Source organism: Actinotignum timonense (assembly GCF_030216305.1).
GTDB lineage: Bacteria > Actinomycetota > Actinomycetes > Actinomycetales > Actinomycetaceae > Actinotignum > Actinotignum timonense_A.
Map to the genome: position 1 here is coordinate 1 of NZ_JASOKT010000009.1, position 82898 is coordinate 82898.

At 57.8% G+C, this 82898-nt stretch carries 69 protein-coding genes and 1 rRNA gene; 24 read left to right on the forward strand and 46 right to left on the reverse strand.

The features are described from left to right. Nucleotides 1-267, reverse strand: a 16S ribosomal RNA gene (locus QP305_RS05730); the annotation flags it as partial. 658 nt (nucleotides 268-925) lie between these two features. Here QP305_RS05730 and QP305_RS05735 point away from each other — a divergent pair. Beyond that, complete coding sequence (locus QP305_RS05735) at nucleotides 926-2347, forward strand: MFS transporter (RefSeq protein ID WP_284898575.1); 1422 nt, start codon at nucleotides 926-928, stop codon at nucleotides 2345-2347. A gap of 154 nt (nucleotides 2348-2501) precedes the next feature. Here the strand turns inward: QP305_RS05735 and fucO are convergent, their stop codons facing one another. Together fucO and QP305_RS05745 are read right to left on the reverse strand one after the other, a co-directional pair. Then, nucleotides 2502-3653: a lactaldehyde reductase gene (gene fucO / locus QP305_RS05740; RefSeq protein ID WP_126135936.1), complete on the reverse strand. Its 1152-nt coding sequence runs from the start codon at nucleotides 3651-3653 to the stop codon at nucleotides 2502-2504. A gap of 261 nt (nucleotides 3654-3914) precedes the next feature. Continuing rightward, nucleotides 3915-4766: an aldo/keto reductase gene (locus QP305_RS05745; RefSeq protein WP_274733928.1), complete on the reverse strand. Its 852-nt coding sequence runs from the start codon at nucleotides 4764-4766 to the stop codon at nucleotides 3915-3917. An 868-nt stretch (nucleotides 4767-5634) separates the two neighbouring features. On the opposite strand from QP305_RS05745, the gene QP305_RS05750 reads away from it, so the two are divergent. Continuing rightward, nucleotides 5635-6339, forward strand: coding sequence for a hypothetical protein (locus QP305_RS05750; RefSeq protein WP_274733930.1), 705 nt, complete (start codon nucleotides 5635-5637; stop codon nucleotides 6337-6339). Here QP305_RS05750 and QP305_RS05755 read toward each other — a convergent pair. Next, nucleotides 6257-7300 (reverse strand): hypothetical protein, encoded by a 1044-nt coding sequence (locus tag QP305_RS05755; protein ID WP_274733932.1) that lies wholly within the window; start codon nucleotides 7298-7300, stop codon nucleotides 6257-6259. The two genes, QP305_RS05750 and QP305_RS05755, sit on opposite strands and share 83 nt — an antisense overlap. A gap of 449 nt (nucleotides 7301-7749) precedes the next feature. Here QP305_RS05755 and QP305_RS05760 point away from each other — a divergent pair, with 449 nt between their 5' ends. Then, entirely contained in the window at nucleotides 7750-8121 is a 372-nt protein-coding gene (locus tag QP305_RS05760) for a hypothetical protein (protein ID WP_274733934.1), read from the forward strand. Nucleotides 8122-8268: 147 nt separating this feature from the next. On the opposite strand, the gene ppdK is transcribed toward QP305_RS05760, so the two are convergent. The 3 genes from ppdK to QP305_RS05775 all read right to left on the reverse strand — a co-directional run bounded on the left by ppdK (nucleotide 8269) and on the right by QP305_RS05775 (nucleotide 13463). Beyond that, the gene (ppdK, locus tag QP305_RS05765) at nucleotides 8269-11004 is read right to left on the reverse strand and encodes a pyruvate, phosphate dikinase (RefSeq protein WP_274733936.1); all 2736 of its coding nucleotides are present in this window, start codon (nucleotides 11002-11004) and stop codon (nucleotides 8269-8271) included. A 105-nt stretch (nucleotides 11005-11109) separates the two neighbouring features. Next, the gene (locus QP305_RS05770; RefSeq protein WP_274733937.1) at nucleotides 11110-12738 is read right to left on the reverse strand and encodes a formate--tetrahydrofolate ligase; all 1629 of its coding nucleotides are present in this window, start codon (nucleotides 12736-12738) and stop codon (nucleotides 11110-11112) included. A 32-nt stretch (nucleotides 12739-12770) separates the two neighbouring features. Beyond that, nucleotides 12771-13463 (reverse strand): sugar O-acetyltransferase, encoded by a 693-nt coding sequence (locus tag QP305_RS05775; RefSeq protein ID WP_274733939.1) that lies wholly within the window; start codon nucleotides 13461-13463, stop codon nucleotides 12771-12773. A gap of 279 nt (nucleotides 13464-13742) precedes the next feature. On the opposite strand from QP305_RS05775, the gene QP305_RS05780 reads away from it, so the two are divergent. The 8 genes from QP305_RS05780 (at nucleotide 13743) to QP305_RS05815 (ending at nucleotide 21113) form a co-directional block, all read left to right on the forward strand. Then, complete coding sequence (locus tag QP305_RS05780; RefSeq protein ID WP_274733940.1) at nucleotides 13743-14207, forward strand: NAD(P)-dependent oxidoreductase; 465 nt, start codon at nucleotides 13743-13745, stop codon at nucleotides 14205-14207. 346 nt (nucleotides 14208-14553) lie between these two features. Next, nucleotides 14554-15897, forward strand: a complete 1344-nt coding sequence (locus tag QP305_RS05785) for an MFS transporter (RefSeq protein ID WP_274736150.1) — start codon at nucleotides 14554-14556, stop codon at nucleotides 15895-15897. Nucleotides 15898-15899: 2 nt separating this feature from the next. Beyond that, the gene (locus tag QP305_RS05790; protein WP_274755773.1) at nucleotides 15900-17288 is read left to right on the forward strand and encodes a four-carbon acid sugar kinase family protein; all 1389 of its coding nucleotides are present in this window, start codon (nucleotides 15900-15902) and stop codon (nucleotides 17286-17288) included. Continuing rightward, nucleotides 17285-18379: a 4-hydroxythreonine-4-phosphate dehydrogenase PdxA gene (pdxA, locus tag QP305_RS05795; RefSeq protein ID WP_274755772.1), complete on the forward strand. Its 1095-nt coding sequence runs from the start codon at nucleotides 17285-17287 to the stop codon at nucleotides 18377-18379. The genes QP305_RS05790 and pdxA overlap by 4 nt, the downstream gene beginning before the upstream one ends. Nucleotides 18380-18678: 299 nt before the next feature. Further along, entirely contained in the window at nucleotides 18679-19488 is an 810-nt protein-coding gene (locus tag QP305_RS05800; RefSeq protein WP_274733945.1) for a DeoR/GlpR family DNA-binding transcription regulator, read from the forward strand. A 44-nt stretch (nucleotides 19489-19532) separates the two neighbouring features. Further along, complete coding sequence (locus QP305_RS05805) at nucleotides 19533-19991, forward strand: flavodoxin (RefSeq protein WP_274733947.1); 459 nt, start codon at nucleotides 19533-19535, stop codon at nucleotides 19989-19991. Further along, nucleotides 19981-20466: a hypothetical protein gene (locus QP305_RS05810; RefSeq protein ID WP_274736153.1), complete on the forward strand. Its 486-nt coding sequence runs from the start codon at nucleotides 19981-19983 to the stop codon at nucleotides 20464-20466. The genes QP305_RS05805 and QP305_RS05810 overlap by 11 nt, the downstream gene beginning before the upstream one ends. A 440-nt stretch (nucleotides 20467-20906) precedes the next feature. Beyond that, nucleotides 20907-21113: a hypothetical protein gene (locus tag QP305_RS05815; RefSeq protein WP_274736154.1), complete on the forward strand. Its 207-nt coding sequence runs from the start codon at nucleotides 20907-20909 to the stop codon at nucleotides 21111-21113. A gap of 153 nt (nucleotides 21114-21266) precedes the next feature. On the opposite strand, the gene QP305_RS05820 is transcribed toward QP305_RS05815, so the two are convergent. Continuing rightward, entirely contained in the window at nucleotides 21267-22625 is a 1359-nt protein-coding gene (locus QP305_RS05820) for an MFS transporter (protein ID WP_274755771.1), read from the reverse strand. 297 nt (nucleotides 22626-22922) lie between these two features. Between QP305_RS05820 and QP305_RS08710 the strand changes: the two genes are divergently transcribed. Together QP305_RS08710 and QP305_RS05825 are read left to right on the forward strand one after the other, a co-directional pair. Continuing rightward, a complete protein-coding gene (locus tag QP305_RS08710; RefSeq protein ID WP_350309597.1) occupies nucleotides 22923-23798 on the forward strand; it encodes a helix-turn-helix transcriptional regulator in 876 nt (291 codons plus the stop codon). A 119-nt stretch (nucleotides 23799-23917) separates the two neighbouring features. Further along, nucleotides 23918-25432 (forward strand): alpha/beta hydrolase domain-containing protein, encoded by a 1515-nt coding sequence (locus tag QP305_RS05825; RefSeq protein WP_284904479.1) that lies wholly within the window; start codon nucleotides 23918-23920, stop codon nucleotides 25430-25432. A 43-nt stretch (nucleotides 25433-25475) separates the two neighbouring features. On the opposite strand, the gene QP305_RS05830 is transcribed toward QP305_RS05825, so the two are convergent. Beyond that, nucleotides 25476-26861, reverse strand: a complete 1386-nt coding sequence (locus QP305_RS05830; protein ID WP_284904481.1) for an MFS transporter — start codon at nucleotides 26859-26861, stop codon at nucleotides 25476-25478. Between the two features lie 127 nt (nucleotides 26862-26988). Here QP305_RS05830 and QP305_RS05835 point away from each other — a divergent pair, with 127 nt between their 5' ends. Then, on the forward strand, nucleotides 26989-27726 hold the full coding sequence (locus tag QP305_RS05835; RefSeq protein ID WP_274735202.1) for an ArsR/SmtB family transcription factor: 738 nt from the start codon (nucleotides 26989-26991) through the stop codon (nucleotides 27724-27726). Nucleotides 27727-27738: 12 nt separating this feature from the next. Next, on the forward strand, nucleotides 27739-29442 hold the full coding sequence (locus QP305_RS05840; RefSeq protein ID WP_274778614.1) for an alpha/beta hydrolase: 1704 nt from the start codon (nucleotides 27739-27741) through the stop codon (nucleotides 29440-29442). Nucleotides 29443-29683: 241 nt separating this feature from the next. Here QP305_RS05840 and QP305_RS05845 read toward each other — a convergent pair whose 3' ends face one another. The 3 genes from QP305_RS05845 to QP305_RS05855 are packed head-to-tail and all read right to left on the reverse strand — an operon-like array spanning nucleotide 29684 to nucleotide 32637. Then, nucleotides 29684-30778: a phosphotriesterase family protein gene (locus QP305_RS05845; RefSeq protein ID WP_274733960.1), complete on the reverse strand. Its 1095-nt coding sequence runs from the start codon at nucleotides 30776-30778 to the stop codon at nucleotides 29684-29686. Nucleotides 30779-30801: 23 nt separating this feature from the next. After that, the gene (locus tag QP305_RS05850) at nucleotides 30802-31836 is read right to left on the reverse strand and encodes a DMT family transporter (RefSeq protein WP_274735204.1); all 1035 of its coding nucleotides are present in this window, start codon (nucleotides 31834-31836) and stop codon (nucleotides 30802-30804) included. 54 nt (nucleotides 31837-31890) lie between these two features. Further along, the gene (locus QP305_RS05855) at nucleotides 31891-32637 is read right to left on the reverse strand and encodes a glutamine amidotransferase (protein WP_274733963.1); all 747 of its coding nucleotides are present in this window, start codon (nucleotides 32635-32637) and stop codon (nucleotides 31891-31893) included. A gap of 174 nt (nucleotides 32638-32811) precedes the next feature. Here QP305_RS05855 and QP305_RS05860 point away from each other — a divergent pair, with 174 nt between their 5' ends. Continuing rightward, nucleotides 32812-33849, forward strand: a complete 1038-nt coding sequence (locus QP305_RS05860) for a LacI family DNA-binding transcriptional regulator (RefSeq protein ID WP_284904483.1) — start codon at nucleotides 32812-32814, stop codon at nucleotides 33847-33849. A gap of 262 nt (nucleotides 33850-34111) precedes the next feature. Further along, nucleotides 34112-35137 carry a virulence RhuM family protein gene (locus QP305_RS05865; protein ID WP_284891312.1) on the forward strand — a complete coding sequence of 342 codons (1026 nt, stop codon included), beginning with the start codon at nucleotides 34112-34114 and terminating at the stop codon, nucleotides 35135-35137. A gap of 117 nt (nucleotides 35138-35254) precedes the next feature. On the opposite strand, the gene QP305_RS05870 is transcribed toward QP305_RS05865, so the two are convergent. The 12 genes from QP305_RS05870 to QP305_RS05925 all read right to left on the reverse strand — a co-directional run bounded on the left by QP305_RS05870 (nucleotide 35255) and on the right by QP305_RS05925 (nucleotide 48287). Continuing rightward, a complete protein-coding gene (locus tag QP305_RS05870; RefSeq protein ID WP_274733967.1) occupies nucleotides 35255-36001 on the reverse strand; it encodes a triose-phosphate isomerase in 747 nt (248 codons plus the stop codon). Next, the gene (locus QP305_RS05875) at nucleotides 35998-36462 is read right to left on the reverse strand and encodes a ribose-5-phosphate isomerase (protein ID WP_126135477.1); all 465 of its coding nucleotides are present in this window, start codon (nucleotides 36460-36462) and stop codon (nucleotides 35998-36000) included. The genes QP305_RS05870 and QP305_RS05875 overlap by 4 nt, the downstream gene beginning before the upstream one ends. 183 nt (nucleotides 36463-36645) lie before the next feature. Beyond that, nucleotides 36646-38358, reverse strand: a complete 1713-nt coding sequence (locus QP305_RS05880) for a dihydroxyacetone kinase family protein (protein WP_284904485.1) — start codon at nucleotides 38356-38358, stop codon at nucleotides 36646-36648. A 2-nt stretch (nucleotides 38359-38360) separates the two neighbouring features. Then, entirely contained in the window at nucleotides 38361-39680 is a 1320-nt protein-coding gene (locus tag QP305_RS05885; RefSeq protein WP_274778611.1) for an MFS transporter, read from the reverse strand. Next, the gene (locus tag QP305_RS05890) at nucleotides 39681-40388 is read right to left on the reverse strand and encodes a cyclase family protein (protein WP_274778610.1); all 708 of its coding nucleotides are present in this window, start codon (nucleotides 40386-40388) and stop codon (nucleotides 39681-39683) included. 10 nt (nucleotides 40389-40398) lie between these two features. Beyond that, nucleotides 40399-41367 carry an amidohydrolase family protein gene (locus QP305_RS05895; protein ID WP_274778609.1) on the reverse strand — a complete coding sequence of 323 codons (969 nt, stop codon included), beginning with the start codon at nucleotides 41365-41367 and terminating at the stop codon, nucleotides 40399-40401. Between the two features lie 95 nt (nucleotides 41368-41462). Beyond that, the gene (locus QP305_RS05900; RefSeq protein ID WP_274778608.1) at nucleotides 41463-42776 is read right to left on the reverse strand and encodes an MFS transporter; all 1314 of its coding nucleotides are present in this window, start codon (nucleotides 42774-42776) and stop codon (nucleotides 41463-41465) included. Nucleotides 42777-42811: 35 nt separating this feature from the next. Next, entirely contained in the window at nucleotides 42812-43804 is a 993-nt protein-coding gene (locus QP305_RS05905) for a 4-hydroxythreonine-4-phosphate dehydrogenase PdxA (RefSeq protein ID WP_126135471.1), read from the reverse strand. A gap of 75 nt (nucleotides 43805-43879) precedes the next feature. Continuing rightward, complete coding sequence (locus QP305_RS05910; protein WP_274735211.1) at nucleotides 43880-44887, reverse strand: sugar phosphate isomerase/epimerase family protein; 1008 nt, start codon at nucleotides 44885-44887, stop codon at nucleotides 43880-43882. A 65-nt stretch (nucleotides 44888-44952) separates the two neighbouring features. Then, nucleotides 44953-45936 (reverse strand): tripartite tricarboxylate transporter substrate binding protein, encoded by a 984-nt coding sequence (locus tag QP305_RS05915; RefSeq protein WP_274735213.1) that lies wholly within the window; start codon nucleotides 45934-45936, stop codon nucleotides 44953-44955. 2 nt (nucleotides 45937-45938) lie between these two features. After that, a complete protein-coding gene (locus QP305_RS05920) occupies nucleotides 45939-47633 on the reverse strand; it encodes a tripartite tricarboxylate transporter permease (RefSeq protein WP_274735214.1) in 1695 nt (564 codons plus the stop codon). A gap of 18 nt (nucleotides 47634-47651) precedes the next feature. Then, complete coding sequence (locus QP305_RS05925; protein WP_284894993.1) at nucleotides 47652-48287, reverse strand: tripartite tricarboxylate transporter TctB family protein; 636 nt, start codon at nucleotides 48285-48287, stop codon at nucleotides 47652-47654. 225 nt (nucleotides 48288-48512) lie between these two features. Between QP305_RS05925 and QP305_RS05930 the strand changes: the two genes are divergently transcribed. Next, a complete protein-coding gene (locus tag QP305_RS05930) occupies nucleotides 48513-48752 on the forward strand; it encodes a hypothetical protein (RefSeq protein WP_274735217.1) in 240 nt (79 codons plus the stop codon). Nucleotides 48753-48760: 8 nt separating this feature from the next. Here the strand turns inward: QP305_RS05930 and QP305_RS05935 are convergent, their stop codons facing one another. From QP305_RS05935 to QP305_RS05980, 10 genes are all read right to left on the reverse strand, one after another. Beyond that, entirely contained in the window at nucleotides 48761-49456 is a 696-nt protein-coding gene (locus QP305_RS05935; RefSeq protein ID WP_274735219.1) for a GntR family transcriptional regulator, read from the reverse strand. A 289-nt stretch (nucleotides 49457-49745) separates the two neighbouring features. Beyond that, nucleotides 49746-50609 (reverse strand): HAD family hydrolase, encoded by an 864-nt coding sequence (locus QP305_RS05940; RefSeq protein WP_274735221.1) that lies wholly within the window; start codon nucleotides 50607-50609, stop codon nucleotides 49746-49748. 98 nt (nucleotides 50610-50707) lie between these two features. Further along, a complete protein-coding gene (locus QP305_RS05945; RefSeq protein WP_274735222.1) occupies nucleotides 50708-51211 on the reverse strand; it encodes a hypothetical protein in 504 nt (167 codons plus the stop codon). Nucleotides 51212-51260: 49 nt separating this feature from the next. Continuing rightward, nucleotides 51261-52922: a hypothetical protein gene (locus QP305_RS05950; RefSeq protein ID WP_284904487.1), complete on the reverse strand. Its 1662-nt coding sequence runs from the start codon at nucleotides 52920-52922 to the stop codon at nucleotides 51261-51263. A gap of 62 nt (nucleotides 52923-52984) precedes the next feature. Continuing rightward, nucleotides 52985-53707: a sugar O-acetyltransferase gene (locus QP305_RS05955; RefSeq protein WP_284904490.1), complete on the reverse strand. Its 723-nt coding sequence runs from the start codon at nucleotides 53705-53707 to the stop codon at nucleotides 52985-52987. A 274-nt stretch (nucleotides 53708-53981) separates the two neighbouring features. Continuing rightward, nucleotides 53982-55265, reverse strand: coding sequence for an MFS transporter (locus QP305_RS05960; protein WP_284904492.1), 1284 nt, complete (start codon nucleotides 55263-55265; stop codon nucleotides 53982-53984). Nucleotide 55266: 1 nt separating this feature from the next. Then, complete coding sequence (locus QP305_RS05965) at nucleotides 55267-57450, reverse strand: glycoside hydrolase family 3 protein (protein WP_284904494.1); 2184 nt, start codon at nucleotides 57448-57450, stop codon at nucleotides 55267-55269. A gap of 181 nt (nucleotides 57451-57631) precedes the next feature. Then, complete coding sequence (gene xylA / locus QP305_RS05970) at nucleotides 57632-58795, reverse strand: xylose isomerase (RefSeq protein ID WP_284904496.1); 1164 nt, start codon at nucleotides 58793-58795, stop codon at nucleotides 57632-57634. Between the two features lie 157 nt (nucleotides 58796-58952). Then, entirely contained in the window at nucleotides 58953-60137 is a 1185-nt protein-coding gene (locus QP305_RS05975; RefSeq protein ID WP_350309599.1) for an ROK family protein, read from the reverse strand. 172 nt (nucleotides 60138-60309) lie between these two features. Next, nucleotides 60310-61578, reverse strand: coding sequence for an AGE family epimerase/isomerase (locus tag QP305_RS05980; protein ID WP_284904497.1), 1269 nt, complete (start codon nucleotides 61576-61578; stop codon nucleotides 60310-60312). Nucleotides 61579-61742: 164 nt separating this feature from the next. Here QP305_RS05980 and xylB (QP305_RS05985) point away from each other — a divergent pair, with 164 nt between their 5' ends. Both xylB (QP305_RS05985) and QP305_RS05990 read left to right on the forward strand, forming a co-directional pair. After that, a complete protein-coding gene (gene xylB / locus QP305_RS05985) occupies nucleotides 61743-63209 on the forward strand; it encodes a xylulokinase (RefSeq protein ID WP_284904499.1) in 1467 nt (488 codons plus the stop codon). A 60-nt stretch (nucleotides 63210-63269) separates the two neighbouring features. Further along, a complete protein-coding gene (locus QP305_RS05990) occupies nucleotides 63270-64346 on the forward strand; it encodes an aldose 1-epimerase (protein ID WP_284904501.1) in 1077 nt (358 codons plus the stop codon). On the opposite strand, the gene QP305_RS05995 is transcribed toward QP305_RS05990, so the two are convergent. The 7 genes from QP305_RS05995 to QP305_RS06025 all read right to left on the reverse strand — a co-directional run bounded on the left by QP305_RS05995 (nucleotide 64343) and on the right by QP305_RS06025 (nucleotide 72532). Continuing rightward, nucleotides 64343-65068 carry a transaldolase family protein gene (locus QP305_RS05995; RefSeq protein ID WP_284904504.1) on the reverse strand — a complete coding sequence of 242 codons (726 nt, stop codon included), beginning with the start codon at nucleotides 65066-65068 and terminating at the stop codon, nucleotides 64343-64345. The two genes, QP305_RS05990 and QP305_RS05995, sit on opposite strands and share 4 nt — an antisense overlap. A gap of 20 nt (nucleotides 65069-65088) precedes the next feature. Next, nucleotides 65089-66591, reverse strand: a complete 1503-nt coding sequence (xylB, locus tag QP305_RS06000; RefSeq protein ID WP_284904506.1) for a xylulokinase — start codon at nucleotides 66589-66591, stop codon at nucleotides 65089-65091. Continuing rightward, on the reverse strand, nucleotides 66588-67211 hold the full coding sequence (locus tag QP305_RS06005; RefSeq protein WP_284904507.1) for a KpsF/GutQ family sugar-phosphate isomerase: 624 nt from the start codon (nucleotides 67209-67211) through the stop codon (nucleotides 66588-66590). The genes xylB (QP305_RS06000) and QP305_RS06005 overlap by 4 nt, the downstream gene beginning before the upstream one ends. Nucleotides 67212-67287: 76 nt before the next feature. Next, nucleotides 67288-68838: a sugar ABC transporter ATP-binding protein gene (locus tag QP305_RS06010; RefSeq protein ID WP_284904509.1), complete on the reverse strand. Its 1551-nt coding sequence runs from the start codon at nucleotides 68836-68838 to the stop codon at nucleotides 67288-67290. A 3-nt stretch (nucleotides 68839-68841) separates the two neighbouring features. Further along, on the reverse strand, nucleotides 68842-69852 hold the full coding sequence (locus tag QP305_RS06015) for a substrate-binding domain-containing protein (RefSeq protein ID WP_016442278.1): 1011 nt from the start codon (nucleotides 69850-69852) through the stop codon (nucleotides 68842-68844). Nucleotides 69853-69871: 19 nt separating this feature from the next. Further along, complete coding sequence (locus tag QP305_RS06020) at nucleotides 69872-70966, reverse strand: ABC transporter permease (protein WP_284904511.1); 1095 nt, start codon at nucleotides 70964-70966, stop codon at nucleotides 69872-69874. 90 nt (nucleotides 70967-71056) lie between these two features. Beyond that, nucleotides 71057-72532: an FGGY family carbohydrate kinase gene (locus QP305_RS06025; RefSeq protein WP_284904513.1), complete on the reverse strand. Its 1476-nt coding sequence runs from the start codon at nucleotides 72530-72532 to the stop codon at nucleotides 71057-71059. A gap of 177 nt (nucleotides 72533-72709) precedes the next feature. Between QP305_RS06025 and QP305_RS06030 the strand changes: the two genes are divergently transcribed. From QP305_RS06030 to QP305_RS06045, 4 genes are all read left to right on the forward strand, one after another. Continuing rightward, nucleotides 72710-73960 (forward strand): ROK family transcriptional regulator, encoded by a 1251-nt coding sequence (locus QP305_RS06030; protein ID WP_350309600.1) that lies wholly within the window; start codon nucleotides 72710-72712, stop codon nucleotides 73958-73960. A gap of 128 nt (nucleotides 73961-74088) precedes the next feature. Then, on the forward strand, nucleotides 74089-75153 hold the full coding sequence (locus QP305_RS06035) for an aldose 1-epimerase (protein ID WP_284904515.1): 1065 nt from the start codon (nucleotides 74089-74091) through the stop codon (nucleotides 75151-75153). Between the two features lie 172 nt (nucleotides 75154-75325). Continuing rightward, entirely contained in the window at nucleotides 75326-76009 is a 684-nt protein-coding gene (locus tag QP305_RS06040; protein WP_284904531.1) for a DUF6318 family protein, read from the forward strand. A gap of 71 nt (nucleotides 76010-76080) precedes the next feature. Then, on the forward strand, nucleotides 76081-77031 hold the full coding sequence (locus tag QP305_RS06045; protein WP_284904517.1) for a hypothetical protein: 951 nt from the start codon (nucleotides 76081-76083) through the stop codon (nucleotides 77029-77031). A 132-nt stretch (nucleotides 77032-77163) separates the two neighbouring features. On the opposite strand, the gene QP305_RS06050 is transcribed toward QP305_RS06045, so the two are convergent. The 5 genes from QP305_RS06050 to QP305_RS06070 form a co-directional block, all read right to left on the reverse strand. Next, nucleotides 77164-79767 (reverse strand): ATP-dependent Clp protease ATP-binding subunit, encoded by a 2604-nt coding sequence (locus tag QP305_RS06050; protein WP_284904519.1) that lies wholly within the window; start codon nucleotides 79765-79767, stop codon nucleotides 77164-77166. A gap of 269 nt (nucleotides 79768-80036) precedes the next feature. Further along, nucleotides 80037-80504: a D-aminoacyl-tRNA deacylase gene (dtd, locus tag QP305_RS06055; RefSeq protein WP_284904521.1), complete on the reverse strand. Its 468-nt coding sequence runs from the start codon at nucleotides 80502-80504 to the stop codon at nucleotides 80037-80039. Between the two features lie 61 nt (nucleotides 80505-80565). Further along, nucleotides 80566-80907, reverse strand: a complete 342-nt coding sequence (locus tag QP305_RS06060) for a DUF2516 family protein (protein ID WP_051278341.1) — start codon at nucleotides 80905-80907, stop codon at nucleotides 80566-80568. An 85-nt stretch (nucleotides 80908-80992) separates the two neighbouring features. Beyond that, nucleotides 80993-82012, reverse strand: a complete 1020-nt coding sequence (locus QP305_RS06065; RefSeq protein WP_284904523.1) for a hypothetical protein — start codon at nucleotides 82010-82012, stop codon at nucleotides 80993-80995. Next, nucleotides 82009-82635 (reverse strand): FABP family protein, encoded by a 627-nt coding sequence (locus QP305_RS06070; protein ID WP_284904525.1) that lies wholly within the window; start codon nucleotides 82633-82635, stop codon nucleotides 82009-82011. The genes QP305_RS06065 and QP305_RS06070 overlap by 4 nt, the downstream gene beginning before the upstream one ends. Nucleotides 82636-82898: the final 263 nt, after the last annotated feature.

Below are 82898 nucleotides of genomic sequence, written 5' to 3' on the forward strand. Positions count from 1 at the left end.
ATCACCCCACCAACAAGCTGATAGGCCGCGAGCCCATCCCCCTTCACACTAAAGCTTTCCCAACACCCCCATGCGAGCATGCCAGAATATCCGGTATTAGACCCCGTTTCCAAGGCTTATCCCAAAAAGGAGGGCAGGTTACCCACGTATTACTCACCCGTTCGCCACTAATCCACCCACAACAAGTTGCAGGCTTCATCGTTCGACTTGCATGTGTTAAGCACGCCGCCAGCGTTCGTCCTGAGCCAGGATCAAACTCTCCACAAAAAACCGTAAGAGAGCAAGAAAAACAACTAGCTCAAAAAAACAAAATAAAAACAAGAACAACACACCACCAACAAACAAACCAAACACATACCCGTAAACACGAATACATCCAGTCATTATCATTAGAGTGCTAACTGTCCTCGCACACACCCACACAACCAACACCACACCCACCAACCAAAAACAAAAAAGCCCTCAGCCAGCACTAGCGCGACATGCTAGTCATGTGAACAAAAAATATCACGTAAAAAATAAATAGTCAGACACACTATTAAGCATCCAAACACCACGCCCACACCCCACGCACAACCACCCGAAAAAAACCACGGCAATCACACGCAAGAGAAACAATCACACTCAAAAAGAGCAACCCCGTTAGCTTAGCACCACCCAGCCAGGAAACCAAACCCAGCCCCAGTGAACCACGCCACTCTCAAGGGATCCTGTCACCGCTTACCGGTTTCCCGGGCCTCGGCGACGGATAACAAGCTTACAAGCCCACCACCCAAAACACAAACCACACCAACGAGACACCCACCACACCCCACTAACCCGACACCACCCAGCCACTCTTACGCGCCGCTTCACACCGGGCGAGCACGCAGGAAGCCACGGCGTCGTCGATAATAGAGAAGTGAGTGAACATAAAGAACCTGCCGTGACAAGCACGCACATACAAAACGACGCGAAGCTATGCTCCCACGATGCCAGGTTCCCACACAGTAGTACTGGACTTCCTCGCGGCGGACAGTTCGGGCTCCTTGTCACCCTGGTGATTACCGTGCTGTCCTACCAGCTCAACACCACGATGGTCACCCCAGCGCTCCCGGATATCGGGCGAAGTTTTGCGGTGAGCGAGGGAACGCTTGCTCTGGTTTCAAGCCTCTTCTTCCTCGCCGGGGCGGTCGCCGGGATTCTTCTTACCCGCTGGAGCGATTTCCTTGGCCGCGCCCGCATGCTACTCGCGGTTCTTGCGATCTTGCTGGTGGGAACACTGGTATGTGCACTCGCCCCGAACTTCCCTATTTTCGTGACCGGACGTGTCCTTCAAGGTGTTTCCGGTGCGGTCTTCCAACTCGCATATATGATCCTGAGCGAATCGGTCTCTCCCGCGATTCTAGGCACCATGCTCGGTATTATTAGCGCCGCTAACGGCGGCGTGGGCGGCCTAGACGGATGGTTTGGCGGGATCCTCACCGACCACTTCGGTTTCCAGGCTATTTTCTTCGTTATTGCGGGTCTCACCTCAGTGGCAATTTTCCTGACAGTTCGACTACTCACGACGCAGGAGCGGCCTGCCGCCAGCGGAAAAATGGATTGGTGGGGCGGCGGACTCCTCTCCCTCAGCCTTATTTTCCTCACCTACTACGTCAATGTTGGCGGCACCCGCGGGTGGTTCACCACGGCTACCCTCCCACTTTTCGGTGTGGCCGCGCTATTTTTCAGCGCTTTTTGCATGGTTGAGCGTCGGGTTCCCTCGCCGCTTTTCGCCCTGCGCCAGCTGGCATCACGCCACTGTTGGCCGCTTATTGCTACAACACTTCTATCTCTCGCATCAGTTTTCGCGGTCATTAATTTCACGGTCGCGCTTTTCGCCCAGAATCCCGACGCGGGCTACGGGCTAGAGGCTGGCCGCGCTGCACTCCTCTATCTCACACCGCCCGCGCTTATCGGACTGGCCGCTGCCCCACTTTCCGGGTGGCTGGCGGGAAAAATCGGCTGGCTCACCGTTCTGCGCACCGGACTCCTTATTTCGCTATGCACAATTGGCGGGATCTGGTTCTTCCTCGATCACCAATGGGTTGTTTTCACCCTCATTGCGATTCTTGGAATCACCTATAACGGCATGATCCTCACAACTGTCAACGGGCTCGGCGTCATCCTGGCCCCACCCGAAGCACCCGGCTCGCTCCCCGGTCTCAACGGCGCAGCTTTTGGCGTGGGCGCAAGCCTAGGTATTGGCCTGGTGGCGCCCCTCGTCGGAACGTGGGATGGCTACCGCGGGGCACTGGCTCTTTCCGCCGGCATCGCCGGGATCGCTCTACTGTGCGCGTGCGTCTTGAAGATGCGCACAGATTAATAACGACGACGCAGCTACCTGGCAGCTGTACACCCCGCGCGCCGCGGGCCCACTACAAAAGCGGCCGGCATCTGAACAATCAGGTGCCGGCCGCCAATTTCGTGCACTCATGCTCGGCTGCGGGTAATACGCCAGACAGCGAGCACCTCAGCTTTTAGAGGAGGGAGGCGTAGAGCGCGCGGATTTCTTCCTTGGTGGCCTTGCGGGGGTTGCCCGGGGTGCACACATCGTTGAAGGCATCCTCGGCCAGGGCATCGAGACCAGATTCATCCACGCCCACCGCGGAGATCGTGGTGGGGTTACCCAGGTCCTCGACCAGCTGCTTGACCGCGTCCACCGCGTAGGTGCGCGCTTCTTCTAGCGCGACGTCGTACGAATCCTTCATGCCGAAGGCATGCGCGATATCGCGGTACTTTTCACCGGTGTACTCCGCGTTGAACTTCATAACGGCCGGCAGCAGGATGCCGTTGGCCACGCCGTGCGGTGCGTCGTAACGCCCACCGAGCGGGTGCGCCATGCCGTGCACGAGGCCCAGGCCCACGTTGGAATAGCCCATGCCCGCGATGTAGGAGGCGTAACCCATCTGCTCAACGGCGTCGGTATCGCCATCGGCAGCCTTGCGCAGGTTCTTCGCGATCATCTGGATAGCCTTGAGGTGGACCGCATCCGAAAGCTCCCAGGCGCCCGGGGTGATGTAGCCCTCGATGGCGTGGGTCAGAGCGTCGAGCCCGGTCGCTACCTTGAGGGAACGGGGCATGCCGTCCATGAGGTCCGGATCCACGATGGCGAGGACGGGAATATCGTGTTCGTCCACGCACACAAACTTGCGGTGCTTCTCCGTATCGGTAATCACGTAGTTAATGGTGGTTTCCGAAGCGGTACCGGCGGTGGTGGGAATGCCAATAATCGGCACGGAGGGGTTCTTGGTATCCGCCACGCCCTCGAGGGAGAGAACGTCAGCGAATTCGGGGTTCGCACCGATAATGCCGATGGCCTTCGCGGTGTCCTGCGGGGAACCGCCACCCAGGCCGATGAGCACATCTGCACCGGAATCCTTGAGCGCCTGCACGCCGGCCTTCACGTTTTCGACGGGCGGGTTCGGAACGACGTCGTCGAAAATCTCGTAAGCAAAATCGGCCTCATCCAAACGTTTCGTGACTAGGTCCACGGTCCCGGCCTGGCGCACACCCTTGTCGGTGATGATGAGGACTTTCTTGAAGCCGCGCCGATGCAGCTCGGGGACCAGCTGGTCGAGCGCACCGCGCCCGAAGTACGAGGTTTGGTTGAGGATCATGCGATTAACCATGACAACTCCTTATGTCGAATATTCGTAGCAACTGCGCCACTTTCCTGACATGGAACATTGTTCCATTTTTTTGACCCCCGCCTTATGACGTAAGGCCCGACAAGGAGAGAGCGCCCGGAGGCGCGGCGACATTTTCCCGCCAGATTGGTTACGGCGCGGGGTAACTGAGAAGCTACGGTAATGTGCGTAGGAAGCACGACGACGCCGCGTCCCCGCGGCGCGCGGGCGCGCCGCGGCGCCGTCGTACCTACCTTGCGAAACCTATTCCACATCGAGCGGAACCCGGCGGTGCGGAGCCGGGAAGGCGCCATCTAGGCGCGCCAGCTGCTCGACGCTCAACTCGATCCGCGCGGCCTCCAGGTTTTCCCGCATATGGGCGAGCTTCCCGGTGCGCGGAATCGCGATGGTCGGGCTCTGCGCTAGCACCCAGGCCAGTAGCACCTGGAAGGGACTCACGCCCAGGTCGCGGGCTACCTCGGTGACCACCGGATTGGTGACCAGGCCGTTGCGCAAAGTCCCGGCTTGGGCGAGCGGGCAGTAGGCGATGAGCGCCACGCCGAGCCGCTCCATGAGGCCGCGCAATTCCACTTCAATTCCGCGCGAGCCGAGGTGGTAGAGCACCTCATTAGCCTGGCAATTCGCGCCGCCGGGCAGCGCGGCCAGCTCCTCCATATCTTCGACGTCGAAATTGGAGACGCCCCAGCTGCGGATTTTCCCGTTCTCGCGCAGGCGCTCCAGCTCCGCCACGGTTTCGGCCAGCGGGGTGCCACCGCGCCAGTGATAGAGGTACATATCCACGTACTCGGTTCCCAGCCGCGCCAGGCTGGCATCCAGCGCGCCTTCCATGCGCCGCCGGGATGCGTTGGAGGGGAGCACTTTGGTGATGAGGTAGAGCGATTCGCGCGGGAAAGGTGTGATTGCTTCGCCCACGAGCTCTTCGGAGCGCCCGCTGCCGTACATTTCCGCGGTGTCGATGAGCCGGGCGCCGCCCTCGATTCCGCAGCGCAAGGCCGCAATTTCTTCCTGCCGGCACGCTCGGTCATCACCGAGGAACCAGGTGCCCAGCCCGAGGGCTGACACGGTATCGCCATTGGCCAAGGTGATGTTTCGCATGGGGTTTCCTTTTCGTTTCCTGCTTGCTTCCCCGAGCCCGCCGCCGCAAGTCCAGACCGCGGGCGCTTTCCATTCCAGGGTGCCACGGATGCCGTGCCCGCGCCAGGCCTTTCAGTGCGCCGAGATCGCCTGGACTGCAACTGGACTGCAAAAAGTGCGTCAGGAATATTGAAACCGCGAAAAGCTGTCAGCCCCATCGCAATCACTCGCTCGCGTGGACAAGCGTGGACGATGTGAGCGGTGATACCCATAAAAAGCGACGCATCAACAGCGGAGCCCCCAGGATGCGCCCTCCCGGCAGGAGGCCCCCACAAAAAGCAACCCCACGACAGTGCGCCCCACAAAAAGCAACATCTCGACGGGCAGCTCTTCAGAATGTAACCCCACGACAGTGGGTCCCACAAAAAGCAACCCCACGACATCAAAACAATTTCTTAATGTAGCTGCGGTTGCATTTTGATTTCGGGCATACGCGGCGGCCTCCTCACGGGATCCTCATAGGCCTCACGAACTTCAATAGTCACACCGGCCCCTAGGGAGGGGGATCTGTTTTCATAACTGTACTGCGCTTGTCGTACATGCGAAGTACATCCCGGAAAAACACACCCTCCCCGCCAGCGCGCCGGGCGGCGAGGCAAGTGGCGGGAGGCACGGTGCCTGGGTCGGCATCGCTAAGCCCGTGCTTGGGGTGTCGTTTCATCTTACGAACACGCCTGGCGATGTTAGTGACCGACCACCTGTCTTGGCGATGATCAACATGAAGCCACGACCATCACATTCACATATGTTACAGTCCCTGACTTTTCACAACTGCTTGACCCCGACCAACCACGTACACTTTGTACATGCCTCGATTGAAGGGATAACTATGGTTCGCGTATCTCCGGATCCGGATTGGACACCAGTGCCTTTCCGCCAGTCATGGAGCGGGCATCTCATCGCGGGCACGCTGACCGCAATAGGTATTGTGATTACGCTGGCGCTGAGCCGGTTGTTCCTCCCTCATCAGGTGAACTTTTTCGCGCTGCTGCTCATTGTTGTGCTCAGCACCGTGGCTGTTGAATTCCTTTCAACGCACATCGACCGCTGGCATCAACGTCGCTGGCACCACCCGAGCCCGGGAGGATGGATTGCCCCGCTGAGCCGGATTGCATTCTTCGCAGGGGTCTATTTTCTTGTCACGCTGGTGCTGACGCTGGACTCTCGCCAAGCACTCATCTGTGGTGGCGTGGCTACCGCGGTCGCGATCATTGAGGTGATCGGGATACGGCAATGGAAAACAGGCGTGACCATAGCGGAGGAAAAAGAAGCCACGCTGGCAGCCAAGAAAGCGCTTGAGGACATAGCTATAGAACTGCGCATAGAGCGGCAGGAGAAAGCTCGGCTCAGGGCGGCGGAGCGCCGCAAGCAGCTTGGCTTACCAGAGGACACCAGTCCGATTATCACGGTAAAGCCGGGTGGCTTCGAATTCCGGCCGCACCGCGTTAACTTTATTCCGCCGCGCGCCGAGCCCGACGCCGCGGAGCAGCCTGATAATCACTCCGCTGAGAGCCCTCGTGAAGGGCGGGATTAGCGGCGCGGTGCGCGGGGCTTTCTGCAGCTGTGTGCGCGGAGCCTTCTGCGGCCGTATGCGCGGGGCTTGCCGTTGAGCTGTGGGAGGCACGGTGCGCTGAGCTCCTCCCGGATGTAGCGGTCGCAGCGAAGGTATGCGCAGCCCGGCGGCCGCGGATTTCCTGCCAAATATTGCGGCTGCGTGCCGTGCTCTCGGTACCCGGCTGGGCAGCGCGGCTCCCCCGGCGCCGCGGCCGCTCGGCAGCTGCCGGTGTTTCGGTTACCTTTACCGCAGGTTCGGGTTTCGCCTCAAGCTCCTCGGTTACTTCAACCGCGGCGGTCTTTTCGGTTGCCTCCGCTTCAGCCGCTTCGCTCGCCTCCGCTTCCGGCGCCACATCCAGAAGCGGCACCCCGACAGCGGGCCCGAGCGCGGTAGCGCGCTGGAGGCGAATTTCATCCACAGAAAGCAAAATCCCGGTGGCCCGCTCCAGGATGGTCACCTGCCAGACCTGCACTCCGGCTCCGGCCAGAGCGCGCACGGCATCATAGGTATCCGGCTCGATGGCGAAAGCAAAAATGCTCAGGCGCGGGGCCGGTTCCGGGATGGGCGGATTGACCGCGGTGAACTCCTGCCAGGCGGAGGAAAAATCGTGGGGCCCGCCCGGGAAAAGCCGGGTAATTTCGCGGCGGTCCAGAGTGGCGTGCTGCGCGGAACGGGCGAGGGCCGCGAGGAGCGCTGCGCCGTCGAGAACATCAATAATATCCACGCTAATAATGTTCCCGGTGGCATCCAAGGCAACCAATGAAGCGGTGCCGCGCTCCCCTTCCGGGCGCGTCCACGCTACCTGGAAGGCCGGGAAATCCAGGAAATCAGAAATCTGGGCGCGCAGTGCTTCCGCAACCGCGGTACGGGTTTCTTCCGGCAGATCGGCAGGAGGCGCCGCGCGATGAAATTGCCCGCCACGTAATGAGAAAACGCCCACGAGATACCATCTCCGATACTGTTTGCCGCACGAACCTGCCAACTCAAGCCTATCCTAGGCGAGATACCTGAGAATTGACTGCACCGCGCTTTATTGCACGACGACGCCCGCGTGGAAGAAGCCCACGTACACCTTGCGAACTAAACCAAGAGCAGCAAACTTGCCATGTGTCACAACTACGGTAAGAGCCGAAGAGAAAAGCTACTCCGTTTACCCCCGTAGACACGTTATGTTTACAGGGGTAAACTACCTGCTATGAAACGGGCCCACCTCTTGAACGAGCTCAAGAAAATCGCGAAACAGAGCGGCCACACGCTTATAACCACCGAAGGAACTCGACACACACGCGTTACCATCGGCGATGTAAGCGACATCGTGGGGCGGCACCGCGACATTCCAGAGGAAACCGCAAAGGGCACAATCCGTAAATTCAGGAAAGGACTAGGACTATGAGCAAAACGCATGTGAGAGCCTTTCGCGACCACGGGTGGTGGGGGCTCGAACTTACCGTAAACGGTGAAATTTACCATTCTCAAGCCCGCAGGCTCAATGAAATTAGCGAGATTGTCGCGGATGCGCTCAATCTTCTTAATGTTGAAAACCACGGGTTCGATTTAGTCATAGATGTTGGCTCCACCGCCGAAACTATTGCTCAGGCTAAAAAACTATCCCGGCAAGCTCACGAACTTCAGTCACGGGCATCGCAAGCTACGCGAGAAGCCGCTACCAGCTTGCGATCTTCAGGGATGACCGTCCGTGAAGTTGCAGAGATTATGGAGCTTTCACCCGGACGCATTTCCAAGATTCTGCAAACAGCCTAAGTTCCGCATTAACTGCACCTTCTTCTACCCGCACGCCAAGCGGCCGGGCGGGAACCAGCTCCGTGCAGAGCTCCGTTCCCGCCCGGCCACCGTGCAGCGCGAGCCGCGTTTAGCTAGCGTTTGCGCAGCTAGCTTACGGTTCCGCTGCTACGCCGTCGCCCCGGCTCCGGACTCATGCCCTTTGGCCATGACGGCCGCGCGCCCGGCTTCCAGGCGTGCCACCGGTACCCGGAACGGCGAGCAGGACACGTAATCCAAACCGACGGAATCGAAGAAGTGCACCGAAGCGGGATCCCCGCCGTGCTCACCGCAGATACCCACGGTGAGATTCGGATTACCCTTCCGCCCGCGCTCGGTACCCATGCGCACCAGCTCGCCCACACCTTCGCGGTCGATGGTCTCGAAAGGCGAGGTGTCGAAGATTCCTTCCGCCATATAGGTCGGGATGAATTCGTGTTCGACGTCGTCCCGCGAGAAGCCCCACGTGGTCTGGGTCAAATCATTGGTGCCGAAGGAGAAGAATTCGGAATCCTCGGCGATCTTCTCCGCGATAATGGCCGCGCGCGGCAGCTCGATCATATTGCCGATCGCGATATCGAGGTCGTAGCCAGATTCGCGTTCCGCCTCGGCAATGATCTTGCGGGCCCGGTCCGCCACCAGGCGGAATTCCTTCTCCGAGCCAATCAGCGGGATCATGATTTCCGGATGCGGATCCAACCCGCGCTTGCGGCAGGCCACCGCCGCCTCGGCCACCGCCCGCACCTGCAGATCCACGAAGCCGGGGATCTGGATGGACAGACGCACCCCGCGCAGGCCCAGCATGGGGTTGTCTTCGTGGCGTTCAGTTGCCGCCCGCAGTAGCGTGCGGGTGTGTTCGGGAACCTGCTGGCCGCGCGCCTCCATCGTGGCGACCTCAACCGCCAGCTTGGTCATATCCGGGAGGAATTCGTGCAGCGGCGGGTCAATGAGGCGCACCACCACCGGCAGTCCGTCCATCGCCTCGAAAATACCCTCGAAGTCCCCGCGTTGCAGCGGCATAAGCGCCCCGAGCGCGGCGGCCTGCAATTCCGGGGTAGCCGCGAGGATAACGTGCTCGATAAGCTCGCGCCGCTCACCCAGGAACATATGCTCGGTGCGGCATAGGCCCACGCCCTGCGCCCCGAATTCGCGAGCGCGCGCGGCGTCTTCCGGATTATCCGCATTGGCCCGCACGTGCATGCGCGCAGACTTATCCGCCTGGGTGAGGATGCGATCCACGGAACGCACCAATTCGCAGGTGTCCTTATCATCACCGGCGGCCTCCAGCGCGGCCTCCAGGCCCTGGGATACGTAGATCATGACCGGGGAATCTTCCACCGGGACAGCCCCGAAGAACACTTCCCCGGTGGTGCCGTCAATGGAAATAACATCCCCGGCGCGCAGTGTTTGCCCGGTGGACTTGATGAAGACCGTGCCGGCCTTTTCTTCCACGAGGAGATCCTCCGCGCCCACCACGCAGGTACGGCCCATCCCGCGGGCCACCACCGCAGCATGTGAGGTTTTCCCGCCGCGCGCGGTTAGCACGCCGGCGGCCACCACCATGCCGGGCAGGTCATCCGGGTTGGTTTCGCGGCGCACCAGGATCACCTTGGCACCTTCGGCGGCGCGCGCCTGGGCCTGCTCGTTACTAAAGACCACTTCACCCACGGCCGCGCCCGGGGAGGCCGCCATGGCCTTCGTGATGAGGGTGCGCTGGGCATCGCGCTGGAATTGCGGGAAGAGTAGCGAGGTGAGCTGTTCACCGGTCGTACGGGTGATCGCTTCTTCCGCGCTAATAAGGCCCTCATCTACCAGCTGGGTAGCCACTCGGAAGGCCGCGGCGGCGGTGCGCTTACCCACGCGGGTTTGTAGCATCCACAGTTTGCCTTCCTGGATGGTGAACTCAATATCGCACAGGTCCCGGTAGTGGTTTTCCAGGCGCTTCATGATGTCCATGAGCTCGGTGTAGGAAGCCGGATCCAGCTGCTCGAGGTCCTTGAGGGAAAGGGTGTTGCGGATGCCGGCCACCACGTCCTCCCCCTGGGCATTGACAAGGTAATCACCGTATACCCCGGAGTGTCCGGTGGAAGGATCGCGGGTGAACGCCACCCCGGTGCCGGATTTCTCCCCCATATTGCCGAACACCATCGTGCAAATATTGACGGCGGTGCCCAGGTCATCCGGGATATGTTCGCGCCGGCGGTAGATCCGAGCACGCTCGGTGTTCCAAGAACGGAATACCGCGGTGATCGCGAGGTTCATTTGCCGGCGCGGGTTCTGCGGGAAGGGATACCCGCTGGCGCGCCGCACGATTCCCTTGAATTGTTCGACCAGCTCTTGCAGGTCCGCCGTCGTCATATCAAGATCGCCACTGTAGCCTTTCGCCTTTTGCAGGGCGTGCAGGGCGTCGGAGAAAAGATCTCCATCAATATCGAGTACGGTGCGGGCGAACATTTGGATGAGGCGCCGGTAAGAATCCCAGGCGAAACGTTCGTTGCCGGATTGCGCCGCGAGGCCCTTGACGGACTGGTCATTGAGGCCAATATTGAGCACGGTTTCCATCATCCCCGGCATGGAGAACTTCGCGCCTGAACGCACCGAGAGCAGCAGCGGATCCTCCGGATCGCCAAGTTTCTTGCCCATCTGCTCTTCCACGGCTTCCAGGTGGCGCGTCACCTCCGCTTCGAGTTCCTCGGGTTCCTGCCCGTTACTCAGGTAGTAGCGGCAGGCTTCGGTGGTGATGGTGAAACCGGGTGGGACAGGCAAATCCATGTGGACCATCTCCGCCAGGTTGGCTCCCTTGCCGCCGAGAAGGTCCTTCATGTCCTTGTTGCCCTCGGTAAATGCGTATACGAACTTGGTCATATCGTCCTCCGTGAGGGTTCACACGCGCATAAGTGCGCGGAGCGGCCCCTTCGCCGCTCACGTGTCCAGGGTAACACTTCGGGGCGGCGTGATCGAGAGGAATTTTTAGTGAATGCCGCGCACGTTTCCGGCGGCGTCCACGTCAATGGCCAGCGCGGATGGTTCTTTGGGCAGGCCCGGCATGAGCATGACGCTCCCCGCCATGACCACAACGAAACGGCCCCCCGCGGAGAGATGTACATCGCGTACCGGCACGTCAAAATCGCTGGGAGCGCCCAGGCGTTTCGGGTCGGTGGTGAAGGAGGCCGGAGTTTTCGCGATGCAGACGGGATAGCTGCCGTAGCCGCGTTCTTCCAGCTCACGTAGCTGCTCACGCGCTTCTTGCGCGAAGGTGACGCTCGCTCCCCCGTAGACGCGCCGCACCACCGCCGTGATTTTCTCGCTGAGGCTCGCGCTATCCGAGTACGTGAAACGGGTGCGGGACGGCGTTTCGAGCGCGGCCAGAACCGCTTCGGCCAGGGGCGCCGCGCCTTCCCCGCCGCGCGCGAAATGCTCAGAGACGGCCACCGGCACACCCAATTCTTCGAATTGCGTACGCACTTTTTCGATATCTGCTTCGGTATCCGTATCAAAACGATTAAGGGCGACGACGACGGACTGCCCCCACACCGCCTGCAAATTATGAATATGCCGGGCGGCATTGGCGATACCCCCGTGGTAGCGCAGGGCGCGCAAGGTGACCACAAAAACGGCCGCGTCGGGGCGCAGCCCGGAGGTACGGCACATAATGTCAATAAATTTTTCGGCCCCCAGATCAGCCCCGAAGCCGGCTTCCGTTACCGCGATCTCCCCCATCGCGAGCGCGGCGCGGGTGGCCATCACAGAATTGCAACCGTGCGCAATATTGGCGAAGGGCCCGCCATGCACGAGCGCGGGGGTGCCTTCCCGGGTGGCAACAAGGTTCGGGCAGAACGCTTCGGTCAGAAGGGCAAGCATGGCACCGGTGGCACCCAGATCCGCCGCGGTGACGGGTACGCCAGCCCGGGTGCGGGCCACTTCCATGGCGTTGAGGCGCTCGCGCAGATCCGCAAAAGAGGATGCCAAGCAGAAAGCTGCCATAACTTCACTGGCGGGAACAATATCGAAGCCGGTGGCGCGGGTGGCGTGCGCACCGGGATTGGAACGGGTGCCCGCGCCCGGGCCGGCGCTATCGAGGCGCCCGCTGGGGCTGAGGAGGATAGCCCGCAGGGCCCGGTCATTCATATCGATAACGCGGCGCACGCTGACCGTAGCCGGGTCAATATCGTGGGTGTCGAAATAGACCGCGTTATCCGCCATAGCGGCTAGGAGGTTATGGGCGGCAGCAATCGCAGCGAAATCCCCGTTGAAGTGCAGGTTAATGGAGGCGGCCGGAGTGAGGGTGGCTCGGCCCCCGCCGATCGCCCCGCCTTTGAGCCCGAAAACCGGGCCGAGCGAAGGTTCACGCAGCGCCAGAACCGCGCGTTTACCCAGGTAGCGCAGGCCATCCGCCAGGCCAATGGAGGTGGTGGTTTTCCCCTCCCCGGCAGGGGTGGGTGACATGGCAGTCACGAGCACGAGGCGGCCGGGCTGCGCACCGACCTTTTCAACCCAGCGGTAATCGATCTTCGCCCGGTCCCGACCGAAGGGGATAACGGCATCGGCGGGCACCCCGGCCGCCAGCGCCGTATCAACAAGGGGAAGATCAATAGACATACGCTGTAGTTTATACCGCTCTGCCCGATCCCCTAGGCAAGCGGACCCATCTCTTCTTCATAGGCGGCGCGGAGCGCTTGGCCGCGGGATTCGTCGTCGTCGTTAAAATAACGCAGCACGCGGGCCGGAACCCCAACCACAATGCAGTTGGCGGGGACATCACGCATAACGACGGCGCCGGCGCCCACAATCGAATTTTCACCGATGGTCACGCCCGGGCCGATGGTGGCGGAGGCACCGATCCACACGTTATCTCCAATGGTGATGGCGGTGCCGAATTCCAGGTCGGTTTCGGCGCGAACGCGCGGAGGAACCGGGTGCCGGGCGGTGGTGATAGTGACGCGCGGGCCGATGAGGACACGGCGGCCCAGGGTAATGGGGGCGACGTCGAGGAGAATCGCACCGGAGTTGATAAAGACCTCCGGGCCGATGTGAACATTGGCGCCGTAATCGCAGTGGACGGGCGGAACCACGGTGGCGCTGGGGTCGAAAGAACCGAAGAAACGGGCGGCGATGGTGCGGATCGTTTCGTTATCGGAAGGGTTGGTGGCATTCAGCTCGTGCTGGACAGTGAGGCCCTCGCGGCGGACGTGGGCTAGGTAAGGATCGTCGGCGATATACATTTTCCCGGCGACCATGCGCTCCCAGGTGGGCGAGGGCTGCGGCGCGGTGCGCTGGACGGGCGCGGGCGACGATTCCGGAACGGGCTGATTCGATTCGGTCATAGGTTCATTCTGGCATATCTGGGCTACCATCTATGGTGAACTCTTGTTCGCCCTTCGGAAGGGATGCGGTGGTGCGTTTCCCAGGTTTTCTACCCCGGCGGTGGCCGGCTGGACATCGTGGCCCAGCTGGCATGCTGCCATCTCGCAACGCGGCGGGCTCCGAACCGCTTGGAGAAATACTCCGCCACGCGGCAAGGCGCCCCGTCACCGCAGCAGCCTTGATAAGACCTCACCAGCAGCGGGCCGCTCAGCCGGCCCCCACATCAGAAAGGATGAATCATGCGCATTGCAATTATTGGAGCTAATGGCGCGGCCGGAAAGCTCCTCACTCAGGAAGCAGTTTCGCGCGGGCACGAAGTTATCGCCGTGACGCGCTCGGAAAACGAAACGGAGGCCCCGGTCTCGCTACGCCGCGATGTTTTCGATATTGAACGCGGGGATATTGCCGGCTTCGATGCCATGGTAGATGCCTTCACACCCAGCGCAGATGCCGGGGAGGACTTCCCCGAGCGCGCCGCACACCACCTCATTGAGTTGGTTTCCGGGCTGCCGACCCGGCTCATCGCGCTCGATAGCGGAGATGCGAAAGTCCCGGCGGCTTTGGAGGGTGCCCACATCGCCAAGTGGACGTACATCTCCCCGGAGATTACTTCCGCAGATCTGGCTGCGGGCGTGATTGACGAACTCGAGCGCGGCCCGCTGACTGCCCATATCCGCAAGCATCTCGTGGTGGGTGAGAAATAGAGCGTAGAGAAATCGGAGCGAGGAACGCACCGCAGAGAGCACATCTCCGCAAACACGAATAAGGGCCGCGCCTGGGAATCCGGGAGCGGCCCTTTTTGCACGTTTCGAGCATATTATGCACATTCTATTGCGTGGTTCGCTCACCTCAGCTAATCTATCCGTATATTTCGAACGAAATATATGTTCCGATAGGTGAGCGCGGAGGCGCGCCCTCCGAATATCTGTGAGTGCCACGCCCGCCCCGACCAGGGGCACGACACTCTCGGTAGCGTGTTCGGCAGGCCCGTACCACTCGCGATGCAAGGAAGCGATCGCGGCACCCCGCGCGGTGTTCCAGGAGTTTTTCATGATTACGTCCCCGCAGATGGCCCAGCGGCCCACTCGATATCGCTGGGTAGTCATGGCGATTATTTTCGTCACTTACGTTATTTGTATGGCCGATCGTTCTAATATCGGCACCCTGCTGCCCTTCATCAAAGAAGACTTCCACATGACCAATTCCCAGCAGGGTCTCATCGCTTCTATGTTCTTCCTCGGTTACGCGATTTCACAGATCCCAGCCGGTCTCATCATGGGCAAATTCGGGACCCGTAATATGGTGACGTTCGCGGTGCTATGTTTCTCCCTCGTTACCTTCCTCATGGGCTTTACCACCACGGCCATCGGCCTGATCGTGCTGCGTCTGCTTCTGGGTCTGACCGAAGGCCCCACTCCGGTAGGAATGACCTCCACTATTAATAACTGGTTCCCGAAACGGGAGAAAGGCACTGCCACCGGTATCTATATCGCTTCCACCCAGTTGGCACCGATGCTGGTTCCGCCTATCGTGGTGGTCCTCGCCCACAATATGGGCTGGCAGCATGTGTTCTGGGTCTTCGCAATTCCGGGTGCGATTATGGCCATCGTTTGGCATATTTTTGTGCGTTCTTATCCCCGCCAGTCTTCCCACGTCAACAAGGCCGAGCTCGCCCACATTGCCTCCGAAGAAGTGATCACCCAGACCAACCGCAAGGAAGCATCGTGGATGCCCAAGGTCGATAAGCTGATCCGTTACCGGAAGGTCAAGCGTCTGGAGACCAACGGCGATGTTATGCGCTCCTGGGATATCTGGGGTGACACCCTCGCGTACTTCTTCATGAACAACGTGCTTTATGGCATGCTGACTTGGATTCCCACCTACCTGGTGGATGCGCGCGGTTATGATGTCTTCGCCATGGGCTGGGTAGCTGCCTGCCCGGCGCTGGGCGGTATTATTGGCGCCCTCACCGGAGGTTGGGTTTCTGACCGTATCTTCGCGGGCCGACGCAAGCCAACTATGCTGCTGACCGCTCTGTTCACAGCGATTATGTTCGCCGTGGTCCTCATGGTTCCCAATAACATGTACGTGGTGGCACTCGCACTTATCCTTACAGGTTTCTGTCTCAATCTGGGCTGGCCGATGTTCACCGCCTACGCGATGAACCATTCCACCGAAAAAACCTACCCCTTCGCAATTTCGATTATTAACTCCGGTGGCAACCTGGGCGGATTCTTTGCTCCGCTTATCGTGGGTATGCTGCTTGATGCTACCGGTAGCTATAACGTGGCCTTCTCTTACTTCGTCGTCGTTCTGCTGCTCGCCTTCGTTATTCTGCTGACGCTGCGTGAGCCGAAGCCGCAGGCGGCGAGTGTTGGAAAGGAAGAAGCTTAATTATGAGTGCCGAAAGGAAAATTCTCTCCGGCGTGGTGGCCGACGACCTCACGGGCGCTACCACCACGGGAGCACTACTGGCGGCACGCGGGGTCAAGAATATTGTCAGCCTCAGCGACACGTCGAACTTAAGTTACGACGACGTTGACGCATTGCTTGTTTCCACCGATTCCCGCAGGCTCCCACCTGAGGAAGCTGCCTCCCGGGTACGTAATGCAACCCGCGATCTGGTGGCACGCGGGGCAACGATATTCTCTAAGCGCACTGATACTACGATGCGTGGCGGTATCGGTTACGAAATTGACGCCATGCGTGATGTGCTGGGCGAGGATTACATGGCTATTATCGTGCCGGCCATGCCCCCCTCGAAGCGCATTGTGGTGGCCGGATATTCACTTATCGATTCGCTGCTTCTAGCTCGCACCGGCGTGGCCAACGATATTCTCAGCCCAGTCAAGGAGTCGTACCTTCCCAAGTTATTGGCCGGGCAACTACGTGATGCCGTCGACCTTATCTGCATGAATACCGTGGTGGAAGGGCGCGACGCTATCCGCGCCGCCATGCAAAAATCCTATGATCGTGGCGTACGTAATATCCTCTGCGATTCAGTATCGAGCGAAGATGTTGCTGATATTGCCGCGGTGGTCAGCCAGCTCGGCTGGAAGGTTCTCTGCGTGGATCCGGGGTTATTTACCACGGAATACGCTGTGGCCCAAGGGATCCGAACCGAAGAGAAAAGGCCCAAAGCGCCACTACGCACCAAATCTCAGGAAAATGATCACGGCACGGTGGTGATCGTGGCGGGATCCGCAACCGCGACTACTCGCCAGCAGCTGGAATACATGCAGGAGGTGCCCGGCACGCATACCATCACTCTCCCCCATGATCCTTTTATTGGAGGTGGGCACGAATACGCCCAGGCGCGGGCAGAGGCTGTGGCACAGGCACGAAGGATTCTCGACGACGCCGCAGCAGGCAATGGGGAACCCGGACAGGTGCGGGTTATCATTATTACCCTCGATACCACGCTGAGCGGTACCGTCGTCGATATCAACCGGATTGAAGTGGCGAAGAACTTGCCAGCCGGCCAAGGCTCGCGCAATCTGGCGCAACACCTGGGCGAAGTTGCCCGCGATGTCATGGACATGCTCGGTAATCAGCTAGCAGGCGTGTATGCCACAGGAGGCGACACGCTTGTCAATACCTGCCACGCTATCGAGGCAAGCGGTATCGCACTGGAAGATTATGTGATTCCGCAATCAGATCAGGGCAGAATTGTGGGAGGTCCCTTCAATGGCCTTCCCATGGTGGGTAAAGGCGGACTCACCGGAACTGAACACACCGCACTTCGTATCGTCAACCGACTCTTTGATGAAAGGACCGTTTCATGACATCCGCAGCACACACCGTTGAGCCCAGCGAGCACGCGCGCACTCTGGCCGACCAGGCCCGCAAGGATCGCCGGCCCGTTACCGCAATTACCCTAGGGGATCCGGCCGGCGTTGGCCCGGAAATTGTGGTGGGAACCGTCTGCGATCCCAGCGTATACGAATGCGCTCGTCCCTTCGTGATTGGTAATCGCAAGGCTTTGGAACGCGCCGCGAAGATGGCCGGTAAGAAACTGGTGATCAACGAGATCTCTGAGCCGGAAGAAGCGAAGTTTGAGTTCGGTATCGTGGACCTCCTCGATACCGGAGTGCATTCTGATGCCGATATCAAGTTCGGAAAGATTCAACGCGAAGCCCAGCTACAGGCTTATTCCTATTTGGAAAAGGCGATTGAGCTGGGGAACCAGGGGAGACTGCACGCGGTGTCTACCGCCCCGACCCATAAGGAAGGGATGATGGAAGCCGGGGTGCGATACCCGGGGCAGACTGAGATTTTCCAGAATCTCACCCACTCCAAGTACGCGCTCACGATGTTCCACGTGCATAAGCTGCGGGTGTTTTTCCTATCGCGGCACGTGTCTCTACGTGATGCGGTGAATTTCGTAACCAAAGAGCACGTGCTTGATTTCCTGCGGAATATCCACGAGGAATTCGAGCGCATCGGTTTCGATAATCCTTCCATCGCGGTGGCGGGGCTCAACCCGCATAACGGCGACAATGGGATGTTTGGCCGTGAGGAAATTGAGGAGTTAGAGCCGGCAGTGGCTGCCGCCCGCGCCGAGGGCATTCGTGCCCGCGGCCCTTTCCCTGGCGACTCGATTTTCGCTTTCTCGCTGGACGGGCGCCACGACGCCATCCTTTCTCTCTACCACGATCAGGGCCATATTGCCTGCAAGACCCTCGACTTCGAGAAAGCCATCACCCTGACCCTCGGGCTGCCGTTTATGCGTTCCTCCGTGGATCACGGCACAGCTTACGATATCGCCGGCAAGGGCATCGCCAACACCGGTTCTATGGTGGAAGCTACCCGGGTATGCGCGGAATTTGCGTTGCGTAAACTCGACGGCGAAGCGCGCCGGGCCGCGCGGGCCTAAAACGGTGCGTGCTGATTCCACTACGTGGCTAGTACCGGTCGCGCGGTGAATGATAGCCACGCACAATTCGAGAGGACCGCGTTTCCACTCAGGTGGGACGCGGCCCTCTCTGGTCCGTATGGGCGCGACGCCGCATTTGCGTGAGCAGACCCGCGAATATTCCGGGCCATGCGTCCTTAACGTCAGTGTCACCGCGGGCTAAGATGAGCGATATCACTCAGATTTATAGGACACAGAAATCCGCTAAACCCAACATAATCTGAGAGTCATGCAGCTAGCCACGAGGTGAGAGAACACCGATGACCGCAACGGAAGAACCGCGCGCCCGCCGCGCACAGAACCGCAAAGTAGTCAAGCGCCGCGCCCGGATTTTAGAACTGCTAGCCGGGGGAGATGCACCGCTGCGCAATGAAGAACTCGCCCGGCATTTCGGTGTTTCCCTCGCGACCATCCGTCGGGATTTGAGTGAACTAGAAACCAGTGGGGAGCTATCCCGTACTTACGGCGGTGCGGTCTCTGCTCACCCGGAATTTCTTCACCTGGGCGGGATTACCCCCACGAATTTGGCCCGTAAAAAAGCAATTGCGAAGCGGGCCGCGGCTCTTATCGCTGATGATTCCCTCGTGATCCTAGATGCGGGAACCACCGCCGAGCAGCTTTCCTTTGCCCTCGATAACACGCGCCGCATCACCGTGATTACCAACGGGATTCGCCCGATTAACGCCCTGGCACTCCAGGATAAAGTGACGGTAGTGGTGCTCGGTGGAACCCTCGATATTGCACACGACTCAATTACCGGCGTCGATGCAGAAAAAATGCTCGAATCTATGCACGGCAATTATGCCTTTATGGGCGCGGTACAGATCTCCCCGGAACGCGGCATCGGCTCTCTCAGCTACGAGCAGGCGCGGCTCAAAACCCAGATGATGGCACATGCTTCCCAGGTCTACGTAATGGCAGACGCGGCGAAACTGCATAATCGCCCTTATCCATACTGGTCACCTTTTCCTAAACGCTGGACGCTAATTACTGATACCGACGCAGATGCCGAGATGCTGCGCCGCTTGCAGCGCTCGGGTGCTGAGGAAATTCTGCTCGCCAAGGTGTAGATTTTAAATGGCTCATGTCACAACGGCGAATGGCAGGAGGAACGATGATCATTTATTTTTCCGAGACTGGTACTACTGAAAAAGCAGCAGAACGCTTGCAGGGTATCGTCGGCGGCGAAGCGGTACGGATAGCCGCTGCGCAGCCCTACACGAATGAGGATTTGGATTGGCGGGTCGAGGACAGCCGGGCAAATCTGGAACAGCACGGTAAAATCGCAGCTCCCGGCCTTGCGGAACCTGTCGAGCTGGGAGGTGCCACGGAAGTATTCCTCGGTTTTCCGATCTGGTGGGGTATCCCGCCGAAAGTCGTGGATAGCTTCGTGAGCTCGCATGAGCTAGGAAACGCACGGGTACACCCCTTCTGCACCTCCGGAAGCTCACCGATGGACGAAGCCGAGGACTATCTACGCTCCGCTTTCCCGCAGATCGCGTGGACGAACGGACTGCGTTTCCACGACGGCCTCAGCGACGAAGAAATCCGCGCCTGGGCCGATGCGCGCTAGAGTCCCGAGCGCAGTTATTGCACTGAGCGGTACGCTCGGCACTCTTGCCGCCTGTTCGCTGGGTCAACCTTCCCCGGATGAACTGGCGGCATGCACCGGAACCGTTACACTCTCCCAGCTCAACCTCCCCGGGCCCTACGGGGTTTCCTGGACGGTTGAGTTTGCGGAGGGCGACACCGCCACCTTGACGTATAACGTTCCTGGAGGTGGCACGGGCCTGACCGAGGTGTATCGGGAATCTTTCCCGGTCGATGCGCAACCGCGGCGAGAGATGTGCATGCGGGCTGCGATGACGAAAGAAGCAGAACCCCTGCCGGGCGGGGCGACCGTCAGCTGGGATCTGGGGCCGGCTGGCTCCGGGCACACCAACGATGAGGAAGCAACTGTGTTCATGGAGCCGGTCATGCTCATGGTCACCCAAGAACGCCTGTGGGCCGCGAATGAGGCATATGAGCAGTACGCCGAGAACCGCTAGAGGAACCGCTTCATCATTCTCTTCACGAGAGAATCTTCAATCAGCTAGGCTCCACATTGGATAGCGGTGATTTACCTAGAGTGCGCCAACTTCTCGCACGCCCATGCCACCCCAGCTTCTCAAGATAGAGAAAAGAGAATCCTATGGTTAGCTTCTCCACTTTCACACGCAGCGGTGCCGCACTCGTGAGTATCGGCATTGCCCCGGCATTGAGTTCCTGCTCCTCGCAAGGGCAAGCCTTGCCAGAACAGATAGCAAAATGTACCGGCACTGTCACGGTGTCTCAGCTTGGGGTACCTGACCCCGAAGGGTTTTCGTAGACGGTTATCTTCGAGAAAGATGACACTGCAATACTCAGCTTCTCCGCCGGAGGGAAAGATACCCGACTGACCGAGGTATACGAAGATTCGTTCACTGTTGACACCAAACTTCGCAAGAAGATGTGTAAGGTAGTTGCAGCTCAACCGACCGCGGAAGCCGAAGAATCCGAAGATTCCACAGTGGAATGTGATTTATCGCCAGCCGGCTCAGGTAAAACGAGAGACAGCAAAGCCGACTTCCTCATGGGCCCGGTTCTCAAGATGATTCCCGAAAGCGCGCTCCTGGCCGGGTATGCGGCACACGAAGAATACGCCAAGAACCGCTAGGTGTGCGGGACGGCAGGCGCGGCATCGTCGTTCTTAATGTGGCGCGGCACGGAAACCTTATGCTGCCACAATGCGGATCATAAACGAGAAGAAGGCACCGCCGTCCCGGTTTCACCCAGCGCGGCGGTGCCTGTTCCGTAACATCGCGTTAATTTATGCTCCCGCTACTTCCTGTTCAAGGTCGTCGGTAATAACCTTGCCCATGGTTTCTGGCGTGGATAGGCACGCCAGAATGCCAAGGCCCATCATAATGGTGGTGAAGGTTAGTACCGGCCACCAACCGAAGCTACCCGGCCGCACGATAATGGCCGCGATCATCGGGGTGAAGCCCACGATGATATTGCCCAGCTGCGTGGAGACGGCATAGCCTGTCATTCGCAGGCGAGTCGGGAACATCTCGCTATACATCGGCGCCTGAACAACGTTTCCGCCGGTGGATACCAGCCCGATAATGAAGAGCAAAATAACCAGCAGCGGCACGCTCTTGATCTGAATTGCCCAGAAGATAACCGGGAACAGTGCCACGAGGCTGAACATCGAAATAAGGTACACCGGCCGGCGGCCGATCTTATCCGAGAGCGCTGCCCACAGTGGCTGAACCGGAACACCAATAACCATCGACACGGTGGCCAGAGTCAGCAAGGTCGAGCGCTCCCAACCCCAGTAAGTGGTGCCGTAGTTGAGCATGTAATTCGTGAGCAAAACGCCGGTGATTGCGAACTGGCCCATCGCCATAACGCGAATGACTTGCCGCCAGTGATTCTTGAAGAGGTCGCCGAGGCTCCCCTTATTTTTTCCGGAAGTCTTTTCCACCGAGTGCTGCGTGGTTTTACCCTGTTGGCGGGCGAGTGCCTCGTAAACATCGCGCGGTTCATCTGCCTTCGTCCGCACCCACAACGCGTAGAGCACCAGCGGAATAGCAATGAAGTAAGGGATCCGCCACCCCCAATCGAGAAGGAAGGACTCATTCCCTGACACGGGAATAAAAGCGGCAATACCAAGAAGCTGGCCGATAAGAAGTCCGTGCATGGTGAAAGCAACGAGACGGCCACGTTTCTCTGGCGGTGCCAGCTCGGACGTCATCGCTGTCGATCCGGCTTGCTCGCCACCCGCGGAGAATCCCTGAATAAGCCGCATAGCAATCAAAATAATGCCCGCAGTAGGGCCAATCGAGTCATAGGACGGCAAGAATCCAATAACGAGAGTTGCAAATCCCATTAACCCGAGAGTGAGGAGGAGCGTCTTCTTTCTCCCCCAGGTATCACCGAGGTGACCGAGCACGATAGCTCCGAGAGGCCGAGCGAGATACGCAACACCGAACGAGGCAAGCGAAGCGACATTCGCTAAGGTCGGATTATCCCCACCACCGAAGAAAACGGTAGGGAAGATAACCGCGGATGCGGTTCCGTACAGGCCAAAGTCATAGTATTCGGCAAGAGCGCCCCAAAAACCAGATTTTGCGGCTTTCTTGGCTGATTTTTCTACGTTCACTTTCTCGCCCGAGACCTTCATAGCTACATTCGATGCAAGATCACTCTCTGGCGACGATGCCGGCGTAGCACCTGGTGTCGTGTGTGGGTCCGTCATTGGTTATCCTTTCGCGCAACGGAGCTGCATTGCATCCGTTTTATGCGGTAAATCGTGGACGTTCCCTTACGTCCATCAGCTAGCGTACTAAGAGCATGGTGATTAAAACCGCCTCACTGCGGGTGAATTACACGTTCTCTCTTCGTACCATCAGACGAGTAGACTAGTCCGTAATTACCGGAAGTAATACTCAAAAATCCGTGTAGCGAATGGCGGGGCGGAATGCGAACAAACCTACAATTCTCACAGCGTTTGACGGATGCAATTCAGGCGCTCCACGCAGCTGATGACCGGCGGGCCATCGCACGCTATTTCGTTGCCTTACTTGCGGATGTGGCACCTAATTCAGACTACATTTCTTTCCACGTATTCTTGCCACGCCAGAATATCTTTGCGGTACTGGGTGTATACGGTCTACGCCATTATAATTCGACTCTCCTGGTGGAAGCTGATTCACCCTTCGGAAGAACTCTTGACTGCCGCGAACAGTACTGGGCCCGTACTCCGGCCGAGGTAGCTCGCCTGTATTCCTTCCCGGATGATTCTTCGCTTGCCTACGAACGAACCCGACCGCTATTCCACTCGGCTTCCGCAGCCACTCACACGTCCGCGGTTATTCAGCCCTGCATCATCGGGGAAGAATTAGAGGGAACTATCTGGCTGGAATCCCACTCGCGAGCCGGAGCTTTTTCGACAACAGATCGGTTGCGCATTTCCCAGCTTTCCACCCTTGCGGCGTTACTTCTGCGCACCGCACCTCACGCAACTATTCTCAATTCTGACGGTTTAGCGGAGGTATGGGATGTACTTCTTACCACCCCCACTCAGCTCACTGCGGACACACCTGAGAATTCGACCCCTGAAAGTACGCCACCACGAACCGAATCGAGACACGCACCTGCGCTTACGCCCCGCGAAAGGGAGGTATTAACGCAAGTAGCATTGGGACTTACTAATTCCGAAGCAGCCTGCGCTCTGCATGTATCTATCAATACGGTGCGCAGCCATCGCCGCACCCTCATGCGAAAACTCGGAGCACACAATGTAGTGGAGCTTCTTGACACAGCGGAACGCTATGGAATGCTATCGAACTCGTAGAGAGACTAGTCCCTAACAGCTACTGGAAGGCGTTTTCACCCCAATGGGACAAGCTAATTCAGCGTTTGGACTCTATGCTGGCACTTAATCGCACAGGAGATTATTTCGAGGGAGAAATGATGAACGCACCGACATTGTCAGTACCAGTTCCCGCTGCCACAGGCCCAATTGCAGTCAACAATGAGAGCTATCCCTTTTCTGCAATGCGGTTCGCACGCGAACCACTAGATTTAGCCTCGTACGGATACGTTGAGGAGGAGTATTTCCTTTCCGGTACCGCAAACGTTTATGGTTTCACTCCGGAGGAAGACACCCGCATAATCGTCGAAAAAGAGGGAATTCCATACTGTACCCGCGTACTGGTGCGGCGCCCAGCTAAGGAAAGTTCACCGACCGCATGGGTATCTATTTTGAATGCCTCAGAGGGATACGACATCGAAGACGATTGGAGGCGGGCCTGGGACTACCTTATGGACAAGCGGCACACCTATGTTGCCGTGACGGCCAAACCCATCCAGATCTCCGCCTTGCACACCTTTGATCCGGAGCGCTACAGACAGCTCAACTGGGGCGGAAAACCGCGCCAGATCGATGCCGCAGAGCCGGGATGGAATCCTTTTATGCAGCTTGACGAGTGCGAAGAGGGCCTGGCCTGGGATGTGATCGCGCAGGTGTCCGCGTGGCTACGATCCTCGAACAGCCCTGTGAGCCTAGAGCGCGTCTTCCTTATCGGCCAGTCCCAATCCTCGGTGTATACCAATACATATCTCACCTACTTCCACAATCTGTTACGGCTAGCCGACGATGCACCTACCTATGACGGTTATGCTCCCGGGGTCGGATCTGTGTTTGTCAAAGCTATTAACCAGCACAAGTCCGGGATCCCGCCGCAAATGCTGAGCGGCGTAGATCTTGATGCACCTGGGACTGGGGAGAAACAAGCAGCCTTTGTCCCCTACCTCGTTGAGCCCGCCCAACTTGATGTTCCGATTATCAGCACCTCCTCGGAGGCTGATGTGAGCCTCTTCGGCGCTGGTCCCGAATCTTTCCGCCTAGGGGACGGACCGTTGCGCCGGCATTGGCATGTGAAGCGTTCACCACATTCGGATGCCCGTTCGCGTGTTATCCCACAAAATTCGGAAGTGGTCAAGGCGAAGCGGCGCCCACGCCAGATGGATACCGCGTTCCTCGAATCCCTCAGTGCGCTTCCCATTGAACCGATTATTACCGGGTCCATGGCCGCGGTAGAAAAGTGGGCAGCGGAGGGGGTACCGGCTGCACCTTCCACCTGGTTCGATGCCGAAAATGGGCAGTGGGTAAAAGATGGCGCCGGGCTGCTTTCGGGTGGGATTGAATTGGGACTCCTCGCTCATCCGATCGCGGATTTCCTCCCCGGAGCGCCCGAAAATCCCGTGTACGGCCTCATGACCTTGCATGCGCGCGAGTCGATTCTCAAGCGTTTTTCTTCTTTCGAGGGCTACCGGGCCGCCTGCGATGAAGTCGATGACGCGCTGGAAAAGGCGGGTTATCTTGAGCCTGTGGGCCGCCGCTTGCTCCACGCCGTGGAACGCGAGCTGTGGGAGCGCGCGGTGGAAGGCGCACCGGCTCCCCTGAGTTCACCGCAAGGTCGGTAGCAGCGCCCGGGTTGCCAGGGCGGAACGCGCCGCGGCGTCGCCGTTAATCCCGCGCGCTCAGGGCACCGGATTCTTCCAGGTAGCTCTCCCAATGGGGTGAAGCCGGCACCTGCCTGACCTGCCGGGAGGCCAGCATGAGCACGGCCGCGAGCGCGGTGGGAATCGCGAAGGAGATTTGGGTGAGTTCCCATCCGATCATCCCAATCCCCCAGCCGGCCAGCGCGGGGGCGAAAGCCGCGGCTCCGGAGGCGAAGAACTGGCTGACCGAACCCACGCGGCCCATCAGCTCATTGGGCGTCATGAGCGTGACCAGGCCCATCACCGCGGCATTGACGGCGGGGATAATCAGGCCCATTAATGCGTACATCGCGCCGATCCACCCCAAACCGGGAAGGAAAGGAACAATGGCGACGACGCCGGCGCACATGAGGAATCCGGCGATGATGAGAATTCCGGAGGGGACCCGCGCGACGAGACGCGCGGCAACCACCGCCCCGGCAAGCGCCCCGCACCCGAGCGCGGTGGCGAGCAGGCCGATGAGCGCCGGCTCCACCCCGCGGTCGGCGAGGCCGAGGGTCACGCTCATCATCATGCCTGCCCACCCCAGGTTGAGCAGGCAGGCGCAGATAAGAAGCACTCGGACCACGGCGCGTTCCCACATCCACCGTAGCGACTCGTTGAATTCCGCGAGCGCACGGGAGATGCGGCCGGTACGAACAGGGCGCGCAGAGTTGTCCGAGTTCTCAGGGCACCTGGCACTGCTGGAGCACTCAGCGCCGCCGGAACGCCCGGGCCGGTAATCCCCGCGCATGAGGAGCGTAGCCCCCATGCTCGCCAGCTGCCCGACGATTTGCGCGAGAGCGGGGACGTAGAGGTGGATGGCAAGAAGCGCTCCGCCGGCCGGGCCGGTGGCGAGGGTGACCGCGGCATCGCGCCCCTGATTCGCAGCCACGGCGTTGGGAAGAAGTCGCCCGGGAACCACCTGTTTGAGCATGGAATTTGAGGCCGGGGAAAGCAGGGAGTTACGCAGGCGGTCGAGGAAAGCAAGAACGGCAAGATTGAGCACGTTCGCGGTGCCACTGAGCAACAGAGCTACCAGCGCAACCTGCGCGAGCGCCCCTAGGCCAGACGAGACCAAGCGGAGGGTACGCCGGTTATGGCGGTCGGCCAATACCCCGCCGGGAAGAATACCCAGCAACGTACCTACGCCTTGGAAGAATCCCACCGTTCCGGCGTGTACAGGAGAGCCGGTCACCGCCAGGCAGACCAGCGGGAAGGCGAACATCGCGATCCCCGCGCCCAGGTCCTGGAGCAGATCGCCGGTAAACCAGGCCCGGTATTCACGGGATGCCCAGATGGTGGCAGGTTCACGCTCTGATGCGGTCACCTGTTCCGTTGCTATAACTGTCCCATTGTCCGTACCTGACATGAGGTCTCCTTACGTGCTGATGAGCCGAATACCTCGGCCTCCACCTCCCACTATAATTACGCAAGAATTATTGCGCAACATTTGTTGCGTATGTGGGCAAGTCCGTTGTTCCAGCTACAATGATTCTATGGCTTCTTCTGACAGCACTGCCGAATCACGTGACACTCCCGAAATGACCAGCGCCGATTCGGGCAGCGCGCCCACCGCGGGCACCACCACGGGAACCACCACGCCGGAAACGGTGGCTCGCCTCAACCGGGAGCAGCTGCGGGCCCTATCTCACCCGGTCCGCTTGAGCCTGCTCCACACTCTCAGCCGACTAGGCCACGCGCGCGCCGCGGATTTGGCTGAGGAACTGGAGCTTCCCGCCAATTCCATGAGCTATCACCTGCGAATTTTGGCCCGCGGTGGGCTGATTCGCGAGGATCCGACCCGGGCGCGCGATAAGCGTGATCGGGTGTGGACCCTCACTTCCCCGCGCATGGCCACCGATTCCAGCCTGCCCAATTCGGAGTATTCCAAAAGCGTGACCGCGGCCGGCACCGCGATTCTGGAATGGGCCACCTCACTGTGGCTGGCCGCCATGACCGCCCGCACTAACCACCCGGAGGAGCGGCCGCTGTTCACCAGTTTGCACCCGGCGGAAGTCCTTCTCACACGTGAGCAGGCCGCCGATCTTTCCAAGAAAATGTATGAACTCGTGGAAGAATATCGGGTGGATAATGAGGCGGGCGCGGCAACCCGCCCGAATAACTCTTCTGATTCTTCCAAGAAAGCCACACCCGAAAACGCCACTCCCTTTGTGACACTCCAGGCTATTATCCCGCGCAGCCCTGGCCACAACACGCACGCAAGTACCCGCTAGCAAAGGAGCGCAATGAGGCATTCCGCGTTATCGTATTCAGTTTCCGGGGCTCCCATCGAGGGCACCATCGTTGCTTTTCACGGGGTGACAGATTGCGCCGCCTCGTTACACAGCCTCGCCGCGCATTACGGGCGTGATTACCGAGTGGTGCTCTGCGATCTGCTCGGCCACGGACTCTCGGCCCGTTTCGCCAAGGACGACCTGGCCGATCCCTTCACCGCCCTCGTTGCCAGCGCAACCGATGTGGTGGTGCGCGCCGCCGCCGGCACTCCCGCACGCCAGATCCTCCTCATGGGGCACTCCCTAGGCGGTGCGGTCGCCGCGCATATTGCCGCAGCTCACCCGGCGCTCATCGCGGGTCTGGTGCTTGAAGACCCCGCGCTCCTCACCCCGGAGCAGGCCCGTACCTACCGCGAGGCCGCCGAAGATCTTGGCAAAACCCAGGAGCGCGTGCGCGAGTATCTACCCGAAGCTATCGCGTCATTGCGCGAATCGTATACCACCTGGACCCCCTCCGAATACGCCGGCTGGGCACAGGGTAAGACCGAGGTGGACCTCGATTTCATTGCCACCGGCGTGGTGGGCCGCCCCGGGCGCGCGGTGCTTGGCCAGCTAAGCATGCCCACCCTCCTCGTGACCGGCGACGGCGACGATGTGCTCTTCGGCGCCACCGGCATCGAGGCACTGACTGAGCATCACAATCCGCACCTGCGCGGGGCGGTCATCCCGCACTCCACCCATACGGTCCGCCGCGACCAGGAGAGCGCTTTCTACGCCGCGGTGGACCCCTTCCTTGCCGAGTGCGCGAAGGCGCAGAAGCGCCCGCAGCCTTACCTCGATCCGCAGCTCACGCCTTTGCTCGCGGGCGTGCCCGAGCAAACCACCTGGGATGCTCCGGCGATGCGCGCGGAAGGCGAAGCGCTGCTGGGTGCCGAACCGGAACTGCCCTCGGGTATCCGCCGCGAGGTTGTGGTGGAGAACGGCCTGGAGCTGCGTATCTTCCACCCCGATAGCACGACGCCGCCGCAGCCCCGCGTGGTGCTGTCTTTGCATGGCGGCGGTTACGTTGCGGGCCGCGCCCGCTACGACGACGCCCGCAATGCTGAGATCGCCCAGCTGGCCGAGGCCACCGTGGTGGTTCCCGATTACCGGCTGGCACCCGAGCATCCTTTCCCAGCAGCGGTGGACGACTGCCGGGCTGCGCTCGCTTATATTACGCGGGTTTTCCCGGGTGCACCCGTGCTGGTTTTCGGAGATTCGGCCGGGGCCGGCTTGGCCGATCAGGTGCTGCGCTTCGCGCAGCCAGAGGAACTGGCGGGCTTGTGCGGCGTCGTCGCCCTCGAACCGTGCGTGAGCCCGCGCCTCGATACGCTCTCCTATCGAACCTATCGCGACGGCCCCGTATGGACGCGGGAGGCCGCGGCCGCGGCGTGGAACGCCTACGCTGACGATTCCGGGTACCGCGCCGAGCCACTTTCCGCAGGTAGCGGCCCGTATTCAGGGTTGCCGATGCTGCTTGTGGTCAATCCGGTTGATCCGCTGCGCGACGAGGGCCTCGACTGGGCGCGCGACCTCATGGACGCCGGCGCGGCCGTGGAACTCCACATGTATCCGGGGACTTTCCATGCGATGCTATGTTCCCCCGGCACGAAGGTGTGGGAGCAGGTACGCGCGCGAATAAGTGAGTTTATTGCGACTGCGTTTGCCGGGCGTTAGGAGCAATCTCTCTGAAGGCCAGAGATTTCACAATGTCCTTGAACGCCGTTTGAAGAAGCGCTGGATCGCCGTCTTCTAATACCACGCGGAGATAAACCGCAATATCTTCCTGCCGCCTCCAGCATAGGGCCCTGCGGCCAAGTTAGTTACATTTCTATGTCATTTCAGAATTGCGGGGGAACAATCATTATGACTGCTCCCCCGTCTCTATTTTCTGCACTATCTTCTGCCCGGTGCCCGCTTAAGCTGTCAACACCCTGGCCGGATTCTCGTACAGTAACTTGTGCAGATCACTTTCGCTCACGCCTTCCTGGCGCAACAGGTCAATGACGACCGTTGGAACGAAGGCAAATCCATTACCGCCATTCTGAGTCCACATTTGCTTGAGGAAGAGATCGTGACTGAGGATAATCTGATCCGCGTACCCATCAGCTATGAGGTCAGCAAGAACACTCACAGTTTCGTTAACTGACGGAGATACACCTTCTTTCGGGAAGGTGATATCCAGGCCGATCATGTCGAATTCCAGCCACACTCCCCTATCGAGGAGCCGACGCTGGTAATCCTTATCAGCACCGGAAGGATCCGAGTGGGCAAGGGAAACCTTATGCGGCGCCACGCCCTGCGCAAAGACCAGGTCCAGAACCTCATCTCCGCGCCGTTGCCACCCGGGCATATGAATATTGAGCGCTACGGTCGGATTATTTGTTTGAGCAAGGGCTCCGGCAAGCAAGGACGCATGTTCCCCTTCTGTAAAGAAGGGAGATACCCCTATCTCACCGATCATGCCGGCTTTAATCTTCCGGTCGCCACCCTCCGACTTTTCCGCCGCACTGCCCGGAGCGGTATCAATTGCCGGAATACCCTCATTGATATCGGCATCAATTTCTTCCGCAATGGCGTCAACGCTACGCGCGGTAATGCGTTCGCCTTCGAACTTTTCAAGATATGGCCCGGTCGACATAACAACGTTGAGTCCAGTCACTTCCGCAACTTTTAGTAAGCGCGCCGGGTTACGGCCGATGCTGACGGTTCCAGTTGCGTCAACGATAGTCTGCCCGCCGAGCTCAGCAAATTTACGGACTTCCAGGATCACATCCTGAGCCGGCTTATCCGCCATATTATCCGCGTTGCAGTACGGATCTTGGCGCAGGCCATACATAAGATCCGGCGTGACTTTCTTGCCGACTATTTCCTTGGAGAACTCGTAATAGGGCTCATCCACAACCGAGGACAAGTCATTGAAAAGGTGTTCGTGGGGAAGTGTCATCCCCATATCTTGAGCCTTGATAATTCCGCGAACGGTTTGCAGTTCGCCGTTCTTCAGTTGAGACATTGCAGCTGTCCTTTCTTCGCTGCCTAGTGAGATTCTTCAGTTTTATGTTCGGTACCTGCTCCGAGCTTGCGAGACGGGACCATGGCGATTCCTGCGGCAACCAGCGCTACCGCAGCGCCCGCAACCGTAACGGCATAAATGACGTGCCCTTCTTGCGGGAGGATGAGGTCAATGAGGATGGATCCGATAAGCTGACCCGCAGTTGAAGCAAGAGCGAGGAGCAGCAAACCAAGCTTGCGAACCAGCAGTGCCATGAGTGCGATGGAGAGCAGACCCAAAGGACCGCCGAGGTACATCCACCACTGAGTCGGAAGATGGAAAGTAGCAGCACCCATCGCCAATCGAATAATGAACGCAAGAGCGAGCGCGGAAAACCCAATGATGAAATTCCAGGTAATGGATACCAGCATAGAATCCGCAAGATAGCCGATCTTGGAGTTACCCGCCGGTTGCCATCCAGCAAGGAGACCACCACAGAACGGCAGAATTGCCAACGCAATCATATGGGGAGCCGTGAAATTCGGCGATACCACCAGCACGGTCGCTGCAATAGCGAGGAGTGCCCCCAAAATACGGGGGATATTCAGCGCTTGTTTGAACTCAACTCCGATACCGAAACGGTCACAAATAATTCCGGAGATAACCATGCCTGCAATCAATGAGGTCTGGAACGTCGCCACCCCGAGCGCTCCGACGGAAACACCCTCAGAGAGAACAATAACGGCTCCGCACAGACCTGCGAAGAAGTACGGCCACGGCAAGGTTCCATGCCGCAGATGCCCCGGAATCGAAATGAGGGCTTTCCGCAGCCGGCGCTGCGGCAGCACGATAATGAACATGACGACAAGTCCCGAGAAGAATGAAATACACGCGGCCAGATGTCCGTCGTCGACCGCAACACCGAGCCGCCCGTTGACGGAACTCTGCATGGGACCGAGCATGCCCGCCAGAACGGTGAGGAAGGTAAACAGCACAATGGCAGTTCCTTGCGCAGCACTTCCGTGTGCACGCACGCGCTTCTCCGCCGCATGAGTTTCCGTTTGTTGAGAATTAGTCACTGCGTCGCCAGTATCCACAACGCACGAATCAGATTTTAATGAAGACATCATTGCCTACTTTCCCGAGAGCCAGGTGACGATATTGCCAAAAAGGGTGGAATAGCCGGGCCACTCCATGAACTCCTGCGGAGCCCAATGCGGGGAGATGTCCGAGGCGAAAGCTACCGACCGGCCTCGCCCGTATTCACGTGCCACCAAGAGCGGCTTATGCGCCGCAGTTGCCAAGACACTCGCGCCTTCTTTCGCCACGAGGTCTTGGAAACCGAGCAGATACGGCCACGTTTTATCTATTCCTTGAGTAATGGGGTGATTGACATCCGTGAGCTCTCCGCGGACACCTTCAGGCGCTTCAATACGGTCGTCATAGCGGTGGATAGTAACCGGGAGTACATCCTCAACTGGAGTGCCCGCATAATTCGCCATCGCTTGGAATCCCTGGAAGCTGAGATAGCCGCCCGCCATCATTAATCCGCCCCCGTTCTTCACCCAGTCACGAATGAGAGTGAGTCGATTCGGAACACGCTTTCCCTCTTCGAAAACTTGCGGCGGGAGAAGGAGGGTATTAGCTCCAACATCCGACAAAATGAGGACGTCATACTCATTGAGTTCCTCTTCCGTAAAAGGAAACTCGACCGCCACATCATGCGATCGCATATGGGTCACTTCATGCCCAGCTTTGCGCAAACATTCGAGAAGTTTTGCGCAACCGATATGTACTTGAGTGTGCGGGAATTGATCGAAGCCTTTATGGTCAACAATATCGCTGACCCACGACTCGCCTGCAAGCAGAACTTTTACCATTCCAGTCTCCTTCGACTACCAATTATGTTTCGCTCAAGGTAGCGACAGAGCCGTCGGAAACGACTTTCATCACCACAACCATCACGAGCGTTGCGCAACGTTACGCAACGTCTGGTTGTTATGTTATAGGCTTGAGGTGTTTCACACAAGACCCTCGTTTACATCAGGAGTCCCATGGCAGCTTCTCTAAGCGAAATAGCACGAATTGCTGGCGTTTCACCGTCGACAGTCTCTCGGTTCGCGCGTGGGGAACTCAATGTTCGAGGGGAAACCGCAGAGAAAATCCAAGAGGCGATGTCCCAAGTAGGCTGGCAAGCTCCCACTTTGACAAACACTTCATTGCGCACAATCGCCCTGATTATCCCCAACCTAACTAACCCGTTTTTCGCAAAGCTAGGGGCCGAAGTTATCTCCGCGGGTGACGCTGCACAGAAAACAGTGGCTGTATTCGTTTCGGGAGGGCAAATTGATAACGAAGTGGAACTCATCGAGGAAGCCCTCGCAAATCCTACAGTTGACGCGATCATCCTGGTTGGAAATAACTCGCTCGATGGAGATATCAATTCCGTGAGCCTAACTAAACCCTTCGTCATGCTTGACGAGATGGTTCTCAATGTGGATGCAGCTCTCGAAAATTCAGCCTTGGGGTACACCAATATTCGCCCGAGCTCTATCCCCTACGTTGTAGCGGACAACGCTAATGGCGCCTACCAGGCAACGAATCATCTTCTGGCGTTCGGGCATCGCCGCGTGGCGTTCATTGGTGGACCTGAGGGACTTCTCTCCGCACATCAACGAGAACTCGGCTACCGGAAAGCCATAACATTCCACGGGCTCAAGGTGGATGAGCGCTACATTTTCCACGGTCCCTACTCCGAGGCTTTTGGTGCGTCCACATTACCACGGCTTTTAACCGCCCCGGATCCTGTTACTGCGGTCTTCGCAAGTTCGGATGTGGTGGCCATTGGTCTTATCCGTGCCGCAGAGCAATGTGGACTGCATATTCCCGATGACCTTTCCGTCATCGGATTCGACAATATTAGCCTGTGCGATTGGATTCATCCGGGTCTGAGCTCAGTACAACAACCCATTGCAGATATGGCACAAGCTGCCTTGCGCGCTATTGTTGACACCGCAACTGGACAGGCACCCAGCGGACATATTTTCCCCATGCATGTGGTGACGCGTGCATCGGTGAAACGGATCGGGTAAACGGTTCGAGGCGCCCCGGACTGGACACCTGTAATCGTAAAAGTTGTTGCACTCAATTTTAGAGTCCATGGGTATTTGCTCCATCTCACCGATACGGTAAACTAAAGCATGTCTATAGCTGACTCTCCACAGCTTGCCATCACCACCACCGATGCGCGTGCAGGCTGCGAAGAGGCTGCTCGTAACAATGCGGGAGTACACAGTAGGTACTTACGCACCCATGCGATAGTCATTCAGTTTTATGAAGCATAAAGAGTTGAAGATGTCTAAGAAGCTTGTTCGGCACAGCACTGCTAAGTTTTTGGTGTTTACGACCAATGCGGCTAACAGCGTTGAAGTACGGTACGAAGAAAGTACCATCTGGCTTACCCAGAAGTTGATGGCACAATTGTTTGACGTCAACGTCCGAACCGTAAGCGAACACTTGCGAAATATTTTCCAATCGGGGGAGTTGTCGGATTCTGCAGTTATCCGGAAATTCCGGATAACTGCTACTGACGGAAAAAACTACCTCACACAGCACTACAACCTGGACGCAATTATCTCGGTTGGTTACCGGATCAATTCAATACGCGCCACTCAATTCCGGCAGTGGGCCACTGGCATCCTGCGTGATTTCACTTTACGTGGCTACGTGATTGACCGAGAACGTATGGAAACTGGCGACATTCTTGGCGAGGACTACTTTGAGCAACTCCTCCAAGAAGTGCGGGAAATCAGGCTCTCAGAGAGGCGTTTCTACCAGAAGATAACCGACATCTATTCAACAGCTGTCGATTATGATGCCAAAGCGCCCACAACCCGGACTTTCTTCGCTACTGTCCAAAACAAGCTTCACTATGCTGTACACGGACACACCGCGGCGGAACTCATCACCGAGAGAGCCGATGCTAAGAAACCACATATGGGTTTAACTTCGTGGAAAAATTCGCCTGACGGTAAAGTGCTCGCGGGTGACGTGACCATCGGCAAAAACTACCTCACCAAGAACGAGCTTGATGATTTGGGGCGGTTGGTAGAAGCGTATTTAAACCTTGCAGAGTCACGCGCACGCCGTCACATTGCCACTACTATGAACGACTGGGTACAGTTCCTCGACCAAGTTCTTACCCTCGATAGTCGTGAACTGCTGAACAATGCGGGAAAAATTTCAAAGAACCTTGCCGATGAACACGCACTAGAGGAGTTCTCCAAATATCGAGTGGTGCAGGATCTCACCTATGAATCAGATTTCGATAAGTTTGCTCTCCAAGCAGAACGGGTCAACGAGGATCACGGACAACCTTAGATAATTAATTTACGTTCGGGCAAGCTGCCGTCCAGAATTTGTTTCCAACGGCAGCCTACCCAACGCAGGTACTCGCAAAGCATAGAAAGAGCCCCGCGACACCACACCTTCTTCTCGCTACTCGCGCACCGCTTCCGCAGCGAGTTCGAGGTTGCGAATATATCCTTCCGCGGTCCATGCCGAACGGCCAATAAACAGGCCACCCACGCCCGGGATTCCCAGAATATCCTTGTTGTTATCGTGATTGACGGAGCCTCCATAGAGGATGGCCTCCACGCGATCCCCGTAACGCTCCGCGAGCGCGGCAAAGGTACGTACCAGGTCCTCGCGCCGCGGTGGGCGCCCATGTTCCCCAATTGCCCAGATCGGTTCGTAGGCGAGGAGCACGCGGGAAGTATCCGCTATCCCATCCAGGGCCGCATTAATCTGCGCGGTGATAAAGGGAAGGGTCTCCCCCGCCTCAAATACCTCAGCCGGCTCACCGAAGCACACCAGTGGGATAGCCCCGTGGCGCAGCGCAGCTTTGATCTTGAGGTTAACAGTCTCGTCCGTTTCCCCGAAGTACTCACGCCGCTCAGAATGCCCCATCTCAATCAGGGTGGCCCCGGCATCGATTGCCTGAGGGATCGATACTTCCCCGGTCCACGCCCCGGCATCTTCCCAGGCCGCATTCTGCGCACCCACCAGGATTCTGGTTCCCTCAAGCTCGCTAGCTGCCACATCAATGGCAGTAAACGAAGGAATAATAAAAGGCTGGATATCACCTAGGCTGGCCACATCAAGGCCGGCGAGTGCGCGAGCATAGTCCCGTGCGAAAGCGCGGGTGCCGTTCATTTTCCAGCTAGTTCCAACCCAAAGCATCATTCCTCCAGTGAACCGTCATAGGCGCAAATGGCATCCACATTGGCCTTGGAATGCGAGCTCGGGTCGAATTCATAATTGAAAAATTCTTTGGCCAGTCGTCGCGCGAGTTCCGCACCGATAACCCGCTGCCCCAGGCACAGCACCTGGGCGTTATTGGAGAGCACCAGGCGTTCCACCGAATAGGAGTCATGCGCGGTCGAGGCGCGAATGCCTTTCACCTTATTAGCGGACATAGCCACGCCCATTCCGGTCCCGCATACGAAAATACCACGGTCAGCCTCGCCGCGCGCAATCATTTCCGCACCCGCGGTAGCGAGGTTCGGATAAAGCGCAGATTCGCCTTCCTTGAGACCCAGGTCGATCACTTCGTCGATGCGCTCATCCTTCTCCAGATCAGCCTTGATGAGGTCCTTGTATCCGTACCCGGCCGAATCACCGAGCACCACCACACGAAATCCCATGTTTTCTCCTTTGTTTTCTTTTCTAGCCACGTATATACGGGTTGGTACATTCTTACGAGCCACGCCACATTGAGGTAACAACCGCTCACCGCTATTCCACCACACGAACCGCGCAAAAAGCCACATTTTAGCGTCTTGCCATCACTTTATCCTATCTTTTTGCGCGGTTCATGCAGATTGATATCAGAGCGCCTCCGCTGCCGCGGCCATGAGGAGGGCGAAAGACACCGCGCCCGGATCCGGGTGACCGAGTGACGCATCGCCGTGTGTCTTGGCCCTGCCCTTGCGTGCAGCCAGCTCCGAAGTAGCTTCGGCGGCCTGACGGGCTACTTCGGCCGCGCGCGTCCAGGCGTCCTTGAGCCCCACGCCTTCGGCAAGCTCCTTTTCCAGTGCATCGGCAAAAGGTTCGGTTGCGTCCACCATCGTTTTATCTCCGACGACGGCACCACCGTCGCGCGCCACATTTCGCGCCGCATCAACGACGGCCGCGCCCAATATTTCGGCCGAAACCGCTCCTCCATCGTCAAGATGGCTGGCAGCTTGGCAGATGGCATCTCCCCAGAGTGCACCCGAGGTACCACCCGCGCCTTCGGACCATGCTTTGCCAGCCGAGTCCACCAGGCTCGCAGCTCCCGCCTTGGCGGAGAAGGCCCGGCGGACCGCATCGCGTGCAGCTACCGAGCCGAGGGTCATGCCTTGACCGTGATCACCGTCCCCAGCGATGGAATCCAGCTTGCCCAGATCCGCTTCCGCCGCGATAGCAGCATCGGCAAAAGCGGTGAAGACGACGGCGATGCGTTCCGCCTGCGCTGCCGATTCGGGCGTGCCGGCACTGAGTTCCACCGCGTGCGCTTCCGCAACGGGGCGTTCGCGGCGTTGCTGGTTCTCCACGTTTCCAGTACGGAAAGCGGGGGTATCCGCACCGGACAGCCAGAACTTCTCCAGTTCCTCATCGAGAAAAGCAACGGTGAGAGAAACACCGGCCATATCGAGTGAGGTCACCTGTTCACCTACGACCGGCGCCACGACCTCCAGGCCACGTTCGGCCAGGATGCTAGAGACTGCGTGGTAGAGCACGAACATTTCTTCGTACTTCACTCCGCCCAGCCCGTTAACGATCACCGTCACGCGCCCGCTGTAGCCGCCCTCGCGGCGCTCGGGTTCTTCGGCAAGAACACCGTCAACCAGAAGGGTTGCCAGTTCATCCGCGGTGGCATGTTCGTGTTCGGAGATCCCGGGCTCACCGTGAATCCCAAGCCCGAGAGCGAATTTTCCATCAGGCACGGTGAAGAGCGGATCGCCCGATCCCGGGAGGGTGCAGCCGGTGAAAGCGACCCCGAGGGTACGGGTGGAATCATTGGCGTGCCAGCCAATGCGTTCGGCTTCGTCCAGGTTGTACCCGGCGGCGATTGCCCCGCCGGTTACTTTCACGACGAAAAGGTCACCCGCAATACCCCGGCGCTCACGGTGTTTTTCCGGGATCCCCGATGCGACGTCGTCAGAAATCTGTACTTCGCGCACATCCAGACCGTCCGCACGCATAATACTGGCGGCTTTCCCAAAGTGGAGAACGTCCCCGGCGTAATTGCCGTACATGAGGAGCACGCCACCGCCGTTATCAGCAGCTTGGGATACCGCGGTGACTTGGGACTGCGAGGGGGAAGCGAAAATATTCCCACATACGCAACCGTGCGCCATACCTGGGCCGACCCAGCCAGGGAAGGCCGGGTAGTGCCCCGAACCACCCCCAATGACCAGCGCCACTTCGCCCTCCGGGGAGGTAGTAGACCGTACGACGCCGCCGTGCACCGCCTCCACGTACCGCTCATTAGCGGCGATGAAACCCGCGAGGGCTTCAGCGGGGAATTGTTTAGGATCGTTGTAGATAAACGTCATTGTTACTCCATTGGTTGATCTGCGAGGATTGCACTCTGGCGGGCACGATCCTCAGCGATTTTGGCTCGCACCGCACCGGACAGGCCGAAAGCCATAATCCCGGCAACGGCGACCGATACCCCGAAGAACACCGTGGTAGCGAACATATTTCCGTTCGTGAGGTCTTGCAGCCATCCGCCGAGGTACGGGCCGAGCATCCCGCCGAGGTTCCCGATACCGTTAATGATACCGAAGCCGGCACCCACCGCCGCAGGGGGCAGCAGCAGGGAGTTGATCGTCCAGTACGGAGCGAAGAAGGAGAGCTGGCAGGCGGTTGCCGCCGCGAGGGCGATCACCACCAGCCATCGCTGGTCCGCCGTCACGAAAGAGGAAAGCGCCAGGATAATGCCGCCAAGGATGAGCGGAATACCCACGCGGGTGCAATAGCGCTGATCTCGGTCCGCGCCCTTCCCGTTGAACCAAATAGCGATACCAGCGCAAACGGGCGGGATCGCGGAAACTAGACCCACCGTAAGAGAACCGTGGAAAGACTGCTTGAGGAGGGTGGGAAGCCAAATCTGGAGCCCGTAGAAGCCCAGCCACACAAACATCCCCAGGAAGGCCAGGTACCAGGTGAAGGGATTACGCACCGCGAGGCGCCAATCCGATTCCACCGGCTTTTCGTTACCATCAATGATTTGCAGGGCGCGGATCTCGTCCTTTTCATCCTGGTCAATCCACCGGGCGGTATCCGGATTATCGGCCGCGAAATACCACCACAGCCCCACGCCGATGACCAGCGGCAGCGCACCCTGAATAATGAAGAGTTCGCGCCAGTTCCCGTACATGAGGATAAGGCCGGCGAAGGGGCCTGTGATGATCGTGGCGATGGGATTGTGCATGATGAACAGCGAGAAGGCCCGCCCGCGTTCCGCCTTGGAGAACCACCTCGAAATGAGAACCATGAGTGCTGGCTGCACCCCACCCTCGAATACCCCGAGCGTGAAACGAGCGATAAGTAGCTGCGTATACGAGTGGACGAAACCAGCGAGAATCGCACAGACTCCCCACCCGATCATGAGCACAAAGACAACTTTCCGGGCACTCCACTTCTGCGCTAGGTAGCCGCCCGGGACCTGGAGTACGAGGTACCCTATGAAGAAGATTCCCGCGGCAAATCCGGCCTGGGAAGCATCCATATTGAGACTTTCTCGGATGCCTTCCATGCCGAAGCCAATATTGACACGGTCAATATACGCGATGATGTAGATCGTGATAATAACGGGAATGAGAATTTTCCAGCGGCGCCGCGCTGACGTGGGAACGTGGACCGGGGTTGTCATTTATGCCTCCTCGGCGATTACTTCGAGCGCATAGACGCGTGCGGGACCACCATCCGCGCCTTTGATTTTCAAGGGTGCAGCAAAGAAGAGGAAGCGTTCCTGGCTAAGTTGCTCCAGCCCGGCCAAGTATTCGATTTGCAGAATCCCTTTGGGAAGCAGCACGGTATGGCAGGCCCAGTCTTCAACGGGTTCATGGTGCTCAAAATCCGTGAGGTACGGTTCGCGGATCGCGCGGTCCTGCGGGAAATCAAAAGCAATTGCCTTGGCCTCAAGCTCGAGGAGGTATTCCGCACCGGACTTCGTGATCCACGGGGACCTGGTCCAGAATTCTGGCACGGTTGTGGGGTGGCGCAGTGCCTGGTTGCTGCGGATAAGTATGACGTCGCCGGCGCGTACCGCGCCCGCCCGCGCCTCAAGAACTTCACGGGAAAGTGCAGCGTTACCACCCAAATCTGCGACGTCAATAAGACTTGCTTCCCCGCAGAAACGCTCGATGGGGAGCATCTCGATGGTTTCGAGGGCTCGATCAACATGCTGTGGCGCATCGCAATGGGAGAAATTATGGGCACCGTAATCTTTAAGAACAGTGGACCGGAAGGTAAATTCCGGTTTCGGGAGTTCCTTGAAAGCGAACTCCGGAGCAAAACGCCAATGCGGCTCAATAAGCATCGACAGGTCGACGACGCGGTAGTGATCGAAAAATCCCATAGTAGTTGTCCTATTTTTCTGCGTGCGCTGCCGTGCGCACGGCTTCCGATGTTGTGTTGAGCAGGTCTTGCGGGAGGCGGTAGATCCGCACCGCGTTCTCTGCGTAGGCGGCTCGTTGTTCCGCCTGGGACCATCCGCTCGTGATCTCGCGGAAGCCATTCCAGATGTCTGCGAAGCTTCCGGCAATGGAATCGACCGGGAAATTCGAGGCGAACATAATGCGTTCGGTTCCGAAAATCTCGGTGATTCTTTCCACGATGGGACGGTTATTTTCCACGGTCCAGGGCTGGTCTTTCAACCCGATCCCGGAAATCTTGATGGAGACCTGCGGATATTGCGCCATGAAGTCCAGTGCGCGCACCCAGCCGGCGATCATATCCGGGTGGCGATCCGCGGGCAGCCCGGAGTGGTTAATGATGAGGGGAATATCCGGGTTCTGCTCCAGAACGGTTTTCGCCTCGGTCATATGCCACCAGGCCACCTGCAGGTCGAAACTAAATCCGACGGCGCGCAACGCTGCGTAACCCTTCTGCCACTGCGGATCGGTGAGCAGGCTCGGGTTGCTTTCTGCACTAACCGGAGAATCTGACTGCCCGGGCTTATTACGAACCCCGCGCACAATAGGAATCTCAGCTAGTTCTTCAAGGGTTCCCTGCACCTGCGGATCTTTGAGAATCGCATGCCCTACCCCGGCGTTGGGGAGGCCGAAGCGATCCGCGATATTTTGGGTGTAGCGCATTTCGCCAACCGGATCATCGAGTTCCCATTCGGTTTCCATCGTTACCGAACCGACGAGGTTGAGATTAATACTCGCGGCTAAATCGGTGAGATCCGCCGGCACGAAATCAACTTTGATTGGATCGTAATTTCCGTAGCGGAAGGGGATATGCGCATCGGGGCGCAACCAGGGTTGGTAACCCAGATGCGGCTCCCAAAAGTGATGATGCGCGTCAATAACTGGACCTGTGTATAACTCCATTGTTTCCTCCTTGGTCCGGGTGCGGTGGTGCCATTTCGGTGGCACATGCCGCAATGGCACCACCGCACCCAAAAATTCGTCGCTACGAGGCGCGCTTAGGCGATAGGCCGCCGCTGCGCCAAGGGACGATTGAAATTAATGAGGGCAGAACCGATCATGTACAGTCCTGCCGCGCAGGCGAGGAAGACGAACGCTCCAGTAAAGGAGCCCCCGGCTGCCTTGATCGCGTAGCCCATGATGATGGGAGCAAGCGCACCGCCCAGGGATGAGGCCATGTTCATGACAGAACCAACCGTTCCCACCTGGCTCTTCGGGGCGAGCCAAGCCGGAATAGCCCAGTACAGCCCACCGAAGTTCGTGAAGAACACCGCGCCAGAGAGCAGGAAAAGTGCGGTCATTCCGGATGGTGCGAAGGGAATTGCCGCCACGCATACCGCCATGCCGAGGGCGGAACCGACCAGTAATGCCTTCATGACCTTGTTGTAATCATTGAAGGTGCGCCGGCCCCAGTCCGCGAGCCACCCGGCTACCAGCTGGCCCACCACGCCCATCATGAACATGAAGAAGGTGCCCCAGCCTAGGCCGGCTAAATCGAAATCGCGGGCACGCGAGAGATAGGACGGGGTCCAGGAAATGAGGCCCCACCATACTGTGGCCCAGCCAAGACGCCCGAACCAGAAGGCCCACCAGGAGGTGGAACGTGCATAGTCAACGATGCGCGGGAGCTTGGCCTTTTCTTCTGCGGTGAGTTCGGCCCCTTCCTGACCTACCTCACCTTCGCGGATGTGTTCGAGTTCTTCCGCGCTCACCCGTGGGTGTTCTTCCGGAGTGTCACGCACCCAGATGTAGTAGATAATCGCAACGATCACCGTGATCCCGCCGGTTATATAGAAAGCCCAGCGCCAGGACCCGAAGAATCCAATTATTGCGGTGACCATAATGCCACCCACAGCGGATCCGAAGGCCCCGGCCATATCCACGAAAGTGGCGCCGCGGGCACGTTCCCCGGAAGGCAACCAAGAAGAGTTGAGCTTGGAGCCCGAGGGCGCACACGGTGCTTCCAATGCACCGAGGAGCAAGCGGGATACCCCGAAGCCCAAGCCGGTGTGGATAAAACCAATAACCATCTGGGTTCCGCCCCAAAGTGCTCCGGCCGCACCGATAACGCGGCGTGGCCCGAATTTATCGAGGAGCCAACCACCCGGAACCTGGAAGATGAGGTAGGTCCAGAAGAAAGTAGAAAGAATCCATCCCTGCATATCCTCATCGATGCCCAGTTCCTTATCGATAAAGGGCAGGGCGATGGACAGGGTGGTGCGGTCAATGTAGTTGAGCAGAATAATGAGCCACAAAATCATGAAGACTTCAATGCGAATCTTCGATTTTTTACCCTTGCGTGGGTGGCTCACTGCGTGCTTATTAACGGACATGGTGAACCGGCTTTCTATGCCTGGGCCGCTTCTGCGGTCTTGACCCCGAGGGAAGTAGCAATATCAAAGGCTCGCTGGGAGGGACCGATGGAGGCAATACCCTGGCCCACGATTTCGTAGGCGGTGCCGTGGGCCGGGGTGGCCAACGGCACGGGCAAACCTCCCTGAACCGTCACACCCTTATCGAAGCCAATGGTCTTGAGAGCAATCTGGCCCTGATCGTGGTACATCGTGACAACGCCGTCGAAATTCCCCTTCTGGGCTCGCATGAAGGTGGTGTCCGGCGGGAAGGGACCCTGCACATTAACACCATCAAACTGGGCGAGTTCCACCCCAGGGGCAATATGGTCAATTTCTTCCCGGCCGAACTGCCCGGATTCTCCACCGTGCGGGTTGAGCGCGCATACCGCGATACGCGGTTCTTCTACTCCGATGCCCTTAATAACATCGTTGAGAAGGTTAATGGCATCGCGAACCGCTCGGGCGTTAATACGGGCGGCTACTTGCGAGATTCCACAATGCGAAGTAACGCGCGAAGTGGTGAGCCCGGGAATGAAATTGAGTTCGGAAGTGAAGCCGTCGTAATTGAGTTCCTTGGCGAACCAACGCAGCTCGTCCTCTTCATGCATGCCGGCTTCGTGGAGCGCGGCTTTGTTGAGGGGGAGGAAAATAATCGCATCCGCTTTGCCGTCCTTGTACATGCCGATAGCCTTGAGGAGATCGGATTTCACACGCCGACCGCCTTCCACGGAATGCTCCCCGCGTTTAACGGGCTGATCTTGGAGCTCGGATCCCACGATCTGCACCTCACCGGGCTTTGCTTCTTCCGAATAGGGGAAGCTCAGAGAGAGCTCCGCGCAGTATTTCTCTACTTCGGAAGCCGATGCAAGCAGCTTAATATTGGCCTTCTGACGGTTCTCCTCATCGGCACATAACTTCATCGCCAGTTCGGGGCCGATGCCTGAGGGATCACCGATAGTCATAGCAAGATTGGGAACGATAGTCATTGTTTTCTCCTTTGTAGCTGTGGTCGCTCGTGCGGCCAGTGACGGACGGATAACTGGGGTAAATAGGTTCGGGGATTAGTACGACGGTGCGGGGGCCGACTCACGAGTAATCTGTCCAATGGCACCCTGGCCCGTGGCGGAAAGATTCGCGTTGAAAGGATCAATGGTGCGCAGTGCGGAGCGCAGTACCTGGCGGATATAGCGGGCATTTGTTGCTCCCACTCCCAGCCAGTCCGAGCCGTAGTGTTCCACCATGAATGCTCCGGTAAAGCCACCCCGCAAAGCTTGCCGAATCACGGCGCGGTAGTTAATAAGTCCGCTTTCCAGGGGAACCGGCGCGGACATATAGGTGCCAGTTTCCGGGTCCTCATCGCGAATATAGTTCTTGATATGCCAGTAATTGGCGTAGGGAAGAACCGCATCGAACATGTCCTGGTAGCTGGGCATGGGCCGGTGCAGGCGAATGAGGTTGCCGATATCCGGATTAAGCCCCACGTTGTCACGGTCAATATCACGCACGAAACTCACCGCGCCGTCGTGGGTTCCCACGTAGGTGTCTTCGTACATTTCCAGGCTGATGTGCATTCCGAGCTGGCCGGCGTGCCGGGCTAGTTCCCGCACCCGTTCCACCGCGAGCGGACGCAATTGCGGATCGCATACGTGCCCGGGTGCTAGCCAGAACCACAGCGCTTTTTCCTGCGCCGGGGTGAGGGCCTCCATAAAGCCGATATTGATGACCTGTGCCCCGAGCTCATGCCCGCGGTCAATGAGGTCATGTACGAAGGCAAGATTGGTATCTCCGTTGCGAACATCGACGACGGAACGCCTACCTACGGAAATAGCGGGAATGCTGAGGTCGAGATCGCGGCACATATCCCGGAAAGACGCGAAGCGTTCCTCGGATATCTCAACAAGGGGAACCCAATCATCCATCGGATCAATGGCACCGAAACCAAGCTCCTTGACTTGGAGAAGCTGGTCTTCCCATATGCTTACCGGTGCGGTTCCTATATCCTCCCCTGTTTCTGTGCGGGATCCGAAATTCATCTTGGCCGCAATTGGCCAGGTATCCGCCGTATACACCTCATCACTCCTTTCGCCGGCCCCGGTTCCGGGGCCGGCGCTTATCTGCTTATTGCTAGCGAGCCTTAGCTCTGCCCGAGTCCCTTCTTGAGATCTGCTTCGTACCCTTCGAGGTACTTGACGAAATCATCGCCGAAGAGAGGATCGATCTGCATGAAATTGGTTTCCATGTAGTTGGTGAAGTCCTTGCTTTCGCTGTACTTCTTTGCTGCATCAATCCAGTACTCGCGGGCTTCTTCGCTGATCCCACCTGTCGCGATAAGGCCGCGGAACTGGGAGAAGGTCACGTTAATGCCTTCCTCCACGGTGGTGGGGATATCCTTGAGCGCATCGTAGCTATAGCGATCTTCGGAGATCACGCACAGGGGAACAAGATCGCCGGCTTCCAGCTGGCCCATCACTTCGCTGGGATTACCCAGGGCGACATCAACGTGTCCGCCGAGCAACGCAGTCACGGCTTCACCTCCGGATTCGTAGGGCACGCGTTGGAACTGCACACCCTGGTCCTTTTCGATAAGGCCAAATTGGATAGCGTCGTTACCGGTCACACCACCGGATATGGAAACCTTGACAGGACCGGCCTTCGCCGCATCCACCACAGCACGGCAGGAATTGTAAGGAGAGCCCTTCTTTACAACCATGATCGTCGAGTCCTGACCCGCCTTCATGATCGGGGTGAAACTACGCCACGTGAAGGGCACATTTTCGGTGAGAGGAAGGTTTATGAGGGCGGTTTCGGTGGCGAGGAGCTTGGAACTATCACCTTCTTCGCCCAGGAACGCAGCATAGCCGACGGCGCCGCCGGCACCCTGGCGATTCTCCACCGAGATGGACTTACCTGTGACGTTCTCCAGGCCGGAGGCGATGGCACGGCCTGACATATCGGAACCACCACCGGGGGCCATAGGTACCACCATGGTGATACGGGCGCCGGGATCGAAATCGCTTCCTCCCGCGGAGGAACCCCCGCCCTTATCCTGACAGCCGGAGAGGGCAAGGAGCGCGCAGCTAACAGCGGCGATACCGCTCATGAGTCGTGATATTTTCATTGTTATTCCTTAGAGTTGATCGTCGTTGATCCGGATTGGGGGATGTCACCGCCTAGCGCAAGACCCGGCGGTGGGGTGGTTGTCGTGTCGAGAGCGCGGGTTCCGCGCGCGGCCGAGCCGGTGCACTCCCCCACGGCAGCAGGTTGCGCAGCATCCACGGACGGCACAGGCTCAATCGCGGAAGTCGCTTCTGCGGGAACTTCGGCCGCCGCGGATTTGCGGCTGGATTTACGTGAAAAACGCTTGAGGAGGCCCGGGACCACCATGATGGCAAGGGTGATGCCAAGGATGGTCAAGGCTAGGGGCTGACGGAATACGATGGTGAGATCGCCCTGACTGAAAGCAGAAGTCTGCACCAGATAACGTTCCACCATGGGCCCAAGCACCATGCCCAGGATGAGCGGCGCCGTCGGATAGTTATATTTCTTGATGAAGAACCCAGCCAAGCCAGCAACGAAAAGAACCGTGAGTGCGAAAACACCATTCTCTACTGCAAATGCCCCAAACATCGAGAAGAAGATAATGAGGGGATAGAGGTAGGAGTAAGGCAGGCGCAGAACTTGGGCAAAGACGGGTGCCATGGGCAGGTTGAGGACGAGCAGGATAACGTTCCCGATGAAGAAAGACGTTAGCAAACCCCACACCAACGTAGGTTGATTCTCAAAGAGGAGGGGCCCCGGCTGGATCCCGTACATGACAAATGCGCCGAGGAGAACTGCCGTCGTCGTACCACCGGGAACGCCCAGCGCGAGAGTCGGAACGAAATTCGCATTGGCCGCGGCGTTATTTGCAGATTCGGAGGCTGCTACGCCTTCAATAGCGCCCTTACCAAAGTTGCGGGAGTTCTTGGAGACCTGCTTTTCCGCGCCGTAGGCAACCAGGGAGGCAAGAGTGGACCCCGCACCGGGCAGGCAGCCGAGTACAAATCCAAGCCCGGTACCACGAGTAATGGCCGGAAAAGCCTGCTTAATATCGGAGGGCTTAATGACCATGTCACGCATGCGGGCACGAATCGGTTTCGCGGTGCCCGCACCGATCTGGGACACTACTTCACCGATGGCGAATACTCCGATCATAACGACGACGAAATCAATGCCGCCCAGCAAACTCACGCTTCCAAAGGTGAAGCGCGAAGCCGCGAAGGCCGAGGACATTCCCACGGTGGAGAGCACTAGGCCAATACCGGCCATCATGAGGCCCTTGGCGAGGTTATCGCCGGAGAAGGAGATGATGGTGAGCAGGCCCATGATCATAATGGCGAGCATTTCAGCCGGGCCGAAACGCAGCGCGAATTGAGCAATAGGAGCTGCCACCAAGCAGAGCAGAATAAGGGAAACAATGGCGGCGAAGAAGGAGCCGATGGCAGCAATCGCGAGCGCCTTACCAGCTTTTCCTTTTCGGGCTAGAGAGTAGCCGTCTATAACTGTTGCGACGGCGCTCGCATCTCCCGGAGTGGCAATGAGGACCGCAGCAATCGTGCCGCCGTACTGGCACCCGTAGTAAATACCCGCGAGCATAATGAGCGCGGTGACCGGTTCCATCGTGAGGGTAAGAGGCAGCAGAATTGCCACGCCCGTGGTGGCCCCCAGTCCGGGGAGCATCCCAATAACGGTACCGAGAAGTACCCCGATGAAACACCAGAGCAGGTTGTCTGGGGTGAGAGATGTTTGGAAACCGAGTAGAAGATTCTCAATCATGATATGTTCGTTCCTCCCTTACACCAGGTCAAGCATCCCGGTAGGAAGCGGCACTTGGAGAAGCACAGAGAAAACCACGTAGCCGAAGAGGAAGGTGAGAATAGCAGCGAGGAGCCCCTGCCACCATTTGCGCCGTTCCACGAAAACAACGAGGACAAAGACCATGAGCGTGACGGAAAACAGCAGGCCGATCACGCGGGTGAGGATAATTGCGCCAAGCATTGCGAGGAAGACGTAGACTACCGCGAGCTGACGCTGGCGTTCGGTGCGTTCACCTTCCGCGGGCGTTTCTTCTGCCGCATACTGTTCCATCAGCTGGACGGATTCGTCATCTTCTGAGTCAGTTTCCGGCGCGGGCTTCGTGATGTTGGAGCGAATGAGATCCCAAATCGAGGCGAGGACAATAACGCAACCGGCGACGAAAGGCATGAGCCCGGCACCAACTTCGCCATTGGTTTCTGATAGTCCGTAATTCCATCCCGACACAATGACGTAGATGCCGATACCTAAAATAACGAGGCGGAAAGCCAGTGCGCCGATATCCCGATTTCCGCACTGGCGTTGGGCTTGTGCCGGCGCGCTTGTGGTGGCACCCGTGGTGTTCGGAGAAACCGCGCCGGGTGGGTGCATCCCAGGGTCTCCATCGGTCTTCACCGTTGTACTCCTCATCGAGCAACCTTTCCTTCTGGTAGTGCACTTCTGTGGTAGGGATGACGTTTCTGCTTTGAAACCGACATCGACAGTGACGCGCGCTACTAAGTTTCCAATATCCTATATCGTATAGGATTCTGTGACAAGGGTCGCGCGGTACTGTGACATGCCGAAGCTACACAAAAGCGAGACGTTCTCAGCCGTCACACCGATGCCGAAGGAGGAGCGATGGGGCAGATTCTCATCACGGTCGGGATTGTTATCTACCTAGGTGTCGCGGTGCTCTGGGCTATTAACCTGGTACGCGGATTGCGCCACGCAGCAAAGGATCCCCACTCGCAGCTGGATCGGGGCGCACGGCGAACCACCTACTTCGCCTTAGCTACTTGCTGGGCTTGGCCTGCGTGGATCTTTATCAGCCTCGCGCTTGCCGCGCGGCGCATTCGCCAAGCCGGCCGTGGATGCTAATAAACGATTTATTCCGCGTCAGAAATTGATCGGCGCAGCACCCCGTTGAGATGGGCTTCCATAGCAGCTAGTGCATCCTCGCGCGCACCCGAGGCGAAAGCCTCCAAAATAGCATGATGCTCCGCAGTGGCCTGCGCACCGTCAGAACTTCCTTCCCCAACGGTTTGGCGAATGCGGTGAGCCTGGAAAGCGAGGTTATCCACCGCCGATTCCAGGTATGAATTATTGGCGTAGCGAATAATAACGCGGTGGAAGTTCCAATCAGCATCGAAATAGTGGCGGATATGGGCGAGGTCAAGGTGCCCTTTTTCATGTTCGAGATTCTGCCACGCGACTTCGTGTTCGGCGTGGGCCTGGCGCAATTCCGGAAGAAGTCGCTTGGCGTGCGGATAAGCCCAGTCAACCGCCTGGAGTTCCAGAAGCTTACGGACATCAATGAGTTTGCGAATTTGCTCGGTAGAGATGGGGGGCGCCACCCGGTAGCCGCGCCGAGCTAGACGCTCCACCAAGCCAGTATGCTCCATTTCCACCATGGCTTCGCGTACCGGGGTAGGAGAGACATCGAGATCACGAGCCAGGCCGTCAATGCTCAAAGATTCTTCCGGCTGGAACACGCCGCCCAGCAGCATATCGAGTATGGTGGAATACACCTCGTCACGCAAAGCAGCACGACGACGCTTAAGCAGAGAACCGGTGACGGCCACGGCGACTCCTTGGAATCCAATGAACACACTCTTCGCCCACCGTCTCGCGCCGTTAGCACGCAAAGAATCGCGTCACAGAGGCGGGGGTATGGGCATAGTATACCGAGGGCGCTGGGCCAGCTCCGGGACTTGAGTCAAGGTCACTTAAGCAAAGGAACGCCGCTGCGATAACCGCGGGCGGCTTGACTGCACTCATCAAGCCGCCCGCACTTTATTAGCTTTTTCGGGAGGTCCGTAGGCTTGCTGATCAGCGCGCCTCCGTGCCTTTCGCGCGACTCCCACACCTCCGTCAGCGTGCCTCCCGCGCCTCCGCGATCCGATTGCACAGCGCAGCCACGGCATCCTCGTCATTGGAGCCGATCTCATAGGCGGAAATGTCCTTGACCGCCGCTACCGAATTCGACGGGCAGATCGCCACACCCACTTCGCGCAGCCAGGGCAGGTCATTCGCGGAATCGCCGATGCCGGCGGTGCGAGCAACCGGGGCGCCGAGCCCCTCGAGGATGGTGCGCAGCGCTACCCATTTATCGGTAGCCGGGCTGGTCACCTCAATAGTGCCGTCATAGGAGCGCGCCGCGTTGGGGAATTCCGCCGCAAGATCAGCGCGGATACGCTCATACTCTGCGTCGTTAGCAAAAAGCGCGGCCTTGAGGCGGTCTTCGCGGGGCAGCTCCTCCAGATCCGCCACGATGGGCTGCTCGCCTTCGTTGCGTTCGGCGAGCACCCGCACCGCTTCGCCGTCCTCCTTGGCGAAAAGGTGGTCGCGTCCAAAAATAACCAGCTGGAGGGCATGCTTGCGGCAAAAGTCGAGGATGCGCTCGTAGAGTTCATCATCCATAGGTTCGTACGACGCCGCGCCTACCTCACCATGCGCATAATCCCGCACGGAGGCCACCGCCATAGCGCCACTAGCCGCGATCAGCGGGCCGTCAATATTGGCACGCTCGTAAATCCCCACGGTAGCCGGGTATACCCGGCCGGTCGCTACGATAATCGCGACGCCGGTGGCATGCAGCCGGGCCAGTGCCGTGATCGTGGCATCGGAAACGTGTTTGTCATTGCGCGCCAGGGTGCCGTCCAAATCAAGGGCCAGCGCGTCAATGGTGAGAAGGTCTGCGGGAAGCTCTGCTTCCAGGTCCAGATGAATAGCCATATCTCCACGGTACGCTACTCGCGCGCGCTCCGGGTGGGCCGCGCGGCCGGCATCACCGCAGCCACACCCGCCGCCACACCCGCCGCCGACACCGCCCGCTACCGGTGGCTCACCGTTTCTTTCCCGTGAATTTCCACCAGCTGCGCGGTGGCGGACTGGCCATCCTTGGCGATCTCCGTGATATCAATCGTCAGGGCCAGCTCACCCCAGGCCGGATCCGGGCTGGCCGGCTTGGGAGTTTCACCCGGGCGCGTCACCACTGCCGGATCCACGGTTTGCAAGCCGAGCCGCTGGGGCGAATAGCTTTCCAGGCCGGCGATAGTCACCCGCGCTCCCCCGCATTGGGGCGGGTAGCTCGCCATAAACACCTCACACATGGTGGCCACCCCGCCGCTAATAATCACCCCGCCGCGTACTTTCACTTCCCCGGTCCCGTGCGCAATAGCCGCAGCGGGACCGGATTCGGTATCCCCGGGGCCGCCGGGGAGGGGCGTGGCCGGTGGCGGCGTCGTCGTATCACCGCTGCAGCCGCCCAGGCCCGCCACGCCGCAAAGCGCAGCCATCACGCCCGCGGCAACCGCCATCATGTTCTTGCTCCGCATGTCACGCCTTTCGTTTCCGGGCCCGTGCCCCGCGCGGATTCGACCGCGCTTACTGGTAGCTCACAAAAGCCGGGGTTGGCTCCACCTGGGTGTAGGTTTCCTCCGGCGTGAGCATGGGGGTGTCCTCATCGTAAAAGTTCTTCCAGCCCCACGCCACACCCGCGGGCGCGTAGCTGTGCAGGGTGTGCCAGGTGTCCTGCTTGGCGGCCTGGCTACCCTGGCCGTCGGCGTGGATCACCAGCGCGACTTCGGCGCGGGACCGGTCGAGCTGATCGACGTCGCGCAGCATCTGCACCTGGAACTGGTGCAGAATCACGACTTTCTGGGGTAGCTGATTCTCCCGCACAAAATCAGCGAGCCAATTAATGGTTTCGTTGACCTCGCTGATCTCCACGTGGCCGATGCGCTCGAGCGGGAAATCATCCGGGCCCAGGCGCCATTCCGGATCCAAGGCGATACCCACATTCGGGTAGCGCAACAGCTTCTCGTAGCGTTTGACCTGCTCCGGGAAGCTGGAACGCCCGGGCTGGAAATCGAGGACCACGTACTGGCCGTGCCGCGCGGCCTCCTCAATATAGGGGATGAAAATATCCGGATCCCATTCGTGCGAATAATTACCATCGTCACCGGCCTGCCCGGCCGCCACCGTCACGATGAGTTCCAACGCGGGAATAACGGCATCCTCCGTGAGGGCGCGATAGGGCTGGGCATGCGCATCGGCGCGCGCCGCGGTTTCCTCCACGCCCTGCTCGCCGAGCACCCCGAGCGCGGCCGTGACCGGCGAACCGTAGAGCGCCACGTACCGCTTGCCCTCCAGCACCAACTGCCCGCCGCCGGGTAGTTCCGTGCCGCTGCGCGCCGCGGCCACCTGCCACGAAAGATCCGGAAGGTCGACGCCGAAACTGGCCACCGCCGCCGCACTTCCCGCGAGCGCCTGGATAGTTGCACTGCTTGCGCGCGGATCAGGATGTGATTCGACGACGGCGCCACCTGCCGCGCGCACCGTGGCCAAGGTAGCGGGATTCGCGCCATCAGTAATCGCGGGGAATGGAGCGGTGGTGGTGGCCGGCAGGTAGTGGATATCGGCAGGTGTGAGGTGGGTTGGGCCGGTCTGAGTGGGCTGGGCAGTGCCGGCCGGCTGCGCAGATTCTGCGGGCTGCGAGGCTCCCTGGCCCGCCGCGGGCGGGTACTCTTCGGCTTCGCCGCTCAACCAGGCCGGCTTCGCGGTTCCCACCAGGAGGGTATGTTGCACGCCGAGCCGCTCGAATTCCGCGGCGAGGGCGTTCCCGGCAGCCGGAGCTCCAGGGTGCTGATCCCCTTCGCGCGCACCCTGCGCTTCAGGCTGCGCTTCCGCATTCTCCACCAGGAAAACCGGCACGCCCAGCGATTGCGCTAACTCACCGGCCTGTTCTACCGAATCCGGGCCGCTCAGCACCGCAACGTGGGCGCTGACAAAAAGCGCGGCGGAGGCGGCGATGGCGCCTTCCGCATCCGCGGCGGGGAGTACCAGGTCCGCTTGCGGTGCGCGATGCACGGCGATGGGTCCGCGCTCGGCGGCGCTCGGCTCGCCGCTACATGAACTGAGGCTGAGAGCTAGCACAAGGGCCAGCACGGTGAGCAGGCCGAACGCGGCCAGGTGCGGGCGGCGGGCGGTGCGCGACAATGTGAATGGCGTGGTGGCGGTGCTGGGTCGACGGTGACGATGCGGCACAAAACTTCCTTCCTTCGGCGCCTTTCCAGAGTAGCGATAATGCGCCGCCCGCGCATCCCCGCCTACTCCGAAAGCGGCTCCTCGCCCACCTCCGCTTGGTAGTCGGCGAGGAGCGCTGCCGCGAAGGCGGCGTCGTCGGAATTAATGGAACGGAGCACGCGAGCCGGAACCCCGCCGACCACGCTCCCCGGCGGGACGTCGCGCAGCACCACGGCGCCGGCGCCCACCACGGAATTTTCGCCGATGGTCACGCCGCCGGCGATGGACGCGCCCATGCCGATCCAGACGTTATTTTCGATGGTGATGGGGCGGCCGTATTCGAGGCGCGTGGCGCGCAGAGCTGGGTCGATGGGATGCGAGGCGCAGGAGATGGTCACGTGCGGGGCGATGAGTACCCCGGCGCCGATGCGCACCGGGCACAGGTCCAGGATCACCGCGCCGGTATTAATAAACGAGCCCTCCCCCAGGCTGATATTCACGCCGTAATCGCAGGTGAAAGGGCGCACGATCTGCGCGCCGGCCTCGAAACCGCCGAGGAGCTCGCGCAGAATTTCGGTTGCGCGCGGGCTGCCCCAGGCAGCGTCGGCGTTGAATTCTTCCAGCAGCGCGATGGCGCGTTCGCGCACCCGCGCCTGGGTCGGGCCCCAGCGGTAGAGCCGGCCTTCCACCATGCGCCGCCATTGCACGTCTGATTCTTCGCCCGGAAGCGGGCAGCGGGAGCGTTCGGGCAGCTCGGCGACGTGCGGGCGGGCGATATGGCGCGGGTTGCGGGGAGTTTCGGGCATTTTTCTTCCTTAAGTTGATGCGCGGTGTTAGCAACGGCGCGCGGTGTGAGCAACGGTGCGCGGTGTGAGCCACGGTCGAAAAGTAGTACGACGACGCCCGTGCGGGGCGAGTAGTGACCTACCCGCCCCGCACGACCCCGGAGGAGTGCAATTCCGGAGATTGGGAACCCCAGCCTGCATCACGAGCCAAGCCCATTAGCCTTGGCACGCTGTTTTACGCTCAACGTGAGCAGTCCGATGGCATCCCGTAATGGGCTTACCTCGACGAGCCTCCTTACTTGGTGGACCTGATCATGGCAATAGCTACGCATCCCACCATCGCGAGAACAATACTCGCCGGGAAAATCGCATGGTAGCCAGCGATACCGATGACAGCAGAGGCAATCAATGGGCCGATAATCTGCGATCCGCTTTGCGCGAGATTCAGAATTCCTAGATCCTTCGCGGCAGTCTCTGGGTTCGGAAGAACTTCCAAATTCAGCGCCTGATCAACGGCATTGAATGCGCCGTTACCGATACCAGCTCCGACAATTGCGTAGGCAATCATTGCCCACGGATATGGGAAAATCCACGGGAAAACTAAACCGATAGCAATTAGGAATGCCGACACAATTACGGGCATCTTCCGGACAGCAAGCTTGTCGGAGAGCGGACCAATAATGGCCGCAACGATTACACCCACCACCATCAGACATAGAGACATGATCGTAATAGTCGATTGTGTTGTACTGTCGTCCGCACCAATGTAATCGGTGAAGATATACAGCTGATAACCCGTAATCGCAAATCCAGCCGCCAAGATAAACAAGCGCCCAAATAGTGCCAGGTAGAAATCCCGACAATGCTTGGTTGGGAACATGAAATTCGTAAGGAATGTCTCCTTATTGAAGTTCTTCTTCGGCATGCTTGCGCTAGACGGCTCCCGAATAATCGTTGCGGAGATCGGCGCCGCACAGAACACTAGAACTGCCATGACGATGTATCCCATTCGCAGATCCTTAAGGAACTGCGCTCCAATGAGCTGACCCGAAGCCATGCCCACCGTAAAACCGATGGCATACATTGCCGAAATTGTTCCGCGGAATTTAGGAGCAACCCGATCAGCAATTGTTGCTAGCAGCGGCGCGACAAGCGAATTCAAGAAGACCTGATAGACACACCAATTGAGAATCAGAATTGGTACTGACGGCGAGTAGTACACGAGCATTGTCGCCGCGGCAGTACCGACTGATCCCACCCATAACCAAGGCGTTCGTTTACCGAACCTTGATCTAGTCAAGTCGGAAAAAGCCCCGATAATGATATTGGCGAGAGTTGCCGTCACCATCGCAAATGTTGCGAGGGTCGCGACAACCACTTCCTTTTGATCAGGTGCAATCTCGACAACCTTGGCAGGAAGTAAAAGAGCATTGATCCCCAAGTACGGGACGATCCAGAGGAGCGCGCCGATCGTGACGCCAACGCCGACTCGGTAAGGTGGCTTGGTTTGCCCACTAAAGGGATCTTTTGCACGCTCTGATACTGCGGCAGGATCCGCACGATTCTCTTTCCGCTCCATTTCAGTTCCTTTCGGGAATCTCGACGGAGAGAGCCAAAGCGTCTGGGGCACCGCGATATTGCGCAGCCTCGAGTACTACCCCGGTTGGGAGTGGGTCGAACTCCGTTGACTGTTCGTTCCACTCACACAGTGGCCACAGATCGATATCTATTGTCGTCGTCACCGATTCACCGGGAGCGAGCAATACCGAAGTGAATCCCAGCAACTCGCGCACACCACCGGAAACAGAACCGTAAATCTGGGCTACTCCATGAGCTAGTCGGTACCCATCGTTACCGATAGTTACACGAACCTTACCCGTAGTTTCGCTTGCGCTAACAAGCTCGAAGTCGCTTAACGAGAAAGTGGTGTACGTTATGCCCCATCCGAGCGGGAAGAGCGGTTCCTCACCTATCTCATCGAGGAGCCTCGACCCGAACTTATCGTCATAAGTAATAGCCGTAGCGTTAATATCAAGAGGCGCAGTATGCTCCTGCTTCTTCGGCATTACATAGGGAAGACGTCCGCCCGGAGCGCGCTCACCAGAGAGTACAGCTCCCAGCGCGTTACCGCCTTCTTGTCCCGAATACCACGCGAGCATGACAGCCGGAACTGAATCAATCCAATCGGTCATAATAACGGCGCCTGCCGTCACCACGGAGACTACAACCTTTTCGTTCAGATCCACGACCCGGCGAATAAGGTCGGTGTCTCCCTCCGGAAGCGCAAGGCTAACGCGATCACCACCAGCTGTCGCGCCGCCAACAACAGATTGGCCTTCGGCACCACTCTTGGCGAAAGCTTCCGCAATACGCTTCTCTTCTTCCGTCACGGGTTCGGGATACAGCTTAAGAAGGTCATCACGCTGCATTACGGTACCATCAACAAACTCGCCCTCTTCTAGCGCTGTATACCCAACAACCGCGATTACTAAATCAGCGGTTCTTACCTGAGAGTCAAACTCGTCAGAGTCCATGTCAGCCAATACAACATTTGCAGCGGGGAAACTCCTCTTAATACCCTCGTAGGGTGTAACCACGTACGGAGCATCTACCTTCGAGGAACCGTTATCACCGGTGTTGGCAAGGTCTGCAAGTCTTCCAACAACCAGGATAGTGCCAGAGAAGTCTCGCGAGACCGGCAGCAACCGCGCACCACCAATCGAATCATTCTTCAACAAAGTCATCGACTGTGCGGCCGCATCAAAAGCCAGTTTTGCGTGTTCGGGGGAGGCAATCACTTCCTTCGAAGGCACCTCGCCTAGATTTGCGTAGTGCTTCAGAACAGTACGGATAATCCGAATTCCAGCACGCTTTACCGCTTCCCAGCTTGTTTCACCGTTTGCAATCCGCTCAAGCATCCCGTCTTTACGCTGTTGAGCAAAGGGCGCTTCAATATCAAGTCCTGCCTCCAGAGCCTTCGCCGGATCACGCATGCCCCAGACAAAATCGGTGATGACAAAACCTTCAAAGCCCCAGATATCACGGAGGATTTCGGTAAGCATCTTCCGATTCTGACCACCCCATTCGCCGTTTACAGAGTTGTAGCAGGACATAACTGACGCAACTCCGGATTTGATAATCTTTCGGAAGTGCGGCAGATAATGCTTATGCAGGTCCTTGTCAGAACACGTTACGTCTACAGAGAAGCGCGCATTTTCCATGGAATTCAACGCATAGTGCTTAACACACGCCATCGCATTCTTCTGGATACCCTTGGCAAACGCCGAGCCCATATTGCCGAGGATCACCGGCTCTTCCGAATAGGTTTCTTGGGCGCGTCCCCAGGCTGGGTTCCGTGGAAGATTGACACACACCCCACCAAAGAAGTTTCCACTGTTGGCTCGAACCTCTTCTCCGATGGCTTCACCAACTCGTTCTTCCAAGTTGGTATCCCAAGTAGCTCCGCGAGCCATCGAAACTGGGAAGGCCGTGGCAGTTCCAACAGCGCATCCACGCGGACCATCGATGAACCGGATACCCGGGAATCCGATCCTCTCTACGGCACCCATAACAAATGGTTGCGCGTTGTAGCCAACATCGGGCCCCATCATCGCATCGATACCTTGCCAGAACGGCACACTGCCCTGCAGTAAGGCGATACGTTCATCTTCCGTTAGTGCATCGTAAATATCATGCGCGACCGCGTTTGCGGACCCACCATTCTTTACATCGGATACATAATCGCTAAATTGCTTAGCCTTCACGATTCTCACTCCTTTGTGAATTGGACGATTAGGTATTTCTTGTTATCCAGTTATGTCTTCTAATTAGTGGCCAACAATGGCCCGCGTCGCTCTCGCGTCCTCGCGAGGGTTTCCGTACAAGACCGGTTCCGCAGTACTTCAAAAACAGGAACCTCCTTTCTTCGACTGCGGACACCGGCGATTAGCCAATAAGGTGGCGCATGGCCTGCTGGTAGAGCTCAACGTAGTGGTATTCGCGCGTGGCCAAAGCTGCGACGTCGAACTTCTCCGCCCGTACATCATCCAGGCTCTCGCCTTCGGCCACGGTCGGTTCGGCCAGTTCGGGAACCGAGGCAGCTTCCATGATTTCCTGAGTGCGCGGGTCGGCGCGGAAGGCCTTCGCCTTCTCCGCGAGCATGAGGTACATTTCCATATTCGCGGCCGCGGATTCCCATACGCCTTCCAGACCTTCGGTGCGCGAGGGCTTGTAATCGAAGTGGATGGGGCCTTCGTAGCGCGGGCCGCCATTGGAGAAGCCGTTGACCAGCAGGTCCACCGTGAAGAAGGCGGAAGCCAGATCGCCGTGACCGAAGCACTTGTCCTGGTCGTAGCGCGGGCCGGCCTGGCCGTTGAGGTCAATATGGAAGAGCTTGCCGGCGTTGAGCGCCTGGGCCAGCCCGTGGGTGTAATTGAGGCCGGCCATCTGCTCATGCCCGGTTTCCGGGTTGAGGCCAACGATATCGCCATTATCCAGCTCAGCAATAATGCCGAGGGCGTGGCCGATGGTGGGCAGGAAGATATCACCGCGCGGTTCGTTCGGCTTGGGTTCCAGGCCGATCTTGAGATCGTAGCCCTTTTCCTTAATGTAGCCGGCTACCGTATCCAGGCCTTCCTTGTAGCGCTCGAAAGCGGCGTTGAGATCCTTGGAGGAATCGTATTCGGCGCCTTCGCGCCCGCCCCACATCACGAAGGTGGTGGCGCCGACTTCCGCGGCCAGATCCACGTTACGCAGGATCTTCTGGAGGCCGAAGCGCCGGATTGAGCGGTCGTTATTGGTGAAGCCGCCGTCCTTAAAGATGGGATGGGAGAAGGTGTTCGTGGTGACCATTTCGATGGTCAGACCGTTGGCATCAGCCGCTTCCTTGACCTTGCCCACCCGCTCGGCGCGCTCCGCATCGCTGGCGTCAAAAGCGAAAACGTCATTGTCATGGAAGGTAATACCCCAGGTGCCCAGCTCGGCGAGCTTTTCCGTGTAGACCCACGGGTCCAGGGCCGGGCGGGAATCCCCGCCGAAGGGATCGGTTCCGGTCCACCCCACGGTCCACAGACCGAAGGAGAACTTATCTTCTTTTGTAGGCTTTCTCATTATTCCTCCTTGCGTAGCCGAACTCCTTTGTTCTACCTCTAAACTAAGGGCGCGAAAACGGTGCGTCAAGGGGGCGAAAATCAAGGTATTTTGATTTGGCTCAAAACAAAGCGTAAGTCAAACTTATTGTGAGGCGATTCACATATAGCTAGTGTGGCTAGACGCCCGTGAAACCGCTTAGATCCTCTATCAAATCATTAAAAATCCATAGACAAGCGCCTATTGCCGCCGATATCTCACCCTTTCGATTCACAATGAGTTCAATATCTTTCCAATGCGACGAAAGCACACGGTACTTCAATTCAGCTTTAAGAATCGTCTCAAAACATGGATATAAATCTACGAAAGTCCCGCCAAAGAAAACCGTGTCCAGATCAAGAAGATTTAGCGTATTCGCGAGCGCTAGGCCTAGGGCGAGAGCTCCAGCGTCCATCGCATCCCGAGCAGTTTCACTTCCCTCTCGGAAAAGCTCAATTAGCTTCGACAGCTCGGTACCTTCAGGAAGACCTGCATTTCGCACTAATCCCGATTCGCCAACATACTGTTCTAAACAACCATTAGAACCGCAGTTGCATTTCGGTCCTGATCGGTCGACACAAACATGTCCAAACTCTCCAGCCCAGCCATGAGAGCCACCCAGACGCCGGCCCTTTTCGTACACCGCAGCACCAACACCGACCTCACCGGAAACATAAAGGAAATCCCTATAGTTTGATACTTTTCCGGGAGCTGAATGGAGAACAGAGTACCCCGCAGCATCAGCCTCGTTAAAAAGACGAAATCCCCCAAAACATCCCGGTTGGGTAAAAGATAGTTCTTTCATCTGAACGCCCGTCCAGCCCAGGTTTGGGGCAGTCAATACCGTTGCACCATCATCGGCAATCAATCCCGGAACGCAAAGCCCGGCACCGAGAACTTTGACAGCTTTGGGTTGCTTCCATTGCCCGTAAATCTTCTCAAGTTCTTTCAAGGCACCACTTGGACCTAAGTGACGCGTGCTCATTTTTTTGATTTGCGAGTAGAGGAGTTTTCCGGAGAGGTCCATCACGGCAACAGACAAATAAGCCACATTGACCTCGCAACCAACGACAGCATGCCGCGATGTACGAGGCACAAGGGGAGATGCGGGACGCCCAATTGCTGATTTTACCGGTGGCAGTTCGCTAATAATGCCGCAGTCCAGGAGTGAATCTACTAAGCGAGAAACCGTGGCGCGCGTAAGACCGGTGGAAGCTGCAACATCGGCACGTGATGGGGGGACTTTACTGGAGAGGATCGTCTTTAGGACAAGTTTAGTGTTATCCATCCGGAGCGAGGTGGGCGTTTTGCCACTTTTCCCCATCAGCTACCCTCCCGTGCCGTTTCGACAAACTAGAATCTAGGTACTAGACAGCATAAACTGCCTCGCGGTTTTTTACGATCACCCCATTCCTAGCTAACAGCCGAGACCCTACCGCGTCCGAGCCATTCTTCGTACTGCTCGTCCCCTTTCGTGTTTCACAGCAATACAACAATCACCTTTTATTATTTTCACGGCAACTACGAGCCCACGAGGCAATCCCTTGTTTCGACGACATGAACGGGTAAAGGGTCGCTTGATAAGCATGATAGAGGTCCGGTTGTCCTGGCCACGTGTAAGTTACAGGAACGTTACTCCTGTCAACTTCATGGAACCAGCCACCACCAGGTTTGTCTACGATTACCGAATCAATCCAACGCCAAATACGTTCGTACAGCTTAGATAGTCCAACATCCGGGCTCTCCTCGTACAGGAAGCGAGTAGCGCCAGCTCCTTCGGCGGGTGGCCACCAGAATTTTTCCGTAACCACAGGGGACCCATCCCAATCAACGGTGTAAACAAATCCTCCCTCTCGAGTCCACCCATCTTCGAATGCTCCCTTCACAAGGTTTTTCGCCGCTGGGAGCATCCAATCCTGCTCAATTCCTGCACCACGAATTTGCATAAGCAGTTTCGCCCACTCCAGCCAGTGTCCAGGTTGCGATCCGTAAGGACGGAACGCATGTCGCGGATCGTCACGGTTGTAGTCACGCAACGGATGCCACTCTTCATCGAAGTGCTCCGGGATACGCCAACTTCCTTGTTCGCTAGATACGGCCTGCCCCACTGTATTCTCCGCAATACGACTAGCACGTTTGAGGAATTCCTTATCGTTTGTAGCCTCATATGCAGCTAGAAAAGCTTCAGTCAGATGCATATTTGCATTTTGGCCCCGATAGGTATCAAGGTCTGTAAATGTCCGATCATAGGCTTCGACGCAGCGTCCCTCGTCATCGAGCCAGTATTTCGTATCGATTAAGTCGATGGATTCTTCGAGTAGTTTTACCGCACCGGGGATGCCGGCAAGAGTTGCCGAGGCGGCAGCAAGCATAATATGGGCCTGACCGTAGAGCTCTTTCCGATCCGATGGGGTATTACCTCCCACGGTGGCATACCACCCACCATATTCGCGATCCTTACCCGGCCCATCTAAGTAAAAACGCACGCCTTGTTCAGCCAGTTTTTCCGCACCTTGCCGACCGAGCATTGCGGCGACCGCGAAACAGTGGATCATTCGCGCCCCGAGATACAGTTCAGCACCCCGTTCAGGCATAGGATTGCCATCTCGATCCAGATAAGCGAACCCCAGATCCGATGACTGCCACACCCGCGGCTGGAAATGATCCAAAAGCCTCTCGCGCTCACATAAAAGGTACTCCTGGTGGGTTACATCAGAAAACGCTGGAGTTTCAGACGAATTTAACTGAGATGAGAAAACAGGCATCGTGTTGACTTCCTTGTCCCTAACGACATTGACCCCTCTATTGTATTCCACTCGAGCCTCTGTCGGGCAAAAGACAAAACATTAGTTCCTGGCGGCAACAAACACTGATAGACTATTTCTTAGTTAAAGCTAACGTCACCCACAGAATAGTCAAAGGAGACATAGTGGCACTTGTAGCGGGTGTAGATTCTTCTACTCAGTCAACAAAAGTTCTCATTGTCAACACAGATAACGGCGCAGTTGTTCGGATGGGCACTTGTCCCCATCCTTCGGGAACCGAAGTGGATCCTAACGAATGGCTTACAGCTTTGAGAACAGCTATCCAAAAAGCTGGTGGAATAAGCGACGTATCTTCCATTTCCATCGCCGGCCAGCAGCATGGCCTGGTCGCATTGGATGCGAACGGCGATATTATTCGACCCGCGCTTCTCTGGAATGACACGCGTTCCGGGCCAGGTGCTGCCGCGCTTGTTGATGAGTTGGGGCCCGAATTTTGGGCAAAAGCGACCGGTTCCGTTCCCGTCGCTTCCTTGACGGTCTCCAAACTCCGTTTTCTCGCCGATAGCGAGCCTCACAATGCCGCTCGGATCAAGGCGATATGTCTACCTCACGACTGGTTAACATGGAAATTATCTGGGTCAACAAGGCTATCTGAACTTACAACTGACCGCAGCGATGCATCTGGGACAGGATATGTAGACTGCTCAACTGACGAATACCGCTATGATATCCTGGCGCACGCTCTACACATCACCACCGAAAAAGCTAAGGATATAATTCTTCCCCGAATTGTTCCCTATAACCAAAGCGTTGGAACTGTCGCACAGGAATGGATAACCGACAAACCTTCCCGTCAACAAATTCTAATTGGCCCCGGAATGGGTGATAACGCCGGATCGGCATTTGGTCTTAACCTTCAAACTAACCAGGCATCAATCTCCATCGGAACCTCCGGCGTTATCGCGACGATTTCCGACACCCCTATTCAAGATCCTCGTTTCGGTGTTACCGGATTTTCAGATGCCACAGACAAATGGCTACCGCTTGCCTGCACCCTCAATGGTGCCCTCATCCAGGACTACTTCCGCAAGATCCTAAACGTGAGCTTTGAAGAGTTAGGCACCCTTGCCGAACGAGCACAACCGGGAGCCCAAGGCGTTACCCTGGTTCCTTATTTCCAAGGAGAAAGAACACCCAATCTGCCTTACGCAACCGCGCATATCGCGGGGCTCACCTCTCATAATTTCACACGTGAAAACCTCGCCCGTGCGGCCTACGAGGGTCTTGCTTGCCTAATGCGCGGGGCGCTCGAAGCTCTTCGCGGCGGAGGAATATCAGTCAATGATGCCATGCTTATCGGCGGAGGCGCACAATCAGAAACGCTCAACCAGATTCTTGCGGATGTTCTCGAAATTCCTATTAGCGTTCCGCGAACTTCCGAATACGTCGCTAGGGGTGCAGCGCGGCAAGCCGCCGTGGTTGCGGGTATTCCTGAGAATACTAACTCTTGGTCCCCAGACATTACCCAAACATACAAGCCGCGAGAGAATGAAAGCGTCTGGGAACGCTATAGAGCCGTCTCCGAGTCAATTCGTAAAAGCTACCCGACCTTTCGTCCTGAATCAGCCTAACTGTAAATCGCAATAGCGACCGTACTACTTCATCCTTTATCAATCCGGAGAACGCGGGACATGATTCTTTCTTACGATCGCACTTCCACACGTGGACAAGTTACGTTAAAAGTATCTACAATCGGCGCAACCCTTCTCAGCTATCAAATAGATGGGACCGAGTTTATAGACGGTTATCTCAACGAAGATGAGTTGCAAACACAAGATGGTTTCAGATCTGCAGTGTTGGTGCCCTGGTCAGATCGACTTTGTGACGGAAGATATTCTTCCGCTATCTACAAGGACGACGGTGTAGGTGACCGTCCGCGCATTGGTCAGAGCCCCGGCCCGTTCGCTGCCGATCACATTTTCTCGGCAAAAAACCCGAAGTATGAACCTGGCATTCACGGTCTTGTTTACGACAAAGATTTCACGGTTGTCGAGAAAAGCTCCAAAGCTCTGAGGTTAGAGCTTCATCTGGAATCCGAACCTGGATACCCCTTTGAACTACTAATCTCCGTCAGTTTCGAGATAACACCCGACGGAGACCTCGTCACACGAATAAGCGCGCAGAATCAATCTCCGATCGCCTGCCCAATCTTTATCGGTTGGCATCCATATTTTCTTCTTGACGGCCCTCTAGGGCAAGCCGACCTGCGCATATATGGATCTTCAGTAGTGAAAACCGACGACGACCTCATTCCCCTTCCAGGAAACGCTGCATTTAAACCGATACAAAGTCCCGCGCCTGGGAAAGTCTCGGCCTATGCGGACGTGGGGTACACCCACCTGAAAAACCTCCAAGATATTGAGCACTGCAATCCCCCTACAGGTGCGATTACATCGCTTGACGGCAAAGCTTCGAGGGATTTTTCGGGTTATGCCCATCTAAACACTGGGAACCGCTCAATTCACATGTACGTGAATTTTGGAGCCGATCTTCCGTTGCGCACATTCCATGTGTTCACCGGTCATAACCTCAAGCGACATCCTCTTACTTCAATTGCCATCGAACCATGTCAGGCTATTGTTAATGCCTTCAACCGACATGATGTCGGAAATAAACTTGTACAACCAGGAGATAGCAGGCAAATGCGTACTCTCATCCAAGCCAGGATCGAAGGATCGTCTTCTACAACCGACCCGATGTGCAGTTAAACTCTTCCGCCGTCACGCTCAAACGTGGTCAGTGCCTCAATTGAGAGTGGATTATTTACCAGCGTCTCAGCTACTGAGAGCGAAATTGTAACATCATCTGCACCAGCTGCAAACGCCGCTGATACATCTTCAACTTTCCGAAGCGACGCCGCGAGGATACGAGTTTTTGTCTCAGATAGAATCCGAGCCATACGTTTGAGCTCCAATTCCGGATCTTTGCCAATGTCACGCATTCTGCAAAAATACGGAGCAAGTCCCCACGCCCCTAATTCTCCAGCAATAGCAGCCTGTGTAGAGTCATAAACCGCCGTAAGCAGCACTTCATGTCCTTCGTTGGTCACTTTAGCCGCAACAGATAGCCCCTCAAGCGTCGCCGGAATTTTAACCACAACGTCATCGCCTAGACTTAGAATTTGACGAGCAGAATCCTCAATCTCACTCTCGGTACACCCTGCGGTTTGGAAGAATAATCGATCAAAACCAAATTCTTGGAGAGTGCGATAAAGCTCTGGGATATCCTGCTGGCGCAACCCCTGCCTCGCCAAAATGGTAGGGTTCGATGTCACTCCAGAAAAAACTCCTGTTGATGCATACTTACGCATCAGCGCACAATCGGCACTGTCAAAATAGATCGCCATTTTATCTCTCTCATTCGTAATTGCTATCCGGACCGTTTTGACGTATCGGCAAAGAACACTCGTGTCATAGTGAGCCACGCTCATTCAGGGACGTTACCTTTTCTTCAACGACAATTAGCTTTTCTACTAGCTACCATATCGAGATAACGCGAGAATCTGTCGCTTCGCCCGCGCTCGGCTTTCGGCGTAAATGTAGATGAAACAGTAGGTCGAACCCGGGCCCGAACGGCGTCAATCGAATCACCCGTCATCACCGCCAACGCCTGGACACACGCGCCCCTAGCAGTTGCTTCTGTCAATTCAAGACGGGAGACTGGCTCACCCATAAAGTCTGCCAATAACTGACAGTAGACATCCGACTTTGCACCTCCACCCACAGCAACATTTACACCGTTGATACCCGAACCTAGAGCCCGTATTTTTCTTGATCCGGCATACAAACCCATTACAACGCCCTCGAAGGCAGTGAAGGCTAGATCCTCGCGTGTCGTACCGTTTGTTAGCCCCTCAAGCAATCCGGTTGCGTTCGGTATCGACGGAGAACGTTCACCATCAAAAAATGGAACCAGCAGTGGCGTATTACAAGAAACGCTCACCGATTCCGCCAGGTTGCCTAGCTCCTGAACGGATACTCCTAACCATTTCGCCACCGTATCCGTCACTTTCGTCGAGTTGAGCGTGCACGTTAATGGCAGCCAACCTCCTGTGGCATTACAGACTCCGTCAACATCTCCAGAATAATCGCGAACAGGCGTAGGAGATGAACTGAAAGTGACTCCCGATGTACCAATTGAAAAACACATATCGCCGTCGTCGAGACCTATGCCGACCGCACCAAGATGCTGGTCGCCACCCCCAACCGCCACAATGACGTCAGAGGCAAGTCCTAGGTCTACGGCCGCTTCAGGAGATATTGAGCCTACAGCCTCCGACGGTTCGAGAACTTCGGGGAAAACATCATGCCAAGATCGGGAAGGAATCCCCTCCCCTTCCTTCCCAAACGCGTTGCTTATAACGTCAGATACCAACTCTAAGAGATAGACGTTTCTCAAACCATCGAAATAACCAGTCCCAGAGGCTTCGCTCCGGTCTGTCACAAATTGACCAGTTAAGCGATAGGTAAGGTAATCATGCGGAAGCAAGATTTTAGAAATCCGCTCCAACGTATCTACTTCATGACGCGCGAGCCAGAGTAACTTTGAAACCGTATGTGCAGCGTTCGGAACGAAACCGACTTTTTCTACCCAGAATTCTTTACCATACGTTTCAACGAGCATCTCTGCTTCAAGTGCAGAGGTCGTGTCATTCCACAGTTTCGCCGGCCGAATGACTGTGCATTCTCGATCTAGAGGCACAAGTCCATGACACTGACCTGCAACTGAGATAGCTCCAATCTTGCACACTTCAAGACCACGCGCATGGAGGAGACGCATCCCTTTTACTAGAGAGTCCCACCAGGTCTCCGGATTCTGTTCCGACACTGGTGGCTGAGTAGCCGGTAGCGGATTTGACACGCAATCAACTACGTGAAACGTCTCCGCATCCCGCACTTCTAAGGTTACGGATTGGGTTGAACAGTCAATCCCAAGGACAAAGGACACTTTCATTGCTCCAATCTGTTGAGCTCTTCAGGTGCCGTCTGCATTTTTCCAACTGCGCCCGCCGGATGAATTTCAAGCGTTTCTTTCCACGATCTCTTACGTAAACGCATAAGCACATAAGCCAACGCATCACCCCATACCCCGGAAACCAGCGTTGATCCCATGGCGATAACGTTGCCCGGATCCGCTTGATCGGGCGTGTGTAAGAGGACAGTTACATCAGCTAGTCCAGCAAGTTCCGAAGACTCGTTCTCAGTCAACGCTACAATTTTCGTTCCCTTTTCTCGCAAAATCGAGCAGAGCTGATTAAGCTCGTCGGATCCGCCTCCTTTAGAAATCGCAAAAACAACATCGTCTTTGGTGATAGCTCCCATGGTGCCGTGGAGACAGTCCATCGGGTGAAGGAAAACCGCTGGCGTACCAGATACGGATAAAAGATGAGCCATTCGGCGCCCGGCATGTCCAGAGGTTCCCGCTCCGGTAACTATAACTTTTCCTGTCATATGCAAACATAAGTCTGCCACCTCTATAAAAGAGTTGTTCAGCAACTGCGCTACTCCAGCAACCGCCCTAGCTTCCCGTTCAATTTGTTGACGTGCAGCTTCCAAAACAGCCTGGTTTTTCATATTTTATTCTTTCCTAAGTGAAGGTGGGGTGCGAGGGCCACGGTTGAGCAGCCTCACACCCCACTATCTTTTGAACCTATTCAGAAATCTCTTGCCACGCCATCTCACGGAGCCGCGTAACGTTTAGATCTCCCGCAGGAACTCCTGATTGGACAACTCGGCCATGCGCGAAAACAGTCACATCATCGCAAAGCTCAAGAATCTCTTCTTCCTCGGACGATACGACCATGACAGCAAGACCCTCTTCATGCGCGAGTTCCCGGACGATTCTATGAATTTCAGCTTTGACACCAATATCCACGCCCTTTGTTGGTTCGTCTAGCATCAGAATCTGCGAGTCTTCCATTATGACTCGAGCTAGGAGAACTTTCTGCTGGTTACCCCCAGAAAGCGACTCTATCGACGCCTCAACATTACCTCGCACCTTTAAAGCGTCGAACTGTCGTTTCGATGCCTTCCGTGCCTTCCTGCGGTCAAGGAATCCAGGTTTAGAGTACCGGTCTGTAATTGGGAGTGTGGCATTTCGATAGCTATTTAATTGAGGAACAATCCCATCAAGTTTCCTTTCCTCTGTGAGATAAGAAAACCCAGCTTTCTGCGCGCTTTTCGGGTTCTTAGGCTTATACGGGTTCCCATTAACCGTAAATTCACCCGACTCATATTCGTCAGCCCCGTAAATACAACGCATGGCCTCGGTCCGCCCAGATCCGATTAACCCGTAGAACCCATGGACTCGACCCGGATAAACATCGAACGACACACCTTTATGGGCTGCTGAACGCAGATTCCGAACAGAAAGTGCAGGTACGCCTTCCGGCACCTTCCCTTGCCGTTCACGAACAGTAGCGCTAGTTTCAACGGATACATCTGTACCCGCATTCACTTCACCGGCGATCGCGGTTACAACCTCTGCATGCGAAACCTCGTCCGCCCTTCCCGAAATCCTTACCTTACCGTCAACAAGAGCAACGATCTTATCGGCCACGGCGTACAGCTCATCAAGTTTGTGGTTGACGAGTACAATCCCGATACCTTCCTTTTTAGAAAGATCACGCACCCACTCCAGGAAACTCTCTACCTGTTCACCTTCGAGCGACGTTGTTGGCTCATCCAGGAGCAAATAGCGCGTGTTTCGAGTTGTAGCAATAGCAATCTCCATCAGTTGCCGAGTCGCAACGGGGTAGCTACCTACCTTACGATCAACATCAACATCAATTCCGTATTTCTCCATAAGAGACCTGGCAGATTTTCGCATAGCTGACCGGTCGAGGTTAGGGCCTTTTCTAACTTCTCTCCCTAAGAACGTATTCTCGGTCACCGAGAGATTAGGAAGAAGAGAAAGCTCCTGGTAAACAGTAGCTACCCCGTGTGAAAGGGCATCTGAAGGGGAAGCGAAGGTTACTTTCTCCCCGTCCACTTCAAGGTAACCATCATCGTTACGGTATGCGCCTGAAAGTACTTTAAGCAGAGTTGATTTTCCCGCTCCGTTATGCCCGACGAGCCCCACGACTTCGCCAGGGTGAACCGTTAAAGAAACACCGGAGAGAGCGGGTGTACCCGCAAAAAGCTTCCAAATATCGACCGCCTTGAGGGACCGCTTGCTCCCCGGCGTTTCCAACGTTGTCATCTTTTACCCCAATTCTCCTTCACCAGGGGTTTGGCCCTTCTCGAACTGCTTAAGCGACTGCAATAGCTCACTCTCAACAGACTTACCTTGCTTATATTCTGCGATTTGTTGCACCAGGATGCGTCCGTACTCTTCAGGCTCCTGGGCGACGCAACCGGGATAAGCATCAGTGAGGGTTTCACCAGCGGCACAGAAACCGTAGACCTTAATGTCCTTACCAGATGCCTGGACAGCCTGCAGTGCGCCATACGCGGCAGGCCCAGTCGACGCGAAAATTACGTTAATGTCAGGATTACCCTGAATCATCGCAGATGTAACATTGAGTGAGTCATCTGGTTTAACATTGCCGTCGACTTCCGCAACGTCCTTGGCATTCGGGTTGCTCTTCATCTTTTCCCGGAATCCAAGATCGCGCTGAACCACAGGCAATTCATCCGGTTCAGTAACGTACCCAATGTTCAGCTTTGCGTCAGCACCAAAATCGGCAAGAACCTTCTCTGCCATCTGGACGCCACCCTCATGGTTGTTGGCGCCCACATACTGAACGACACTCGCACCTTGGGCGTTTAATGCATCAGGATCGACAATAATATTCACAGTGAACACCGGCACCCCGGCATCATTAGCTGCCTTGACGATTGCAGCCGCGGGTTCGGACTTCACTGGGTTAAGCGCCAAAGCACAAGGATTCTTTTGCAACATAGCCTGAGCTTGAGCAAGCTGGTTTGCATCGTCGTCATTGGCAATCTGGACTTCAACATTGAACCCCTTCGCCTTGCCTTCTTCTTCAAATCCTCGCTTCATTGCGACGTAGTAAGGATTCTGCTGGTTAGGAAGCAACACTGCGAGGTATGGATTCTCAGCGTTACAAGCTTCAGGAATCTGAACGCTTGCCTTCCCGGTTTCGCCAGTGCCACCACTATTTTCACCGGTTCCGGTATCGACTCCCCCGCAGGCTCCCATTGTCGCGGCAAGAGCTGTCGCACCAATAGCTGCAAAGAGCTTCTTTTTCATGTTTTTCTCCTCTGTTTTCCTAGACCTCGTTGTCTCGGTCATGGGTTTGGATACTTTTCTTCCCACCGGGCACTCCAGCAGGTTGTTTTTGTGAATGACTAATTTCGGAATTGGTCGTATCCGCAGATGCATGCGATGCCACCGACGTAGCTTGCTGCTTCTTGCGGAACAGCTTCGAGAGGGACAGCTGCTGGCGATTAGTATCGAGAAGAACACCAACGAGAATAATTACGCCAATGACAAGCGGCTGCCAATAAGAATCCACTCCAATAACGTTCATTCCATTGGAAACTTCTGCGATCAAAATGGCGCCAAGGAACGCGCCGAGAAGGGTACCGACACCACCGAAAAGCGAAACGCCACCAACAACTGCCGAAGCGATTGAGTAGAACTGCTCAGTACCCGATCCGGCTGTCGGATAGCCGACCATAAGTCGCGACGTAACAATGATTCCCCCGAACCCAGAACAAATACCGGAGATTACGTACACCAGAATGATGATCTTTCCATTATTAACACCGGCAAGACGGGCCGTTTCTTTGTTGCCGCCAACCGCGTAAATATGGAGACCCGTTTTTGTCCGGTGCAAGAACCAAGCGAGAATAACCGCAGCAATAAGCACTAAAACCACCGGAATAGGGATGCCGAAAATACTCCCTCGGCCGAAGAATGCGAACATTGGATCAGCGACAGTTACTGACCGGGCTTGCGTCAGGATCTTCGGAATTGAAGCGGAAATCCCAAAGGTAGCAAACGTGACGATGAATGCTGGCATTTTCCCAAAATGAATAAAAACGCCGTTGAATACGCCAACGAGAGCACCAGTCACAATGGCCAGCAATGCGGCAAGCCACCAGGGGAGACCTCCCTGCATCGCCAGCGCTGCAATCATTCCAGTCAACGCGATATTGGATCCTACCGAAAGGTCAATACCACCAGTTAGGAGAACGAATGTCTGCCCCATTGCAAGGAAAAGCACGACCGTCCCATTGAGCAGGAGAACCTGCATGTTATTCATTGTGAGGAATGCTGGAGAAAGCAGCGCCATAATAGCACCCACTATCAGCACAACACCAAAGATTCCCGCCTCCTGCGGTACGCGGAATTTTTTCATTACATGCTCCTTTGCATGACTTCGCTTTTACAGATCGAGAGACCGGATGCCTACTGCCAAAACTTTCCCGGATCTATTGAAGATAGACAGTCATCTGACCGTTGCAAGATATTTTTCTGCAACCTCCTCAAATCTCTCGATAATAAAAGAGTCGTGTTTCGCTTGGTACTGAGACCGGAGACGTGGAGTCCATGCTGGAGGATCGTCTCCTCCCGTATAAGTCCATGCCGCCTGTCGTGCTGCGCCATCGGCTGAGTAAGCTGAATACTCAGGAACGCTCACAGGTAAACCGAGCACTGATGCGGCTATCCGGCGCATAGCTGGCGTACGCGACGCCCCACCTACCAGTGTTATACCGGTAACCTCCACACCAAGCCGTCGAAATGCGGAAAGACCTCGAGCTACACTCGCTACGATTCCTTCATATGCCGCACGCGCGAGATTCGGTGCCGTGAGGTTTCGTGATGACACTCCCAAAACAGCTCCCATTCCTTCCGGAAGCCGCGGATTTCGCTCTCCCGCGAAATATGGAATCACGACAAGGCCTTCCGCCCCAGGCGCGGCATTAAGTGCGGCACGTGAGAGTTCCTCTAGCGTCATTCCAAGTAGAAGTGCAACATCATCGAGAACACGGCTCGCATTAAGCATTCCGACTAAAGGAAGATACCGTCCAGTCGCATCCGCAAAACCAGTAACCTGACCAGTCCTGTCCTTAATCGGACTGTCCGAAACCAAGGAAGTAACACCAGAAGTTCCGATAGAAACACACACCTCACCGGGAGGTAAATCCAGCCCCAGCGCCGTGGCTGCGTTGTCAGCGCATCCGGGACCCAAAACGATTGCCTCGCCTTTAGATTTCAGTTCTCCTACAGATTCTGCTTTTCCAACAACACGTGGCAAAACGAGTCTCTTAGATAATTCACTTCTTGCCGCCAAGTCAATTAGGTCGTTGCGGTACTCGTTCTTTTCCGCGCAGTAGTAGCCGGTGCCCGAAGCCTCCGAGCGATCTGTAACGAGTTCCCGAATATCCCGCTTTTTCTCTAGGCCGTCTCGGGAGCCATCAGCACCCATAAGTTGCCACGTGAGCCAATCATGAGGCAATGCAATGGCACACAAATGTTTGAATAGCTGAGGCTCATGATCAACGAACCACCTCAGCTTCGAAACTGTCAACGACGAAACTGGCACGCTTCCGACGCTGTCAGCCCACAGCTTACGTCCCTCAGAAACATCGCCTCGGCCTAATTCTCGAATCAGATCTTCGGCATCTTCCTTGGAGCGATTATCGTTCCAAAGAATCGCTTGACGCAGGACATTCCCGTCAGCGCCTAAACCAACGAAACCATGCTGTTGTCCGGCAACAGACATCGCCACTACATCATCTAATCCACCAGCAAGTTCGACCGCTGAACGATACGCCTCCATCCATGTCCGCGGATTGGTCTCTGTCTTAGTGCGGAAAGATGCAGTTGCGCCGCGAACCAGCTCACCCGTTTCCAGATCACGAATTACTACGTGGCAGGAACGTGTAGACAAGTCAATACCAGCGACATTGCTCTTTTTCATTGCACCTCCAACCCCAGCGTTAGATTTTGTTGCTGTTTGCAATATACCCGTCCAGTTGCATTAAATGCAACAATGCGCACGTCGGCACTTCTGTGTCACGCGCCACATGCTCGGCTAATAGCGTCCTCTATCATTAAGTGGTGATCAACCCTTTCGGAACATCTACGGAGACTTGCTGTGCGAAAAGCTGCTGAGACCTCTCACGGTGCTATCCGCAACCAAAATTTAGCTTCTTTAGCAAGCCGGATTATATTCACTAATTCAGCCCCATCAAGGGCGGATCTAGCCCGCTCAACCGGATTGAATCGGTCCACTATTTCACGACTAGTTGACGAGCTTGTTAACCGTGATATCGTGCGGGAAAACGAAGTCGAAGTCTCTGGCCCTGGCAGGCCCGGGGCGCCCTTAACGCCAGCCCCAAGAACATACTGCGCCCTCGGGATCAATGTTTCCGCTGAAGCGGTAGAGGCATCTCTAATAGATCTGACGGGAAACGTGCTGATCGAACGACTGATTGACATGCCCCCAGACTCAACCTCTCAAACCCTCGATGATATTGCTGCAATTCTGCGATCCGTATCAACGCAATGCAACGTTGCCGGACTCTCGCTCAAGGAAGTTGTAATCACGTTTCCTGGAATCGTAGATCCAGCCACGTCCACCGTAGTAAATTCCACCCCCCTTGGTTGGATAAACGTCGAATTATCTCGAATTGTCGAGGGAATAATTGATTGCAATATCGTCATTTCCAATTCCACAACAGCGGGAGCGAGCGCGGAAACGGTCTATCTTCACCGTAATGACGAGCAGCTTGATAATTTTCTTTACGTCAACCTCGATTCAGGCATCGGTGCCGTACATATATTAGACGGAGCACTTTCACCCGATAGCACCGGCTGGAGTGGGTCTTTAGGTCACATCTACGTTTCGGATCAAGCACGCGTTTGCACCTGCGGACAAAACGGCTGTCTTGAGGCATTTGCTACCAGATCTGCAATTGTTGCAGCCAGCAACCTACCGACTGAAACAACGATTGGAACCCTTGTTTCCTTGCTTAAGCGAAACGAAACCCCTGTTACCAAAGTGGTCAAGGAAGTAGCTACCCTAATCGGCCGGGCAGCTGCTAGCGCAATTAATCTGATCCACTCCCCTACTTTGATTTTTGGCGGGCAACTCGCCGATATTTACGATTTCTTGCTCCCTAATATCCAAAAGGAAATTAGTTCCCGCGTGATTTGGAGTGGTCAGGCTCCTTTGGATATTCGGGCTACCCTCGCTCGGGGAGCACCTCTTTCCCGCGGAGCTGCCTGGTTAGCAATCGCCAACTTCTTAGGAAGGCCCGAAACCTGGGATAGGGAGCACACGGACCACGACAATCCGGTAGATGCCTCTTCACTACCGGAAATCCAGTTAAAGATCGACACATAATCCATTTACTGAGTAAACGCCTGGCCCGCTTACCAGGCCTTGGCGCGTACCCTGGAGAGCGTGGGAAGCTAAAGGAGGCGCCCGCAGTTGCGGCGTCGTCGTACCCGTACTTACGAGGAAGAAGGACCATGATCGTCACCACTGAACGCGAGTGCGCGGGCCGGACCGTTACGCTGCGCGCGGCCACCCGCGGCGCCACCCTGCTCAGCTATCGCCTGGGCGATACCAAGGTTATCGACGGCTACCGCGACCCCGCTGAGCTGCGCGAACTCAACGGTTTCCGCAGCGCCGTGCTGGTACCGTGGTCCAATCGCATCCGCGCGGGGCGCTACCCCGCCGCGCTCTATCATGGCGACGACGCCGCCGTGCGTGCTCGCCTCCACGCCGAGGTTCCAGTAAACGGCGTTCACAGTGTACCGGCGCCGCTTCCCGATACGGAACCGGGCCTACACGGTCTGGTCACCACTCAGGAATTCGAGGTTATCCGCGCGGAAAACGGCGTTCTTGAGTTCGCCACCCGCGTGGATGCGAACAGTGTTTACCCCTTCGACCTCGCCGTAAACATTGTTTACAGCATTGGGGAGGATGGCTCCTTGCACGTGCACTTGCGCGCCGAGAATCTCAGCGAGGTAGCCGCGCCGGTAGCGCTTGGCTGGCATCCGTATTTCCGGCTCGCCGGCCCGCTGGGGGATGCGCGCCTGAGCCTGGACTGCCGCGCGCGGATCGCCACCGATGCCGCGCTTATTCCGTACGACGGCGCCGGCGCTTTCGCGCCGTGCGAGCCGCTCGCGGACTCCCCCATCGACCCGGCCACGGATTGGGCCTACGCGCGGCTTGCCGATAGCGCCGGTCCGGACGCGGTTGCGGCCGGGGCTAGCGGTGATGCGGTCGGTTCGACCGGCAGCGCGAACGCAAGTAGTGGCACCGGGGCTGGCTGGAATGTGGCGCGCTTGCACACCGGAAACCGCGAGGTGGCTCTGTGGGCGCGGCTGGGTGACTGGCCGTCGAAGAATTTCCATATTTTTGCTGGCTCCGGGCTGGCGCGCGACGCCGGGCAGGCAGTAGCCATGGAGCCGTGCCAGGCACTGCCTAATGCTTTCAACCGGGCCGAGGGCCGCGAGATGCTGCTGGAGCCGGGCGCTAGCCGAGAGGTCGAAGCGCGGGTTGTGGTGACGGAGGCTGCTGGCGCGTAAGTGGCAACGCTACGCAGGTGAGCCTAGCCGGGGAGCCGTTCAGGCGTGGCTTGCGTAGGTGTCGCGGTGTGCGTGGCGCAAAGCTGTGGACGACGCGCCGCTGCGAGCCTTCCTGTGGATAGGCGCTAGGTGGGGGCGACGCGGCTGTTAACGTGGCGCCATGAACGTACTTATGACCGGGCGCCGCGCCGGAATTCTTGCTATCCTCTGTTTCCTTCTCAGCGCATGTGGAGCTGGGGCGGGTGCGCCTCCCCCAGCGCTCTCGCCTGGCGGTGCTTCCAGCCCGCCGGCCGCTAGCTCCGCTTCGTCTGCCGCCAGTTCCGCTTCGTCTACCGGGAGCTCCGGTCCCGCTGCCCCCAGCTCTGACTCTTCCGCGCCCGCAGGTTCGCCATCCGCTCCGCCCACCTGGCCGGTGCAGATTCCGGTTCCTCCCCCGCCCACTCAGATGGCCGAAGAATCAGTTGAGGGAGCCATCGCGGCCGGGCAGTATCTTTTCACTCTCCTCGATTACGCCACGATCACCGGTGATATCGCGCCTCTCACCCCGCTCGCCGGGGAGCAATGCGATTGGTGCCAACACCAGATTGCGAAACGCGAAGAAACGGATTTCCGGCCCCGGCAGGCAACTGTTTTTAGTTTTAGTGATGCGCGGGGGCGGTGGAATGATCCGATAGCCGCCTATACCGTGCAGTTCTCCGTCTCTCATCCGCCTAATCCGGTGGTGAACCGCAAGGGTGCCGAAAAGACAGATCGCGCCGAAGAATTCTTCGTGACCATGCGAATTTTCCGCTCGGGCGACAACTGGATCGTGGATGCGGTGGGCATGAACGATGACGTTTTGGACGGAGGCGTGTGATGAGAAGCTATACCAGCCCCAGGTTTAGGCCGCGTTGGTTCCTGAGGGGCCTGATCATAGGCGTGGCCGCGGTGGTGTTTCTTGGTTCGTGCACAGTAAGCGCTCCGGCGCTCGCCCGCGAATATGAGGACGGCGAGGAACGGATCTATACCGCCCGTACCGATGCCGGCGGAGTAACCGTGGAAGCTCAGGGTAGTTACACCCGGCGTTTGCCCAGCGGGGCGGGCGGTACGCCGTCCCGATCAGGCGGCGCGGATAGCTCAGGCGCGGGCGACACTGCCGGCGCGGACCCTGGATATTCAAGCTCCGGGTTGGAAGGCGGCGCCGTTACAGCACGTGGCTCAGGTGCCGGGACGGCCACCGGGCCCTACGGGCTGCCGTGGTCTCGGCGCGCGCTCATTGCCGCGGTTCGGGATACTTCCCTACCGGGGCATGTGCGCGGGGCGGCCGGGATTCTCAGTTGGATACTGGCGAACGGCACTCCACCAGCTGAACCGCACACCGGCGGCGCTCCCACCGCCGCGCAGCTGGAGACGATCATCCACACGGAGAGTATCCGGATTGCGGCGGCGAACGCTGAGGCGTGGATGGAACCGGCGCGCGGTTGGGTGGCCATCAACTACCCGGTCCTTCTGCATTATTCCGCGCCGGCCCAGCGCCACACGGTGACTTTGCTCGGTACGGAGGTGGTTATTGACCTGGTTCCCGTGCGGGCCATCTGGGAGGTGCCGGATGCAGAAATCACGGGTGGCACGGGGAGCACAACTACAAGGAACGCTGGGAACGCCACGTCCACAGGCTCGCTCCCCGCTCACTCAGCACAGACCGTCCCGGCCCGCCAACCCTTTACGGAAGTTATCTACCGCCAGGCTAATGAGGAGGTGAGTGCCACGCTGGTCGTGGAGTGGGAGGCTCGGTACAGCATTGCCGGGCAGAGCCGCACGGTGCCGGAGCTCCTCACCACCCGATCCGAAACCTCCCCGGTGATAACGCGAGAGCTCGAAGCCCACCTTATCGGTTAGCTTCGAGCTCTCGATATCAGCTATTCCTAGCCCGCGGCCCTACCCGGCCACTTAGCCCCGGCCCTAGCCTGCGCTTGAGTTTGGCGCCCTGCCGCGGCACCTCAACTCGCGCTCACATAGGGCCGCAGCAGCCTAGTTCGCCGCGGCCAGGCCGCCTCCGGAAGTCGGCGCACCGGCCCCGGCAACTGGCCCACCGCTGGGCCGGGTATTCACACCGGAGGCCAGACCTTCCATCTGGGCCGGTTCGTGCGCTTCGATCACGCCGTCCGGTAGCGGCTGGTCAGGCGACTGGCCGGTGAAAGTGAAGGACATCGGAATATTGTCCTTATCCACATCCACCACGATGATGTCCCCCTTGGAGAATTCGCCGTAAAGCAGCTTCTCGGAAAGCACATCTTCCACATCGCGCTGGATGGCGCGGCGCAGCGGGCGAGCCCCGAGCACCGGATCATAACCGCGGTCAGCCAGAAGTTCCTTCGCATCCTTCGTCAGGGCGATGGACAGGTTCTGGTCCCGCAAGCGCTTATCCAGCTTGCCGATCATAAGATCCACAATCTGCAAAATCTCCGGGCGGCCCAACTGCGGGAAGACGATAATGTCATCCACGCGGTTGAGGAATTCGGGCCGGAAGTTGTTCTTGAGTTCTTCCGCCACCTTGACCTTCATGCGCTCGTAGGAGGAAGTGGTATCGGCGTCGAACTGGAAACCGGTCTGCACGCCCTTCGCGATATCCTTCGTACCCAAATTAGTGGTCATGATGATGATGGTGTTCTTGAAGTCCACCACCCGGCCTTGCGCGTCCGTGAGGCGCCCTTCTTCCAGGATCTGGAGGAGGGAATTGAAGAGGTCCGCGTGGGCCTTCTCAATTTCGTCGAACAACACCACGGAGAAGGGCTTGCGCCGCACCTTCTCGGTGAGCTGGCCGCCTTCTTCATAACCCACGTATCCCGGAGGGGCACCGAAGAGCCGCGAAACGGTGTGCTTCTCCGAATACTCGGACATATCCAAGGTGATGAGCGCGGATTCATCCCCGAACAGGAATTCCGCGAGCGCCTTGGCGAGTTCGGTTTTACCCACACCGGTAGGCCCGGCGAAAATGAAGGAACCACCCGGGCGGTTGGGATCTTTCAAGCCCGCGCGGGTACGGCGAATCGCCTGGGAGAGCGCGGTCACGGCTTCATGCTGGCCGATCACCCGCTTATGCAGCTCATCTTCCATGCGCAGCAGCTTCGCGGATTCCGCTTCGGTGAGCTTGAAGACCGGGATACCGGTGGACATGGAGAGCACTTCAGTGATGAGATCTTCATCCACCACCGAAACGACGTCCATATCCCCGTCCTTCCAGGCCTGCTCGCGGGCATCGCGTTCTTCGCCAAGCTTTTGCTCTTCGTCACGCAGGCCGGCAGCCTTTTCGAAGTCCTGGGCGTCAATGGCCGCTTCCTTGGCGCGGCGCGTGGAGGCGATCTTATCGTCCAGTTCGCGCAGTTCCGGCGGTGCGGTCATCTTGCGGATAGCCAGGCGCGCCCCCGCTTCGTCGATGAGGTCAATGGCCTTATCGGGAAGGAAACGGTCGTTAATATACCGATCCGCCAGGGTGGCGGCTGCCTCCAGGGCGTCGTCGGTAATAGTCACGCGATGGTAGGACTCGTACCGATCCCGCAAGCCACGCAAAATATCAATCGTTTGTTCCACAGTGGGCTGCTCCACCTGGATGGGCTGGAAACGCCGTTCCAGCGCGGCATCCTTTTCAATGTACTTACGGTACTCATCGAGGGTGGTTGCCCCGATAACCTGGAGTTCCCCGCGGGCCAGCATCGGCTTGAGCAGCGAGGCAGCATCCAGGGCGCCTTCCGCGGCGCCCGCGCCCACCAGGGTGTGGATTTCGTCGATGAAAAGAATAATGTCCCCGCGGGTATTGACTTCCTTGAGGATTTTCTTCATGCGTTCCTCGAAGTCACCGCGGTAGCGCGAGCCGGCCACCAGGGAACCCATATCGAGGGAATACAGCTGTTTATCCTTGAGCGTTTCCGGAACGTTACCGGCGGCGATGGACTGGGCCAGGCCCTCCACCACCGCGGTTTTACCCACGCCGGGTTCGCCGATGAGCACCGGGTTGTTCTTGGTGCGCCGCGAGAGCACCTGCATGACCCGCTCGGTTTCGGTATGCCGGCCGATCACGGGATCAAGCTTGTGATCACGCGCGGCGGCGGTGAGGTTACGCCCGTACTGATCGAGGACCGTGGAACCGGCCTTGGTGCCTTCGCGCGGGCCACCGCCCACCCCCACGGCTTCCTTACCTTGGAAACCGGAAATGAGCTGGCTGACCTGGTTACGCACGGTGGGCATATCCGCGCCGAGCTTGATGAGGACCTGTGCGGCCACGCCGTCCGCTTCACGGGTGAGCCCGAGGAGGAGATGTTCGGTCCCGATATACGAGTGGCCCATTTGCAGCCCCTCGCGCATCGCGAACTCAATAACCTTCTTGGCGCGCGGCGTGAAGGGAATATGACCCGAGGGCGGCTCCTGGCCTTCGCCGATAATGTCGATGACCTGCGTCCGCACGGACTCAAGCGTCACCCCCAGGGCTTCCAACGCCTTCGCGGCCACCCCTTCGCCCTCGCGAATGAGGCCGAGCAAGATATGTTCGGTCCCCAGGTAGTTGTGCTTGAGGTTCCGTGCTTCTTCCTGCGCGAGCACGATGACCCGCCGAGCGCGGTCGGTGAACCTTTCGAACATAACTCTCCTTGCACTTGCAATCTTCTAAAAGAGTAACGGCCCTCAGCCCAGGAGCCGTCCCCTGTTCGCCAGTGGCATGAGTGTGTGGCTCACATTTTGCTGAGGGAAAAAGCCGAATTCGCGCGGAAAGTGCTGTTATCGATAAGATTTCTGAGCTTATTTCACTATCGCCGGGCCTTTGGGCCCACGTTGGCGGGGTACCGCGGGCGCTGCGGAGGCGCACGGACTGCGAGCACCACCGGCGCGCCGCGGCGGGCTAACGCACCACTTTAGGCACCCGCGGATTCCACCTCAACGAGGAGCGTGAAGGGGCCATCATTGACGAGTTCCACATCCATCATGGCCCCGAACTGCCCGGTAGCAACCTCCAGTCCGTACGTTTCCCTCAATTCGCGCACGACCGCTTCGTAGAGCGGATCGGCAACTTCCCCGGGCGCAGCCTTGGACCACGAGGGCTTGCGGCCCTTGCGCACATCCGCGTACAGGGTGAATTGCGAAACGAGCAGCACGGGCGCCTGTGCTTCTTCCGCGCTGCGCCGACTATTGGGATCATCGGTGCCGTCCGCGGCGCGCAGCACTTTGAGCTGCGCGATTTTCCGCGCGACTTTCTCCACTTCCGGCGCCCCATCCCCGTGGGTCACGCCCAGGAGCACGCACAGCCCCGTGCCGATCTGCGAAATCACGGCGCCGTCCACCGTGACGGACGCGCGCTTGACGCGCTGAATAACTGCTCGCATTCTTCCTCCTTCGTGGTGTTATGAGTACGACGACGCAGCTAGGCCCTGCGCCTACCGGGCTTTACCAGGACCCGCCCCCGCGCCCGCGCGAACCGCGCCGCGGCCCCATCCGCTGTTCTTCGGGACCCAGGTAGTAGAGCGCCCCGTAGGCCGCCCCGAGCATGAGGAAAGGCTGGAAAGGTAGGCGAATGGGCGTGAAAAGCACGATCCCGGTGACCAGGGCGCAGCCGAGCAGCACCCCGCTCCAGAACTTTTTATCTTTGCGGGCATAGCGAAAATCCGCATCCGGCCGGCGCAGGCAGGCCACCAGCGCCCACACCATAAACGCGAGAATCGCCAGCTGGATCACAAAAAATATCCCGTTGCAGATATCCGTGACGAGCCGCAAGGTTGTTAGGTTCATGATTCTCCGTCCTCGTGCTAAGCGTGGTGCTCGCCCTCATTCTAATCACGGCTTACGACACTTTTTTCGCCGCTTTCACGAATGGTCACCGCCACGGGCGCGTGCGCGCAGGTAGAGGAATAGGTTCGACGCCGCAGCGGAATTCCGCTACCCGCACCGCCCCCAGCGCTGTTGGTTCCCTGATTAAGGCGAGGGCGAGCGGCCCCTCTTCCCAATGCCGCGCCGCGGAGGTCACAAAGCCAACAACCGCCTCGTCGGATCGCTCCGCAAGTACCGGCGTGCCAGCCTCGGGCAGATCAGCTTCGTCCGGACCTTCTAAATACAGGCACGCCAGGCTCTTCCGCCCCGCTTCCCCGAGCTGGCTGGTACCGGATTCCCCGGATTCGCAGGTGCCTATTTCTCGGCTTCCCCGGGCGCGTGCTTCCCCGGATTCGCGGATGCCCGCTACTCCAGGTCCGTATATATCAGCAAGGTGTGCCCGGGCGCGCGCCGCCCGGAAGGGATCCGGGCGGCGCGCGGCGACCCGGTGGGCGGTCCAGGCGAATAAACCTACCGGGCTCATGCCGGCGGCCTGCCCAGCCCGGGCCAGCATTTCAATGTCCTTGACCAGGAGGATCACCCTATCGCTGCCCGGCCACCAGTCTTCCCAGAAAGTGGCGGATAGCCCGGGCTGGCCGTGCATGGTCGCACGGAGGCGCGCAGCTCCTTGCGTCGTCGTACCTATGGCTATGTAGTTGGCTGGGGACATGCCACAATCGGGCCCGCCCGGCGGGCTCAGGAAAATATCCGCGCCGCTGCCCGGGCAGTGCAGTAGGGCACTGAGAATCCGACCCGCGGCGTCGCATTCCAGCACTTCGCGCGCGTGAGATGCGTCCAGGTACTCGCGATGTGCACCCGGTAGCTCGTTATGCACGCCCGGGCAATCACTCGGCCAAGCGCCGGGCTCGCCGCGCAGCACCTGCCAGTGGGAAAGGTCCACGAAGCCGCACCCGGCTTCCAGCTCGCGCTGTTCCACATAGGGATTGGTGTAGAAAGCAGCCACCCCGACCGCTTCTCCCTCCCCGGGAACCGCGCCGGGCCAGCGCAGCAGCGGGCTGGGTATCACGATTCTGGCTGAGCTTCGGGCGTTGCTGGCTTCGGCTCCGCTTCCGGGCAATCGCTCAGGCGCTGGAGGCGGCCGGCCATGTAGCTGCGCATATCCGCCCCGAAAGCCGCCATATCGTAGGCGTAGAAAAGCTCGGATTCCACGTAGCCGCCCATGATTTGGCCGCCGGTGTAGCTCGCGGCGGTGGGAGTGGCGGCGATGGCGTCCGCAACGATCTGGAATTGCGGGCCCTTAATAAAACCAGCCCAGGTCATGGCGTGCCCGGCGGAGGTGGCGACCATGCCTTCCAGCACGAAACGGCCCTCCGTGCCCTGGAGGTTATTCGGAGAAACACGCAGGTAGCCTTCGAAACTCGACCAGAGCTGGCCTTTGGTGAGGGCCGCGTACATCCGCCCGCCGGGTACCTCGCGATCCACCGCCCCGGCCGGCTCCTGGGAAAGCCAGGTTGTCGAACGCAAACGCAGGTAGGGGCCGTGGTCATCATTATCGATGCGCAATTCGTGGAGGTAACCGGCCGCGTCCACGCCCTCGTATTCGAGGAGGCCAGCGCCGCGCCAGGTATCAACGAGCCAGGCCATCGGATAGGTTTCCGGGCTGAGATTTTCAGGGATTGCAAAGACCATATGCTCAGATTACCCGCCCTGGCCGGCCGCGGCCCAAAGTTCCATGCACCACCCAAAGTTCCGGCCCCACGCGGCCCGCGGCGGCCGCAGCCCATAGCTAGTGCTATTTTCCCACGTCGAAGCGAAAAAGTCTTCATTTTTCACGCTTGGCCCGAAAGCGCGACGAAAAGTTTCCGATTGGCCGCGCTCTTGTTATTCTGAAGCCACGGTGCCGGACCTTGAAAGCCCCGGGCTCCAACTAGCGCCGCTACGAGCGGCATTCG

Coding starts and splice junctions, on each gene's coding strand:
- QP305_RS05915 (WP_274735213.1), bottom strand. CDS start 45,936: ATGAAAATATCACGACTCATGAGCGGTATCGCCGCTGTTAGCTGCGCG.
- QP305_RS05955 (WP_284904490.1), bottom strand. CDS start 53,707: ATGCCCGAAACTCCCCGCAACCCGCGCCATATCGCCCGCCCGCACGTC.
- QP305_RS06015 (WP_016442278.1), bottom strand. CDS start 69,852: ATGAAAAAGAAGCTCTTTGCAGCTATTGGTGCGACAGCTCTTGCCGCG.
- QP305_RS06050 (WP_284904519.1), bottom strand. CDS start 79,767: ATGTTCGAAAGGTTCACCGACCGCGCTCGGCGGGTCATCGTGCTCGCG.
- QP305_RS05990 (WP_284904501.1), top strand. CDS start 63,270: ATGATTCTTTCTTACGATCGCACTTCCACACGTGGACAAGTTACGTTA.
- QP305_RS05860 (WP_284904483.1), top strand. CDS start 32,812: ATGGCAGCTTCTCTAAGCGAAATAGCACGAATTGCTGGCGTTTCACCG.
- QP305_RS05785 (WP_274736150.1), top strand. CDS start 14,554: ATGATTACGTCCCCGCAGATGGCCCAGCGGCCCACTCGATATCGCTGG.
- QP305_RS05895 (WP_274778609.1), bottom strand. CDS start 41,367: ATGGAGTTATACACAGGTCCAGTTATTGACGCGCATCATCACTTTTGG.
- QP305_RS05875 (WP_126135477.1), bottom strand. CDS start 36,462: ATGGGATTTCGTGTGGTGGTGCTCGGTGATTCGGCCGGGTACGGATAC.
- QP305_RS05865 (WP_284891312.1), top strand. CDS start 34,112: ATGTCTAAGAAGCTTGTTCGGCACAGCACTGCTAAGTTTTTGGTGTTT.
- QP305_RS05930 (WP_274735217.1), top strand. CDS start 48,513: ATGGGGCAGATTCTCATCACGGTCGGGATTGTTATCTACCTAGGTGTC.
- ppdK (WP_274733936.1), bottom strand. CDS start 11,004: ATGACCAAGTTCGTATACGCATTTACCGAGGGCAACAAGGACATGAAG.
- QP305_RS06035 (WP_284904515.1), top strand. CDS start 74,089: ATGATCGTCACCACTGAACGCGAGTGCGCGGGCCGGACCGTTACGCTG.
- QP305_RS05975 (WP_350309599.1), bottom strand. CDS start 60,137: ATGGGGAAAAGTGGCAAAACGCCCACCTCGCTCCGGATGGATAACACT.
- QP305_RS05835 (WP_274735202.1), top strand. CDS start 26,989: ATGGCTTCTTCTGACAGCACTGCCGAATCACGTGACACTCCCGAAATG.
- QP305_RS05880 (WP_284904485.1), bottom strand. CDS start 38,358: ATGACGTTTATCTACAACGATCCTAAACAATTCCCCGCTGAAGCCCTC.
- QP305_RS06060 (WP_051278341.1), bottom strand. CDS start 80,907: ATGAACCTAACAACCTTGCGGCTCGTCACGGATATCTGCAACGGGATA.
- QP305_RS05790 (WP_274755773.1), top strand. CDS start 15,900: ATGAGTGCCGAAAGGAAAATTCTCTCCGGCGTGGTGGCCGACGACCTC.
- QP305_RS05960 (WP_284904492.1), bottom strand. CDS start 55,265: ATGGAGCGGAAAGAGAATCGTGCGGATCCTGCCGCAGTATCAGAGCGT.
- QP305_RS05980 (WP_284904497.1), bottom strand. CDS start 61,578: ATGCCTGTTTTCTCATCTCAGTTAAATTCGTCTGAAACTCCAGCGTTT.
- fucO (WP_126135936.1), bottom strand. CDS start 3,653: ATGGTTAATCGCATGATCCTCAACCAAACCTCGTACTTCGGGCGCGGT.
- QP305_RS05920 (WP_274735214.1), bottom strand. CDS start 47,633: ATGATTGAGAATCTTCTACTCGGTTTCCAAACATCTCTCACCCCAGAC.
- QP305_RS06005 (WP_284904507.1), bottom strand. CDS start 67,211: ATGAAAAACCAGGCTGTTTTGGAAGCTGCACGTCAACAAATTGAACGG.
- QP305_RS05820 (WP_274755771.1), bottom strand. CDS start 22,625: ATGAAGGTCTCGGGCGAGAAAGTGAACGTAGAAAAATCAGCCAAGAAA.
- QP305_RS05855 (WP_274733963.1), bottom strand. CDS start 32,637: ATGGTAAAAGTTCTGCTTGCAGGCGAGTCGTGGGTCAGCGATATTGTT.
- QP305_RS05830 (WP_284904481.1), bottom strand. CDS start 26,861: ATGTCAGGTACGGACAATGGGACAGTTATAGCAACGGAACAGGTGACC.
- QP305_RS05945 (WP_274735222.1), bottom strand. CDS start 51,211: ATGCGGAGCAAGAACATGATGGCGGTTGCCGCGGGCGTGATGGCTGCG.
- QP305_RS05890 (WP_274778610.1), bottom strand. CDS start 40,388: ATGGGATTTTTCGATCACTACCGCGTCGTCGACCTGTCGATGCTTATT.
- QP305_RS05750 (WP_274733930.1), top strand. CDS start 5,635: ATGGTTCGCGTATCTCCGGATCCGGATTGGACACCAGTGCCTTTCCGC.
- QP305_RS06020 (WP_284904511.1), bottom strand. CDS start 70,966: ATGAAAAAATTCCGCGTACCGCAGGAGGCGGGAATCTTTGGTGTTGTG.
- QP305_RS05940 (WP_274735221.1), bottom strand. CDS start 50,609: ATGGCTATTCATCTGGACCTGGAAGCAGAGCTTCCCGCAGACCTTCTC.
- QP305_RS08710 (WP_350309597.1), top strand. CDS start 22,923: ATGCGAACAAACCTACAATTCTCACAGCGTTTGACGGATGCAATTCAG.
- QP305_RS05805 (WP_274733947.1), top strand. CDS start 19,533: ATGATCATTTATTTTTCCGAGACTGGTACTACTGAAAAAGCAGCAGAA.
- QP305_RS05825 (WP_284904479.1), top strand. CDS start 23,918: ATGAACGCACCGACATTGTCAGTACCAGTTCCCGCTGCCACAGGCCCA.
- QP305_RS05995 (WP_284904504.1), bottom strand. CDS start 65,068: ATGAGCGTGGCTCACTATGACACGAGTGTTCTTTGCCGATACGTCAAA.
- QP305_RS05905 (WP_126135471.1), bottom strand. CDS start 43,804: ATGACTATCGTTCCCAATCTTGCTATGACTATCGGTGATCCCTCAGGC.
- QP305_RS05745 (WP_274733928.1), bottom strand. CDS start 4,766: ATGCGAAACATCACCTTGGCCAATGGCGATACCGTGTCAGCCCTCGGG.
- dtd (WP_284904521.1), bottom strand. CDS start 80,504: ATGCGAGCAGTTATTCAGCGCGTCAAGCGCGCGTCCGTCACGGTGGAC.
- pdxA (WP_274755772.1), top strand. CDS start 17,285: ATGACATCCGCAGCACACACCGTTGAGCCCAGCGAGCACGCGCGCACT.
- QP305_RS06070 (WP_284904525.1), bottom strand. CDS start 82,635: ATGGTCTTTGCAATCCCTGAAAATCTCAGCCCGGAAACCTATCCGATG.
- QP305_RS05800 (WP_274733945.1), top strand. CDS start 18,679: ATGACCGCAACGGAAGAACCGCGCGCCCGCCGCGCACAGAACCGCAAA.
- xylA (WP_284904496.1), bottom strand. CDS start 58,795: ATGAGAAAGCCTACAAAAGAAGATAAGTTCTCCTTCGGTCTGTGGACC.
- QP305_RS06010 (WP_284904509.1), bottom strand. CDS start 68,838: ATGACAACGTTGGAAACGCCGGGGAGCAAGCGGTCCCTCAAGGCGGTC.
- QP305_RS05810 (WP_274736153.1), top strand. CDS start 19,981: ATGCGCGCTAGAGTCCCGAGCGCAGTTATTGCACTGAGCGGTACGCTC.
- QP305_RS06025 (WP_284904513.1), bottom strand. CDS start 72,532: ATGAAAAAGAGCAATGTCGCTGGTATTGACTTGTCTACACGTTCCTGC.
- QP305_RS05775 (WP_274733939.1), bottom strand. CDS start 13,463: ATGACCGAATCGAATCAGCCCGTTCCGGAATCGTCGCCCGCGCCCGTC.
- QP305_RS05760 (WP_274733934.1), top strand. CDS start 7,750: ATGAGCAAAACGCATGTGAGAGCCTTTCGCGACCACGGGTGGTGGGGG.
- QP305_RS05780 (WP_274733940.1), top strand. CDS start 13,743: ATGCGCATTGCAATTATTGGAGCTAATGGCGCGGCCGGAAAGCTCCTC.
- xylB (WP_284904506.1), bottom strand. CDS start 66,591: ATGAAAGTGTCCTTTGTCCTTGGGATTGACTGTTCAACCCAATCCGTA.
- QP305_RS05885 (WP_274778611.1), bottom strand. CDS start 39,680: ATGACAACCCCGGTCCACGTTCCCACGTCAGCGCGGCGCCGCTGGAAA.
- QP305_RS05840 (WP_274778614.1), top strand. CDS start 27,739: ATGAGGCATTCCGCGTTATCGTATTCAGTTTCCGGGGCTCCCATCGAG.
- QP305_RS05845 (WP_274733960.1), bottom strand. CDS start 30,778: ATGTCTCAACTGAAGAACGGCGAACTGCAAACCGTTCGCGGAATTATC.
- QP305_RS06040 (WP_284904531.1), top strand. CDS start 75,326: ATGACCGGGCGCCGCGCCGGAATTCTTGCTATCCTCTGTTTCCTTCTC.
- QP305_RS05770 (WP_274733937.1), bottom strand. CDS start 12,738: ATGTCTATTGATCTTCCCCTTGTTGATACGGCGCTGGCGGCCGGGGTG.
- QP305_RS05870 (WP_274733967.1), bottom strand. CDS start 36,001: ATGATGCTTTGGGTTGGAACTAGCTGGAAAATGAACGGCACCCGCGCT.
- QP305_RS05815 (WP_274736154.1), top strand. CDS start 20,907: ATGTGTAAGGTAGTTGCAGCTCAACCGACCGCGGAAGCCGAAGAATCC.